Source organism: Neisseria perflava, from assembly GCF_024170405.1.
In the GTDB taxonomy this organism is placed as follows: domain Bacteria; phylum Pseudomonadota; class Gammaproteobacteria; order Burkholderiales; family Neisseriaceae; genus Neisseria; species Neisseria perflava_B.
Map to the genome: position 1 here is coordinate 1 of NZ_JALJYC010000001.1, position 114813 is coordinate 114813.

Genomic DNA, 114813 nt, shown 5'->3' on the forward strand with positions numbered 1-114813 from the left:
TTAGCTTGTTTTGCTTATAAGGGCTCAGTCGACTTTTTTTCATGGGATTTATTCTAAATGATTTTGAATAAATCTAGTTATCTAGTACAGCCCCATATTTTATATTTTCAGACGGCCTTACGCGCCAAAGCGCACCTCTTCGCCGAATACCTGCAACCACAATGCCCTGACACTGGCGTAATAGCCCAATAATTCGTCGGTTACTTCCACCCGCTGTGCGTCGCGCAGGCGGGTGTTGTGTTGCTGCTGGCGGTAAAAGCGGTAGGCGGTGCGGCATTGCTCGGCGAGGTTTTTACCAATCAGGCCGCAGTCGGCGGCGATGTTTAGAAGGGCGATGTTGCCGTAGTTGTCGAGCAACTGCGGGTATTGGCCTGAGTAGGCGAGAATCAGGTATTGCACGGTAAATTCCACATCCACCACGCCGCCGCGCGCGTATTTGACGTTGCCGTCGTCGGCGGGGTGGGTAGGGAACATTTTTTCGCGCATGGCGATGATTTCTTGCGCCAGTTCGGTTGTGTCGCGCGGTGTGGTCAGGATGTCGCGGCGGATCTGGTCGAAGGCCGTCTGAATCTCGGGTAGGCCGCAGATAAAACGGGCGCGGGTGAGGGATTGGTGTTCCCACACCCAAGCCTGTTCGCGCTGGTATTTTTCAAAAGCGGCGACGCTGTGGGCGAGAAAACCGCTGTCGCCGTTGGGTCGCAGGCGCAAATCAACGTCATAGAGCTGCCCCGCGCCGGTGGCGGCGGTCAGCCAGCTGGTCAGGCGGCGGGCGAGGCGGGTGTAGCTGTCGGCGGCGTCGGGGTGCGGGTCGTCGTAGAGATAGACCAAATCGAGGTCGGAGGCGTAGCCCAACTCTTTGCCGCCGAGTTTGCCGTAGCTGGTGACGGCAAACAGCGGCGTGTCGCGGTGTTTTTTCGGCATGTCTGCCCACACGCAGGGCAGAGCGGCGGCGATGACGGTGTCGGCCAGCAGGGAAAGTTCGTCCGACAAGGCTTCCACCGTCCACAACCCCTGCAAATCCTGCACCGCCAAGCGGAACACTTGGATGTGTTGGAAATGGCGCAGCGCGTCCATTTGCGCTTCGGTGTCGCCGTCGGCGGCGGCCAGCGCGGTATTTAATTCGGCGGCGAGTTTCGGCCAGTCGAAATGCGTTTCCAGTAATTGCGCACTAATCAGCTCGTCGAGTAGAATCGGGTAGCGGTTGAGGTAGCCTGCCACCCACGAGCTTTGCCCCATGATTTCGGCAAGTTGCCGCACGGTTTGCGGGTGTTCGTTGAGAAAGGCGAGGTAGGCGGAGCGGCGGCTGATGTTCTCCAGAAAATCCAGCAGGCGCAGCAGAGTTTCGGTGGGCTGGGGCTGCGCGGCGGCGGCCTGCGCCAAGCGCGGAATGACGGCATCGAAACGCGGCTGGGCATGGGCGGAAAGGTGGCGGTATTTGTGCCCGTTGCGGATTTGGTTGAGGCGTTCGCCAATCACGTCGGCATCAAAGCCGGAGGCTTTCAGACGGCCTGCACGGGCATCTTCATCGGGCACGGGCTGCCAAATCCATTGCCATTCGTGTTGCGTTTCGCTGTTTTCTTCCGGCTCGCTGAGAATTTCGTTGAACAGCGCGTTGACGGCGCGGCGGTGGGCGTTGAGGCCGTCTGAAAACGCGGCGTAGTCGGCAAAGCCCATGCTTTCGGCCAAAAGCTGCTGCTGTTCGGGGGCGGTCGGCAGGGTTTGCGTTTGCTGGTCGTCCCAATATTGCAGGCGGTGTTCCACGTCGCGCAAAAATTGATACGCCGCCAGCAGGGTATCGACGGTATCTTGCGGCAGAATGTCCAGTTCGGCCAGCTGGCGCAGCGTTTCGCGCGTGCCTTTCAGTTGCAGCGCGCGCATTTGTCCGCCGCGTATCATTTGGAAAATTTGCGCGATAAATTCCACTTCGCGGATGCCGCCCGCGCCGAGTTTGACATTGTCCGCCATGCCTTTTTTGCTCACTTCGCTGCGGATTTGGCGGTGCAGGCGGCGCATGGCTTCGTAGGCGTTGTAGTCCAAATATTTGCGGAACACAAACGGCCGCACCAGCGCCTTAATATCATTCGGATACGGTGTCACCACGCGCCCTTTGCACCACGCATAGCGTTCCCACTCGCGCCCCTGCTGGATTAAATACTGCTCCAGCGCGGTTTCGCTCAACACCAACGCGCCCGAATCCCCGTCCGGCCGCAGCCGCATATCCACGCGGAATACCTGCCCGTCGGCGGTGATGTCGTTCAACAGCGTAATCAGCTTTTGGCCGACTTTGGTGAAAAATTCCTGATTTTCGCGCTCGCGGTGGCCGTCGGTTTCCCCTGATTCGGGATAGACGAAAATCAAATCAATATCAGAAGACACGTTCAACTCATAACCGCCCGCCTTGCCCATCGCCACCACGCTCAAATATTGCGGCGACCGGGTATAACGCCCCAGCGGTGTGCCGTATAAGCCCTGATAATAGGCATAGGCAAAATCCAGCGCGGTGTTGACGGCAAAATCGGCAAACAGCGTAATCGTGCGCGTGACCTCGTCCAAATCGCTGATACGGTTAATATCGCGCACGATAATCTGCGCCACCACATAGCGGCGCAACAGCCGCAGCTGCCGCGCCAGCTCTGCTTCGTTTTCATCGGTTTTGAGTTGTTCCCAATCGGCAAAGGTTTGGAAATCCTCGGTGGTGAGCACTTTTTCCAGCATGGGCAGGAAAATCTCCGGCTTGAGGTTGCCGTTGTCCAGATGGCGGGCGAGATAGCGGGAATAGCGGCGGGCGGTGTCGGTAAGCGCATTCATGGTGTTGCCGTGTGAAAATGGGGAAAGGCTTATCATAGCAAGGTTTCAGGCCGTCTGAAAATAGCGTGCCGTTTTTCAGACGGCCTTGTCCGGCTGCGGCAAACAGTTTTACAATCCGAACGGTTTCATTCCAATATATTCCAATCCAAAGGAGAGCCCCATGCCGTTCCCCCCCTTAACTGCGCCGCTGAAATTCTATGCCGTCGTCCCTACTGCCGAGTGGGTGGAACGCATGGTTGAAGCGGGTGCCGATACCGTGCAACTGCGTGCCAAAAATTTGCGCGGCGCTGCCTTGCAGCGCGAAATCGAACGCAGCGTTGTCGCCTGCGCAGGCAGCCGCACCCAGCTTTTTATCAACGATTATTGGCGCGAGGCCATAGCAGCGGGGGCTTACGGCGTGCACTTGGGGCAGGAGGACATGGACGACGCCGATTTAGCCGCCATCGCCACCGCCGGCCTGCGTTTGGGTTTGAGCACCTATTCCGTGGCCGAACTCGACCGCGCCTTGGCCGCCAAACCCAACTACGTCGCCAGCGGCACGATTTTCCCGACCACCACCAAAGACGTCGCCACCCCGCCGCAGGGTTTGGACAAATTGCGCGAATACGTGCGGCAGGCGGGCGATATGCCGGTAGTCGCCATCGGCGGCATTGATTTGGGCAACGCACGGGCGGTATTGGATACGGGCGCAGCGTCGCTGGCGGTGGTGCGGGCGGTGACGGAGGCGGACGATCCGGCGGCGGCAGTGAAGGCGTTTCAGGCCTTGTGGGATTGAGTAGGCAGAAAGGCAAATGCCGTCTGAAAAAACAGGTTTTTCAGACGGCATTTGTGTGTCGGGAGGGGCGGTTATTCAGAGGGGCGGGTAGGGTGTGTGCCTAGGCACGCACGCGTTTTCCTTGTTGGGAACACGGTTTCAGGCGTGATTTCCGGCGGTATCTTCCCTATATTTTTTTAGAGGCGGCGCAGCATTGGAATGCGCACGCGTGTTTACGGTACACATCCACAACCGCTTACGCCTTTTCAGACGGCCTATCCCGCCCCGCACACCCGACATGCCGGATTTTTGGCAAATTCAAACGCCTGCCATTCGCCGCTGAGTGCGTCGTAGGTGCGCAAGAGGCCGTGGGCGGGCGTGCCGATGTCCATCAATACTTTTAAGGCTTCGGCGGCTTGGCTGCTGCCGATAATGCCGACTAGCGGCGAGAATACGCCGAATAGGGCGCAGGCGCCGTCATCGGCGCTGTCGCCGTCAAACAGGCAGGCGTAGCAGGGAGAACCGGCCAAGCCGGGACGGTACACGGCAAGCTGGCCTTCAAAGCGCACCGCCGCGCCGGAAACGAGCGGCGTTTGCGTGGCAACGGCGGCGCGGTTGACGGCTTGGCGGGTGGCGAAGTTGTCGCAGCAGTCCAAGACGATATTGGCCTCGCGCAATAGGGCGGTCAAACGCGCTTCGTCGAGGCGTTCGGTCAGCGCGGTGATGTGCGTTTGGCTGTTGAGCGTGTTCAGACGGCCTGCCATTACTTCGGCTTTGGCGCGGCCGAGGTCGGCTTCGGTGTAGATGATTTGGCGTTGCAGATTGGTTTCGTCGATGGTATCGTCGTCGGCAACCGTCAGCCGCCCCACGCCCGCCGCCGCCAGATAGGGCAGGGCGGCCGCGCCGAGTCCGCCGCAGCCGACCACAACGGCGTGGACATCCAAAAGGCGCTGCTGGCCTTCGATACCAATTTCGTCGAGCAGGATATGGCGGCTGTAACGCAGCAGTTGTTGGTCGTTCATTTTTATAGTGTGTGTTTGAGGCAAAGGCCGTCTGAATATTTTTCAGACGGCCTTTGCTTTGTTTATCGGTTCAGACGCAAATTTTAGAAACTGATGTTTTCAAAAGCGTCGGTAAACAGGAAGGGGCCGCTTTTGCCGCCGGTTTTTTCTTCCAAATGAATCAGGCTGATGACCATGGATTTATCCACGGCTTTCATCATATCGTAAATGGTCAGGAGGGCGATGTTGACGCCGGTGAGCGCTTCCATTTCCACTCCGGTTTGGCCTTCGGTGGTGGTGGTGACGGTGGCTTTCACGCGCGCCAGCTCGACATCGACGTTGAAATCCACGCGCACGTGGGTCAGGCTGATGGGGTGGCACAGCGGAATCAGAAAGCCGGTCTGCTTGGTGGCTTGGATGGCGGCAATACGCGCCGCGCCGAGCACGTCGCCTTTTTGCGAGGCGTTGGCGGCCAAAATCTGAATGGCTTGGGCGCTCATGTTAATCACGCCGCTGGCGCGGGCGGTGCGCACGGTGGCGTCTTTGCCGGAAATATCCACCATGTGGGCTTCGTTGTTTTCGTTTAAGTGGGTCAAATCTAACATTTCGGTTTCCTGAATGTGTCGGCCGGGGCGCTGCCTGCCGTTTTGATAATGAAACATACCCATTTTAAGATATTTTTACACGCAAGACCATCTTGCGCGGCTTCGGCGGCGCATTGTGTTGTTTTTTCAGACGGCATGACCTGCGGCGGGCAAAAGGCCGTCTGAAAGCGACAAAGCGGGTTAAAAGGCGCTGAGTGTTTGTTTTGGCGGGATTATATCAAATTACATAAAATTACATTGTCAGCAATGTTGTCGGGCGGGCGGGGCGTGCTATACAATGGGTCAATCCGAATTTGATAACAGGGAAACAATATGCAGCTTCATATTCTGAATAATCCGAAAGACGCGCCGTTGGCGGCGGATGCCGAATTCCTGAAACAGTCTCTGTTCAACCTGTTGCAGGAGGAGGCCTCGCCGCTGGTGGTGGAAACCGTCAAGCAGCTGGCCGATGCCGACGACAGCGGCGCCATCATTGAAAAAATCCTGCCGCAGCTCGACGAGCAGCAGACCCACGATTTGACGCTGGCCTGCGGCCTGTTTGCGCAGATTCTCAACATCGCCGAAGACGTGCACCACGAGCGCCGCCGCCAAGCCCACGAAGACGCGGGCAGCAACGCCGCCGAGGGCAGCCTGGCCGAAACCATCCGCAAACTGCGTGCGGCGCACATCGACGATAGCGCCGTGCAAAAGCAACTTGACGCCACCAATGTTACCGCCGTTTTGACCGCGCACCCGACCGAGGTGCAGCGCCAATCGGTGTTGAGCTTCAACCGCCGTATCCGCGCCCTGCTGCCGCAACGCGAACGTTGCAATAATGCCGAAGCGCTGGCCGATTTGCGCCGCGAAATCGACACCATTTTGCTGGCGCTGTGGCAGACCAGCGAAACCCGCCATTTCAAATTGAGCGTCAACGACGAAATCAACAACGGCGTGTCCATTTTCCCGATGAGTTTCTTTGAAGCCCTGCCGAAACTCTACCGCAGCATGGAGCGCGATTTTCAGACGGCCTATCCCGATGTCAAAGTGCCGGATATTCTGAAAATCGGCGGCTGGATTGGCGGCGACCGCGACGGCAATCCGTATGTGTCCGCCGAAACCCTGCGCCACGCCTTTACCCGTCATGCCGATGCGATTTTCCGCTGGTATCGCGGCGGACTCGACAAACTCTACCGCGAGCTGCCGCTGTCCAGCCGTCGTGTCAAAGTCAGCCAAGGTGTGATGGCGCTGGCGGAAGAATCGCCGGATGAGGAAATCGCCCGCGCCGAAGAGCCGTACCGCCGCGCTATTGCCTTTATTATGGCGCGCGTGATGGGCAAAGCGCGTTCCATCGGTTTGGGTTTGGGCTGTAAATTCGGCTTTTATGCGCCGTATGCCAATGTGCAGGAATTTATTACTGATTTGCAAACCATCCAGCAATCGCTGCGCGACAACGGCAGCGCACTGATGGCCGAAGGCCGCATTGCCGACATCATCCGCGTGGCGTCGGTATTCGGCTTCTACATGATGCCGCTGGACTTGCGCCAACACGCGGGCAAGCAGGCCGATGTGGTGGCCGAATTGTTCCAACATGCCGGTTTGGAAGATTTCAACAGCCTGAATGAAGAAGAAAAACAAAGCGTTTTGCTGCGCGAGCTGCAAAACCAACGCCCGCTGTACAGCCCGTTTATCGCATACAGCGAGCATACCCGCCGCGAGCTGGCGATTTTCAACGAAGCGCGCAAAATCAAAGACGAATTCGGTGAAAACGCCATCACCCAAAGCATTATTTCCAATTGCGAGCAGCCGAGCGATTTGCTGGTGTTGGCATTATTACTGGAAGAAAGCGGCCTGCTGACCGTAGAAAACGGCAAACCGAAAAGCCGCATGAATATCGTGCCGCTGTTTGAAACCATCGAAGCGCTGGAAAACGCCGTGCCGGTGATGGACAAAATGTTCGGCATGCCGTGGTACCGCGAGCTGGTCAACAGCCGCAACAACAGCCAGGAAATTATGCTGGGCTATTCCGACTCAAATAAAGACGGCGGCTATGTGACCAGCTCTTGGTGTCTGTATCAGGCCGAATTGGGTTTGGTCGAGCTGTTTAAAAAATACGATGTACGCATGAGACTGTTCCACGGTCGCGGCGGCAGCGTCGGTCGCGGCGGCGGCCCGTCTTACCAAGCGATTTTGGCGCAACCGGCCGGCAGCGTAGCGGGGCAAATCCGCATTACCGAGCAGGGCGAAGTGATTACCGCCAAATACGCCGATCCGAGCAACGCCCAGCGCAACTTGGAAACTTTGGTTGCCGCCACGCTGGAAGCCAGCCTGCTGCCCGATCAAAAAGACCCCGATCCGAAATTGATGCAGGCTTTGTCGGATATTTCCTTCAAATACTACCGCGATTTGATTACCACCGAAGGCTTTGTGGACTATTTCCTGCAAACCAGTCCGATTCAGGAAATCGCCACGCTCAACCTCGGCAGCCGTCCGGCCAGCCGCAAAACCTTGGCGAAAATCCAAGATTTGCGCGCGATTCCGTGGGTATTCTCGTGGATGCAAAACCGCCTTATGCTGCCCGCCTGGTACGGCTTCGGCAGTGCGGTGGAAACCTTGTGTCAGCAAGATCCGGCCAATCTGACGCAGATGCAGGAACACGCCAAACACAATCCGTTCTTCCAAGCCATGCTGTCGAATATGGAGCAGGTGATGGCGAAAACCGACATTACGCTGGCGGAAGACTACGCCGAATTGAGCGAATCGCCGGAAAAGGCGGCCGAGATTTTCGCCAAAATCAAGGAAGAGTACCTGAAAAGCCGCAAATTCCTGCTGGAAATCCTGCAAACCAACGAGCTGTTGAGCGACAACCGCAGCTTGGCGCGTTCGCTGGCGCTGCGCATTCCCTACCTCAACGCCCTCAATGGCTTGCAGGTCGCTATGCTCAAACGCCTGCGCAAAGACCCGAACAACCGCCATCTGCTGTTGATGGTTCACCTGACCATCAACGGCGTGGCGCAAGGTTTGCGCAATACCGGCTGATGATTTAGGGTCTGTTGACATTTCATCACATGGCATCTTTCCGGCAAAAAAACGCGCCTGCTGCGTTAAAAATGCTCGCAAGGTGTTCAACCTTGCTGCGCTGGCTGGTTTTACTAGCGTAGCGTGTAAAAACGCCCTCTGTGAGTACTTGCCTTGCAGCCACGCTTTTTTGCTCGAAAATCTGTTTCATGGATGGAATATCAACAGACCCTAGGACATCAATAGGCCGTCTGAAACCGCTGTTTTTCAGACGGCCTTTCCCGCAGAAATTCTGCTTACTCGGATTGATGTAAACAAATCTCCCGCAAGATACGGCGCGGGTCGTGCGCCAAAGGGATACGCGCGTTTTCCCGATGTTATCGAGCCGTTTCGGTTTCGGGAAAACATGCGCTTTGCGGCATGCCGTTGGCGGTATCCTGCCATTCGATTCACAGATTCATAAACACAAAGGAAATATGCATGAGTACCTTGTTCCCTAATGCCACTTTGCGCGAACGCGCGCCGTTCCGCTACGACATCGTCGGCAGCTTCCTGCGCCCCGAGCGCCTGAAAAAAGCCCGCCAGCAATGCGCTTGCGGCGAGTTGCCGGTTGAAGAGCTGCATAAAGTCGAAGACGAAGAAGTGTTGGCGCTGATTGCCAAAGAAAAAGCGGTCGGTCTGCCCAACGTGACCGATGGCGAATTCCGCCGTACTTGGTGGCACTTGGATTTCCTGTTTGAGCTCTCCGGCGTGGAATTGGTTGAAGCGCAAAGTTACAGCACCCAGTTCCAAACCCACATGAGCCCGGTGACCCTGAAAATCATCGACAAAATCGAATTCCCGCAAAACCATCCGTTTGTGGCGCATTTCAAAGCCCTGCAAACCGAGGCCGACGGCTATCCGACCAAATTTACCATTCCGTCGCCGAGCATGATTCACCTGATTACCTGCGTGCGCACCGAAAATCCGCAACTGCCTGAGCGCTACGCCGGTAACGAAGCGCAACTCTTGGCTGACGTAACCCAAGCCTACATCGACGCGGCCAACGCGTTGTATGCCGCCGGTTGCCGCATTCTGCAACTGGACGACACCTCTTGGGGCGAATTCTGCTCGCAAGACAAACGCGCCGGTTATGCCGCACGCGGTTTGGATTTGGATGCCATCGCCAAGAGCTATGTGAAAGTTTTGAACGACATCCGCGCCGCGATTCCGGCGGACATGGCGCTGACCATGCACATCTGCCGTGGTAACTTCCGCTCTACCTGGTCTTCCAGCGGCGGTTACGAGCCGGTGGCCGAAATCCTGTTCGGCGGCTGCCATGTGGACGGCTTCTTCTTGGAATACGACAGCGAACGCGCCGGCGACTTCAAACCGCTGCGTTTCATCAAAGACCAACAAGTCGTGTTGGGCTTGGTGACTTCCAAATTCGGCGAACTGGAAGACCGCAACGTATTAATCGAGCGCATTAAAGAAGCGGCGCAATACGTTGACATCAACCAGCTGTGCCTGAGCCCGCAATGCGGCTTCGCCTCCACCGAACACGGTAACGAGCTGACCGAAGAAGACCAATGGAAAAAACTGGCGTTGATTCGCAGTGTGGTCGAAGAAGTGTGGGGCAGCAAATAAGCGCAGCCTGACCTGAAATAAAAGGCCGTCTGAAAACGGAAGGAAATTCCTGTTTTCAGACGGCCTTTACGCTTTTAGCGATTCAAACGTGGTGCACAATCAGCTTCTTACCTTTGTGGTCTAAAACATCTACATCCATATCAAACAGCACTTTGATGTTCTCCACCGTAAAGACTTCGTCGGGCGTGCCTTGCAGCGCGACGGCGCCGTTTTTCATTGCCACCACATAATCCGCATACGCCGCCGCTTGGTTGATGTCGTGCAACACCACCACCGTGGTGCGCTTATGCTCATGCGTCAGCCGCTGCAAAAGCTGCATTAAAGCGCGGGCGTGGTACATATCCAGATTGTTCAGCGGCTCGTCGAGCAAAACATATTCCGTCTGCTGGCAGAACACCATCGCAATCATCGCCCGCTGGCGTTGTCCGCCGGAAAGCTCGGTCAGGTAACGCGCGGCGAAATCGGCCAAATGAAATTCCTGCAAGGCGTTTTCCACGATTTGCCTGTCGTTTTCAGACGGCCTGCCCTGATGGTAGGGATAACGCCCGAACATCAGCAAATCGCGCACGGTAATGCGGCTCATAATGCTGTTTTCCTGCGTGAGGATAGAGAGCGTTTTCGCCAGCTCCGCCGTCGGCGTAGTGGAAACGTCTTTGTCGTCGTAGTCGATATGCCCTTGCGCGAGCGGTTGCAAACGCGCCATAAACGACAGCAGCGTCGATTTGCCCGCCCCGTTGGGGCCGATAAGCGCGGTAATGCCGCCTTGCGGAATATCCAGGCTGATGTCGTGGAGGATGGTTTGTTGGCCGATGGTGTGGCTGACGTTGCGGATATGAATCATAAATAAGGCCGTCTGAAAAATAGGGTGCGCGCACCGGAAATAATATGAATTGCGTCAGAGGATGGCTTAATGGTGCGGCTCAGCGTTTTCTCTTCAACACCAACCATAAAAACACCAATCCCCCCGCAAATTCCACCACCACGCTCAACACCGCCTGCATGCCCAATACATGCTCAAACACGGCCTGTCCGCCGACCAGCAGGATTCCCGCCACGCAAAAGGCCAGAGGCAGGCGCACGCTGTGTTTCATGCTGGGGGTAAAGTGGTTGGTCAGCGCCACGACCAGCAGGCCGAAGAAGCTGACAGGGCCGACCACGGCGGTGGCGGTGGCGACCAGCGCGGCAATCCACAGTAAAATCCATAAGGTATTGCGCGTGTAGTTGATACCCAAGTTGATGGCTTGATTGCGGCCGAGCAGGTAGCAATCGAGGCGGTGGCGTTCGCGCCAGATAAAAAACAGGCTGCCGAGCAACACCACGGCGCCGATACCCAGCAAATCGGTGTTGACGGTATTAAACGAAGCGAAGGTATTCGCCTGCGCCACGGCGAATTCTTCCGGGTCTATCATGCGTTGGAGCAGGGATGAGAGGCTGCGGAAAAATATCCCGAAAATCACGCCGATGAGAATCATGCGCGCCAAATCGCGCCCGCCCTGTTTCATCAGCGTGGCAAACAAGAGCAGCGAGCCGCCCATCATCACAGCCAGCTCCAAGCCGAATTTGCCCAACAGCGGCAGCGCGGTATAGCCCACGCCGCCGAGCGCGAACACCAGCAGCGTTTGGATAAACACATACAGCGAATCAAAGCCCAAAATCGAGGGGGTCAGAATCGGATTGTTGGTCAGGGTTTGAAACAGCAGCGTGGATACGCCCACGGCATAAGCCATCAAAAGCAGCGCCGCCAGCTTGGTCAGGCGCAGCGGAATCACAAAATCCCAATGTCCGCCTGCGTTTAAGGTCATGAACAGGGCGCAGGCAGCCAGCAGCAGCGCAAACGCTAGCCCTAAAGCGCGGCCGCCGCCCTGCATAAATTCAGCGTTTTTTTCAGACGGCATGGGCAGGCTTCCTCAATAATAACCACAAAAACAACGCCGTTCCCAAAACCCCGAAAATGGTGGAAACGGGAATCTCAAACGGAAACACCACCAGCCGCCCGATAATGTCGCACAGCAACACCAGCGACGCGCCCAGCAGCGCCACGGCAGGCAGACTCTGGCGCAGTTTGTCCCCCATCAGGCGGCTGATGATATTGGACACCACCAGGCCGATAAACGGGATATTGCCCACCGTGACCACCACCAGCGCGGTAATCAGCGACACAATCACCAAGCCCGACCACAAAATCACATTGCGGTTAATCCCCAGATTGACCGCCACCGTTTCGCCCAAGCCGACAATCGTCAGTTGGTCGGCGATGGCGTAGGCAATCACCGCCAATACGCCGGTCAGCCACAGCAATTCGTAGCGACCCATCAACACGCCGGAAAAATCGCCCTGCTGCCACACGCCCAGCATTTGCAGCATATCCGTTTCATAAGCGATAAACGTCGCCACCGACTCGATGACCCCGCCGAAAATAATCCCCACCAGCGGCACCATCAGCTGCGCCGTCGGCGGCAGCTTGCGGATAAGCGCCATAAACACCAGCATTCCCGCCAGCGCAGATACCGCCGCCACCGACATTTTCGTCATCAGCGCGGCAGCGGGGAAAAACAAGGTCATCAGCAACAGCCCCAACGCCGCACTCTGGCTCGCCCCCACCATCGACGGTTCGACAAAACGGTTGCGCATCAAAATCTGCATAATCATGCCCGCCACCGCCATCGACGCGCCGGTCAGCACAATCGCCAGCGTGCGCGGCAGACGGCTGATGAGCATGAGTTGCGTGCTGTCGGACAGGGCAAACAGTTCGCGCCAATGGAAACTGGCGACGCCGACCGACAGGCTGATAACGAATAAAAGCAGCAGCGCCAGCAGGTTGATGAGATTGAGGGATAAGGGTTTGCGGGTCATAGGTTGTCGGGTTGGGTTAAAGGTTCAGACGGCCTTTGGGTGGGAAAGGCCGTCTGAAAAATATTTTTGCGGCGAGGGCAAGTGAGTAGGTTGGGTTGCAAACCTGCCATTGAACCGGATTTCAAGTATTTTGTCGGGTTTGAAATCCAACCTGCGATGTACCGCCAACCTGCACAGTCAAAAATCAAAAACGCTTTCAGACGGCCTTCTGCCAAAAGGCCGTCTGAAAAACATCACGATACCGAAAACAATTATTTCGCCGCCTTAAATGCCTCGGTAACTTGGTTGGCCGCATTCAACAGCTCTTGCGCACCGCCGGCTGCCAAATAAGTTTCCGGCAGCAGATACACCACTTGGCCTTTTTTCCATGCGGTGGTTTCGGCAATCAGCGGGTTGTTCAATACATCTTTAGCCGCCTGGCCTTCCTCGCCGATGGCAGCGGAGCGGTCAAGTACGAATAACCAATCCGGATTTTTCTCTTTGATGTATTCAAACGAAATCGGCTGGCCGTGGTTGCTCTTTTCGTCGATATTGGTGTCCACTGCCGGTACGCCGATGTCCTGGTGAATCCAGCCGCCCAAACGCGAGGTCGGGCCAAAGGCGGACATTTTGCCGCCGTTCACCAAAATTACCAAACCGTTACCCTTGCCTTGTGCGGCGGTTTTGGCGGCATCGAAGGCTGCGTTGATTTCCGCTTTCAACTTATCCGCCTCGGCCTGCTTGCCGAAAATTTGCGCAAACGCGTCAATACGTTCTTCCGCGCTGGCTTTCAGGTTGGCATTGTCGGGTGTCATTTCAATGGTCGGCGCCATGGCATTAAGCTGGTCAAACGCTTTGGCGGCGCGGCCGCCGATAACAATCAGCTGCGGCTTGTAGGCATTGAGCGCTTCATAATCCGGCTCGAACAGCGTACCGGCTTTAACCGCGTCTTTCAACGCAGCATCCAGATAAGGCAGACGGTTTTTGTCGATAGACGCGCCGACCGGCACGCCCAGTTTGCTCAAGGTATCAATCGCGCCCAAGTCATACACGGCGATACGCTCAGGATTTTGCGGCACAGTCGCTTCGCCGCGCGTGGTTTGAATGGTCACGCTTGCGCCGGAGATTGGTGCGGCAGACGAGGTGGCACTAGAAGCCGCAGAAGCAGCTTGCGCCGGGGCGGAGGATTGGGCGGAATCTTTTTGCAAACAGGCACCCAAAGCGAGGGCGCAGCAGACGGCAAGGGCGGTCAGACGTAACATGACGGGTCTCCAAAGTACATAGATGTCGGATTATCGGGTATTAAACTAAACGGATGATAATTGTTATCTTTCGGTTCTTACACAAACGGGCGCGTTTGCCAAATAAAATAACGGTAATGCCGTCTGAAAAAACTTGTGATTTTCAGACGGCCTCAGGTTGTTGTTGCGCTTAAAATTCCATTTTCAAACTGCCGTAAAAAGCGCGGCCGTGTTGGTTGTAGGTTTGCGCGCCCTCGTTGGTGCGCAGGAATTTTTTGTCAAACAGGTTGCTCACACCGATGCGGCCGCTGAACATTTTGCTGAACTGGTAACCGGCATTGATGCCCATTACGCCGTAACGCGGCAGGGGCGTAGTGGTGGAATCCAGCGTGCTGCTTTGTTTGCCGTAATAGGTGTAGGTCAGGTTGGCATCCAAGCGTTCGTTGGGTGTCCAAGCCAGAGTGCTGTTGATGGTGTATTTCGGAATAATCGACAGCGGTTCGTTGGTGGTTTTGTTGACCGAACGGCGCATATAGGTAAAGTTGTTGCTCCATTTGAGCTTGTCGGCATATACCGGTACAACCAAACTGCCTTCAAAGCCTTCTACTACCGCTTTGCCGACGTTTTCCCATGCATAGATGCGGTTGCCGCTGGTGGTCGTGCCCAGCAGGGTAGAGCTGGAGTCGATTTTGTTGTGGTAATTGTTGTGGAAGTAAGCCGCCGACGCCTGCCAACCGTTTTTATTGAACTCGAAACCGATTTCCTTATTGATACTGGTTTCCGGTTTCAGGTCGGCATTACCTTGCAGATAGCATTGGCGGTAACCGTAGCAGCCGTTGCCGTTGGAAAACAGCAGGTAATTGGGGTTGCTTTGGTATAGGTTGGGCGTTTTATACGCACGGGCGATACCGCCTTTGATTTTCCATACCGGGTTGATGTTGTAGGAGAAGTTCAAACCGGGGCTGACGTTGCTGCCGAACTTGCTGCTGTAATCCAAACGCACGGTTGGAATCAGTCGGAAGTTTTTTGTTATGCCGATATTGTCTTCCAAATAGGCCGCATATTCGGTAACGGAAGATACGCCCGAACGGTTGGTGCTGTCCAAGCCCGCAATCGTGCCGTAGCTGACGGCCTGACGCATGGAAGATACATCATCCAGCTTGGTGTGCACGGCTTCCGCACCGGCCGTCAATACATGACCCAAACGGCCGGTTTTAAACGGAATATAGCTTTCGTGGCTGAAACGGTAGTTTTTTAGGATGCTGTTGGTGTATTCGGTGCTGCTGTTGTATGCGCCTTCTACCCCGCCGGTCAGACCTTCCGGCAGACGGTTGTTGGTGGTGCGGTCAAATTGGATATAAGTTTTGGTGTCGCCCCAGTCCCATGCACCGTCGTGGGTAAGCGAAGTGGAATAGCGGTACAGTCGGGCGGTTTCCGCACCGGCTGCCGCCAAACCGAGCGTGGTGGCGGACGTGCTCGAACTGTAAAGCGTGTCGCCGTTATAGATATTACCCTGACGGCTGAAACTGTTGTCCAAGGTCAGGCTTTGTGACGGGCTGATTTTCCAGTGCAGACGGCCGCCGATGTCTTTATTGCGTACCCCTTCGACACCTGCAACAACGGCGGATGTGCTTGTGCCGTTGATGGTGTTGCTGTCGGCATCGGTTTTATTGAGGCTGCCGTATAAGCGGTAGCTTAATACGTCTTTGATAATCGGGCCGCTGATGTTGAAGCCGATGCGTTTGGTTGCACCCTCGTCGTCGTCTTGCGGCTGGTTGGTGTAAACATTGACCGAACCTTTAAATTCGTTGGTGGTTTTTTTGGTAATGATGTTGACCACACCGCCCATCGCGCCTGAGCCGTAACGCGCCGCTGCCGGGCCACGCAATACTTCGATGGATTCGATGGCTTCGGCCGGTACCCAGTTGGAATCGCCACGCGTGTTGCGTTCGCCGTTGCGCGTCATGCGGGTGGCGGAGCGGGAAGTGACCGGCTTGCCGTCAATCAGAATCAGCGTATTTTCCGGACCCATGCCACGGATGTCGATTTGGCGTTTGTTGCCGTAAGAGCCGGACGCGGAGTTGCCGGTCAGGTTGACACCCGGCATGGTGCGCACTACTTCGGAAATATCGTTGATGACCTGTTTTTTCTCGATGTCTTTGGCGGTGATTTTCGATACGCCCAAAGATTGCTGCAACTGGCGTTCGGCGGTAACATAAACCGTACCCAGTTCGGTTTCCTGCTCCGCAGCAGCCGGACGCTGTTCATTGCGGCGGTGGTCGTGATGCCCGCCACGGCGGTGGCGTTCGCGTTGGTACTGTTCGCCGCTGACCTGCTCTTCGGCTTGCGTGTTTGCGCTATCCTCGGCATACACCGGAAATACACCCATCAGGCACAACGGGATGAAAGCCAGGCGGAAAGGATGGTGTGTCATGAAAGAATCTCCAGATGAAATAGGAATTAATATTACTTGTGTTTGAATTGTAATAGAAAGGTTATCTTTTGTAAAATGATTTGGGTGTAAATTTTTTGAGAAAAACGCTGTTCGCGGGAAATACCGCGATAAAAGAATCTGCCGTTGCTTCGAATGTTAAAAAAGGCCGTCTGAAAACCATGTGGCTTTCAGACGGCCTTCACCGTTATCCGCGCAACGGGCTTAGAAACGGTAATTCACGCTCAGGCGGAAGTCGCGGCCGACTTCGGGCAGGGAGTTGCCGCTGCCGCTTTCGCGCTGGCTGTGCGGTTTATAGTATTTGTTGCCGACGTTGTTGACCGCCAAGTTGATGTTGAGGTTGTCTTTACCGGTCGGCTGCCAGTTGGCGTAGATGTCGTTCACACCGTAGCCTGCGCGTTTGGTGGCGGTGGTGGTCGTGGTGGTTACGCCGCCGCGTGTGCTGGTGGAAGACACGTCATAGTTGGAGCTTTGTACGAAGCGGCCGCGCCAGCCGATTTCCAATTTCGGATGTTCGAATTGGTAAGACAGGCTGGTGGTCCAAGTGCGGCCCATCGGTACGGCGGTCACGATGGAGTCGATGCTGGCACCGTCCATTTTCGGTTTGTTGTAAGCCACACCCGCGCGTGCGGTCAGGCCGAGCCAGCGGTAGGCGGCACCCAATTCGTAGCCGTGATTTTTCAGCGTACCGCCGTTGTAATATACGTAGCTGCTGCTGACGGCTTGAACATCTTTGATGGTTTGCCAGAAGTAGCTGCCGTTAAACGACAGGGCTTGGTTCCAGTTGTATTTGAAACCGATTTCGGTGTTGCGCGAACGCTCGGCTTTCAAACCGTCGGCTACGCTGTACACTCGCGCGCCGGAAAGTGCGGCTTCGCTCAGACGCGGGCTGCGGGTGGCGTAGTTATGGCTGGCATTTAAAGCCAGATTCGGGGTAACGTCGTAAATCAAACCGATACTCGGGTTGATGTTGCCGTCTGAAACGCTGGAACCGCTTGAGAAGCGGGCATCGAAGTGGTCATAGCGCACACCGGTGGTCAGCGTTACCGGTTGGAAATCCCAAATGCCTTCTACGTAAACGCCGACATCGGTTTTTTTCTCGTTAACGCTGGCTGCGGAATAAGAGGCCGGCGTACTTTCCTGATTGCGCCAGTTGACGCCGTATTTGAGGGTATGGCGGTCGAAAATGCGACTGTCGAGATTTACGTTGGCGCCATAGGTGCGTACTTTGTTGGTCGGATTACTGCTTTCGGTCGGCTCTTCGCGTTGTTGGTTCATGCGGTACACGTTGGCTTTGATTTTGCTGATAAAGCCGATGTTGGCACCGTCATAAGCCAAGTTGGTGGTGTCGTGGGTCAGAATGCGGTAGCGCGGGTTGTTGTTGCTGGTGTTGTTGTTTTGCGCAAAGTCGAATTCTTCGCGCAGATTGCGCAGGCCGTAGGTTTTTTCTTGGCGGTGGCTCAAGACAACGCGGTGGTCTTCGTTGAAGGTGTAGCCGATTTTGCCCAACATGCCGCGTTCGCCCAAGGCGCTGTTGTTGACCGTGCCGCCGGTAACGGAAGAGTAGCCTTTACCGGCTTTGTAGTTTTTCTCCGTTACCCAGCTGGCGGAGAACAAGGCATCAAAACCGCCGGATTTGCCGTAAACAGCGAAATTGCGATTCCAGCCTTTATTGCTGCTCACGCCTGCGCCGACTTTAAAACCGACGTTTTGGCCTTCGCGCAGCAAATCGGAAGCGCTAACGGTTTCGGCGATAATCGCGCCGCTGGTTGCGCCGATACCGGATGAGGCTGAACCTGTACCTTTTTGCACGCCAATCACCTTAATCAGGGTCGGGTCAAACAGGAAACGGCCGTTGTGGTGGAAAATCTGCGTATCGGAATAGGTGTCGTCCACTTTGAAATCAATCTGGTCTTGACCCATGCCGCGAATGGTAACCCATTGCGAAGTGCCGTTACCGCCGCCGAAGCTGACGGCCGGTTCGCTGAACAGCACCTCTTTCAAATCGGTATCGGTCGTTTTATCCAGGCTCTTGGTGGTAATGCGCTGGGTGGCAGAAACGCCCTCGCCGCGAACGTGGATGGTATCCAGTTCGGCGGTATCAGTATCGGCGGCATAGGTAAAACCTGCCAGCAATGAGGCAGAAAGCAGGCTCAAGCGGAAGAATGTCGGTTTCATCGGTCTATCCTGTTTGTATAGTACGGTTAGTTGACAGTTTCTAATAATTAATAACGATTATTATTCATATAATAAAACATAAAAATTTGTTTGAGAAGTTTTAGAGAATATTAAAATGTAAATGTTGCATTAAGGATACACACCTTCAATGTTAGGCCGTCTGAAAACAGGAAGAAACGGTAGGTGGCGGTTCGGTGGCGGTTCGGTGGCGGGTTTCATATATTGTCTGCCCACGGCTTGCCGACATGAAAATTTCTTCGGCGGCAGACTTGAATTTATTTTTAACGACTCCATGTTGCAAACATTGCCCCGCAGCGCAAGCCGCCGGGCAATTCCCTATCTGATTTTGTGATTTGATTTTTTGGAGAAAAACATGACCATCCGTCCTTTACACGACCGCGTAGTTGTCAAACGCTTGGAAGCCGAAGAAAAAACCGCATCCGGTATCGTATTGCCGGGCGCTGCCGCTGAAAAACCCGACATGGGCGAAGTCATCGCCGTGGGCGAAGGCAAAATCGGCAAAGACGGCCAACGCCGTCCGCTGGATGTGAAAGTCGGCGATAAAGTGATTTTCGGCAAATACAGCGGCCAAACCGTGAAAGCCGACGGCGATGAGTTGTTGGTAATGCGTGAAGAAGACATCTTCGGCATCGTGGAATAAACCTGATTTGAAAAGGCCGTCTGAAACGGTTTTCAGACGGCATTTGTCATGAATTTAACATAATTTGATTATTTGATTTTTGGAGCAAAACAATGTCAGCAAAAGACGTACAATTCGGCAATGAAGTCCGCCAAAAAATGGTTAACGGCGTTAATGTATTGTCCAACGCCGTGCGCGTAACCCTGGGCCCGAAAGGCCGCAACGTGGTACTCGACCGCGCTTTCGGCGGCCCGCACATCACCAAAGACGGTGTGTCTGTGGCTAAAGAAATCGAGCTGAAAGACAAATTTGAAAACATGGGCGCGCAAATGGTGAAAGAGGTTGCCTCTAAAACCAACGATGTGGCCGGCGACGGTACCACCACCGCGACCGTGTTGGCGCAGGCCATCGTGACCGAGGGCATGAAATACGTAACCGCCGGTATGAACCCGACCGACCTGAAACGCGGTATCGACAAAGCCGTAACCGCCTTGGTTGAAGAGCTGAAAAACATCGCCAAACCGTGCGATACCTCTAAAGAAATCGCCCAAGTCGGCTCGATTTCCGCCAACTCTGACGAGCAAGTCGGCGCCATCATCGCCGAAGCGATGGAAAAAGTCGGCAAAGAAGGCGTGATTACCGTGGAAGACGGTAAATCTTTGGAAAACGAATTGGATGTGGTAGAAGGTATGCAGTTTGACCGTGGTTACCTGTCTCCTTACTTCATCAACGACGCAGAAAAACAAATCGCCGGTTTGGACAATCCGTTTGTATTGCTGTTTGACAAAAAAATCAGCAACATCCGTGACTTGCTGCCGGTATTGGAGCAAGTGGCCAAATCCAGCCGTCCGCTGTTGATTATCGCTGAAGACGTAGAAGGCGAAGCGTTGGCGACTCTGGTGGTCAACAACATTCGCGGTATCCTGAAAACCGTAGCCGTCAAAGCCCCGGGCTTCGGCGACCGCCGCAAAGCCATGTTGCAAGACATCGCCATTCTGACCGGCGGTACCGTGATTTCCGAAGAAGTCGGTTTGTCTTTGGAAAAAGCCACTTTAGAAGACTTGGGTCAGGCCAAACGCATTGAAATCGGTAAAGAAAACACCACCATCATCGACGGTTTCGGCGATGCTGCCCAAATCGAAGCGCGTGTGGCTGAAATCCGCCAACAAATCGAAGTGGCAACCAGCGATTACGACAAAGAAAAACTGCAAGAGCGCGTGGCTAAATTGGCCGGTGGTGTTGCTGTGATTAAAGTCGGCGCGGCCACCGAAGTAGAAATGAAAGAGAAAAAAGACCGCGTAGAAGACGCGCTGCACGCTACCCGTGCCGCCGTTGAAGAAGGCGTGGTTGCCGGCGGCGGTGTGGCGCTGCTGCGTGCGCGTTCCGCTTTGTCTAAAGTGGAAACTTCTAATGCCGACCAAGATGCGGGCGTACAAATCGTGTTGCGCGCCATCGAATCTCCGCTGCGTCAAATCGTGGCCAACGCAGGCGGCGAGCCGAGCGTGGTGGTGAACAAAGTGTTGGAAGGCCAAGGCAACTACGGCTACAACGCGGGCAACGGCGAATACGGCGATATGATTGAAATGGGCGTACTCGACCCGGCCAAAGTGACCCGTTCTGCCTTGCAACACGCCGCTTCCATCGCCGGCCTGATGTTGACAACCGAATGCATGGTTGCCGAAATTCCGGAAGAAAAACCGGCAATGCCTGATATGGGCGGCATGGGCGGTATGGGCGGCATGATGTAAGAGGCCGTCTGAAACACCGTTTCAGCCAAATAAGAATCCCGCATGATTCATGTCATGCGGGATTTTTTGATGGTGTGAATCGGAGGAAAGCTTATCTGATATAGTGAAATGAATGAGAAACCAAACCGGCAGCATGGGGTAGGTTGGGTTGTAAACCCAACATTTACCAAAGAGTTCGTTGGGATTTCATCCCAACCTACGCAGTTTGATTTTTTACTTAGCACCATAGGAAGAGTGTGGTTTCAATCTACCGTGTGATTTTGCCGGTATTCATCGCACATTTACGCATAGCATAAAGGCCGTCTGAAAACCAAATTCTATTTTTCAGACGGCCTCCCTCAGGCATAGATTATTTACTGCCCATAATGGCATTGAGCTGTTGGTTTAACGTATTGCCGTCCAACCAACCGGCTTGGATAAACAACATCAGCAAAATCGAGCCGATGACCAGCGTGCCGAGAAAATAAGCCGCATAGCCGAGCATGACCTTCCAGCCCGATACATTGCCCATCTTCATAAATCCGATGGCCTGTACCCAAAATGTCCAAACCTGCCAAAACATCCCAATCGACGCCAGCTGCGGCACGTACAATACCGCCAACATCGGAACAGACAGCGCCTCGGAAGCCAAGGCAAAGCCCCATAGCTGCATACGCGGCGCACCATAATAGTGCAACACCGCCCGCATCGCGCGGCCAAGTACCAGCCATTTGACTAAGGTTAGCAAGACGGAAAACGCCACAGCTGCCGGACTGCTGCCAAATAAAGGAGACATGCTGGCCGCATTAATCACACCCAGCAATAATAAAACCGCCAAAATCACCGGAAGGGTATAGCGGTATGCCGCCGGATCGCGATAACGCAATCGCAGGATGTTCAGCATATCTTTGAGAAACTGATAAAGCATAAATACAAACAGAAGGTGTATAAAAGGCGCTATTGTAACTGAAAAACCGGAAAATCTGCCGTGCTGTAACCCGCTAAACCACTACTTTTCAAAATTTGTACGGATTTTCTGTGAAATGATGGGAAAATCGTGAAATTTAATTCATTATAAAAACATTGGTTTAATTATTTTATGAATGATTTTAGCAAATAAAGCTTGCAAGAGCATAAGGAATTTGGTTTAATACGTTTCTCACAACGCAACGCGTTACGGCCAGATAGCTCAGTCGGTAGAGCAACGGATTGAAAATCCGTGTGTCGGCGGTTCGATCCCGCCTCTGGCCACCATAAACCGCTTTTCAGCGGTTATTTTTTTGTCTGCTAAATGCAACTGACGGCAACAAATCCTTTATATATCAATATCTTTATTCTGATTCCTCTTCTGTTTTTATCCAACTGACTGCCATTTTAGACCACTTGAAGCAACAGATTTTTGTTGGTACATTTACCGCAATGTACCAACATCATGCTCAAAAGTACCAACATTTTGCAAAAGCATGTACCAACAAATCAGCTTGAAAGGCTTGCTACATATGGCTTTGACGGACAAACAAATCAAAAATGCCAAGCCGACCGACAAGAAACAGACCTTATCGGACGGTGGCGGCTTGTCGTTGGTGGTTACGCCGCAAGGCGGCAAATACTGGCAATACAATTTCCGTTTCAACGGCAAACAGAAAACCTTGCGTTTGGGTATCTATCCCGACGTACCGCTGACCAAAGCGCGTGAACGCCATTTACAGGCAAGAATGCAGTTAGCTGACGGCATAGACCCTGCCGCCGCCAAACAGGAAGAAAAGCAGGCGGAAAAGGCGGCGTTTGCCAACACCTTTGAAAAAATCGCCGCCGAATGGAACGCCTACCAACTGCCAAGCTGGACACCCGCCCATGCCGCCAAAGTTTGGCGCAGCTTCGAGGTGGATATTCTGCCGCCGTTGGGCAAAGAGCCGATACACACCATTACCATTAAGCAGGTGCAGGCCGTGATTGACCGAGTGGCCGCACGCGGTGCATTGGATACGGCAGCAACGGTATTGCAGCGGATTAAAGCCGTTTTCAATTACGCCATCCGCACCGACCGCGCCGACAACAATCCCGCCGTACCGTTGACAGGCTTAATCAAAGTCCCCAAACAGCAACACCAACCGGCCTTGCCGCAGTCGGAGCTGACCGAGTTTTACCGCCGCTTAATGCGTGAAAACATCAAGCAGCCGACCCGTATAGCGATGTTGATGATTATGCTGACCTTTGTAAGGGCGGGAGAATTGCGCAAAGCGGAATGGGCAGATTTTGATTTTGATGCACGTGAATGGCGCATACCTGCCGAAAAGATGAAGATGAAAGCGCCGCATATCGTACCGCTGGCGGATTGGACGTTAGCCCTGCTGGACGAATTGCGACTGATTGCCGGCCACAGCCGCTTTCTGTTTCCCGCCGTCGGCAGCCGCGACAAGCCGATGAGTGAAAACACGCTCAGTTACCTGACGGGCAGAATGGGTTACAGCGGCATTGCCACGCCGCACGGCTTTAGAAGCCTTGCCACCGACGTGTTAAACGAAAACGGTTTTCCGCCCGATGTGATTGAACGGCAGCTTGCCCACGTCGAGCAGAACAAAGTCCGCGCCGCCTACCACCGCACGGAATATCTGCCGCAACGCCATGAGATGATGAAATGGTATGCGGAATTTTTGCGGCAGCGGTTTGATGAGGCTGTCCTCATGTTGGCAGCCGGTGGTTGAGGCCGTCGGAAAATAGGCGTTTTTGTGTTGGATTGTGACTTTTCAGACGGCTGGGCAACAACAAGGCTGCAAATAAGCGACCTGTTATTGCCTATAACTGCATCCAACCCGCAATTAACTACCAACAGCAAAGGCAAGGGAGTTTCTAATCTCTTGCAGTGTAGTTTCTGATTTTGGATTTAGAGAGTTTTAGGGAGAGTTTGAGATGAATTTTTATAATGAGCATGATTTAAGTGAGCTTGAAGAGGATAGCCACAAATACAGTATTATCAATATTGAGGATTTAAAACGGCAAGAAGATGATTATGAAGATAGTTTTTTAGATGAATGGGAAGCTGATGAAATCATCATTGAGGAGCTGGAAAGAAAAAAGGAAAAATCAGAGAAAACAAAGAAAATTGAAGAAATTGAGAGATGTTTAAAAGAGGCAAAAGAAATGCACGCAAAAATCAGACGATTGCGTGATAAAGCATTGAAAGACCAGAAAGAAGCTGAATTTCTAAAAAAATGTTATGAAAATAATAATAAAGAGGCGCAGGCAAAAGCAAGAGAAATTATCAGCTTGAGAGAGCAAGTTAGATTATTGCAAAAAGAGTTAGGTAGTAATCAAGAATTAGCTGAATTGAAAGCGGATAATGCCCGTCTGTACCTAGAGAATAAGACGCTTAGAAAGACTGTAAATACTGAAAGAAAGAAAAACGAAGCATTAAGTAAATCTGAAATAATTAGAAGCGGGAAAAGTAGATGGAGAAGGCTAGAACAAGCAGCAATCAATGCGGCCAAAGCAGAGAAGGAAGTAAGAGAAACGATTACGATAAGAGCAAAAAAAGCAGGGAAAGCCAAGAAAAGCCCCTATGAAAAAGCAGGAACAACCGCCGCTGTTTTTGCTTTGTTGGAAGAAAAAGTTGATATGCTTGAACATCGAGGTGGAAAAGCGGCATTAAATCAAATGATTTTAGATTTAATTGCTACAAACAAAATTCCCGCGCCGTCAATGCCATCATCCAAAACGGTTGATTCATGGATTGATGAGTTTAAAAAACAGAAGTCATCTAGCTGATTTGGGTAAATCAACGCGCTATTTACCGAAATCAACGTGCTGTTTCAGGAAATCAACATGTTATCGCCTTAAAACCGCCCCATGAGGGCGGTATTCTTTCGCCATGTTCAACAACCAAGAGCGAAGGAGTAGTAACAATGACAAACCAAGTAGAAACCTTTTTGCGTATCGGCGAAGTAAAAAAAGCCTTAGGCGTAACCAGCAGCGAAGCGGTTTATTCCCGAATGCGTGAAGGCAATCCGCGTTACGACCCCGATATGCCTAAATCCGTGAAAGTCGGCAAACGGGCAACCGCATGGCTGGCCAGCGAGATAGCCGCCTATCAGAAAGTGCTGATTGAACGCAGCCGCAATACCGAGCGATAGGAGGGCGGGATATGGAAAACAAAACCGCCCAAATGCACAAGCATTCAGACGGCCAAAACGTGAAAAGCCATTTTAGCAAAATCCCCAGCCAAAAGGCACGCATTTTGCAATGGCTCAAACAGCTGGGCGGCATTACCAACTACGAAATGCACATGCGCGGCATTAACGCCGCCACCGCACGCATTTCAGAATTGCGCCGCATGGGTCACACGATACACGACCGCTACGAGCCGTTTGAAAACCAGTTTGGCCAAACGGTACAAATCAAACGCTACTGGCTGGCAGAAACGGTGTAGCCTATGGCATTGCAAAACCCGAAAGGCAAACGGACGAGCCGAAAAATCCGCGTGATACCGCTGGAGGTTTTAGAATCCGAGCAGTTTAAAATGTTGTCGGGGAATGCGGTCAAAGTGCTGCTGTGTTTGGTCAAGCAATGTTGGCAAGTTCACGATAAAGGCACAGGCAACAACGGTAATCTGTCCGCGCCAAAATCAGCCGCCGCCGAACATGGCTTGTCGGTTGGCTCATGGGAAAAGGGTAAGAAAGAGCTGCTGGACAAGGGCTTTATCGAAATCAGCCGACGCGGTACATCGAGGCAATGCCATCTGTATGCCCTGACGTTTTTTGCCATTGACGAATGCCGCAAGCCCAAACTGGATATTGCTCCGACCCATACTTTCAGCGATGACTGGAAAAATATCGCGCCGTACCGCTACACAGGCAGGCAAACATAAGCACCAAACCGCCCGATCGACAATCAGGCGGTTTTCTTTTTCCTGCCGCCGCCCGTTTTTCCGTCGCTCCCAAATATGGCACAAGCCCACAGATTTGTCGGTGCAACGCACCAACCCCCACCAACATCATCAGGCTGTTTTCTTCATTCAGAGACAACTGCAACACCAGCAAACCCCACCATAAAAGCAATAGGATATGGCATATATCTAAAGGGTGCTAAATTCTAGCCCACGAAAGGGGAAAAAACGGCCTGTTAAGTACCAAATTTTAGCCCACGAAGGCAGTTTTCAAAATTCGCGTACTAAAATTTAGCACTTAAAGACAGTTCGCGTACTAAATTCTAGCCCCCTGAATTTAATTTCAAAGGGTAAGAACCAATCAGGCAGCAAACACAAAATCCACAAGCCCGATAAGGCCGTCTGAAAACGAAGTTTTGGCGAAGTTAAAATGCATTTAGAGGCCGCATGAATGCTGGTGTAGGAAATCCATGATAACACCAGCAATCGAGCTAAAAACGCAACCACGTGTAAAAGACAGGGATTTACCGCAGCTTTAGCTTCGCAGAAACCCGCAACGTTCGTTTTTCAGGCGGCCTAGTGAAACCTGCTACAATTCGAGCAGACTAAATCATTAAGCAAATCAGACAAAAATGGCAAAATCCACTACCGACGATTATCTGAACCTCCGTATCGGCAGCGTAACCTGCCAACCCATCGGCAGTATTATCACATCCACATGGACACGCAGCGGCTACACCGTCGGCCAAATCCAATACTGCCGCACCGATGAAAACACCCTCATCATGCGCTACACCCACCACGACGAACCGCAGCATTACACTATCCGTCTGTTATGCACCACATGCAACTATGGCGGCACACGCGCATGGTTTGAATGCCCTAGCTGCTGTCGGCGCGTCGGCGTTTTATATAGCGGCCGCCGTTTCCTCTGCCGCCACTGCCGCAACCTGAACTACCCCAGCACCCGCCAACCGTCTTTTTACCGCGTGTTTGACAAAACAAACCGCAAACTGAAAAAAATAGACGGCAAAGGCTACGGCTTTCCCAATCGCCCCAAAGGAATGCACTTCAAGACCTATGAGCGTTTGTTTCAGCAATGGGATAAGCTAGACCAAACAAACCGAGCTAATTACATCTGCCATACTTGGTAAGCTCAACGGGAAACTGGATAATTTGAAAAAGCGAGAGGCAAAACGCGCCGATTGATGTTTGAATGCGACAAGTACCAACCTAGCAAAAACAAAAAGATGACGGCTTGAAAGTGTTGGTGCTTTTGTTGGTATAACCACATTTTTAATTTTATTTAATCATTAAAATCATTTAGTTAAGTTTATATTTCGATAGTGACTCTGCTCCTTGCTGACCGTTTAAATGAATAATGCGGTTGAATCAATCTTTTCCTATACCGAAAAATAAATTGGCATGCTGCTAACGCGGAAATAAAGCAAATCCCTACATGATTGATAAATTTATTGTTTGTTTGAGTAAAGCATTCGGTAATAGAACGCTGAAAAGCAGATGATAGGTTTAATGTCCGGGCTGCTTGCTTTATAATGTCGCCGTAAAATCAAAAAACAAACGACTTAAATAAAAATATAACGGATACTGCTTGAGGTGGCCGGAAGAGGGACTTTACAACCCGCCGCTTCGCTGCTGTATCCGCTTGCATAATGAAAACGAATAAATAAAACAGTAGATTCCCGTGTAGATGATACCGGGTAATGTCGCTGCACAAGAAACGGACAGATTAATCATGAGTGTCGGATTATTACGCGTTTTGCTGCAAAGCCAAACGATTACAAACAGTCAGGCGGAGTATTACAACAGCGCTCTGCAAGCCCGTAAAAACATTTTGCAGATGATGTTTGATGATGGCGTGATTTCCCCGAAGGCTTTGGGGGAATTGGTCGCTAGGGTGTTCAGCTATCCTTTGTTGGATTTACATGCTTATCCGCGCAATAATGTGTTGACGGATGTTCTGACGGAAGAGCAGATGGTGCAAAACCGCTGCGTGCCGATTTTCCGGCGCGGGCGTAAGGTCTATCTGGCGGTTTCCGATCCTACCCAAATCCAAAATTTTCAAAAAATTGTCTTTTCTTCCGGAGCGTCGGTTGATTTGGTGGTGGTGCCGGACGACCAGCTCAGTATGTTGCTGGAATGGATAGGGCAGCGCTCGACTTCCATCCTGAAAGAAATCAGCCAAGAGCAGGAAACGACGCAACAGCCGCAGGCGTTGTATATCGACAACGAAGAGGCGGAAGACGGCCCGATTCCGCGTTTTATCCATAAAACGCTGTCGGACGCGCTCAATGCCGGCGCATCGGATATCCACTTTGAGTTTTACGAGCAGATGGCGCGGGTACGTTTCCGTGTCGATGGTCAGCTGCGCGAAGTGGTGCAGCCGCCGGTGGCGGTGCGCGGGCAGTTGGCTTCGCGCATTAAAGTGATGGCGCATTTGGATATTTCGGAAAAACGGATTCCGCAAGACGGTCGTATTCAGATTGCCTTCCACAAACACGGCCGCCCGATTGATTTCCGTGTCAGTACGCTGCCGACGCTGTTTGGCGAAAAAGTGGTGATGCGTATTTTGAATTCCGACCCGGGTGCGCTCAACATCGACCAGCTGGGTTTGGAGCCGTTTCAAAAAGAAATGCTGCTGGAGGCGATTCACCGCCCTTACGGTATGGTGTTGGTAACGGGCCCGACCGGTTCGGGTAAAACGGTCACGCTTTATACCTGTTTGGATATTCTGAACACGGAAGATGTGAACATCGCCACGGCGGAAGACCCTGCCGAGATTAACTTGCCGGGGATTAACCAAGTTAACGTCAACGACAAGCAGGGACTGACTTTTGCCGCTGCGTTGCGTGCTTTCTTGCGCCAAGACCCAGATATTATTATGGTGGGTGAGATTCGCGACTTGGAAACAGCGGATATTGCCATTAAAGCGGCGCAAACCGGTCATATGGTGTTTTCAACCCTGCACACGAATAACGCCCCGGCCACTTTGTCGCGTATGTTGAACATGGGTGTGGCGCCGTTTAATATCGCCAGCTCGGTCAGCCTGATTATGGCGCAGCGGCTGTTGCGCCGCTTGTGTCCGAAATGCAAGCGCCCGACGGAGAGCCCGCCGGTGGTGGCGTTGAAGAAAATCGGTTTTACCGATGAAGATTTGGCTAAGGATTGGACTTTATATCGTCCGGTCGGTTGCGACAGCTGCCGTGGCAAAGGCTTCCGTGGCCGTGTGGGGGTGTATGAAGTTATGCCGGTCAGCGAAGAAATGCAACGTGTTATTTTGAACAATGGCACGGAAGTGGATATTATGAACATGGCTTATCAGGAAGGTATGGTCGATTTGCGCCATGCCGGTCTGCTTAAGGTCATGCAAGGGGTCACTTCGCTGGAAGAAGTGACTGCCCATACCAACGATTAATTCATCACAGGAAAACGCAGATGATTCAGACGGCCTTAGGCCGTCTGAATTGATATTTGATAAGGGGCGATTATGGCTCAGGAAGAGCAGAAAAAAGGGCTGTTCGGTATCGGCGGCGGGAATAAAAGCAAGGGCAAGCGTTTTACGTTTGAGGGAAGAAACACCCATACCGATCAGATTGTACGCGGTGAGGTGGTGGCCAAAGACGAAGAGGAAGCGCGTAAAAAGCTGCAACGGCGCGGTATCCGCCCGTTGCGCGTTACCAAGGTCAAAGCGGTGCGCAAACGCCGTATTACCCAAGAAGACATTACCGTGTTTACCCGCCAACTGGCGACCATGATGAAAGCCGGTTTGCCGCTGATGCAGGCATTTGAAATCGTGGCACGCGGCCATGCCAATCCTTCGATGACGCAAATGCTGATGCAGGTGCGCTCGGATGTGGAGCAGGGCAGTGCACTGGGTAAATCGTTTGCCAAATATCCGAAATATTTTGACAGTTTCTATTGCAATCTAGTGTCGGCCGGTGAAGCCGGCGGTGTGCTGGAAAGTTTGTTGGACAAACTGGCGGTCTATAAAGAAAAGACCCAAGCCATCCGGAAAAAAGTCAAAACCGCGCTGACCTACCCGATTGCGATTATCGTGGTGGCGGTGGCGTTGATTTTTATCATGATGATGTTTGTCTTGCCGGCCTTTAAAGAAGTGTATGCCAATATGGGTGCGGAATTGCCCAGTTTGACCCAAATTGTGATGAACTTGTCGGATTTGTTTGTCGAGTACGGCTGGCTGATGATTATCATCATGATTTTAATCGGTTTTGGTTTGTATAAGGCGCACGAGCGCTCGCCCGAATTTCAAAAACGGGTGGACGCTTTAACCTTAAAATTACCGATTTTCGGCCAGATTGTGCAAAAGGCCACGATTGCGCGTTGGGCGCGGACGACTTCTACGCTATTTGCCGCCGGTGTGCCTCTGGTGGAGGTATTGGATTCGGTGGCCGGTGCCACGGGCAATATTTTGTATGAAGAAGCGACGCAGGAAATCCGCGCTAAGGTAACGCAGGGTTTGTCGCTGACCTCCAGTATGCAAAGTACCGAAATGTTCCCGAATATGGTGTTGCAAATGGCGGCCATCGGCGAAGAATCCGGTTCGCTTGACGACATGCTCAACAAAGCCGCCGAGTTTTATGAAGACGAAGTGGATAACGCCGTGTCGCAATTATCTTCTTTGATGGAGCCGATTATCATGGTGGTGTTGGGTACGTTAATCGGTATTTTGCTGGTGGCGATGTATCTGCCGTTGTTCAATCTGGGTAATGTGGTCGGTTGATATGTTTGCAACTTTAAACGAATTGGCGCCGTTTGCGGCGCCCTTGGCAGCGGTGCTCGGCTTACTGGTCGGCAGTTTTTTAAACGTGGTGATTTACCGCGTGCCGGTGATGATGGAGCGCGGCTGGACGCTGTTCGCCAAAGAGCATTTGGGCATGACGCCGTCTGAAGAAGAGCTGAAGCCTTTCAATTTGATGAAACCCGATTCGCGCTGCCCCCAATGCGGCGCGGCGGTGAAGACCTGGCAGAATATTCCCGTCATCAGCTATATCCTGCTGGGCGGTAAATGCGGCAGTTGCAAAACGCCGATTGCCAAGCGTTATCCCTTGGTGGAGTTACTGACGGCAGTATTGTTTGCTGCCGTGGCATGGCAATACGGCTGGAGCTGGCTGACACTCGGCGGCCTGGTGCTGACCGCATTCCTGATTGCGCTGACCTTTATTGATTTGGACACCCAATATCTGCCTGATTCGCTGACCCTGCCGCTGGTGTGGCTGGGTTTGCTGTTTAATTTGAAAGGCGGAATCGTGCCGCTGGAATCAGCCGTATGGGGCGCGGTGTGGGGCTATTTGAGCCTGTGGCTGCTGTGCGCCGCCTACAAATTGCTCACCGGCAAAGTCGGCATGGGCGGCGGCGATTTTAAATTACTCGCCGCGCTGGGCGCTTGGCTGGGTGCGGGCGTATTGCCGGTATTGGTGTTTTTGGCCGCGCTGGTCGGTATTGTCGGCGCACTGGTGTCCCGTGTGGGCAAAGGGCAGGCCTTCGCTTTCGGGCCGAGTTTGGCGGTGGCCGGATGGATTATGCTGATTGCCAACGAGCCGGTACACCGCCTGATTCGCTGGTGGCTGGCCGCTTCGGGATTCTAAACGCGATGACCGTATGGATAGGACTTACCGGCGGCATCGGCAGCGGCAAATCGCAGGCTGCCGCCGAATTTGCCAAATTGGGCGTACCGCATATTGATGCCGACGCGGTCAGCCGCAGCCTGACCGCAGAGGGTGGCGCGGCTTTGCCTGCTATTCGTGCGCGGTTCGGCGACGGTTTGTTTGACGAACAAGGCCGTCTGAACCGCGCCGCCTTACGCGATTTGGTTTTCAGACGGCCTCAGGCCAAAGCCGAATTGGAAGCGGTCATGTTTCCGCTGATTTTGGCTGAAATACGGGCGCAACAGGCCGCGTATGCCGGCGCGGTTTACGGCATTGTCGATACGCCGCTCTTGATTGAGCAGCCGCCGTTTCTTGCGCTGGTGTCGCGTGTGTTGGTGGTTGATGTGGCCGAAGCCACGCAAATCCGCCGCGTACAGCAGCGCAGTGGTTTGAGTGAAGACGAAATTCGCCGCATTATCGCCGCGCAAGCGCTGCGCCGCCAAAAATTGCTGTATGCGGACGATGTGTTAGACAACGAAGGCAGCGTGGCGGAATTGGCCGCTAAAATCGGGCGTTTGCACCGCTATTACCAAGCAGTGTTTCAGGCCGTCTGAAAACGATAATGAGGAATGTAGAAAACCATGAGCGAACAAGAAACCCAACCCCTGACCGTCAAATGCCCGACTTGCCATCAGCCCGTTGTCTGGTCGGCGGAAAATCCCTACCGCCCGTTTTGCAGCAAACGCTGCAAGCTGATTGATTTGGGCGAGTGGGCGCAGGAGCGTTATACCGTGGCGGCGGAGGAGGAAGAGCCGCTGTCGGAGAGGGACAATCCGAAGCTGATATAAACGTTATATCCACGCCAAGTCAGGCTTTGAGCGGTTATTGAACGGTAAACCATGCCGTCTGAAAAATGATTTTCAGACGGCATTTTGTTCACAATTCAATCTTGGTTTCCGCCTTGGCAAAATTCATCACAAACTGGCTTTTGAAACTGCGCACATTATTTTCATCGGTCAAAACCCGCCGCGTAAACGCATGATAGGCAGGCATATCGGGACTGTGCACCAGCAGCAGGAAATCGTAATCGCCGGAAATTTCATAGCAACCCATCACCTGCGCTTCCCGCCGCACCGCCCGCTCGAAGGCTTCCTGCACGCTGTGGTGCTGCCGCTCCAATTCCACCTGTACAAACACGCTGATGTCCAGCCCGACGGCCTGCGGCGAAACCAGCGCGGCTTGACGCAGAATCACGCCGTTTTCCGTCATGGCGCGTATGCGCCGCTGGCAGGTAGCCACGGAGGAATGCACTGCTTCGGCCAGATTTTTCAGCGAAATAGTGGCGTCGCTTTGCAGCATGTTCAGGATATTGCGATCGAGTTTGTCGAGGTTCATGTTCAGACGGCCTGTCAGGTAGTTAGGCAAGAATGAAAAATAATAAAGCAAATAGGCTGAAATTTGAAAAATAAAATCGGAATAAGCCTGATAAATGAAAAAAATTTTCGTACTGTTCTTCTACAATATCTGCTGTTAACCGTTTTATCCGAGGCCGTCTGAACATGTCCGCACACCGTACCGCCAAAGGCATTGCCGCTGCCGTTTCATCAAATTTGCTGTTTGCCATGCTGTTTTTATACAGCGGTTGGATGCAGCCGATGAGCGGGACGGACGTGTTCGCTTGGCGCATGGTGGCAATGGTATTCGCCCTTGTCGGCCTGATGACGGTAACACGCAGTTGGTCGGCAGGTTGGGCATTTGCCCGTTTGGTCGGGCGCGATTGGCGGTGTTGGCTGCTGATTGTCTTGCCCACGCCGGTGTTTGCCAGCCAGCTGTGGCTGTTTATTTGGGCACCGGTCAACGGCGAAGGGCTGAATGTGGCGATGGGCTATTTTCTGTTCCCGCTGGCGATGATGGTGGCGGGGCGGGTGTTTTTAAAAGAAAAGCTCAACCGCCTGCAAACCGTGGCGGCGGTTTTGGCTTGCGCAGGCGTGGCGTGCGAGTTGCTGCGTTCGGGCGCGTTTTCATGGACAACGGTGTGGGTATTCGGCAGCTATCCGCTGTATTACCTGCTGCGGCGCAAGCTGGGCGTACCGGCATTAATCGGATTATTGCTCGATTCCTTGCTGATTTTGCCGTTTGCGGCGGCGTATATCGCAACGGCCTCCAGCAGCCTATCCGTATTGGCGGCACACCCGCTGCTGTGGTGGCTGGTGGCTTTGCTCGGCTTAAACAGCGCTTTGGCCATGTATCTGAATTTGCAGGCCAATCATTTGCTGCCGGTGGCCTTGTTCGGCATGTTGAGTTATTTGGAACCGATATTGCTGTTTGTGATTGCCGTGGTGTGGTTAGGCGAACCGTTGCAGGCGGAGGCATTGGCGGGTTACGCGCTGATTTGGGCGGGATTGTGCGTGATGGTGTGGAACAGTTGGCGCGAGATGAAGCGGGAAAACGCGCCGTCTGCTGAAACCGCCGTGCTGTAAAGTCGCTGCCAAACGTAAGGCCGTCTGAAAAATATTCAGACGGCCTTTTTCGCGGTATTCGGCAACTCAGCCTTTTTTCAATTCCTGCTTGTTTTCCCCTTCGCGGCGCAGCTCTTTGGGCAATACAAACACGATGCTTTCCTCCGCGCCTTCGCCTTCGCGGATGGTTTCATGCCCCCAGCCTTGAATCGTGTCCAATACTTCTTTAACTAGCACTTCCGGCGCGGAAGCGCCGGCGGTCACGCCGACTTTGCTTTTACCGGCAAACCACCCGCGTTGCAGGTAGGAAGCGTTGTCCACCATATACGCGTCCACGCCCAAGAGCGCGGCGACTTCGCGCAGGCGGTTGCTGTTGGACGAATTGGGCGAGCCGACCACAATCACAATATCGCATTCCTGCGCCAGCTCCTTGACCGCTTTTTGGCGGTTGGTGGTGGCGTAGCAGATGTCTTCCTTATGCGGATTGCGGATATTGGGAAAACGCGCATTCAGCGCGGCGATGATGTCTTTGGTTTCATCCACCGACAGCGTGGTTTGGCTGACATAGGCCAGCTTGTCGGGATTGTTGACTTCGAGTTTGGCAACGTCGTCCACGTCTTCCACCAGCAGCATTTTGCCGGGCGCGAGCTGCCCCATCGTGCCTTCCACTTCCACGTGGCCTTTGTGGCCGATCATGATGATTTGGTAGTCTTGCGTATCGAGGCGGGCAACTTCTTTGTGCACTTTTGTCACCAGCGGGCAAGTGGCGTCAAACACGCGGAAACCGCGTGCCGCCGCTTCTTCCTGCACCGCTTTGGACACGCCGTGCGCCGAATAAATCAGCGTCGCGCCGGGCGGCACTTCCGACAATTCTTCGATAAACACCGCGCCTTTGTCGCGCAGATTGTCCACCACAAATTTATTGTGCACAACTTCGTGGCGCACGTAAATCGGCGCGCCGAATTCTTCCAGTGCCCGCTCCACAATGCTGATGGCGCGATCCACTCCGGCGCAGAAGCCGCGCGGGTTGGCGAGAATAATGGTTTTGTCGCTCATGTGTGTGTATCCTGTTTTCAGACGGCCTGGCCGTCTTTTGCTTCGGCTTTTTTATTTTTAAACAGCCCGTCCAACACCAAAAATACCGCGCCGACGCAGATAAAGCTGTCGGCGATGTTGAAGGCGGGGTAATACCAATCCTGCCAGTAAAACAGCAGAAAATCAACCACATGGCCGTAGGCTAAACGATCGATGACGTTGCCGATAGCGCCGCCGATAATCATCGCCGCGCCGATTTTGCCCCAGCGTGCAAAATCATCGCGCACAATCGAGCGCGCCAGATACACGCAAATGACCACCGCCAATGCGAGGAAAAAGAATTTCTGCCAGCCGCCTTGGTCGGCCAAAAAGCTGAACGCCGCGCCGGGGTTGAAAACTAAGGTCAAATCAAAGAAATTCGGGATAATATTCAAACGCTCTTGGTATTGGAAATCGGCCAATACCGCCAGCTTGCTGATCTGGTCGAGCACTACGGCTGCCAGCGCCAGCAGGAAATAGGGGAGTTTGGAAGTCATACGGTTCAGACGGCCTGAAAACAAAAGCGTTATTCTACCCGAAAGCGGGCGGGGTGTCGGCGGCAAATCGGCGGTTTAACTTGTGTTTGCACGGGCGGACAACAGGGTAGGTTGGGTTTACAACCCAACCTACGACCAAATGTGACGTGAGTTCGGGAAAAGTCAAACGCAAGAATCAGTCTGAAATGTTTGAAGTTCCTGTAATCTGTCCTCTCCCCCTGAGGGGGAGAGTTAGAGAGAGGGTAAATGGTTGGGTTAATGAAATGCTGCTTTAATCCGCAACCGTTTAGCCCTCTCCCCAACCCTCCCCCACAGGGGAGGGAGTAGGTTGCTGAAGGATTAAGCATTACTCAAAGTGCTTATCCTGGACTCACGTCATGTAATGTCAAAATGCCGTCTGAAAACCAAACGTTTTTCAGACGGCATGATTCATCTCAACGCTTCTTAGGCCACATCAAATCCGCTGTGGCGCAGCAGCGCGTCTATGCTCGGTTCGCGGCCGCGGAAGGCTTTGAACGACTCGGCCGCGCTGCGCGAACCGCCGACGGCGAGGATTTCGCGCCAGAAGCGTTTGCCGGTGGTGCGGACATCATCGCTTTCCTCAAAGGCGGCGTAGGCGTCGGCACTCAACACTTCCGCCCAAGCGTAGCTGTAATAGCCGGCTGAATAGCCGCCGGCGAAGATGTGGCTGAAGCTGTTGGCAAAGCGGTTGTAGGCGGGCGGCTGCACCACGGCGACTTCTTGGCGCACTTTGTCCAATACCTGCGGCCAGTTTTTCAGACGGCCTGCGTTGCTTTCGCTGTAAATTTCCATGTCAAACAAGGCAAATTCCATCTGACGCACGAGGAACATACCGCGTTGGAAGTTTTTCGCCGCCAGCATTTTGTCAAACAAGTCGCGCGGTAGGGCGGCGCCGGTGTCTTCGTGCGCCGACATTTGCGCCAAGACATCGTATTCCCAGCAGAAATTTTCCATAAACTGGCTCGGCAGCTCGACCGCGTCCCATTCCACGCCGTTGATACCGCTCACGCCCAGCTCTTCCACGCCGGTAAGCAGGTGGTGCAGGCCGTGGCCGGTTTCGTGGAACAGGGTGGTGATTTCGTCATGGCTCAAGCGCGCCTCTTTACCGCCGACGGGCGGGGTAAAGTTGCACACCAGATAAGCGGTCGGCAGTTGGATTTGCCCCACTTTGTCGCCGTCGGTGAGGCGGCGGCGGCCTTTGTAGTCGTTCATCCACGCGCCGCCGCGTTTGCCTTCGCGTGCGTATAAATCCATATACACGCCACCGATAATCGCGCCGCCGTTTTCCAATTCAAAATAGCGCACATCCGGGTGCCACACGGGAACGCTTTTTTCAATGAAATTCACGCCGTATAAGCGCTGGATTTGGGCAAACAGGCCGCCCAATACTTTGCTGACGGGGAAGTATTTTTTCACTTCGGTTTCGCTGAACGCATATTTGGCTTCGCGCAGCTTTTCGCTGGCGTAAGTCAAATCCCACGATTGCGGCTCGCTAATGCCCAGCGTGTCTCGGGCAAAGGCTTTGACTTCGGCCAAGTCTTTTTCGGCAAACGGTTTGGCGCGGGCGGCCAAGTCGTGCAAAAACGCCAATACCTGCTCCGGTGTGTCCGCCATCTTGGTGGCCAAAGACAATTCGGCGTAGCTGTTAAAACCCAATAATTGCGCGCTTTGCAGGGCGATTTCCAGCGAGCGGTCGATGTTGGCGGTATTGTCGAATCTGCCTTCGTTGCTCAATTCGCTGGCGCGGGTCACATAGGCGTGATAGACCTGCTCGCGCAGTTCGCGGCTGTCGGCGTAAGTCATCACGGAGATGTAGTGCGGCATTTGCAGGCCGACTTTGTAGCCTACTTTGCCCTCGGCTTGCGCGGCGGCGGCAAACATCGCCAGAGCGTCGTCGGGAATGCCTGACAGCGGCTCGGCGTTGTCGAAATACAGCGCAAAAGCGTCGGTGGCGTCTAACACATTCTGCGAGAACTGGGCAGAAAGCTGCGCCCCTTCGGTTTGCAGCGCGGCCAGCTCGGCCTGTTTTTCAGACGGCAATTCCGCGCCGCTCAATACAAAATCGCGCAAATCGTGATTCAGCTTGGTTTGCTGCGCGGGCGAGAGTTTGGCAAATTCCGGCGCGGCTTTGATGGCTTTGAAACGGTTGTACAGCTCAATGTCTTGGCCGATTTCGGTAAAAAATACCGTCATTTCCGGCATCATTTCGTTATACACCGCACGCAATTCGGGCGTATCGGCCACGGAATTCAAATGCGCCACCACGCCCCAAATGCGGCCGACGCGCTCGGTAATGTCGGTGAGGCGGTCAACCGTGTTGCGCCAAGTGGCTTCGGGCTGGGCTTTAAGCGCGGCGATTTGCTCACGCGCTTCGCTGATGGCGGTTTGCAGGGCGGGTTTGATGTGTTCGGTTTTGATTTCGTCAAAACGCGGCTCATCGCCGAGGTTGAGCAGTACATTTTCGGTCATGGGGAATCCTTTGCGGTGTATGGGGGGCGTGTGCCCGTGTTTCAGACGGCTTTGATGGAATCAGGCCGTCTGAAAACGATAGATGGTTTATATAGTGGCAAAGTGCAGAGATTAAAAGCCTGATTTACGGCTTTGGGTTGAGTAGGCGGTATTGCACGCGCAGAAATTCGTCTAACACGGCCTGCTGGATTTCCAAGCGCTTTTCCAGCGGCGTAGCAAAGCGGACGATGATTTTATACACCTTGTCGTCAAATGGTACGCGGGTAATGCGCGGCTGGGCGGCGGGGGTAATAAAGAGTTTTTTCGTCTGCATGGTATCCAGATAGCGCGTGACACGCTTGATATACGGTTTGCACATCGGTTCGAGTACGGCGGCCAAATCGGGGATAATGGCATCGGAATCTAGATGGATGGGCACGGGAATTTCCAGCGTATGAATCACAAACGGCCCCAAAATATTGTCGCGGCGCACGGTATGACTTAGCAGCAGGCTGTTGGGAAACGACAGCGTTTCGCCGGAAAGCTGGCCGATTAAAGGATTGGGGCCGATTTCCATCATCAGCGTATTGAGTAGGTTGATATCGACCACGCGCCCACGCAATCCGTTGATTTCAATATAATCACCAACCGAATATTGCTTGGTAATCGCCCGCAGCAAACTGCCCGACAAACACATAATCAGCTCTTTGGTGGCCAACACAATCGCCGCAGCCACAGCAAACATCGACAGCGCCAGCGACTGGATTTGCGCCGCCCAAATCATCGCCAAACACAAAATCACCGCCAGCAGGGTAAAGTTGCGGCTAACCACCAATGCACGGCGTTTGTGTTCCAACTCCAGGTCGGGATGACTGCGAAAATGCGCCGACAATAAAATGCTACGCAGCGCAATCAGCACGATAATCATCAGCACCGATTGGATGATTTCGCTGCTGGCGGGAATGCTGTCGAGCCAGTGTTGCAGGGTAGTCCACATAATAATAGGGCGGCTTTGGGGAAGGTTTCAGACGGCCTTATTATAAAGGCCGTCTGAAAAAATGCCTAATGCAGGGTGCCTAAAAATGCCAAAACCGCCCGGAAAGGGCGGTTTGTCGGGTACTGGCCTGATTATTGGGCAGTAGTAGAAGAAGATTGCGGGGCTTGGCCTTGAGGAGCCGGGCCTTTAGGCGGTTGAGCCGGACGCTCGAAACCTTTTTCTTTCATGCAGGCATCAAATTTGCTGCGGTCTTGAGAATCGCCCACAGTTTGACGGCATTCTTGCAATGCTTTTTCAACAGCCGGGTTTTTTTGTTGCGGGCCGCGGTCGTGACCGTGGCGACGGCCTTCGCCGGTAGAAGAACAAGCAGCCAGCAGCATAGCCAGCGCAGCAGGAATCAGCAATTTTTTCATGATTGAGCCTTTCGCAAAAAGGGTTAAGGAGAAAACGCTTTTTATGATAAGGGAAAAATACAGAAGTGGAAACCGAAGTTATTTAAAATTCAGTAATTACATGTAAAAGGCCGTCTGAATGCATTTTGCGGGGAACTTTTCAGACGGCCTTTTTGCAGCAAGAGGCCGTCTGAACGGTTCGGATAATTTGCTTACACCGCTTCCAATTTCGCATACTTGGTATCCAATTCCTTCACGCCTTCTTTGCCGAAATTCACCGTCAGCCGCGCCGATTCGCCTTTATCCACCGCTTCGATAATCACTCCGGTGCCGAACTTGGCGTGGCGCACGTTTTGGCCGATTTTGTAGCCGTGGTAAGTCTTGGCCGGCTGGTAGGTCTCGGCGGCGCGGATGTCGCTGCGCGGTTTGGGGGCGGCGAAGCTGTCGAAGGCCGGTTTTTTGGCGGATAAATAATGCAAGACTTCCGGCGGGATTTCTTCCACAAAGCGCGATACCACGCCGAATTGAGTTTGGCCGTGCAACATGCGTTGTTGCGCCATGCTGATATACAGGCGTTTGCGCGCGCGGGTAATGGCGACGTACATCAGGCGGCGCTCTTCCTGCAAGCCGCCGCGTTCGGCGAGGCTCATTTCGCTGGGGAAGCGGCCTTCTTCCATGCCGGTGAGGAACACGGCGTTAAATTCCAAGCCCTTGGAGGCGTGTACGGTCATGAGCTGAATCGCGTCTTCGCCTTGTCCGGCTTGGTTTTCGCCTGATTCCAGCGCGGCGTTGCTTAAAAATGCCAACACGGGAAACGCGGGGTCGGCGGTGGCGACGTTTTCCGGCAGGATTTCAAAGTTGCTGTCTTCAGCTTTAAATTCGATGGCGGCATTGACCAGCTCGTCGAGGTTGTCGAGGCGGTCTTGGTGGTCGCCTTTTTGCGTTTGGTAATACTCGATTAAGCCGCTGTCTTTGACAATACCGGCCATGATTTCGCCGAGATTGAGTTGGCCGACTTGGTTGCGCAGGTTTTCAATCAGGCGCACAAAAGCGGCGATTTTGGTGGCTTTCGCGCCCGCTTCGCAAGCGGCTTGCCACAGGGTAATGCCTTGTTCGCCGGAGGCCGTCTGAAGGTTCTCAATCGTGCGCGCGCCGATGCCGCGCGGCGGCAGATTGATGACGCGCAAGAGGGCGTTGTCGTCGTCGGGGTTGACGGCCAGACGCAGGTAGGCGAGGGCGTGTTTGATTTCCTGCCGCTCGTAAAAGCGCAGGCCGCCATAGATTTTATACGGCACACCGGCGCGAAAGAGCGCTTGCTCAATCACGCGCGATTGCGCATTGCTGCGGTAGAGCACGGCTATTTCCGAGAGCGGCCAGCCGTCGCGTTGCAGCGATTTGGCTTCGTCGATGATAAATTGCGCCTCTTCAAAATCGGTGGGTGCGGAGAGGAAACGGATTTTGTCGCCGTCGTCCGCGTTGGTGCGCAGGTTTTTGCCCAAACGCTCGTCGTTGTTTTCAATCACGGCGTTGGCGGCGGCGAGGATATTGCCGACGGAGCGGTAGTTTTGCTCCAATTTAATCGGCGCTTCAATCTGAAATTCGTGCATGAGCGCGGTCATGTTGCCGACATTCGCGCCACGGAAGCGGTAAATGCTTTGGTCGTCGTCGCCCACGGCAAACACCGCCGCCGAATCGCCCGCCATTAATTTCAGCCAAGCATATTGAAGCTTGTTGGTGTCTTGAAACTCATCCACCAAAATATGATTGAAACGGTTTTGGTAGTGCCGGCGCAAAATGGCGTTGCTTTGCAGCATTTCGTAGCTGCGCAGCATCAGTTCGGCAAAATCCACCACGCCTTCGCGCTGGCGGATTTTGTCGTATTCGGCGAAACACTCAATCATGCGGCGGGTGTGCGGGTCGGGTGCGTCGAGCTTGTCGGCGCGCAGGCCGTTTTCCTTTTGCGCGTTGATAAAGCCCTGCAAACTGCGCGGGGCAATGATTTCTTCGGCGATGTTGAGCGATTTGAGCATGCGCTTGATCAGGGACAACTGGTCGCCCGAATCAAGGATTTGGAACGCGGCGGGCAGGTCGGCGTCGCGGTGGTGCAGGCGCAAAAAGCGGTGGCACAGGCCGTGAAACGTGCCCAGCCACATGGCACGCACGTTGACCGGAATCATTGCGCCCAAACGGGTCTGTATTTCTTTGGCGGCTTTGTTGGTAAAGGTCACCGCCATAATGCTGTGTACGCTGGCCTGACCGGATTGCAACAGCCAGGCAATGCGCGTGGTCAAAACGCGCGTTTTGCCGCTGCCCGCGCCCGCCAATACCAGCGCGGATTGCGGCGGCCAAGTGACGGCGGCGAGCTGCTCGGGGTTCAGCCCTTGCAGCAGGTTGGAGGAAGGTTCGGGAGTGGTAGGGAACATGGTGAGGCCGTCTGAAAAATACAATGGCGCTATTATAAGCGATAAGGCCGTCTGAAACACGGCGCAGACCGGGTGTTTTCAGACGGCCTCCGTTGTCGGCGGGCAAGAGTAGGCAAATCGCACCCGGGCGCAGTTGGTTTTTAAATTGTTCAATTATATAATCAGCTTGTCTGATTCTATTCATCACTTTCCATTTATTGATAAAGGAAGTTTTATGTCCCTCCACCAACAAACCATTTCCATGACTACCCTTTACGAACAAGCCACCGCGTGGCTGGAGCAAGACCCTGACATTGAAACCAGCGTTGAGCTGATTAACATGATTGCCCGTGCCAAAGAGGGCAAAGAAGGCGCGGAAGACGCTTTGGCCGAGCGTTTTTCCGGCCGTTTGCAGTTTGGTACGGCCGGATTGCGCGGCAAATTGCAGGCAGGCCCGATGGGGATGAACCGCGTGCTGGTGTTGCAGGCCGCAGCGGGCTTGGCCGCTTATCTGAAAGCCAACGACAGCAATCCTTCCGTAGTGATTGGTTACGACGGCCGTAAAAATTCCAAAATCTTCGCGCAGGACACCGCCGAAATCATGGCGGGTGCGGGCGTGAAAGCGCTGCTGCTGCCGCGCGAAATGCCCACCCCCGTGTTGGCCTATGCCATCCACCACCACGACACCACCGCCGGCGTGATGGTGACCGCCAGCCACAACCCCGCGCAGGACAACGGCTATAAAGTGTATCTGGGCAAACAGCACGGCGGCGGCCAAATCGTTTCCCCTGCCGATATTGAAATCGCCAAACAAATCGACATCGCCGCCGAAGGCAGCGTTGCCGATTTGCCGCGCAGCAATGATTACACCGTGTTGGGCGAAGAAATCGTGACCGCTTATGTCGATGCCACCAAAGGCTTGGCACATGCACCCGCTTGCGAGCTGAACTATGTTTATACCGCGCTGCACGGCGTGGGCAAAGAAGTATTGGTAAAAACGCTGACCGCCGCCAATCTGCCGCTGCCGCACATTGTGAAAGAGCAGGCTGAGCCGGATGCCGCTTTCCCGACCGTCGCCTTCCCCAATCCCGAAGAAAAAGGCGCGTTGGATTTGGCGATTAAATTGGCAAAAGAACAAAACGCCGAATTTATCATCGCCAACGACCCCGATGCCGACCGTTTCGCCGTGGCCATTCCCGACAGCGAGGGCAACTGGAAACCGCTTACCGGCAATACCGTCGGCCTGCTGCTGGCCTGTTTCTTGGGCGAAGCGGCGCAAAAAGCCGGTAAAAAAGGCACATTCGCCTGCTCGGTAGTATCCTCGCCCGCGCTGGCTTCCGTGGCCGAACGCTACGGCCTCGACAGCGCCGAAACCCTCACCGGTTTCAAATACATCGCCAAAGTGCCGAATCTGATTTACGGCTACGAAGAATCACTGGGCTATCTGGTCGATCCGCAAAAAGTCAGCGATAAAGACGGCATTTCCGCCGCCGTGGTGTTCCTCGATTTGGTGCGCACTTTGAAAGCGCAGGGTAAAACCATCGCCGGATATATCGAAGATTTCGCTCGAGAATTCGGCGCGTATGCCAGCGGCCAGATTTCCATCCGTGCGCAAGAATTGGCTGATTTGGGCAAATTCACCGACTCGCTGCGTGCCACCCCGATTCAAAACATCGGCGGCCATGCCGTTGTCCGCAGCAAGGATTATATGGAAGGCGACGAGCCGAACAATATTCTGGTGTACTACTTCGACAACGGCAGCCGCTTGATTGTGCGCCCGTCGGGTACCGAGCCGAAAGTGAAAGTGTATCTGGATGTCAAAGGCGACACCGCCGCGCAAGCGGAAGAGGTGTTGGCGCAATTTGAGGCCGATGTGCGCGAAGTATTGCGTTCGGAAACCTATGGCAAACAGGATTGCTGATTGCGCTTTGATTGGATTGCGAAATAAGCAATGCCGTCTGAAAAATATTTTTCAGACGGCATTTTCGTAGGGTGGTTTTAACCCACCAATTGTGTGACATTGGGTATTGGTGGGTTAAAACCCACCCTACATCTCAACTGTTGCGCTGCAAAGCCGCCATCACCAAATCGCTCTGCAACGCCTTGCGGAACATGGCCGCAAACGGCATAACATCCTTATTCGCCACCACCAATATCGTATGATGATTTTCAGGATTCTCCCATTCGGCAAACCACAGGCCGCAGGCGTGGGCGGCGAGCTTGACCGTGCGGGCGGTGTATTCGGGGTGCATGGCCGAGGCAAACGCGTTCGGATTGCGCACGAAGTAATCGCCCAAGCGGTTTTTTGAAATGGCATAATCGGCGCGGTCGCGGTCTATCGGGCACACGCGCACGGGCAGTTGGTTGACGATATTCAGCATCATGATAAGCGGCCTGTATTTTTTCAGACGGCCTTGCTGATTTTCGAATATACGTTCAAGGCTGTCTGAAAAAGATTATAGGCCGATTACTGCGGAAAAACAAAAAAAGCAGCCGCATGCAGGTCTATGACCCGCATGCGGTTTTCTGCCTCGTTTTCCCCGAAAACGGTTAGTAGTATTTACGCCAACGGCGCGACTTCCAGCCCGAACATCCGCTGCGCCGTATTCAACATCTGGCAGCTAAAGCCCCATTCGTTGTCATACCAGGCAAACACCTTCACCATATTGCCGTCGGTCACTTTTGTCAGCGTTGCATCAAAATGGCTGGCTTGGCTGGTGTGATTAAAATCCATCGACACCAAAGGCAGGTTGTTGTAGCCCAATACCCCTTTCAGACGGCCTGTTTCCGCCGCCGCTTTCATCAGCGCGTTGATTTCTTCCACCGAAGTCTCCCGCGCCGCGACAAAGCTCAAATCCACAAGGGAAACATTCACTGTCGGCACACGGATAGCCAAGCCGTCGAGCTTACCTTTCAATTCCGGCAATACCACGCCCACCGCCTTGGCCGCGCCGGTTTTGGTTGGAATCATGTTTTCTACGCCGCTGCGTGCGCGGCGCAAGTCTTTGTGGCGCACGTCGGTTACGGTTTGGTCGTTGGTCAGCGCGTGAATCGTCGTCATCGCGCCTTTTACGATACCGATGTTTTCATGCAAAACTTTGGCAACGGGCGACAGGCAGTTGGTGGTGCAGGAGGCGTTGGAAATCACCGTCATGCCATCGGTAATAATGTCGTCGTTGACACCATAAACCACCGTTGCGTCCACATCCGCCTCGCCCGGCGCGGAAATCAATACCTTTTTCGCGCCCGCTTCCAAATGAACTTGCGCTTTGGATTTGCTGGTAAACGCGCCGGTGCATTCCATTACTAAATCCACGCCCAAATCGCGCCACGGCAGCTCGGCCGGATTACGGGTAGAGAAAAACGGGATTTTTTTGCCGTTGATAATCAGATGGGTCGCGTCATGCTGCACATCGGCCTGAAAGCGGCCGTGGATGGTGTCGAATTTGGTTAAATGGGCATTGGTTTCCAAACTGCCGCTGGCGTTGACCGCCACAATTTCCAGCCGGTTTTCCAAGCCGTAATCGTAAATCGCGCGTAATACCTGACGACCGATACGGCCGTAACCATTGATTGCAACTTTAATGCCCATGATGTTCCTCTTCTGTATATTGTGATTGGGTGGTGGGTGAAACGGGGGCGATTATAGCAGAATTGTAGTCTAATGTAATTAATATTTTATTAATATTGGATAATTATTAGGATAAGAAATTAGAAAGGCTGCTTTCGTTTTTAAAATAAATACAATCTAATCAAAATGATAAAATAAAATGGAGAAAAATTAATAATTGCTTAAAGCTATCAAAATTAAATAAAGAAGCTATTTATAAGTTACATATTGCAACAATATAAGCTGCTTTCTCAGCGAGGCCGTCTGAATACTGCTTTTATTAATTTTTAATTAAGCATTAAAATTTCATAATATAAAAAATATCAGAATTTAAAATCTATAAAAAATAAAAAATAAAGATTTTTGAAATAAAATTGCTTTGAATATGTTTTTACGCTTGTTAAAACAGTGTAAAGGCGATAACCTGTTACCAAACGATACCTTCAAAAGATACCAATATCCGAAAGGCCACACATGAACGCTCCCTATCAAACCGACGACGTCCGCATTAAAGCCGTTACCGAGCTGCTGCCGCCGATTGCCCATCTTTACGAATTGCCGATTACCGAGCAGGCTTCCGAGCTGGTGCACCAAACTCGCCAAGAAATCGCCGATTTGGTACACGGCCGCGACAACCGCCTGCTGGTGGTCATCGGCCCGTGTTCCGTACACGACCCCAAAGCCGCGCTGGAATACGCCGAGCGCTTATTGCCGCTGCGCAAAAAATACGAAAAAGAGCTGCTGATTGTTATGCGCGTGTATTTTGAAAAACCGCGCACCACAGTCGGCTGGAAAGGGCTGATTAACGATCCGCATTTAGACGAATCCTTCGACATCAACTTCGGCCTGCGCCAAGCCCGCCGCCTGCTGCTGGCGTTGAACAACATGGGCATGCCCGCTTCGACCGAGTTTCTCGACATGATTACCCCGCAATACTTCGCCGACCTGATTTCATGGGGCGCCATCGGAGCGCGCACCACCGAAAGCCAGGTACACCGCGAACTCTCCAGCGGCTTATCCTGCCCGGTAGGATTTAAAAACGGTACCGACGGCAATCTGAAAATCGCCATTGATGCCATCGGCGCGGCCAATCATCCGCACCACTTCTTATCCGTCACCAAAACCGGCCATTCCGCCATCGTGCATACCAGCGGTAATCCCGACTGCCACGTTATCCTGCGCGGCGGCAAAGAGCCCAATTACAGCAGCGAACACGTCCAAGCCGCCGCCGCCCAGCTGGAAAAAGCCGGCTACACCCCGAAAGTCATGATTGACTTCAGCCATGCCAACAGCCGCAAAGACTATAAACGCCAAATGGAAGTTGCCCAAGATGTCGCGCAACAGCTCAAAGATGGCGAACAAGCCATCATGGGTGTAATGGTCGAAAGCCACTTGGTCGAAGGCCGCCAAGACGAGCCGAAAGTGTACGGCCAAAGCATTACCGACGCCTGTATCGGCTGGGACGATACCGAAACCATGCTGGCATTGCTGGCCGAAGCCAACCGCATCCGCGTAGCCGAATAAAACCGCGTAGATTGGGATAAAACCCAACAAGAAATTCAAATCATGTTGGGTTTGCAACCCAATCTACACAAATCAAGGCCGTCTGAAAATCAATTCAGACGGCCTTTCTTATATGAGCAAGCCATTTAGGCAAAAGCATGGATATGGCTTAATTCCTCCGCAATCACCGCGCGGGTTTGTTCCGCATTGTAATGGCTTTGCAGATTCAGCCAGCTTTGCGCGTCGGTATTGAAAAAAGCCGCCAAGCGCAAAGCGGTATCCGCAGTAATCGCACGTTTGCCTTTCACAATCTCATTAATCCGGCGCGGCGGCACGCCGATGGCTTTGGCAAGCGCATATTGGCTGATACCCAGCGGAATCAGCCAGTCTTCAAGCAAAATCTCGCCGGGGTGGATAAGGGGAACTTCTCGTGTATTCATCATATACATCTCCTTAATGGTAATCCGTAATTTCAACATGGGCAGCATGGCCGTTTTGCCAAATAAAACAGATACGCCATTGGTCGTTAATGCGAATGCTGTATTGGCCTTGCTGATCGCCGCTGAGCGCTTCAAGGCGGTTGCCGGGCGGGACGCGCAAGAAATCCAGACTTGCAGCGGCGTGGAGTTGCTGCAATTTGCGCAGTGCAACCCGCTCAATATTGGCAAAGCGCTTGACTCGTATGCCTTGAAACAAAGCCTTGGTATCTTTGCAGGAAAAATCAGTAATCATGCGAAAATAGTAACGTAATACGTTATTAACGTCAAGCGTTAATAGAGGTTAAAAAGATAGTGGTTGATTGCAACAATTAGAATAATGACACTATTAGTGACAAATAATGTCATCTGACAGAAAAAGGCAGATAAAGGCATGACAGCGGCAATCGCAAACTGCTGAAAATTGGCAGATATTCAGACGGCCTAACCCTCTATTTAAGAATAGCTCGCAATAATATGAATAATGCTTAATTTTTATCTTTTTAAAAATCAAATCATTAAATAAAAATTAGAAATAAATTTTGAATTTGGCACGTGTATTGCTTGATGTCTCTTGTCCGGCAAAACTAAGCGGTAACGCAGCGGTCGAGGCGGAAGCTGTATATTCCTTCTTCTTGTAGTTTTACTCATAGATACAGCGCCAAACACATTACGGATTTTTATAAAAACATATTATTCACATTCTAAATATTTAAACTGGAGTTTATTAAATGAAAGCAATGCAAAAAGGTTTTACGCTGATCGAGTTGATGATCGTAATTGCCATCGTGGGTATTTTGGCGGTTATCGCGCTGCCGGCTTACCAAGACTACACCGGCCGTGCGCAAGTTTCTGAAGCCGTGACTTTGATGGAAGGTCAAAAATCAGCAGTTGTTGAATACTATGCTGACCACGGTACTTTCCCGACTTCTAATGATGAGGCAGGTATCGCTTCTACCATTACTGGTAAGTATGTTCAAAGCGTTGTGGTAGGTGCGAATGGTGTAATTACTGCGACTATGGCTTCTTCTGATACCAATGCAGATGTTCAAGGTAAAACTGTTGCTTTAACACCTAAAGCAGAAGATGGTTCCTTTACTTGGACTTGTGCTGCGCCTACTACTGATGGCGTGGATAGCAAATTCCTGCCTTCTTCTTGCCGTGACTCTTCTACAACAACCACTACCACTGGTTCTTAATTATCAGGCAATTGATTACAGTTGAAGAGAGAAAAGCGGGAGAAAGCCTCTCCCGCTTTTCAAAACGGTTTTCGTATGCTAAATCAATAAAACCGTTCACAATTAGGGGGGCTAAGATAATGCAGGGGAACGCATTTGTCAGGCAGGGAAAGGGGTTTACCATGCTTGAATTGATGATTGTCATCGCCATTGTGGGGATTTTGGCGGTGGTGGCGCTGCCCGCATATCAAAACTATGTGGCGCGGGCGCAAGTAGCCGAAGGCATTATGCTGGCCGCCAGCATGAAAGCGGAAGTGGAAGAGGCTTATGCCGCTACCGGCAGCTTGCCGATTTCCGTAACCGTAGCCTCCAAAACCAACGCCGGACACTATGTTGAAATCGTCAGCGTGGAAACCGACGGCACTATTGTGGCGCAAATCGGCAACGATGCCGCCAAACCGATTCAGGGCGAAGAAATTTACCTTACGCCCAGCTTTGCAGGCACCGATGGCGGTAGCACCGTTTGGTCGTGCAGCGGTACGGTAGATGAATACTTCTTACCTGTATCGTGCAAAAGCAACTAAAACCGGCCAGACCGGTAAAAAACAAACAGATTACGCGGAAAATACAAGCAACAGCGGCATGAAAGCCGCGGCATACCTAAACCACATTCGGGCTGAAACACAATATCCGGGGAAACCTGCCGCCAACGCTGCGGCAGTCGGGTGCAAAAAGAACACGCCAAACCAAATCCCAGAACAGGGCTATCGAAAGCCCGGCTTAAAAAAGAAAACACATTATGGAAAACGCAGGGCCGTCTGAATTTTTGGACGGCCTCTTTTTTTATTTGTGTGTAGCAACTGCAATCTGTCCTCTCCCCCCCGTGGGGGAGAGTTAGAGAGAGGACAAAATGGTTGGAACTATGGTGCAATAAGTAAAAAATCAAACTGCGTAGGTTGGGATGAAATCCCAACGAACACTTTGGTAAATATTGGGTTTACAACCCAACCTACCCCGTGCTGCCGGTTTGGTTTCTCATTCATTTCACTATAAGGAAGCATTGCCTAACCGTCGATGTTTAGCCCTCTCCCCAGCCCTCCCCCACGGGGGAGGGGCAGGTCGCTGAAACGCCAAACAAGCCGATATATAAACCATAGGGTGTACTGTGCGCACCAGATAAACGGGTAAGCGGTCGGCAAAAACGGTGCGCAAGGCATCACCCTACGCGTTTACTTTTCAGACGGCCTTTTTGATGTTATCTGATTGATTACCTAACGTGAGTTCGGGATAAGCAGATAGAATATCTTTTTAAATTTCAAAAATGTATTTTGATTAAGCAGACAGAATCCGTAAGGATTCGTCATTAGCTGCGCAAGTCCGCTACGCTACCCCCGCGCAGCTAATGACGAAAATCTAGCGATTTTCTGTCTGCTGAACTACATACTATTCTGAAAATAATAAATATATTTGAATTGCTTATCCCGAACTTACGTTACCTATTTTTATACGTCATGCATAATGCCCCGCCCCTAAAATACATGGGTGGCGTGCGCCGGTGGCGTGGTGGGGGGTGCTGGGTCGGCGGTTGACCCAGCAGGCGGCGAGCCAGGCGAAGGCGGCGGCTTCGACTTGCTGCGGGTCGAGATTGAGGGCGGCGGTGCTGTGCAGGACAATATTTTGCGGCGCAAACAGGTGTTCGAGCGCCTGCATCAGGGCGGCGTTTTGAATGCCGCCGCCGCAGACGTAGATATGGCGCACATCGGGCGCGGCTTGCAAGGTGGCGTCGCAAATGGTTTGCGCGGTGTAGCGCAGCAGGGTTTGTAAGACATCGGCGGGGGCTTCGCTGCCGTTCAGACGGCCTTGCAGCCAGTCGAGGGAAAACAATTCTCGGCCGGTGCTTTTCGGATAGGAGCGGGCGAAATAGGGATGGTCGAGCAGCTTGGCCAAAAGTTCGGGCAACACGCGGCCTTGCGCGGCTTTAGCGCCGTTGCGGTCGTAAGCCTGCTGCCAGATATGTTGTACCCAAGCGTCCATCAGCATATTGCCGGGGCCGGTGTCGAAACCGAAAGCGGGGGCGTCGGGCGGTAAAACGCTGATGTTGGCAATGCCGCCGATGTTTAAGACCACGCGGGTTTCGGCGGAGTGGCGAAACAGGGCTTCATGAAAGGCGGGCACTAAGGGCGCACCTTGCCCGCCCGCCGCCAAATCGCGGCTGCGGAAATCGCCGACGGTAAAAATGCCGGTCAACTCGGCCAGCAGCGGCAAATCGGCCAGCTGCACGCTGTAACCGTGTTCCGGCGCATGGCGCACGGTTTGGCCGTGGCAGCCGATGGCGGTAATGGCTTCAGGCGGCAGATTTTGCTGCTGCAACAGTTGTTTCACGGCTTGGGCATACAGACGGCTGAGGGTTTGGCCGAGCATAATGCTGCGGTGTAATTCGTTGCTGCCGATGTCTTGCAGCGCCAATAATTCGTGGCGCAGGCCGTCTGAAAAAGGGACGAAGCTGTGGGCAAGCGCGGCCTGCCATTGCGCACCCTGCATTTGAATCAAAACGGCGTCGGCGCCGTCCATGCTGGTGCCGGACATCAGGCCGATATAGTATTGGTGGGACATGGGTTGGGTGTTTCGGATAGGGAAAAGGCGTATTGTAACGCGGGGCGGCGGGCGGCGGGAAATGGTTTCAGACGGCCTGTTTAAACCGTTCCCACACCGGCTTGCAGTTTTCCGGCAATTCGGGGCAGGCGCCCAAGATACCGCCGCTAAAGTCGTTGAGGCGGTGGAAATCGCTGCCGGCGCTGGCGAGCAGGCTGTAGCGTTCGGCGAGCAGGGCGTAATTGAGGCGGTCGTTTTTGTTGCAGTTGCCGCTGTGCACTTCAATCCCCGCGCCGCCGAGGGCTTTAAATTCTTCAAACAGGTTGCGCTTGGCAGTGGCCGACAGGCCGTAGCGCATGGGATGGGCGATAACGGCCAGGCCGCCCGCGCCGTTGACGGCGGCGACGCATTCGGCCAAATCTGCCCATTCGTGTTTGATGGCGCAGGATTTGCCGTCGCCCAAGTATTTGGTAAACGCCTGCTGCTTGTTGCGCACATGGCCGCCGTGAATCAGAAATTCGGCGATGTGGGTGCGGCTGACCATTTCGGGGTTGGCCGCCAGCGCGAGTGCGCCTTCATACGCGCCGGATATGCCTTTTTTCTCCAGCTTGGCGGCGATGGCTTCCAGCCTTTTCAGACGGCCTTGGCGAACTCGGGCGAGCAGGGTTTGCAGCGTTTTATTCTGTTCGTCAAAATCCAAGCCGACGACATGGATGGTGCGCCCGCGCCAGGTAACGGAAATTTCCGCGCCGTTAATCAGGGTCAGGCCGAGCACGTCGGCTTCGGCACGCGCCTCGGCTATGCCGCCGGTGTGGTCGTGGTCGGTGAGGGCGAGCAGGGTGCAGCCGTTTTGTTTGGCCAGCCGCACGACTTCGGCGGGGGTCAACATGCCGTCTGAAACGGTGGAATGGCAGTGGAGGTCTATCATGGTGTGTGGGTGTCGGTCGGGTTGCAAACCCAACGATAATGTTTGTCGTATCGGTGTGGAAACCATCATGCAGGGCAATGTCGGGTTTGCAACCAACCTACTCAAATGGTTTAATTAATTCCTGCAAACGCTTCTGCTGCGCGTCGTATCGGGCTTTTTCCGCCCAATACAGCGTTTGGATACACACTTCGCCGCAGTCACTGCCGCAGCATTCCCAGCTTTCGGGGCGCACGGGTTCGGCAAGCAGCGCTTCGCCCAGCAGGGCTTCGGCTTCAGCTTTCGGGATCGTAACCATCGGCAATTTCCAAAGTCGCACCGTCAAATTCGATGACCTCGCCGCCGCGTATTTTGGCGGTTTTGCGGGTTTCCACCGCGCCGTTGCGCAACACCAAGCCTTCGGCGATAAAGGCTTTGGCCTGCCCGCCGCTTTCGGCGAGACCGGCCAGCTTCAATAAGTCGCACAGGGCGATGTATTCGTTGTCTTCGAGATAAACGGTGGCTTCCATAGAGGGGCTTTCAAAAAGGGATAACTGCCGCCATTTTAGCGCAGGCCGTCTGAAAAATCCCGCTGTTTTCAGACGGCCTGAATGTTACAATACGTTTCTTTGTTTTTCTTGTGGACAAAATACCGCCATGACCGAACCGACCTACATCCCCTTACGCCTGCACACCGAATTTTCGATTACCGACGGCATGATGCGCATTAAGCAGGCAGTGAAAAAGGCGCAGGAATACGGCCTGCCCGCGCTGGGCGTGAGCGACCTGATGAACGAGTTCGGCTTGGTGAAATTTTACAAAGCCTGCCGTGGCGCGGGGATTAAGCCCATCGGCGGGGCGGACGTGTGGATTGAAAACCCCGCCGCGCCCGACAAGCCTTTCCGCGCCATGCTGATTATCCGCAACGACAAAGGCTATCTGCGCTTGAGCGAATTGCTGACCGCTGCCTATGTCGGCGCAGACCGCAATAAAGACCACGCCGAGCTGCGCCAAAGCTGGCTGGCGGAAGGCGACAACAGCGGCCTGATTTGCGTGAGCGGGGCGCATTACGGCGAAGTGGGCGTGAATTTGCTCAACGGTCATGAAGACACCGCCCGCGCCGCCGCCGAAAAATACGCGGCGTGGTTTCCGAATGTGTTTTATCTGGAGCTGCAACGCCTGCCCGAGCGCCCCGAATGGGAAGCGGCAGTCAGCGGCAGCGTGAAATTGGCCGAGGAACTCGGCCTGCCGGTGGTGGCGACCCATCCCGCCCAATTTATGAGCAGCGACGATTTTCAGGCGCACGAAGCGCGGGTGTGCATTGCCGGCGGCTGGGTGTTGACGGATAAAAAACGACCGCGCGAATTTGCGCCCAGCCAGTATTTTATTTCGCCCGAAACCATGCTGGAGCGTTTCGCGGATATTCCCGAAGCGCTGGAAAATACCGTAGAAATCGCCAAACGCTGTAATCTGCATATTACGCTGGGCAAAAACTTCCTGCCGCAGTTCCCCACGCCCGACGGCATGAGTTTGGACGACTATCTGACCGCGCTGGCGAATGAAGGCTTGCAGGAGCGCATGGTGCAGCTTTACCCCGACGAGGCCGAACGCGCAGAAAAAATGCCCGAATATCAGGCGCGTTTGGATTTCGAGCTGGGGATTATCATTCAGATGGGTTTTCCGGGCTATTTCCTTATCGTACAAGACTTTATCAACTGGGCTAAAGGCCACGGCTGTCCGGTCGGGCCGGGGCGCGGCTCGGGTGCGGGCTCGTTGGTGGCGTATTCGCTGAAAATTACCGACCTCGACCCGCTGAAATACGCGCTGCTGTTTGAACGCTTTTTGAACCCGGAGCGTGTGTCTATGCCTGACTTTGACGTGGACTTCTGCCAAGCCAACCGTGGGCGCGTGATTGAATATGTGCGCGAAAAATACGGCGCGGACGCGGTGAGCCAGATTGTGACCTTCGGCACGATGTCGTCTAAAGCGGTGATTCGCGATGTGGGGCGTGTGTTGGAGCTGCCGTTCGGCTTGTGCGACAAATTGTCCAAACTGATTCCGCTGGAAGCCAACAAGCCGCTGAGTTTGGAAAAGGCAATGGAGGCAGAGCCGCAAATCGGCGAACTGATTGCGGAAGAAGAAGCGGAAGAGCTGATTACGCTGGCGAAAAAGCTGGAGGATTTGACGCGCGGCTTGGGCATGCATGCGGGCGGTGTGTTGATTGCGCCGGGCAAAATTTCCGATTTCAGCCCGGTGTATCAGGCCGACGAATCCGCTTCGCCGGTGTCGATGTATGACAAGGGCGACGTGGAAGACGTCGGTTTGGTGAAATTCGACTTTTTGGGCTTGCGCAACCTGACCATTATCGAAATGGCGCAGAACAACATCAAAAACACCACCGGCGACATTGTCGATGTCAACAAAATCCCGCTCGACGACCAAGCCGCCTATCAGATTTTCCGCGACGCCAACACCACCGCTGTGTTCCAGTTTGAATCGACCGGCATGAAAAAAATGCTGAAAACGGCGCACACCACCAAGTTTGAAGAGCTGATTGCGTTTGTGTCGCTGTACCGCCCCGGCCCGATGGACAACATCCCCGACTTCGTCATGCGCATGAAGGGCGGGCAGTTTGAATACATCCACCCGCTGTTGAAGGATGTACTTGAGCCGACCTACGGCATTATGGTGTACCAAGAGCAGGTCATGCAGGCGGCGCAGGTCATCGGCGGTTACTCGCTCGGCGGCGCGGATTTGCTGCGCCGCGCGATGGGTAAGAAAAAGCCCGAGGAGATGGTGAAACACCGCGAGATTTTTGCCGAAGGTGCCGCCAAGCAAGGCATTTCGCGCGAAAAATCCGATGAAATTTTCAACTACATGGAAAAATTCGCCGGCTACGGTTTCAACAAATCCCATGCCGCCGCCTACGCCCTGATTTCCTATCAGACGGCCTGGCTCAAAGCGCATTACACCGCCGAATTTATGGCGGCGACCATGTCGAGCGAGCTGGATAACACCGACCAGCTCAAGCATTTTTACGACGACTGCCGCGCCAACGGCATTGAGTTTTTACCGCCCGATGTCAACGAATCGGATTACCGTTTCACCCCCGACAAGCAGCACCGTATCCGCTATGCGCTCGGCGCGATTAAAGGCACGGGCGAAGCGGCGGTGGAATCCATTGTGGCGGCGCGTGCGGCGGGCGGCAAGTTTACCGGCCTGCTGGATTTTTGCGAGCGCGTCGGCAAAGAGCATATGAACCGCCGCACGTTGGAAGCGCTGATTCGCGGCGGGGCGTTTGACAGCATAGAGCCCAACCGCGCCATGCTGCTGGCCAACATTGATTTGGCGATGGACAACGCCGAGCAAAAAGCCGCCAACGCCAATCAGGGCGGGCTGTTTGACCTGATGGAAGACGCGCTCGAACCGGTGAAACTCATTGACGCGCCGATGTGGAGCGAATCGGAAAAGCTGGCGGAAGAAAAAACCGTCATCGGTTTTTACCTTTCCGGCCACCCGTTTGGCCCGTATGCAGGCGAAGTGCGCCAGTTTGCGCCGGTGAAACTCAGCCGTCTGAAACCGCAGGACAGCACGCGTGTGGCCGGTTTCTGCACCGCCGTGCGCACCATGATGGGCAAGCGCGGCAAAATCGCTTTTGTCACGTTGGAAGACCAAAGCGGACAGGTGGAAATTTTAATCAGCGGGCAAACGTTGGAAAACTGCGCCCCGATATTGAAAGCCGACCAAGTCTTGATTGTCGAGGCCAAAGTCAGCCGCGACGATTACGGTGGCGGCGACGGTTTGCGGATTATGGCCAACCACGTGATGACCCTGCAAACCGCGCGCGAACGCTACGCCCGCAGCCTCAGCCTCGCCCTGCGGCCGGAACACGACATCGCCAAGCTGGTGCAGCTGCTGCAAACCGAATATGAAGGCGACGGCGCGGTCATTCCGCTGCTTATGACATACAGCAACGCCAAAGCCAGCGGCGCTTTGCGGGTCGCCCCGAAATGGCGTATTAAAGCCCATGCCGGGCTGTTTCACGAATTGGAAGATTTGCTCGGTAATCGGGCGGTTAGGGTAAATTGGTAGGGATAAAGGCCGTCTGAACATACATCTGTTTTCAGACGGCCTTTTTTTGATACCGAGGCCGTCTGAAAAACGGCATACGCAAAAGCAACAGGATAAGATTATGACCACGCATTTCATCATCATGGGCGTCAGCGGCTGCGGCAAATCCACCGTGGCGCGGCTGCTGCAACAGCAGTTGGCCTGCCCGTTTGCCGAGGGCGACGATTTTCACAGCCGTGCCAACCGCGACAAAATGGCGGCAGGCATCCCGTTGGGCGATGAAGACCGCGCCCCGTGGCTGGCGGCGTTGCGTGATTGGATGACGGTGCAGACGTTTGCGGGCGCGGCGTGTACCGTTGTTACCTGCTCGGCGCTGAAACGGCGTTACCGCGATACGCTGCGGGAAGCGGCGGGGCGGGTGGTTTTTATCCACCTGAATCCGCCCGTTGACCTCAACCGCCAACGCTTGCAGGTGCGGCAGTGGCATTTTATGAAAGCGGATATGCTCGATTCGCAACTGGCGGCATTGGAAACTTTGGCGGCGGACGAATATGGCTTGACGCTGCGCACCGACGATTCACCGGAAAAACAGACCGCCGCGATAGCGGATTGGATACGGGCGGAACAGCTGCTTTGAACGGGATTGTTTTAAAAATATAGTGAAATAAGTAAAAAAACCAAACTGCGTAGGTTGGGATGAAATCCCAACGGAAGTTTAGGTAAATGTTGGGTTTACAACCCAACCTACACCTGCTTTGAACGGGATTCAATTTACCTTAGTTTTATAGATTCGATGATAAAAGGCCGTCTAAAACGCATTTCAGACGGCCTTTTACGTGTAGTGGGTTGTAGCCGCAAACCGCAGTATAATTCATTTCATTCATATGTTTATATTCGGATTTTGATGTGATGGACGGTTTGGTCGGCGCGTTGCGCATTGCCGCGCAGTTGGCGATTATCGGCTTGGTGTGGTGGGTGTCGGATGTGGTCTGCCGCACTTTACACCTGCCGGTGTCTTCGGGCGTATTGGGGTTGTTTGTGATGCTGGCGCTGCTGGCAGGCGGCGTGATTAAGCTCGGTATGGTGGAACGCGGCGTGAAATGGGTGTTGGGCGAGCTGGTGTTTTTCTTTATCCCGATTATGGTGTCGGTGTTGCAGTATAAGGATTTGCTGCTCTCCGACGGTTGGAAGCTGCTGCTGACGATAGCGGTGGGCACGGCGTTGGTGATGATTAGCACGGCGGTAACGATGAATATGTGTTACCGCTGGAAACGCCGCCTCTACAAAAAATACCATTCCTAGGAGCGCATGATGGATTACACCGCTTTAGCCTGCCTGATATGGACGTGCCTCGCTTACTATTTCGGCCGCAAGCTGCATAAGCGCAAGCCGCTGATGATTTTTTCGCCGGTGGTCACGGTGTCGGTGAGTACCATCGCGCTGATGTTGTGGCTGGGCATTTCCTACGATACCTACCATCTCTACACCAAAGGCATTGTCTTTTTGCTCACGCCGGTTACGGTGGCGTTTGCCGTGCCGATTTATGAAAACCGCCAAGTGATTCTGCGCCAGCTGCCGGTGTTGGCCATCTCCATTGCCGTGGGCATGTTTGTCGGCGTGAGCAGCGCGTTTGTCATGGCGCACTGGTTTCATTTCAGCGACGAAGTCACCAACAGCCTGATGGCGCGTTCGGTATCCACGCCGTTTGCGGTGGTGCTGGCCGGTTCGATACATGGCTCGACCGCGCTGGTGTCGCTCTTTACCATCATCACCGGCTTTATCGGCATGATTTTCGGCGATTTGTTTTTGGCGGTAAGCCGCGTGCGCTTTCACGTTGCCAACGGCGTGGCCTTCGGTAATGCCGCCCACGGCTTCGGTACATCCCGCGCCAACCAACGCAACGAAACCGAGGGCGTGATGGCTGGGCTGACCATGATTCTGGCCGGTCTATTTATGGTGGTGGCCGGGCCGAGTATGGTGCATTTGGTGGTGTGGATGATGCACGCCTTCGGCTGGTAAACGCTTTGGCATAAAAGGCCGTCTGAAAACGCGGAATTGCGTTTTCAGACGGCCTTTTAGCTGAAATTTACCGCAAAATCAGGTATAATTTGACGTTATTTGCCGTTTGCTTGCGCGGGTATCCAAGCGCATGGGTTCAGACGGCCTATCCCCTTAAAGTTTCAAAGAAAAGACGATTATGACCGACCAAAAACACGAAGAATACGGCGCAGACAGCATTCAGGTGCTCGAAGGCCTGGAGGCGGTACGCAAACGCCCGGGTATGTATATCGGCGATACGCAGGACGGCAGCGGCCTGCACCATATGGTGTTTGAAGTATTGGACAACGCCATCGACGAGGCATTGGCCGGTTATTGCGACAAAATCCGCGTAATTATCCATGCCGACAATTCCGTCAGCGTGTCCGACAACGGGCGCGGCATGCCCACCGGCATCCACCCGAAAGAGGGCATTTCGGCGGCGGAAGTGATTATGACCATTCTGCATGCGGGCGGTAAGTTTGATAACAACAACTACAAAATCTCCGGCGGCCTGCACGGTGTGGGCGTGTCGGTGGTCAATGCGCTTTCCGACTGGGTGACGCTGACGATTTACCGCGACGGCAAGGAGCATTTTGTCAAATTTGTTAACGGCGCAGCGGAAAAACCGCTGGCGGTGGTCGGCGATACCAACAAAAAAGGCACGACCGTGCGCTTTTTGGCCAGCACCGAAACTTTCGGCGAGATTGATTACAGCTTTGATGTGCTGGCTAAGCGTATCCGCGAATTGTCTTTCCTCAACAACGGCGTGGATATCGAATTGACCGACGAGCGCAACGGTCGTCACGAGAGCTTCGCGCTGTCGGGCGGCGTGGCCGGTTTTGTGCAATACATGAACCGCAAAAAAACGCCGCTGCATGAAAAAATCTTCTATGCCAACGGCGAAAAAGACGGCATGGGCGTGGAAGTGGCAATGCAGTGGAACGACAGCTATCAGGAATCCGTGCAATGCTTTACCAACAATATCCCGCAGCGCGACGGCGGTTCGCACCTGACCGCGCTGCGCCAAGTGATGACGCGCACGATTAACAGCTACATCGAAGCCAACGAAGTGGCGAAAAAAGCCAAAGTCGATACCGGTGGCGACGACATGCGCGAGGGTTTGACCTGCGTATTGTCGGTAAAACTGCCCGACCCGAAATTCTCTTCGCAAACCAAAGAAAAACTGGTATCCAGCGAAATCGGCCCGGTGGTAAGTGAAGTCATCGGTCAGGCCTTGAGCGAATTTTTGGAAGAAAACCCCACCGAAGCCAAAATCATCACCGGCAAAATCGTCGAGGCCGCCCGCGCCCGCGAAGCCGCGCGTAAGGCGCGTGAGCTGACCCGCCGCAAAGGGGTAATGGACGGTTTGGGTCTGCCGGGCAAACTGGCCGACTGTCAGGAAAAAGATCCGGCGCTGTCTGAATTGTATCTGGTGGAGGGCGACTCCGCCGGTGGTTCGGCCAAGCAAGGCCGCGACCGCAAATTCCAAGCGATTTTGCCGCTCAAAGGTAAGATTTTGAACGTGGAAAAAGCGCGTTTTGAAAAAATGCTTGCCAGCCAAGAAGTCGCCACACTGATTACCGCGCTGGGTGCGGGGATTGGCAAGGAAGAGTTTAATCCGGAGAAACTGCGTTACCACCGCATCATCATCATGACCGATGCCGACGTGGACGGTGCGCACATCCGCACGCTGCTTTTGACCTTCTTCTACCGTCAAATGCCCGAGCTGGTCGAGCGCGGCTACATCTACATCGCGCAGCCGCCGCTTTACAAAGCCAAATACGGCAAGCAGGAGCGCTATCTGCAAGACGAGGAAGAGAAGGACGAATGGCTGTTGAGCTTGGCGATTGACAAGGCCAAAATCGTTTCAGACGGCCAAACCCTCGAAGGCGAGGCGTTGGCAAAAGTCGCCAATCAATTCCTGCACGCGCGCGCCGTGATTGCGCAAGAGAGCCGCGTGATTGACGATTTGGTGTTGAACGCCATGCTGTATGCCGCGCCGGTGGATTTGTCCACCACCGAAAGCACCGACAAAGCGATTGCCGAGCTGTCTGCCTTGCTGGACGAAAAAGAAGTGGCGCTGGAGCGCGTGGAAGGTCACGAAGGCGGCCATTTCATCAAAATCACCCGCAAGCTGCACGGCAATGTGATGGTGAGCTACATCGAGCCGAAGTTCCTTAACAGCAAGTCCTACCAAATCATCAGCCAAACCGCCGCCGCGCTCAAAGGCCTGATGGGGGATAATGCCGTGTTGGTCAAAGGCGAAACCGAGCAGCCGGTCGGCAGCTTTGCCGAAGCGCTCGATATCCTGATGGCTGCCGCGCAAAAAGGCATGAGCATCCAGCGCTACAAAGGCTTGGGCGAGATGAACCCCGAGCAGCTGTGGGAAACCACCATGGATCCGAACGTGCGCCGCTTGCTGAAAGTGAAAATCGAAGACGCGATTGCCGCCGACGAAGTATTCGTGACCCTGATGGGCGACGAAGTCGAACCGCGCCGCGCCTTTATCGAAAACAATGCGCTAGTGGCGCAGAATATTGATGCGTAAGCGTTTTCTTAATTAAATGCATGGCGAAATGCCGTCTGAAAAATGAGATTTTTTCAGACGGCATTTTTGTTTTTTTATAAGTTAACGTGAGTTCGGTATAAGCAGATAGAATATCTTTTTAAATTTCAGAAACGTGTTTCTTCCGGCAGACAGAATCCGCGAGGATTCGTCATTCCCGCGCAGGCGGGAATCCAGAAGCCCGGTATTTCTGTAATGTTTTTAAAGTATCAGAAGCTCAAACGTCTGGATTCCCGCCTGCGCGGGAATGACGAAAATCTGGCGATTTTCTGTCTACCGAGATATCTTATGATTCTGAAAATAATAAAAATATTTAAAACGCTTATCCAGAACTCACGTAAGTTAGATAAAGCAGAGTAGGTTTGAACGACTGTATCCCAACCTTCGTGGCTTATGGTATGAACGATGTTCATCCATGCCGTCTGAATGTCAAATTTCAGACGGCATTTTAACAAATGGCTATCAAAAATTAATCTTTAATTCAAAATAGCTAAATGAAATCGGTTTCATAGCTTTAATAGCCAAAATTTTAAAGTATCATGCATTTCATAGTTTGAAGCAAAGGAGAAGCGCATGAGCATTGAAGAAATAAATTGCCAAGAAACCGGCTACGAATACGCTTTCCGCCAGATTGCGGATTATCAATAAGCGGTTCGCCACCACCCGACCACCCCAAGCAAAAGGAACACAAACCATGAGCCAAAAATGTCCCGTTACCCATCTGACCCGTCCCAACGGCGCGCCCGTTGTCGATAACCAAAACTCCATGACTGCCGGCTCGCGAGGGCCGCTGTTGGCGCAAGACGTGTGGCTGCACGAAAAACTCGGCCACTTCGCCCGCGAAGTGATTCCCGAGCGCCGTATGCACGCCAAAGGCAGCGGCGCATTCGGTACGTTTACCGTGACCCACGATATCACAAAATACACCCGCGCCGCGATTTTCAGCGAAGTGGGCAAAAAAACCGAAATGTTCGCCCGCTTTACCACCGTGGCGGGCGAGCGCGGTGCAGCCGATGCCGAGCGCGACATCCGTGGTTTCGCCCTCAAGTTTTATACCGAAGAGGGCAACTGGGACATGGTCGGCAACAATACGCCGGTATTTTTCCTGCGCGACCCGCGTAAGTTTCCTGATTTAAACAAAGCGGTAAAACGCGATCCGCGCACCAACCTGCGCAGCGCGACGAACAACTGGGATTTTTGGACGCTGCTGCCGGAAGCTTTCCACCAAGTGACCGTGGTGATGAGCGATCGCGGCATTCCCGCCAGCTACCGCCATATGCACGGTTTCGGCAGCCATACGTACAGCTTTTGGAATCACGAGGGCGAACGCTTTTGGGTGAAATTCCATTTCCGCACCCAGCAGGGCATTAAAAACCTGACCAACGAAGAGGCCGCCGCCATCATCGCCAACGACCGCGAAAGCCATCAGCGCGATTTGTATGAAGCCATCGAGCGCGGCGATTTCCCGAAATGGACGATGTATGTGCAAATCATGCCCGAAGCCGACGCCGAGAAAGTGCCGTATCATCTGTTTGATTTGACCAAAGTGTGGCCGAAAGGCGATTATCCGCTGATTGAAGTGGGCGAATTCGAGCTCAACCGTAATCCGGACAACTTCTTCGCCGACGTGGAGCAATCCGCTTTTGCGCCGAGCAATCTGGTGCCGGGTATCGGCGTGTCGCCGGACAAAATGTTGCAGGCGCGCCTGTTTAACTATGCCGACGCGCAACGCTACCGCTTGGGTGCGAACTTCCACCAAATTCCGGTGAACGCGCCGCGCTGCCTCGTATTCAGTAACGCCCGCGACGGACAAGGCCGCGTGGACGGCAACTACGGCAGCCTGCCGCACTACGAGCCCAACAGCTTCGGCCAATGGCAGGAGCAGCCGCAATACGCCGAGCCGCCTTTGAAAATCAACGGCGACGCCGCGCATTGGAACTTCCGCGAAGACGATGCCGATTATTTCAGCCAGCCGCGCGCGTTGTTTAATCTGATGAGCGACTGTCAGAAACAAGTCTTGTTCAGCAACACCGCTGCGGCGATGGGCGACGCTTTGGATTTCATCAAATATCGCCATATCCGCAACTGCTACGCTTGCGATCCGGCTTACGGCGAAGGCGTCGCCAAAGCGCTGGGCATGACCGTGGCCGACGCGCAAGCCGCCCGCGCCACCGATCCGGCAATGGGTCAGGGCGGGCTGCTGTGATGTGGCTGGATTTGGGCGAACTGCTGGCGCAAACCGTCGGCAGCCAAACCCGTAAGCAAAAATAGCATAATAAATAGATAAAGGCCGTCTGAAACGGTGTTAAAACGGAATCGAAGATTTCTGTTTAACACCGTTTCAGACGGCCTTTTTATGCTGGATCATTTAAGATTTAGGCGCTAATTCAACCATTAAGGCATTATCCGCAATCTGCGCCGCTGTAATGCGGTGGGTTTTCAACACGCTTTTAAATTCGCCGAACACGGCAAGGTTGATTTGCAGGGTTTGGGCGCGGGTGTCGAGCGAGAGCTTTTTGGTGCGGATGTCGCCGAAAATGCCCGCCGCGCTTTTGGCTAAGAGCGACGCGCCCCAGCCGAGGGCATAGGAAAATTGCAGTGTGTCGTCGCCGTGGCCGGTGAGGGTCAGATCAATGTTGACGAGATAGCGGGCACGGATGTTATCCGGCGCGGTTTGGGTCAGCGCAACGGTTTTGCCGCTTTGCTTTTCCAACATGGCGGTGATTTCGGCCAGCGTTTTATGGATTTGCATGATGGTTTTGGGTATTGGAAGGGAAGCTGCGTATAATATCATGCCATGATTTTGATTTTGGGGAGCATGTCATGCAATTTTCAAATTTCGGCCAAAAATTCACACAGCACAGCGGTATTTTGCAGCTGATGGACGATTTGGGCAACGCGCTGAACAGCGATAAGCCGGTGAACATGCTCGGCGGCGGCAATCCGGCGCGGATAGCGGCGGTGAACGAGGTGTTTGCCGAAGTGTTCGCGCAGATGGCGGCGGAGAATGCGGTGGAAAACATCGGCAATTATTCCACGCCGCAGGGCGATGCCAAGCTGATTGCCGCGCTGGTGGCGTTTTTTAACCGCGAATACGGCTGGGGTTTGACGGCGGAAAATATCGCCCTCACCAATGGTTCGCAAAACGCTTTTTTCTATTTATTCAACCTCTTCGGCGGCAAATACACTTCAGACGGCCTCGATACCGACAAAGCCATCCTGCTGCCGCTCGCGCCCGAGTATATCGGTTATGCCGACGTGCATATCGAAGGGCAGCACTTTATTTTGGTCAAACCGCAGATTGAGGCGGTGGAACACAACGGCCAAAGCGGTTTTTTCAAATACCGCGTGGATTTCGCCGCGCTGGAAAACCTGCCCGAGCTCAAGGCGGGCAAAATCGGCGCGATTTGCTGCTCGCGCCCGACCAATCCTACCGGCAATGTCTTGACCGACGAAGAAATGGCGCACCTCGATAAAATCGCCCAAGCGCACGGCATTCCGCTGATTATCGACAACGCCTACGGCATGCCGTTTCCGAATATTATTTACAGCGACACCACGCTGACGTGGCATGAAAATATCATCCTCTGCTTCAGCCTCTCCAAAATCGGCCTGCCGGGGGTGCGCACGGGGATTGTGGTGGCCGCGCCCGAGGTGGTGAAGGCGGTCTCCTCGCTGAACGCGATTGTGAACCTGGCGCCGACCCGTTTCGGCGCCGCCGTTGCCGTGCCTTTATTGGAAGACGGCCGTCTGAAAACATTGGCCGATACGGTCATCCGGCCGTTTTATCAACAGCAGGTAGAGCTGGCGGTGTCGCTGCTGCAAGGGGAATTTGCCGGCTATCCGCTGCACATCCACAAGCCCGAGGGCGCGATTTTCCTGTGGTTGTGGTTTGAAGGCTTGCCGGTCAGCTCGCAAATGCTGTATCAAATGCTCAAAGAAAAAGGCACGCTGATTATCCCGGGCGAACATTTCTTTGTCGGCGTGGACATTGCCGACTATCCCCACGCCCACGAGTGTATCCGCATGAGCATTGCGCAAAACGCCGACACGCTGGCAAAAGGCATTGCCGATATCGGCGAAGTCGTGCGCGGACTGTATGACGCGCAGGGTAAGGCCGTCTGAAAACCGCGTGCGTTCCGCACACACCCAACGCTTATGGAATATCCGCAAGGCCGTCTGAAAATTTTATCTTTTCAGACGGTCTTTTCGTTATATCCAAATAAACAAACAGTATTTCTGCCGCCGATTGCCTTTTGCTATATTGCCCGTATTCAAAATTTATATCATTAAAGGAACATCATGGGCATTAAATCACTTTTGGCAGCGGTAACGGCGGCGGCGCTGCTGGCCGCGTGCGGGCAGTCGGGCGGCGCGGGCGACACGAAAAACGGCAAGGCTGAAAGCGTGTCGATTCTCAACGTCTCCTACGATCCGACACGCGCACTTTACCGTGAATACAACCCGCTGTTCCAAAAACAATGGCAGGAAAAAACCGGTCAAAGCGTGGAAATCAAGCAGTCCAACGGCGGCTCGGGCAAGCAGTCGCTGACCGTGCAAAACGGCCTCAAAGCCGATGTGGTGACGCTGGCGCTGGCGCAGGACATCAATGCGCTCAACAACAATAAAAGGCTGGTTAACCCCGACTGGCAAAAAGCCCTGCCGGATAACAGCACGCCCTACACCTCGACCATCGTCTTTTTGGTGCGCAAAGGCAATCCGAAAAACATCCATGACTGGGGCGATTTGGTCAAAGGCGATACGCAGGTGATTACGCCCAACCCGAAAACCTCCGGCGGTGCGCGCTGGAATTTCCTCGCGGCTTGGGCATACGCGCAGCAGCAGGGCGGCGACGCGGCGGCGGAACAGTTTGTCGGCGAATTGTACAAACGCGTGCCGGTGATGGACGCGGGCGCACGCGCCTCCACCATTTCGTTTACCGAACGCGGCTTGGGCGATGTATTGCTGGCGTGGGAAAACGAGGCTTATCTGGCGATGAAGGAAAATCCGGACAAATTTGAAATCATCACGCCGAGCATTTCCATCTTGTGCGAACCGCCGGTAGCAGTGGTGGACACCGTGGTTGATGAAAAAGGCACGCGCGACGTGGCGACGGCCTATCTGCAAGGCTTGTACGGCAAAGAGGCGCAGCGCATTATTGCCAAAAACTACTACCGCCCGAGCGACAAGGAAGTGGCGGCGGAATTTAAAGCGCAGTTCCCCGAGTTGAAACTGGTCACCATCGACGGCGACTTCGGCGGCTGGCAAACTGCACAACCGCGTTTCTTCGGCGACAACGGCGTGTTTGACAAAATTTATAAGACATAAGGGCTTGGATAGCAAAAGGCCGTCTGAAAATTTGATTTTTCAGACGGCCTTTGCCGTGTTTATCCGTCGACGGGTAGCAGCAGTCGGAATTTTATCCCAACTGACGGAATCAGACTAAGCACGCGGCTTTTTAAAGCGGATTTTTTCAGACGGCGTTTCGGATGGTTTGGTCGTATCTTTTACGCAATCCACCGGTAATATTTCAACAGTTGGCAGGGTAAGGCCGTTTTTGTCTTGGTAAACGGCACGGAAGGATTTGATGCCGTAAGGCAGGCCACCGTCGGGCGAACAGACGGTTCTTTTGAGCAGGGCGTGTATTTTGGCATTGAGGGCAGGCAAAGCCTCGGGCGGAATTTTGGAAAAATCCTGCTTAACCAGCGTATATTGATACCGAACAGTGTTATCGGGCAAAACCTCGCCGTAATCCAAGCGGGTATCTTCATCCAGCATGGTGCTGGCAAAATGCGCATTGCCCCGCTTGATGGCGGCTTGCGCTGCTTCACTTTGGCAATCTTGCGGGCGCAAAATGAGGATGTCGGGTTTGGCGGAGAATTCGTGGTAGGTAATAAGCTGCCATTCAACGGGCTGTAAGGGTGCATCGGATTTGCATACTTTTAGGTAGTATTCCTGCCGCGAGCCGTTTCTCCCGCCCTCGATTGTGCCGGGTATTTGGCTTTTAGTCAGACCATGCAGACGGAAGGTAACCGACCACACATCATTTTTAAACCGGGCATTTTCCTATGTCATGAATCCTGTTACCTGCTTCGGTAAATGCGGTTTGACGATGTCGGCCTGTTGGCGATAATACGCCCGCGTTTCTTCGTTTACTTCAGCCGCCAGCGGCAGGGAAACAGCGAGTAGGGTAAGGGCAAGGCAGTGTTGCAGTTTCATCGTTTTCTCTCTTTGTTGTATTGTTAAAGGCTGTCTGAAAATTGTTTCAGACGGCCTTGTTTTTAGCATGAAATCAAGGGGTTTGCCAAGTAGGGGGAGAATCTGCCTGAGACTTCGGGTATGGTTGGAGTTTCCGCTGGGATTTCATCCCAACCTGCGCGGTTGCATGATTTTTCAGACGGCCTCGACCAAATCTTTCCAATCGCCGTAACCCTCTTCGTCCATTTTGTCCAGCGGGATAAAGCGCAAACTCGCCCCGTTGATGCAGAAGCGCAGTCCGCCGAGTTCTTTCGGGCCGTCGGGGAAGACGTGACCCAAGTGCGAGTCGGCGGCGGCACTGCGCACTTCCACGCGGCGCATGCCGTGGCTGGTGTCTTCGCGGGCGGTGACGTGTTCGCGTGCAATCGGGCGCGAGAAGCTCGGCCAGCCGCAGCCGGAATCGAATTTGTCGGCGGAGCTGAACAGCGGCTCGCCGCTGACAATGTCAACGTAAATGCCGGGTTTGAATTGGTGGTCGTAAGGGTGGGAAAACGGGTGTTCCGTGCCGTTTTCTTGCGTTACATAATACTGCTCGGGCGTAAGGCGGGCGCGGATTTCGTTTTCAGACGGCCTTGTGTACGTGCGCGGTGCGGGCGCGTCTAGTGGCTGCTTGGCCAAGCGCAAATCGATGTGGCAGTAGCCGCCGGGGTTTTTGCCCAAATAATCCTGATGATAATCTTCGGCGGGGTAGAAATGTTGCAGGGCTTGGTTTTCCACCACAATCGGGCGGTCGTATTGCTGCTGTAAATTTTCCAGCGCAGCGGTAATGACGGGCGCGTCGGCGGGGGCGGTGTAGTAAATGCCGGTGCGGTATTGTTCGCCGATGTCGTTGCCCTGACGGTTGCGCACGGTCGGGTCAATCAGGCGGAAGTAGTGGCGCAGGATGTTGTTCAAGCTGATTTTGTCATCATCGAAGGTCACGGCCACGGTTTCGGCGTGACCAGTATGGCGGCGGCACACGTCTTCGTAAGAGGGGTGGGCGGTGCGGCCGTTGGCATAGCCGGATACGGCGGAGATGACGCCGCTAATGCGGCGGAAGTAGGCTTCCACGCCCCAAAAGCAGCCGCCGGCCAGATAGATGGTGTGTGTCATGTTTTTTCCTCTTATTGCTTTATGCAGTTTATCAGCTCTTAAATATAAAGCCTGTTTCCTAAAATTTCTATTGGCTTTACAATCGCAGTTATTCCCATTTACGCCGTCTGAAAGGCCGCTCATGTCGCTTGCCCAACCGAAACGCATTTTAATCATCAAGTTGCGCCATCACGGTGACGTATTGCTGACCACGCCTGTGGCCGACGCGCTCAAACACCGCTTCCCCGATTGCGAAGTGGACATGCTGGTGTATCAGGAAACGGCCGATATTATTCGCGACAACAGCCAAATCGCGCAGATTTTCACCATCGACCGCCAATGGAAAAAGCAGGGCAAAAAGGCGCAGTGGCAGCATGAAAAAGATTTGTTTTGCCGCTTGAAGGCGCGCGGTTACGATTGGGCGTTTAACCTCAACGACCAATGGCGTGCGGTGGTGATTGCCAAACTGTGCGCCCAATGCAGCGTGACGCTGGCGTATGAGAAGCGCGACAATTTCTTATGGCGCTTTTGCCATGATTTTGTCAATCCCGATTTGGATGTGACCCGTCATGTGGTCGAGCGGCATTTGGCGGTGTTGCCGCCCTTAATGCAGCCGGACGAATATCCCGCCAAAGTGCGCATGCAAATCAGCAACGACAGCCGCATCAGCCTGCGCCAAAAATTGCGCGAACAGGGCTGGAACGACGAGCCGTATGTCTTGATACACCCGGGTTCGCGCTGGCTGTTTAAATGTTGGGAAGACGGCAAATACGCGGCGGTGGTGCAATTATTGCTCAACCACGGTCAAAACGTAGTCTTGACCGCCGCACCGTCAAAAGAAGAGCAGACGATGATTGAAGAAATCAAAGGCCGTCTGAAAATCCACGAGGGTGTGAACGTGTGGACACTCAACGGCAATCTCAACCTGCGTGAGCTGGCGGCGGCGATTGAAGGCGCGAGCCTGTTTGTCGGCGTGGATTCCGTGCCCATGCACATGGCGGCGGCGCTGGATAAGCCGCAAGTGGCGCTGTTCGGCCCGACTTGGGTCAGCCGCTGGCGGCCGTATTCCGACCAAGCCGAGGTTATTTGGGCGGGCGATTACGGCGAACTGCCTGATCCGGACAGCATTAACACCGACAACCACACGCGCCTTTTAAGCGCGATTCCGCTGGAAGCGGTGTGGAAAAAAGTGGCGGAGAAATTGGGTTTGCAGCAGGGGTAGTTTGCTGTGGGGATTGAGATAAGAATTTAAAATATTTCCATTGTTCTTAGAATAGTAATGTTTCCGGCAGACAGAAAAGCGTCGGATTTTCGTCATTAGCTGCGCAGGCGGGAATGACGAATCCTTGCGGATTCTGTCTGTCTAACAAAGTATGTTTCTGAAATTCAAAAATATATTCTTTTAACGTATCTTGAATTCCCTCTACTTGATATATGCAAAGGCCGTCTGAAAACCATATTCTGCCAAACAGAAACGGTTTTTCAGACGGCCTTTGATGTTTACGGTTGATGTTTACGGTGCAACCGCCTTACTGCCCGACCCCGATATAGCTTTCCCCGCTGCCGCCATCGCGCTGCCAACGGATACGCGAACGGTTGTTGTCGTTGCCGACAGGCGTATCCTGCTCCAACTGCCAGATGACGTTATTGCTGCCGCCGATGGGGTATGAGCCGCGTATGCCGACATAGCTGCCGAAATCGGAAACGCCGCTGTCGGATACGGTTTTGCCGCCGTATTTGTATTGCGAGGCTTCAATGCCGCTTTTGAGCGTGCCGTAAATCTGCGTATCGGCAAACGCGGGCGCGGCCAGCAGCAGGCAGACGGGGACTAGGGAAAATTTCATGGCGGGTGTCCTGAATATTTTGCCGAAAAGTATAGCAACCGATGGTGTAAATGAATCATAATTCTAGCAAAGGCCGTCTGAAAAGACCGTCATATAGCCGTCCCATTAATTTGATACGGCATTGCTGCGCCTTGCTCAAAGAGGGGGCTTGACTAAGCTGCTGAAGCAGCAAGTCAGCCGACTCGTACTACCCGTACTGCCTGCGGCTTGCTGTCTTGTCTCAAATTAACGAAACGACTATAAAATGAAAGGAAAAAGATGAACACCCTCCGCGCCGCCGCCGTACAAATGGTTTCCACCACCGACCCCGACGAAAATATCCGCACCATGCGCCGACTGGTTAAAGAAGCGGCGGCGCAGGGCGCGGATTGGGTATTGCTGCCGGAATACTGGCCGATTATGGGGCGTAAGGACACCGACAAGCTGGCGTTTGCCGAGCCTTTGGGCGCAGGCAGGTTTCAGACGGCCTTGCGCGAGGCGGCGCGTGAATGCGGCGTGGTGTTGTTTGGCGGCACCATTCCGCTGCAAAGCGCCGAGGCAGGCAAGGTGATGAACACCATGCTGGCGTATGATCGCAGCGGGGCGCAAATCGGGCTGTACCACAAAATGCACCTGTTCGGTTTCAGCGAAGGGGCGGAACGCTATGCGGAGGCGGATACCATCAGCGCAGGCAAGGCCGTTCCTGATTGGCGGGCGGAGGGCGTGAATATTGCGGCGGGGGTGTGCTACGACTTGCGTTTTCCCGAATTTTTCCGTGCGCAGCAGCCGTTTGACGTGTTGCTGCTGCCTGCCGCGTTTACTTACACCACCGGACAGGCGCATTGGGAATTGCTGCTGCGGGCGCGGGCGGTGGAAAACCAGTGTTACGTCATCGCTTCGGGACAAGGCGGCGTGCACGAAAGCGGACGGCGCACCTACGGCCACAGCATGATTATCGACCCGTGGGGTGAGGTGTTGGCGGAACTGCCCGAAGGCGAAGGCGTGGTGGTCGCGGATTTGGACGCGGCGCGTTTAAACAGCGTGCGCACGAAATTACTGGCGTTGCGTCATAGGGTGTTGTGACGGCCTTTGCGCTATAATCCGCCCATGAACAAAACCCCCATCCGCATTTTAGGCATCGACCCCGGCAGCCGCATTACCGGCTTCGGCATTGTCGATGTATATGGGCGCGAACACCGATACGTCGCGTCCGGCTGTATCAAAACCATCCCCGGCGACGAGCTGGCTGGGCGCATTGCCATTATCTGCGAACACATCGGCGAGCTGATTGAAACCTACCACCCCAACCATGCCGCCATCGAGCAGGTGTTTGTCAACGTCAACCCCGCCGCCACGCTGATGTTGGGGCAGGCGCGGGGCGCGGCGATTGCCGCCCTGACCATGCGCGGCCTGCCGGTGTACGAATACACCGCCTTGCAGGTCAAGCAGGCGGTGGTGGGGCAGGGCAAGGCGGCGAAAGAGCAGGTGCAGCATATGGTGGTGCAGATGCTGGGCTTGTCGGGCACGCCGCAGGCCGACGCCGCCGACGGTTTGGCCGTCGCGCTTACCCACGCTTTGCGCAATCATGGTTTGGCCAACAAACTCAATCCCGACGGGATGCAGATTAAACGCGGACGTTTTCAGCGGTAAGGGTTTTCAGACGGCCATAGGGCGGGGTTGCAACTCTGTCGTTGTCTTGCAGTCACAATCGTGTAGGGTGGGTTTTAACCCACCATTTATCCGCTTTATATCGTGGGATGGTGGGTTAAAACCACCCTATGCATGATGACAAACAGGTAAGGTGCAATAGGCGGTACGCCGTATTGCACCGATTAGCGGATGTTTGCACGCCATGGAAACTTTAAATATTCGCTAATCGGTACGTTACACCGCTTGAGGAGGCTAACGTACCCTACGGTTTGGCGCAAACACAAAGGAAAAAATCATGAACGAAACCCTAAACACCCTGCTGCAACACCGCAGTATCCGCAAATTTACCGCGCAGCCTTTGGATAAAGCAACAGTAGATTTGCTGATTGAAGCCGCACAAGCCGCCTCCACCAGCAGCTATATGCAGGCCTGCTCCATCATCAGCATTACCGACCCCAAGCTGAAAAACGCTTTGCGCGACATCAGCACGCAAGATTATGTGGCGGACAACGGCCATTTGTTTATGTTTGTCGCCGACACCGCGCGCAATGCCGAAATTGCGCGTATGCAGGGCGCAGAGCCGGTTCATCAGGGTTCGGCCGACCGCTTTTTGGCGGGTGTGTACGACGCCACCGCCGCCTGTCAGAATATGGTGATTGCCGCCGAAAGTTTGGGTTTGGGCGCGGTGTATTTGGGCAGCATTTTGAATGATGTGCAAAAAGTGATGGATTTGCTCGGCCTGCCGCCGCTGACGTTCCCCGTGTTCGCGCTGGCGGTGGGTTATCCCGACCAAACGCCGCAGCAAAAACCGCGCCTGCCTGCCCAAATCGTGCATATGGAAAACCGCTATGTCCCCGTGGGCGAACGGCAGGACGCATTGGCCGCCTACGATAAGGCGCTTGCCGACTATTACGGCCAACGCGCCAGCGGCAGCCGTGCCGAAACCTTCAGCCATATGGCAGCGGCTTACACGTATACGCAGCAGGCCAAGCGTACCGTGTTGGGCAAGGTTATCCGCAAACAGGGATTTTTTTACTGAATTGGGCGATGAATAGCGTGCACGCGCCGAATATTGCGCAAGGCCGTCTGAAATTTAAATTTCAGACGGCCTTGCTGTTATAATTCCGCCATCTCATTTTAAAAACAAACGCCTTACCGCCATGAAATTTGCTTTTTTTCTGCTGTATCTGATTCAGCTCTTGCCGTTCAAACTGATTCATTTATTGGCCGACGGCGCCGGCTGGCTGGCTTATTACGCCGTCAAGCCGCGCCGCAAAGTCGGCTTGGTGAATTTGCAGAAATGCTTTCCCGAATGGAGCGAAGCCGAACGCGAGAAAGTGTTGAAACGCCATTTCCAGCACATGGGCAAGCTGCTGTTTGAATACGGCCTGTATTGGTACGCCCCGGCCGAGCGCCTGCGCAAATTCGTGCACTATCAGGACAAACATTATCTCGACAACGCGCTTGCGGCGGGCGAAAAAGTGATTCTGCTTTATCCGCACTTTACCGCGTTTGAAATGGCGGTTTATACGCTCAATCAGGATGTGCCGCTGACCAGCATGTATTCGCACCAGAAAAATAAAGCGATGGACGAGCAGATTTTGAAAGGCCGCTACCGCTACGACAATGTGTTTCTCATCGGCCGCACTGAAGGCTTGCGCGCGATTATCAAACACCTGCGCAAAAGCGCCGCGCCGTTTCTGTATCTGCCCGATCAAGATTTCGGCCGCAACGATTCCATTTTCGTCAATTTCTTCTGCATTCCCACCGCCACCATTACCGGCTTGAGCCGTATCACCGCCATGACCGGCGCGAAAGTCATCCCCGCCATTCCCACACGCGAGGCCGACAATACTGTGACCCTGCGCTTTTATCCGGCGTGGGACAACTTCCCCAGCGACGATGTCGTGGCCGACACCCAGCGCATGAACGATTTTATCGAAGCGCGTATCCGCGAGCAGCCGGCGCAGTATTACTGGCTGCATAAGCGTTTTAAAACCCGCCCGGAAGGAGAGGCCGGATTTTATTAAATGCTCGTATTGGATAAGGTTTTTAGCTGTTTGCCGATAACGGAAGGCCGTCTGAAAAATTTTAATTTTCAGACGGCCTTTTCTATTGCCGTCAGCCGTTTCAACATCATGCCAAATACTTGGGTATAGTAGAATTAGTTAACGTGAGTTCGGGATAAGCAGATAGAATATCTTTTTAAATTTCAGAAACGTGTTTCTTCCGGCAGACAGAATCCGCGAGGATTCGTCATTCCCGCGCAGGCGGGAATCCAGACGTTTGAGCTTCTGATACTTTGAAAACATTACAGAAATGTCGGGCTTCTGGATTCCCCCTGCGCGGGAATGACGAAAATCTGGCGATTTTCTGTCTGCCGGAATTATGTATGATTCTGAAAATAATAAAAATATTCAAAACACTTATCCCGAACTCACGTTAGTTAAAAACCAAACCATAAGCACTGCGTAGGTTGGGTTGTAAACCCAACATTTGCCCAAATGCCCGTTGGGATTTCATCCCAACCTACTCAGTTTGGTTTTTTTAGTGATTCTACTATCACACCTGTTTCTTGAACCGGCAGTCAGCAAATTGAGCGGTGGGAAAAATCTGAACAGCCGATTACGCCCAAATTACACATTTCTTGTTGTCAGACAGGTTTGTTTATTTTGAATCGAAGCGGCCGTCTGAAAGAATTGGAAATTGGTCTAACCATAAAATAGAACGGTATCCTTGTATTTTATAGGATATTTTTATTTCCCCTTTTTGAAATTGGTCAAAATCGGGTAGAAAATGGCCTGCTTGGCTCTGGGTTTGGAGTGTTGATTAATGTATTAAATTTAATTTCATTTTAAATCATGTGGTTATTATATTGTATAAACCGGATTAAATGATTCGGCTTTAAAATATACAGATATAAAATTTCTGTTTTGATGATTTTAGAGAAATTATCTTCGGTAAAATTTGCAAAATACTAAAGGATAGTTTTAAAAAATTAAATAATTATAAAATTATCTTTTCATTTAAAATTTTGACATGCCAAATTTGACCGCTTGAAAACCGCAACAAATTAGTGTAAATTCCGCTACATGAAATTACACCTGTTCAGGCAGTCGTATGGCCTGGATAAGTATGGTTTCCCCTAGGGGACGTTGCACGCGTTTCGATTCCTTCCGGTGCAACGCCTTTTTATCGGCGCGGAGTTGAGCCGCGCAGGTAAAGCCGCAGGCGAAAGCCTGTATTGTTTGTGAAGCGTAAATCTCTGATTTGAGGTATTGAGGCAATCCTGTGGGGGGTTGCCTCTTTTTTTATTCTCGTTTTCATCAGAATTCCCTTAACGGTTGAAACCCTGCTATTGATGGCGGTAGAATCAGAGCCTATTCAGGCGGGGTGCTACTCCTTCTGAATCAGGCAGCACGCAGGACAACCAGGCGTGCCCTCCTGTGTGTTGAAATATGCCACAATGCGTATCAGTTCCACTGCTTAGAAAGCCGCGCCATGACCCCGATTCTCGCTTTTGACATTGAAACGGTACCCGATGTACACGGTATCCGCCTGTTGCACGATTTGCCCGAGAGCGTGCCGGATGAAGAAGTGGTGCTGTTTGCCCAGCAAAAACGCCGCGCCCAAACCGGCAGCGATTTTATGCAACTGCACCTGCATCAGGTGGTGGCGATTTCCTGCTGTATGCGCTGGGGCAGCGAAAAAATCCATGTCGGTACCATCGGCGAACCCGACGACAGCGAAGAAACGGTGATTGCCAAGTTTTTCGAGTTAATCGAAAACCACACGCCGCAGCTGGTGAGCTGGAACGGCGGCGGTTTCGATTTGCCGGTATTGCACTACCGCGCCTTAATCCACGGCATTGCCGCCGCCCGCTATTGGGACATGGGCGAGGGCGATTTCGGCGACAGCCGCGATTTCAAATGGAACAACTACATCAGCCGCTACCACAGCCGCCATTGCGATTTGATGGATTTGCTGGCGCTGTACCAGCCGCGCGCCAATGTGCCGCTGGACAATATGGCGAAGTTGTGCGGCTTTCCCGGCAAGCTGGGCATGGATGGTAGCAAGGTGTGGGAAGTCTACCATGCAGGCCGTCTGAAAGACATCCGCGATTATTGCGAAACCGACGCGGCCAACACCTACCTGATGTATCTGCGCTTCCGCCTGATGAGCGGCGCACTCGACGGCGACGAATACGAGCGCGAAGTCAAACGCCTGAAAAGCTATCTGAAAGAGCAGGCGGCGGATAAAGCGCATTGGCAGGAATTTGTAGCGGCGTGGCGGTAGGCCGTCTGAAAAAAAGGATGGTGTATGCAGATTTCCCATATCGACCATATTGTGCTGACGGTTGCCGATATTGAGCGGAGCATTGCTTTTTATACGCAGGTGCTCGGTTTTCAGGAAGAAACCTTCGGCAACGGGCGCAAGGCTTTGAAATTCGGCTGCCAGAAAATCAATCTGCACCAAAAAGGCCGCGAATTCGAGCCCAAAGCCGCGCAGCCGACGTGCGGCGCAATAGATTTGTGCCTGATTAGCGCAACGCCGCTGGCGGAGGTGGCGGCAGAATTACAGGCGAACAATATTCCCGTTATCGAAGGCATTGTCGGGCGCACCGGCGCAGAGGGCGCTATCCGTTCGCTGTATATCCGCGACCCTGACGGCAATCTGATTGAAATCAGCGAGTATGTGTGAATCGCAAGAATCATTGAAGTTTGAGGCCGTCTGAAAAAATCCCCATTTTCAGACGGCCTGGTCTTTCAGCCGCCCCGCCAATCAGGTAAACTAAGTCTTTCCGTTTTCCCGCACAAAGCCCGCCATGACCGACCCCGCTCCTGTAAAACAAATCACCCTGATTGGTGTCGGACTGATTGGCGGCTCGTTTGTCTTGGATTTGAAACGGCTGGGGTTGGTGGAAAAAGTCGTCGGCATTGATTTGAGCCGCGAAAACCTCGACCGCGCCTTGGAGCGCAACGTCATCGACGCTGCCTATACCGACATTAATGCCGAGAGCGTAGGCGGGGCGGATATCGTCATCATCGCCACGCCGGTGTCCACCATGAGCGCCATTTGCGAAGCGGTGAAACCGTTTCTCGGCGCGGATACCCTGATTACCGACGTCGGCAGTACCAAACAATCCGCCGTGGCCGCGTTCCAAAACCATCTTACCGAATTTCTGCCCAACTGCATTGCCGCCCACCCGATTGCCGGTTCCGACCGCCACGGCGCGTTGGCGGCGCAGTTCGGCCTGTATCAGGATAAAAAATTAATCATCACGCCGCACGGCCGCGAGCGTTCAGACGGCCTCGAGCGCATCGAAGCGCTGTGGCAGGCTGTTGGCGCACGCACCTACCGCATGAGCGCGGCGGAACACGACGCCATTTTCGCCGCCGTGTCGCATATGCCGCACTTGTTGGCGTTTGCCTTTGTCCACGAAATGTTCGATCATCCCGATGGCCAAACCTACCTTCAATTCGCCGCCAGCGGTTTCCGCGACTTTACCCGTATCGCCTCCAGCCACCCAGCGATTTGGACGGATATTTGTCTGGCCAACAAAAACAGCCTGCTCGCCCTGCTCGGCGGCCTGCAAACGCAGCTCAACACCTTGCGCGGCATGTTGGAAACGGATAATAAAGACGGCTTGTACCAATACTTTGACGAAGCGCGGCAGACGCGGGACGATTGGCAGAAAGGGCAGTAGGGCAGGATTACGTAAAAAGGCCGTCTGAAAATATGCTATCCTATGCCATGATGCGTACACGTGTGCAATATAAGAGAAATAAGTATGGGAAATAATTCCGATTGGTTTTCAGAAATTGGGAAAATGATAACTTGGTTCTTACTGTTGGTAGGTTTGACTCCAGTGGTTGCTTTATTATTTGGTATTCTTTTTGCGTTGCTATTTTAGTAATTGAAAACAAAAATGCCGTCTGAAAAATTTAAAATTTTTCAGACGGCATTGGTTTATTCAAGCCTCAACCCGGCCGACCGTCCACACGCGGACGAATCAGCCACGGAATATATTTCCACGCATACAGCAGCAGCGCGAGGGCGAACAGCGCGGCGGAGCAGCGTATGCTGTGGTTATAGGCTGTACCACCGACGAAGGCCGCCAATACGCGCACGGCGGTGGCCGCCATCATCAGCCAAAACGCCACGGGAATGACCTTGGGCGGCGGGTAAATCGCATTGCCGGTGTGCCCCAGCGCGGTGCGCGCCATCATGCCCAGCGTCAACACGCCTATGCCGCCGACGCCGATTAAATGCACGCCCAAGCTCAGGAATGACGGTTGGAAATACGACATGCCGACCGCCATCAAACCCAGTCCGGTAAAGAGGTATCCGGCAAACAAAATCCACAACATCGGCTCTTTCAACACCGCTTTATACCACCAGCGGTAAAGCTGAACCAGGCTGATGATACCGGCGGCAAAGGCACACAGCGCGGCAACGGGCAGCAGCATTTGGTGCGCCATCAGCATGGCGGTAATGACGGGCAGCCACAGCGCGGCATGCGCCATCCAAGCGGGGCTGGGAATTTGCGGCACGTTCAGGCGTTTGGACGTGAAAAACGAGATAATGCGCGTGCCGATTAAGCCGATAAAACCGGCCACCACAATCAGTCCGGCCTGCAAGCCGCCCAGCAGCGCGGCGTAATCATGCGCATGCAGGCGCAGGTGAAACACCATATGCGTGCCGCCCAAGACAAACAGGGCAAACACGGCGGCGTAGTTGCGCTTGTTTTTCGTGCGCACCACCGGAATCGCCATGCAGACGGCGGCATACCAGAAAAACAGCGTACCGAAAACGCCGCTGACATCTGTGCCCCAAGTAGGGATAAACGCGCAGATACGCGCCAGCAGCCACAGGGCGGTCAAACCGGCCAATACGCCGCCGCGTGTCGGCGGCTGGCTTGTCCATGTGGCGACGGCGGTCAGCAGAAAAGCGACCACTACCAGACCGGCATAGCCCCAAATCATTTCGTGCGCATGCCAGTAAAACGAGGGCAGCTCGCCTGTGCCCTGATAGCCGAAGCCCCACAGCAGAATCGACAATGCGCCGTACAGCGCCGCCAGCGAATATAGGGGGCGGAAGGCCATCGCCCAAACGGGGTGTGTAAACAGCTTGCTCATGGTGTTCCTTAGGTTTTTATTGTAAACGAAATGGGTTTAGCGGATTTGCCTGCTGCATAAATCAGGCAAGGCCGTCTGAAAATAAATAGATTTTCAGACGGCCTCACGATTTTCAAATTGCTTCGATCTCGCCCAAATACGGCTCTACCGCCGGAAACAGCTCGCGCTCTTCAAAGCGGGCGTGTTCGCGCAGGGTGGTGGCGAAAGTGGTGTTCCACGCTTCGCTGGTGTAGTCCGGCGTCGCCATCATGCCGCGCAGGGTAGCATGGTCGCCCTCGAAACGGGCTTTTAATTCCGGGTCGATGTGCGCCCAATGCGGGGCAAACTGGCGTTCCTCTTCCTGAAAATGGGCTTCCAATTCAGGAAAATGCGCAGAAATTTCCGCTTGGTGGTTTTCAGACGGCGTGCGCAAAATACGCACGCACAAAGCCAGCGAATGATGGTGTTCGCGGGATAATTCAATCAATGCCGGATGGCGTTTCAAGGGTTTCATGGCAAGGGTCTCGGCAGGTTCGGTTGGTAGCGGGAAAGCTCATCATCGCAAACGGCGGCAGCGGGTTGACAATTTCCCGATTAAATTATAAGTTTCATCTATTATGAAACTTAATATGCGGTAAAGTCAAACCGACAGGGCGCTTTTCCCCGCAGTTTGGCAACCGGACGGAAAACATCATGCACCTGACACAACACACCGATTACGGCTTGCGCGTTTTGATTTACACCGCCATCAACGACGACGCGCTGGTAAATATCAGCACCATTGCCGAGACCTACGGCATTTCCAAAAGCCACCTGATGAAAGTGGTGACCGCGCTGGTCAAAGGCGGCTTTCTCGACAGCGTACGCGGCAAAGGCGGCGGCCTGAAGTTGGCGGCAACGCCCGATAAAATCAACATTGGCGCGGTGGTGCGCCATCTCGAACCCATGCAGGTAGTCGAATGCATGGGCGAACACAACGAATGCCTGATTACCCCGTCGTGCCGCTTGGCCGGGGTGTTGGGTGGGGCGGTCAAAGCGTTTTTCAATTATCTGGACGGCTTTACTTTGGAAGATATGCTCAACAAGCGCACTTATGATTTGCTGTATGTACCGAAAATCGACATCATGGCGGTTGAAGAAGCCTGATGGGGCGGGTAAAAAGTGTTGTAAATAAATTACAAAATAATGCTGCGGGCGGTATGTTGCGTATAAGGCCGCCATCGGTGTTGCCTCAGGCCGTCTGAAAGAGACGGCAGATAGGGAAAAAGGCAGTTTCTCCATTGAAGGCAATGGAAGAATACTGCCTTTTTCACTTGCGTGTATCTGATAATGAATAGTAAAATCACTCGAAATTCAATAATCTGATTTCATTAGAAAATATCCACTGCGTGACGAATCAGTCGCTTGCAGAACTTGTAGTAAAAATAGATTGCAAATAGAAATAATTGCCATTAATATGCTGACACTATGAAGAATGAACGAATTTCAAACCCCACGGTTATTGCTGCAGTGGCGCTTTTGCATGTCGGGCTGATGGCTCTGCTGTGGAAAGCCGCCCCACAGATTCAGGAGAGTGTGGAGCATATCGAATTTGTCGATTTGGGCGATTTCGGCGGCGGCGACGGTGCGCCCGAAGGTGCAGGTGCACCTTCGGCGGCGCAACCCCAACCGCAGCCCGAGCCGCCCAAGCCGAAGCCCAAGGTCGAACCGCCCAAACCAAAACCTAAACCGGTCGAGCCAGAAAAGTCGGTTATCAAGCCGGTGGTTACCAAAAAAGCGGATGCCGACATCCAGCAGCCGAAGGAAAAACCGAAACCTGTCGAGAAACCCAAACCGGTTGAAAAACCGAAGCCGGTCGAGCAGCCCAAACCCGAATCGAAACCCCAGCCGAAGGCTGAACCGGTAGCGAAAGCCGCCGACAAGCCGTCTGAAAAACCTGCCGACAAACCGGCGGCTGCCGCACCTTCCGCGCAAGCGGGCGAGGGTGGTAAAGGCGGCAGCGGTGCCAAAGACGGCAAAGGCAAAGGCTCCGGCACGAAAGGCGAAGGCAGCGGACGCGGCGAGGGCAGCGGTAAAGGCAGCGGCGGCGCCAAAGGCGATCACGGCGAAGGAGCCGGCGGTTCCGGCGGCGGGTCGGGCAGTGGTGGTGCAGGCAGCAGCCGCAGCAATCCTGTGAGTGCTACCGGTTCGATTCCGACCCCACCTTATCCGACTTTGTCTCAGGAAAACGGCGAAGAAGGTACGGTGGTGTTGAGCGTATTGGTTGCGCCAGGCGGTAATGTTGCTTCGGTAAGCGTGACCAAGAGCAGCGGTTCGGCACGTCTTGACCGTGCAGCGAAACAAGCAGCGCAAAATGGTCATTTCAATGCCAGCGTATGGACGAAATTCCGTGTGCCAGTACGTTTTAGTTTAGGTGGTTAAGGCCGTCTGAAAAGAACGTTTCATTTTTGAATGAAACATATCAAACAGTTTAAATTAAATGGAACTCTTGTGTTTCGTTTCCCGCCGCTAAGCGGCAGAATTTTAAATTTTATTGAGCTTTGGAAAGAGTATGAATTTATCATTGGTATTTCAATCGGGCGATGTCGTCCTAATTAGTGTATTTTTGTTGATGATTGTGATGAGCATTGTTACTTGGAGCGTAATTATCCTGCGCACCATCAAACTGCGTAAGGCCAAGCAGGGCAATGCTGCTGCGAAAAAAATTGTGATGGATGCGTTTACGCTGAATGACGCGGTGCAAAAAGTGAAAGCCGTTGATTCGCCCATCAGCGATTTGACCACCGAATCGGTACGCGCCTATCAAAGCTACCGTCAAAGCGACGCCAAAACGCTGGCGAATGCCTTGCCGCTCAACGAATATCTGGTGACCGCCATCCGCAACAGCATGAGCAAAATTTTGGGCAAATTTGACGACGGCATGACCGTATTGGCTTCGATTGGTGCGACTGCGCCGTTTATCGGCCTGTTTGGTACGGTATGGGGCATTTACCACGCGTTGATTAACATCAGCGAAAGCGGCCAAATGAGTATTGCCGCCGTTGCCGGCCCGATTGGTGAAGCCTTGGTTTCTACTGCTGCTGGTTTGTTTGTGGCGATTCCTGCGGTTTTGGCTTACAACTTCCTCAATCGTGGCAAGAAAACCCTGTCGCAAGACATGGACGATTTCGCTTATGACCTGCATGTTCGTCTGTTGAACCAAAAGGATTAAGTCATGGCATTTGGTTCGATGAATTCCGGCGATGATGCGCCGATGTCTGAAATCAACGTCACCCCGCTGGTGGACGTGATGCTGGTGTTGTTAATCGTGTTTATGATTACCATGCCCGTATTGACCCATTCCATTCCGCTGGAGCTGCCGACCGCTTCCGAGCAGGCGGCGAAAAAGGATAAACAGCCGAAAGAGCCGCTGCGGTTAACTATTTCTTCTGATGGTAGCTATTACATCGGTGCGGAATCGGCAACCAAGCTGAGTGTTGAAGATGTGGCCGCGCGTTTGAAAGATGCGAAAGCGACCAATGAAGACACCATCGTGGCGATTGCCGCAGATAAAGCGGTGGAATACGATTACGTCAACAAAGCATTGGGCGCGGCACGCGAAGCCGGTATCAGTAAAATCGGTTTTGTCACCGAAACCAAGGCGCAATAAGCGTATCGGTTATTATCCGCAAAGACAAAGGCCGTCTGAAAGCAATAGTTTTCAGACGGCCTTTGATTATTTATGTAAGGATTACAAACCTTGCGCCGCCTGTTGCAGACGGGCGGTAAAGTTTGCCAAATCCACGCCTGCTTGTCGGGCAGCGGTTTCCACCGCTTCTACGCTCATGCCGTGTTGCACCTGATAATAGCCCCATAACAGCGAACTGCGCGTCCCTGTGCGGCAGTAAGCCAAAACGGGGGCTTCGGTTTGCTGTAACAAATCATGGAACGCGGCAACGTCGGCGGCGTTGATGGCCGGTGCGACAACCGGTTGGTGGTGGAAATGGCGGATACCGGTGTTTTCCAGCCAACGGGCGACTTGTCCGGCAGAGGGCTGCCCGGCCTCTTCATCATCGGGGCGGTTGCAGATAACGGTTTGAACGCCCAACGTAGCGGCTTGTCGGGCATCGGCTTCGGTCAGTTGCGGCGAAACGTATAAATTGTCAGTGAGTTTTAAAATAGCCATAAGGATTTCTTTGTTGGGCTAGGGTTTCAGACGGCAGGGTAGGGCAGGCCGTCTGAAAATACAGTGAAATGATTTAAAACCAGTTGGATATGCAGGCAATAATTTATTTTACACAGTTTGCGCGTGGCTTGTTGTATTGCGGGGCATTCGCGCGGTTACTTAATTTCCCGCCAGCCAGCGTTCCAACAACACCTTGTCGCGGATAACCAGCAGGGCGGTGTCTGCTTCGGCGGCTTGCACGGTAATGACGGTTTCGTGCAACACGCCTGCGCGGAAGAAATGCAGACGCGCTTGCGTGCCGATTGCCAGTTGCGCCCACTGCGCGGCAAAGTCGGTGCAGGCATAGCCGTTGAGGGCGATGATTTTATCCTGTGGGCACAAAGCGGCGTTTTCCGCGCTGCTGCCGTTAAACACCTGGCTGAGGGTAATGCTGTCGGCGTTTTGTTTGAAACGTGCGCCGAAATCGCCAACAGGAGCGGTATCGGCAGGTATCTCGTCTGCTACGCCGCCGCCGTGACTGCGCGGCAGCGGCTGCCAGCTCAATTCTATCCCGACGCTTGCCAAATATTCGGCCAGCGGCAAATCATCGGTGCTGTATAAGGCCGTCTGAAAAAAGTCGTGCAAATCCAAGCCGGTAAGGTCTTGGCAGCGTACCTGCCATTGTTTTTCGGGTATGCCTTGACGGGTCGCAATCCAGTCGCGGTAGTGCTGCTGCATGACCTTATCCAGCGACCATGCGCCGCCGCTTTTTTTACGGATAAGCAAATCCAGACAAAGCGCGGCCAATGCGCCTTTCTGATAATAGCTGACGATGGCGTTGGAGCTGTTTTCGTCTTGTTTGTAAAACTTATTCCACGCGCTAAAGCTGGATTCGGCCAGCGTCTGTTTCAGACGGCCTTTGCCCTGCTGCACGCGGGTAATCGTTTGCGCCAGCAGTTTGGCATAGGCCGCAGGTGCAATCGCACCGCTGCGTGCCAAAAACAAATCGTCGTAATAAGAGGTAATGCCTTCAAACGCCCACAGCTGTTCGGTGTAGTTTTCACGGTGCAGGTCATACGGTGCGAACACTTCGGGTTTGATGGATTTGACGTTCCAAGCGTGGAAATATTCGTGGCTGAACAGGCCGAGCAGCTGGGTATAAGCGTCATCCGCGTCTTTCATGCCGTAACGCGGCAGGCTGTTCCGGTCGGCAAGCAGGGCGGTGCTGCTGAGGTGTTCGAGGCCGCCGTAGATGTTGTCGCCGACATGCAGCAAAAACAGGTATTCTGCAAACGGCGCGGGCTGCGGGAACATCGCCAGCTCGGTTTCGCAGATTTTCTGCACATCGGCCAGCAGGCGGGCGCGGTCAAAATCAGCATAAAAACCGCTCAAGGCAATGCGGTGCGGGATACCGGCTGCTTTAAACTCCAGAAATTCAATCTGCCCCAATTCGACCGGACAGTCTATCAAATCAGCATAAGAGGCCGTCTGAAAATGATGTTCCGCTACGCAGGGCAGGGCGGTGGCACACGCCCAGTTTGCAGGAAGCTGTTGCAGCTCGATGTGATGAGGCTCGTTTTCACGCCCGCCGACTTGTAAAAACAGGCAGGCGCCGTCGAAGAAACCGCGTTCGGTACTCAAAAACGAGCCGCGTACGGATAAGTCAAACGCATAAACGGTGTAGCAAATCTGCCACGCTCCGGCTTGGCCTCGGGCTTGCCAACGGCTCTTATCCAGTTGCTCCAGCGCAACGGCTTGTCCGTCGCAAAACGCCTGAATCTGCATAATATGGCGCGAGAAATCCCGAATCAGATAGCTGCCCGGCACCCAGTCAGGCAGGCGCAAATCAATAGGCAAATGATTGTTTTGCATGAAACTTAATGTAATTTTCCATTGATGGCTGCATAATTCAGGTTGGATTTTATAATTAATCATATTTATCACTCATTTTGTTAAATTTTATTAGTATGTTTGCTCGGAAATAAAATATTTAATTTACATCAACAAGACATCTGAAAAAGGGGACTTGAAAAATACATACGGGTAAAATACGCATTCCGTTAAATCAATATAATGATTTTGATGGATTTTTAAATTATTTGGTGCATGGCTGTACGATTTTGAGGAGTGTAATATTGCTTGGCTCATCGTTGTATGTATGTTAAATTTAGAAAAATTTAAACTTCGCCTTAGCTGTTTTCTATGAAAACGCGGGTCGGAGAAATAAAAATCTCATTCCCATAATTTATGGAGACTCTAATGGACACACAAACTTACAACTACAAGGTGGTGCGCCAGTTTGCCATCATGACTGTAGTTTGGGGCATCGTGGGTATGCTGGTCGGCGTGATTGTTGCCGCCCAATTATACCTGCCGGCGCTCAATTTATCCGAAATCGGCCCTTGGCTGCACTTCGGCCGTCTGCGTCCGCTGCATACCAATGCGGTGATTTTCGCATTCGGCGGTTGCGGTTTGTTCGCCACTTCTTATTATGTGGTGCAACGTACCTGTAATGCGCGTCTGTTCGGCGGCTGGCTGCCTGCTTTTACCTTCTGGGGTTGGCAGTTAGTCATCGTTGCAGCTGCCATTAGTTTACCCTTAGGTTATACCCAAGGTAAAGAATACGCCGAATTGGAATGGCCGATTGATATCCTGATTACTTTGGTATGGGTTGCCTATGCCATCGTGTTCTTCGGTACTATTGCCAAACGTAAAGTCAAACACATCTATGTGGCCAACTGGTTCTACGGTGCGTTTATCTTGGCGGTTGCCCTGCTGCACATTGTCAACAACATCAGTATCCCTGCTGGTATGATGAAATCATATCCTGTATATGCCGGTGCGATTGATGCCATGGTGCAATGGTGGTACGGCCACAATGCTGTGGGTTTCTTCTTGACTGCGGGCTTCTTGGGCATGATGTACTACTTTGTGCCGAAGCAAGCAGGCCGTCCGGTTTATTCTTACCGCTTGTCTGTGGTTCACTTTTGGGCGTTGATTTTTACCTACATGTGGGCAGGCCCTCACCACTTGCACTACACCGCCCTGCCTGACTGGACCCAATCTTTGGGTATGATTCTGTCGCTGATTCTGTTTGCACCGTCTTGGGGTGGTATGATTAACGGCATCATGACCCTTTCCGGCGCGTGGGACAAACTGCGTACTGACCCGATTTTGAAATTCTTGATTGTGTCATTGTCTTTCTACGGTATGTCCACCTTCGAAGGCCCGATGATGTCCATCAAAACCGTCAACTCCCTGAGCCACTACACCGACTGGACTGTTGCGCACGTGCATGCCGGTGCTTTGGGTTGGGTGGGTTTCGTTACCATCGGTTCGATTTACTATCTGATTCCGCGTCTGTTCGGCCGCAAAGAAATGTACAGCGTGAAGCTGATTGAAGCGCATTTCTGGATTGCCACCATCGGCGTGGTGCTGTATATCGCCGCCATGTGGATTGCCGGTGTGATGCAGGGTTTGATGTGGGGTTCGCTGAACGACGACGGTACGCTGACCTATTCTTTCGTAGAGTCTGTAAAACGTACTATGCCTTACTATCTGATTCGTGTAGTCGGCGGTCTGTTGTACTTAAGCGGTATGGTCATCATGGCCTACAACGTTTACCGTACTGCGGTTAGCGGTAAAGCTGTGAATGCTGAGATTCCTGCGGTTTCTCAAGCACAACACCACTAAAAGTATAAGAAAGATAGGCTACCAAAATGAAACTACAACAACTAGCTGAAGAAAAAGTCGGCTTCCTGATTGTCTTTACTCTGCTTGTCATCAGTGTCGGTTTGCTGATTGAGGTGGTGCCGCTTTTCTTCTCGAAAGCAACCACTCAGCCGGCTCCCGGTGTGAAGCCTTACAATGCGCTGCAGATTGCCGGTCGCGATGTGTATGTGCGCGAAGGTTGTTACAACTGCCACTCGCAGATGATTCGTCCGTTCCGTGCGGAGACCGAGCGTTACGGCCATTACTCCGTTGCCGGTGAGTCTGTCTATGACCATCCGTTCCAATGGGGTTCCAAACGTACCGGTCCGGACTTGGCGCGTGTCGGCGGCCGCTACTCGGACGAGTGGCACCGTATCCACTTGAACAATCCGCGTGACGTGGTACCGGAGTCCAATATGCCTGCCTTCCCTTGGTTGGCGCGTAATAAGGTAGACGCCGATACTACCGTAACCCATATGAAAGCATTGCGCGCCGTAGGTACGCCTTACAGCGATGAAGATTTGGCCAAAGCGCCGGAAGAGTTGAAAAACAAATCCGAGTTGGACGCCGTTGTCGCTTATCTGCAAGGTTTGGGCTTGGCATTGAAAAACGTAAGGTAACAGCATGGGCATTAACTGGGTACGCACGCTTTTTACGCTATGGATTTTCATCAGCTTCGTTTTGGTTATCTATATTGTGTTTAATCGGCGCAATAAGGGAAACTATGATGAAGCAGCCAGCAGCATTTTCGATGACGATGAAAATTCTCTTGATAATAAAAACGGGCAATAACCGGTTAATCCGTGCCAACGGAGCAAAATAATGAACACAACTTCCCAATTTACCAGTAATTTCTGGAATATATACATTGCTGCCATTGTCGTGCTCAGCTTTATCGGTTTGGCTTGGCTGCTGTTTTCTCAAAACGTAGTGAAGCAGAAGAAAGGCGAAGAGGTTAAAACCACAGGCCATGAGTGGGACGGTATTGCCGAATACAACAACCCGCTGCCGCGTTGGTGGTTTTGGCTGTATGTTCTGACTTGGATTTTCGGTGCGGTGTATATCGTACTGTTCCCGGGTCTGGGCGACTTTAAAGGCCTGTTGGGTTGGACCAGTCACAACCAATACGAAAAAGAAGTGGCAAAAGCGGAAGAGCAATACAAACCGCTGTATGCCAAATTCGCCAATATGCCGATTGAGCAGGTAGCCAAAGACCCTCAAGCGCAGCAAATCGGTAAAAACATGTTTGACACCTACTGTATCCAATGCCACGGCTCGGATGCGAAGGGTTCCAAAGGTTTCCCGAACCTGACCGACCACGACTGGTTGTGGGGCGGTACGCCTGAAAAAATCCAAGAAACCATCCAAAACGGCCGTACCGGTGTGATGGCTGCTTGGGGGCCTGCTTTGGGTGAAGAGCGCGTGAAAGATGTGGCTAACTATGTGATGTCTCTGTCTAAACCGAAAGGCCAATACGACGAAGACCGTGCCGCTCGCGGTGATGTCTTGTTCCACGGCGGCCCGGCCAACTGCTTTACCTGCCACGGTGACAAAGGCCAAGGTATCCAAGGTTTAGGCCCGAATCTGACCGACAGCACTTGGCTGTGGGGCGGTACGCAAAAAGCAATTATTGAGACCATCACCAACGGCCGTCACAGCCAAATGCCGGCATGGGGCAATTTCTTGGATAAAGACAAATTGCACATCATGACTGCTTATGTATGGGGTTTGTCCAACAAAGACGGTAAAGCACCGGCCAAACCTGTTGAAGCTGCTCCCGCTGCTGCTTCTGCTGCTCCGGTACAAGCGTCTGCTGCTTCTGCTCCGGCTGCGGCTCAAGCATCGCAACCGGCTGTTCCGGCTGCCGATGTGTCTGATGTTGTATTTAATGCTAATGACGGCAAACCGCTGGGCACATTCTATTTTGCCACCGGCAAAAGCGAAGTTCCGGCTAATGCGGCTACCGTGTTGACCGACATCGTTAAAGCGGGCAAAGAAGGCAAACGCTTGGTGATTAGCGGTTATACCGACAGCACCGGCAATGCTGCAGCCAATGCCGAATTGTCTAAAAAACGCGCGCAAGCGGTGCAGGCTTTCTTGGAAGCGCAAGGTGTGAAAGTGGAAAACATCGAACTGCGCAAACCTGAAAACACCACTGCCGCGCAAGGCAATGATGCGGCAGGTCGTCGCGTAGAGGTAAAAGTAGAAGGCTAAATCTTTCTATCCGATAAAAATCCCTTACTCTAAAGTTGTTTAGGGTAAGGGATTTTTGTTTTCAGACGGCCTTGATTTTGCCGAAGGCAGGCCGTCTGAAAATCGGTTATAATCCGTAGTCTTTTGATTTTTCAGCCATACGCGGTTCGCAACCCTCCCGCGATAACAAAACTAGGATTCTACAATGCAAAACGAACAAGCCTTGGTCATCTTTTCCGGCGGCCAAGATTCTACCACCTGCCTGTTGCAGGCCATCGAAACCTATGGCCGTGACAATGTTCAGGCCATCACTTTCCACTACGGTCAACGCCACCATATCGAATTGGAACGTGCGCGCTGGATTGCGCAGGATTTGGGTATCAAGCAGACGGTGCTCGATTTGAGCCTGATGCAGCAGATTACCCATAACGCTCTGATGAGCGACGGTGCGCAAATTCAGACGGCTGACAACGGCCTGCCCAATACCTTTGTGGACGGTCGTAACGCGCTGTTTTTGCTGTATGCCGCGATTTACGCCAAAGGGCAGGACATCCGGCATATCATCGTCGGTGTATGCGAAACCGACTTTTCCGGCTATCCCGACTGCCGCGACGTATTCGTCAAATCCATGAATGTCACCCTCAATCTGGCGATGGACTACGCTTTCCAAATCCATACGCCGCTGATGTATCTGACCAAAGCGCAAACTTGGCAGCTGGCCGATAAATTGGGGCGCTTGGATTATGTGCGCGAACACACCCACACCTGTTACAACGGCGTGGCCGGCGGGTGCGGCGAATGTCCGAGCTGCATCTTGCGCGAACGCGGTTTGGCGGAATATTTGGCGCAGAAAGAGGCCGTCTGAACATGAAAATCACCAAAATCTTTTCTTTTGATTCTTCGCATATGCTCGACGGGCATGACGGCAAATGCCAAAACCTGCACGGCCACACCTACAAGTTGGAAATTACCGTTTCAGACGGCCTGACTCAAGGTGGCGCCAAAGACGGCATGGTCATGGATTTCACCGATTTGAAAGCCGTGGTCAAACGCGAGATTACCGACCCCTTTGACCATGCTTTCATCTATCACGGCCAAAACGAGCGCGAAAGCCAAATTGCCGCGCTGCTGGAAGGCTGGAACATGAAAACCCTGCGCCTCGACTGCCGCACTACCGCTGAAAACATGAGCATGGTGATGTATGGCCGTCTGAAAAACGCCGGTATCAAAGTATGCAGCGTGAAACTGTGGGAAACGCCGACTTCCTGCGCCGAATATGAGGGAGAGGACGCATGAGTTGGATGGCAACCGTATTGGTGCTGCTGGTAGCGGCGGAGCATTTTTACATCGCCTATTTGGAGATGACGCAGATTCCGAGCGCAAAAGCGGCCGAACTGTTCGGCATGAGCGAAGAATTTATGGCGCAGAAAAAAGTACAGGTCATGTTCAGCAATCAGGGGCTGTATAACGGCTTTCTCGCCATCGGCTTGCTCTGGGCGCAGTTTGCCGCGCCGGATAATGCGCGCTACGGCGCGTTGATGTTGGTACTCGGTTTTGTCATTGCCGCCGCCGTATGGGGCACGATTTCCAGTGGCAATAAAGGCATTGTATGGAAACAGGGCTTGTCCGCATGCTTGGCCATGTTTGCAGTATGGAGCGCGTCATGACCGAAATCCGACCTGCCGATCCGCAATACCGCTTGGTGGAAATGTTTGAAAGTTTGCAGGGCGAAGGCTACAACACCGGTATGCCTGCCGTGTTTATCCGTTTGGGTAAATGCAATCTGGCGTGCAGTTGGTGCGACACCGATTACCTGACATTTGAGATGGTCAGCCTGAGTGAAATTTTAGGCCGTCTGAAAAACTACACCGCCCGCAACATCATCATTACCGGCGGCGAACCCACCATCCAGCCGCATTTGGACATTTTGCTGGATACGCTCAAAGCGAAAGGCTACCGCCTGTGCATGGAAACCAACGGCCTCAATCCCGCGCCGCCGCAGATTGATTTTGTCGCCACCAGCCCGAAAGCCTGCTATGCCGCCAAATATAACAAGCAGTGTATTGCCGAGGCAGACGAAGTACGCATTGTGGCCGACGGCGATGTGTTGGATTTTGCCGCTGCGATGGCGCAGAAAATCCGCGCCAAGCATTACTACCTGTCGCCGTGCGAGCAAGAGGGAGTGATGAATATCTACGATACCATCCGCCAAATCGGTCTGCTCAACAGCAGCCCGGATGCCAGCGAGCATTGGCAGTTGAGCGTGCAGACGCATAAATGGGCGGGGATTGAATAGTTTTTGCAGCATCCGCTCTGCGGGCGTTATCGCCAATAAACGTTGAAAGGATGATTAGGCCGTCTGAAACCGTATGTTATTTTTTGCGGTTTCAGACGGCCTTTTTGCGTTTAAAAGCGATAAAAAACGGCTTTTTAAGAACGGTTCGTAAAATTTTAATAATTAAAATATTAATGCAAAACATTTATCTAGGCGATAGGCAGGGGAAGGGTACTGCAAAAATGGCTTGACTAATTACAGCGTATTACGTAAAGTAAGCGACAGATTTTGTTAATTGGTAAAACCAATTTTCAAAATGGTTAAGGTAAAACTGAATCATACAGTTGCCTTCCGTGATGTTTCAGACGGCCTTTCCGCTGCGGACATGCCGTTTACTATGTATCAAGAGGACAAGTTTCATGGCTTTATTTCTCAGTATCTTTCCCATCGTTTTGCTGATTTGGCTGATGGTGAAGAAAAACAGTATGCCTTCCTATGTCGCGCTGCCGCTGATTGCCGTGTTGATTTATGTGATTAAAATCGCTTATTTCAACGACGATTTTATGCTGCTCAACGCCACGGCCGCTTCGGGTCTGGTGTCAACGCTGACGCCGATTACCGTGATTTTCGGTGCGATTATGTTTAACCGCATGATGGAAACCACCGGCTGTATTGATGTAATTCAAAAATGGCTGGCAAACATCAGCCCGAATCCCGTGGCGCAACTGATGATTATCGGTTGGGCGTTTGCCTTTATGATTGAGGGCGCTTCCGGCTTCGGTACGCCTGCCGCGATTGCCGCGCCGATTCTGATGAGCTTGGGTTTCAATCCCTTGAAAGTGGCGGTTTTTACGCTGGTGATGAACTCCGTGCCGGTGTCGTTTGGCGCGGTAGGTACGCCGACTTGGTTCGGTTTCGCCCCGTTGGATTTGAGCCATGAAAGCATTATGGAAATCGGTCGCCAAACCGGTATCATGCATTTCTTCGCCGGTTTCATCGTTCCCGTCATCGGCTTGAGCTTTATCGTGCCGTGGGCGCAAATCAAGAAAAACATCGGCTTTGTCTATATCAGCATTTTGTCGTGTACCATTCCTTATGTGGCGCTGGCGATGGTCAACGAAGAGTTTCCATCGCTGGTAGCCGGTGCCATCGGTTTGACCATTTCCGTGTTTGCCGCCAACCAAGGCTGGGGCTTGAGCAAAGAGTATGCTAAAGATCCGAATGCCGAGAAAGTGCCGTTTATCCAAGCCGCCAAAGCCTTGGCGCCCTTGGGTATGCTGATTGGCATGTTGGTGGTGACCCGTATCAAACAGCTCGGCCTGAAAGGTCTGCTTACCAGCGCCGAGCCGTGGTTCAGCTTCTCGCTGCCGGGTTTGAGCGACATTACCGTGACCCAATCGCTGACGATTGTTTTCGCCAATATTTTTGGCACGGATGTGGCCGAGAAATACCAAACCCTGTATGTACCCGCTTGGATTCCGTTTGTGTTTACCGTGTGGATCTGCATTGCGCTGTACAAAACCAAATTTGATGATGTCTGGAAATTCTACGTTGGCACGTTCAATCAAACCAAAAAACCGCTGCTGGCCTTGATGGGCGCGCTGATTATGGTGAAACTGATGATGGTCGGCGGCGACAATTCGATGGTGAAAATTATCGGTAAGGAATTTGCGGCCATGGCAGGCGAACATTGGATTTACTTCTCGCCGTATTTGGGTGCCATCGGCGCATTCTTCTCAGGCTCGAATACCGTATCCAACCTGACCTTCGGCCCGATTCAGCAGCAAATCGCTGTGGACACCGGCTTATCCGTTACCCTGATTCTGGCTTTGCAGTCGGTCGGCGGCGCGATGGGCAATATGGTGTGTATCAACAACATCATCGCCGTATGCTCCGTATTGGGGGTGGATAAGGCAGAAGGCGCGATTATCAAGAAAACCGCAATTCCGATGTTTATCTACGGCATTATTGCGGTGGTGATTGCGATGATATTCTTTATGTAACGGATGAAGTAGTCATAAAGGCCGTCTGAAAATTGAATTTCAGACAGCCTTTATTGTGGTTGCGCAGAAACATCAGGTGGCTGAGCGTAGCCGAAGCTTTGCTTGCAGCCTCGATGGTTGGTGAGCTTCGCCGAACTGCTACACTCAGCCACCTATATAGTCAAATCCGTTAAGAAGCAAACTAAAAACCTTGTAGATTGGGCAACAAGTTGCCCAATCTACACATTGGTTTGGTTTTTAGATAATTTGACTATATGCAGAATCGGTTTCTTAGCGATATGTTGATAACATTTCCCCAATACCGCCGCACAACCAAAATGCCGTCTGAAAAATCATTTTTTCAGACGGCATTTCATTTAAACCTAAACAGATTGTTCAGCTGAACACCTTATTTCACAATCTGATCCAATTCGCCTTTGGCATAACGCTGCGCCATTTTTTCCAGCGAAACCGGTTTGATTTTATCTGCTTGGCCTTCGCAGCCGAACGCCAAATAGCGGTCGAGACAGATTTGTTTCATCGCTTCCACGGTTTTGCCCAAGTATTTGCGCGGGTCGAATTCAGACGGGTTTTCCGCCATAAAGCGGCGGATGGCGCCGGTTGAGGCCAAACGCAGGTCGGTGTCGATGTTGACTTTGCGCACGCCGTATTTGATGCCCTCGACGATTTCTTCCACCGGCACGCCGTAGGTTTCGCCGATGTTGCCGCCGTATTCGTTAATCACTTTCAGCCATTCCTGCGGTACGGAGCTGGAGCCGTGCATGACGATATGGGTGTTGGGCAAGGCTTCGTGGATTTCTTTAATGCGGTCGATACGCAATACTTCGCCTGTGGGCGGACGGGTGAATTTGTATGCACCGTGGGACGTACCCACCGCAATCGCCAAAGCGTCCACGCCGGTATCTTTCACAAAGCGCACCGCGTCTTCCACGCTGGTGAGCATTTGGTCGTGGGAAAGTTTGCCTACCGCGCCCACGCCGTCTTCTTCGCCCGCTTCGCCGGTTTCCAAATTGCCCAATACGCCGATTTCGCCTTCAACCGATACGCCGCAGGCATGGGAAAAATTGACCACGGTGCGGGTGGCGTTAACATTGTATTCATAGCTGGACGGGGTTTTGCCGTTTTCCAGCAGCGAGCCGTCCATCATCACAGACGAAAAGCCCAATTGAATCGAGCGTTGGCACACATCAGGCGACGCGCCGTGGTCTTGGTGCATGACCACCGGAATATGCGGAAACTCTTCCACCGCCGCCAAAATCAGATGGCGCAAAAAGGGCGCACCGGCATATTTGCGTGCGCCCGCGCTGGCCTGCACAATCACCGGCGCATTCACCTGATTGGCCGCTTTCATAATGGCGCGCATTTGTTCGAGATTATTCACATTAAACGCGGGCAGACCGTAGCTGTTTTCCGCCGCATGGTCGAGTAATTGGCGCATGGATACAAGTGCCATATAAATATCTCCTAAAATGATTATTGATGGGGTTTCCGCCCTGATTATAATATTTTCCGCCGAAAAAGACTACAATACGCTACATTGGTTTCATATATTAATAACCGCGCAACGAAACGGTTTGATACAGGTTAAAAAGCCCCATCGGATTTGCAAGGCGGGCAATATCGAAGATAATCTTATCTGCTTGAGGCCGTCTGAAATTTATTTATGACTTGTAAGGAATCCCATCATGCCGCGCATTACCGTTCCCCTGCCCGAAACGATTTTATTCAGCACGGATTTGACCGTGCAGGTTGGTGATTTGAATTATGGCAACCATTTGAGCAACGACGCCGTTTTGCGCCTGTGTCACGAAGCGCGTATGCGCTGGCTGCATACGCTCGGCTGGAGCGAACTTAATGCGGGCGGTGCTGGGCTGATTATGGCGGACGCGGCGGTACAGTATCTGGCGCAGGCGCATTATGCCGACGCTTTGCGTATCGACATGGGTGCGGCCGACATCGGCAGAGGCGGCTTTGCCCTGCTGTACCATATCGTGCGCCGGCAGGACGGCAAAAGTTTGGCGCGGGTGCAGACGGGCATGGTGTGTTTTGATTACGCCGCGCAGAAAGTATGCCGTTTGCCGCAGGCTTTGCAGACTGCGTTGCAGGCCGTTTGAAAATAACGGCAGGATGGTTTTTAATCCGCCATTTGTACTAAAAAGAGTTAAATACATGCAGTTATCCGAATTTACCGACACTCAAGCGGCGTATCTTTTGACCTTGCAGCAGCAGGGCAAATCGGCGCATACCGTGGCGGCGTATCAGCGCGATTTGAACCAATTAAACCAAATCCTCAATGCGCGTGTCATGCCGTCTGAAAACGGCGAAATGCCCGAATTGGCACGCGTCCACTTTATCGCCGCCTTGAAAAAACTCTCGCAGCAAGGGCTGAGCGAACGCAGTTTGGCGCGTAAATTGTCGGTGTGGCGGCAATATTGCGGCTGGCTGCTGCGGCAGGGAAAATTGAGCGCCGACCCCGTGCACAACCTGAAAGCGCCCAAAGCGCCGGAATACCTGCCTAAAGCCTTGCAGCAAGAGCCGCTCAACCATATGCTCGACCAAGGCAGCGACGACGAACCTTTAGCCTTGCGCGATTACGCCGTCAGCGAGCTGCTGTACGGCAGCGGCCTGCGACTGAGCGAAGTGTGCGCCCTGAATTTGGATGATGTGTTGCTCGATGAAGGCTGGGTAACGGTCAGGGGCAAGGGCGGCAAGCAGCGGCAAGTGCCCCTGGTGAGGAAAAGCATAGAAGCCATCCGCGCCTATCTGCCGCACCGCGCCGCCGCAGCGGACGAAACCGCGCTGTTTACCGGACAGACCGGCAAACGCCTCGGCGCGCGCCAAATCCAAAAACGCCTGCAACATTGGGCGGATTTGCACGGCAGCGGCCAGCATATCTCGCCGCACATGCTGCGCCACAGCTACGCCACCCACCTCTTGCAAGCCTCGCGTAACATCCGCGCCGTGCAGGAGTTGCTGGGACACAGCAACCTTGCCACCACGCAGATTTACACCAAGCTGGACTTCGACCATGTGGCACGGGTGTATGACGAAGCCCATCCGAGGGCGAAACGGCAGAAGTGAATAGGGCAAGGCCGTCTGAAATTTCAGACGGCCTTGCTTTTTTATTTATATGGTATTAAATTATTCCTTTTAAAATAATGATAAAGGGGATAGTAAGATGAGTATCACCGAAATGATGGTGGCGGGCATTCTTAACGGCTTGAAAACCGTTTGGTGGATGATCCCGATTATTCTGCTGTTGGCCTTTTTGAAGCGGCCGACGGTAAAGGGATGGATGGGCGAACAGGCGGTGAAAAACGGATTGGATAACATGCTGGATGAGGCGATTTATCAGCCTTTCCATGATTTGATTATTCCCTATCGCCATCAGACAACCCAAATCGACCACCTGTATCTTTCTCCTTACGGCATTTTTGTGGTGGAAACCAAAAACTATACCGGCTGGATTTACGGCAGTGAAAAGCAAGCCAGATGGACGCAGGTGGTTTACCATAAAAAATCCAGTTTTCAGAACCCTTTGCGGCAAAACTATGCCCATATCAAAGCATTGGCATTATTATTGGGTGTATCCGAGTCCTGTTTTCATTCGGTTGTGGTTTTTGTTGGCGATTGCGAATTCAAAACAGACATGCCGCCGCAAGTCGGCCGTCTGAAACAAGCTGGAAGATATATCGGCAGTTTTCAGGAGAAAATTTTAAATCCGAATGAAATACAAAGAATGACAAATATTTTATCGCAAGCGCAATATCAGGCGGATAGGGGAAAACGTCAGGCGCACAAACAAATGTTACAGCAACGCCGATAATGAAAAGGCCGTCTGAAAATTAGTTTTCAGACGGCCTTATTCGTTTTAATCAAAGATTATTTCCCAACCGGGCTGCAATCCTGCACCAGCAGATTATCCACAATCCCTTCTTCGCCCATGCCTTCGAGCTGCTCGTGGCGCACGAGGAAGCCGTTGCTTTCCTTATAGAAATCGGTTTCAAACTCGTTGCCAATGGTCCAAGTCTGCTCGCCGTTGCTGAAGGCGCTCAAGTCTTCGTCGCTCAATTCGGGGCTGTAAGGCGCGGTAAAGGTTGCGCCTTTGAATTTGACTTGTGCCGACGGGCCGGCTTTGCTGGCGTAGTAGCGCACTTCGATTTTGCCGCCTTCGGCGCAGGTGTAAGCCTGCCATTTGGCTTGGTTCAAATCCGCCAGTTTGCCGCCGAGGTTGGCGGGGGCGGCGGATGAGGCGGCTGCGTCGGAAGCGGCGGTGTCAGAAGCCGCCGAAGCGTTTAAGTTGGCGGGCAGGGTATCGGAGGCGGCCGACGCGGTTTGTGCGGCGGGGGCGGAAGCGGGCGCAGAAGCGGCCGGTTCGGTTTTGTCTTGTCCGCAGGCGGCCAAAAGCAGCGCCACGGAGAGGGGGAACATCAGTTTTGTCAATGACATACAGACACTTTGTGTTGAAACGGAATAACGGGCAGTGTAGCACGAAGCGGTTATGAGGTAAAAGGGCGCAGGCCGTCTGAAACGCGGGCGGCCTTTTTCAGACAGTCTTCAGACGGCCTTTTGTCGCCAAATCGGGCAGCACGGGGAATTTGTCCACAGAGCCAAGCCAATCTTGCTATAATTGCCCATCGCATGACCGCATATAACAAAGAACAGATTATGAGCCACACCCCATTACTGGATGTCACCGATACCCCGCAGGCATTGCGCCGCCTGGATAAAGACCAACTACCGCAGCTGGCGGCCGAGTTGCGCGGATTTCTGTTGGAATCGGTCGGGCAAACCGGCGGCCATTTCGCCAGCAACCTCGGCGCGGTCGAGCTGACAGTGGCGCTGCATTATGTGTACCACACGCCCGAAGACAAGCTGGTGTGGGATGTCGGCCATCAAAGCTATCCGCACAAAATCCTTACCGGCCGCAAAAACCGTATGCACACCATGCGTCAATATGGCGGTTTGGCCGGTTTTCCCAAGCGCAGCGAATCCGAATACGACGCTTTCGGTGTGGGGCATTCTTCTACCTCCATCGGCGCGGCTTTGGGCATGGCGGTGGCGGATAAATTGTTGGACAACGGCCACCGCAGCGTGGCGATTATCGGCGACGGCGCGATGACAGCAGGGCAGGCGTTTGAAGCGCTCAACTGCGCCGGTGATACTGATGTGGATTTGCTGGTGATTCTCAACGACAACGAAATGTCGATTTCCCCCAATGTCGGTGCGTTGCCTAAATATTTGGCGAGCAACGCCGTGCGTGAAATGCGTGGCGTGTTGAGCACCATCAAGGCGCAAACGGGCAAGGTATTGGACAAATTGCCCGGCGCGATGGAGATTGCACAAAAAGTCGAGCATAAAATCAAGAGTTTGGCTAATGAAGCCGATCATGTGAAGCAGTCACTGTCGCTGTTTGAAAACTTCGGTTTCGGTTACACGGGCCCGGTGGACGGGCATGATGTCGAAGAATTGGTCGATGTGTTAACCGAATTGCGCGGCAAAAAAGGGCCGCAGCTCTTGCATGTGATTACCAAAAAAGGCAATGGCTACAAGCTGGCAGAAAACGATCCGGTCAAATACCACGCCGTGTCCAAGCTGCCGAATCAAGACGGCAGCGCCGCCAATGCGCCGGAAACCCCCGCAGCGCCCAAGCCGACCTATACCCAGATTTTCGGGCAATGGTTGTGCGATCAGGCCGCCGCCGATACGCGGCTGGTGGCGATTACCCCCGCCATGCGCGAGGGCAGCGGGCTGGTGGAATTTGAACAAAAGTTTCCCGAGCGCTATTTTGATGTCGGCATTGCCGAGCAGCACGCCGTAACCTTTGCCGGCGGCTTGGCCTGCGAAGGTTTGAAACCGGTGGTGGCGATTTATTCCACTTTCCTGCAACGCGCCTACGACCAGCTGGTGCACGATGTCGCGCTGCAAAACCTGCCGGTATTGTTTGCCGTTGACCGCGCCGGTATTGTCGGCGCAGACGGCCCGACCCACGCCGGTTTGTATGATTTGAGCTTTTTGCGCTGCATTCCGAATATGGTGATTGCCGCGCCGAGCGACGAAAGCGAATGCCGCTTACTGCTCTCTACCTGTTACCGGCTCGACGCGCCGACCGTGGTGCGTTATCCGCGCGGTACGGGTTGCGGCGCGGCGGTTTCAGACGGCCTCGAAACGGTGGCCGTCGGCAAAGGCATTTTGCGCCGCCAAGGAGAAAAAATCGCGCTGATGGCGTTCGGCAGCATGGTGCAGCCCGCATTGCAGGCCGCCGAAGCCTTGAATGCCAGCGTTGCCGATATGCGCTTTGTCAAACCGCTGGATGAAGATTTGATTCTCGAATTGGCGCAGTCGCATGATTATTTGGTGACCGCCGAAGAAAACGCCGGGCAGGGCGGCGCGGGCAGCGCGGTGTTGGAAGTATTGACCAAACACAATATCTGCAAGCCCGTATTGGTCTTGGGCGTGGCCGATACAGTGACCGAACACGGTGCGCCGGAAAAATTGTTGGACGATTTGGGCTTGAGCGCCGGGGCGCTGCGGCAGCGGATTCAAGATTGGGTGGCGCGGTTTTAAGCGGTTTGAATCCGTATGCGCTTGCGCCCGTATCAAGGCCGTCTGAAAAAGGTTTATCTTTTCAACCTTTTCAGACGGCTTTTTTGGTATGATAGTGAAAACATGCCGCAGGGTAACGCGCCCGGTTGTCTGCGGTCAAACCATAAAAGTACGCTTCCCAATAATAACAACGCCGCTCAAGCCAAAAAGGAACGACCCATGATCAGCATTTTCGATATTTTCAAAATCGGTATCGGCCCGTCCAGCTCGCATACCGTCGGCCCGATGAAAGCCGCCGCTGCCTTTGCCGACCAGCTTGCCGCCGAAAACCTCAGCAATCAAACCGCCCGCATTGTTGCCGAAACCTACGGCTCGCTCGCGCTGACGGGCATCGGACACGGCACGTTTGACGCGATTTTGCTCGGTTTGGAAGGCAGCCTGCCGCACGATATTCCCTTGGCCGACATCCCGCAGCGTCTGGCGCGTATCCGCAACGACCATAAGCTGTATCTCAATGGCCGCGAAATGGTGTTCAACACCGAGCAGGATTTGCTGGTGTTGGGCGACAAAGTGTTGCCCAAACACCCCAACGGCCTGCGTTTCTTTGCCTACGATTCAGACGGCAATATACTGAAAGAACAAGTTTATTATTCGGTGGGCGGCGGTTTTATCGTGACCGACGAAGCCTTCGGGCAGGAAAACGAAACCAGCGCCGAAGTGCCGTATCCCTACAACAGCTGCGCTGAATTACTGGCGCAATGCCGTCTGAACCAGATGAGCATTTCCGAAGTGGTGCTGGCCAATGAAGCCGTGCTGGGCGCGTGCAGCGAAGAAGAAGTGCGTCGCCGTGTGGCGCAGGTGGCCGAGACTATGGGAGGCTGTATCCGTCGCGGTTTGGGCGCCGACGGCGAGCTGCCGGGCGGCCTGCATGTGCGCCGCCGCGCGCCGCAGCTGGCGGCCAAACTCAAAGCCCTGCGCGAAACCGAAATGGTCAATACCCAATTATGGCCGATGGTGTATGCAATGGCGGTTAACGAAGAAAACGCCGTCGGCGGCCGCGTGGTGACCGCCCCGACCAATGGCGCGGCGGGGATTATCCCCTCGGTGTTGCACTATTTCCGCAAATTCAATCCCCACGCTACCCAAGCGCGGGTGGAAAATTTCCTGCTTACCGCAGGCGCCATCGGCATTCTGTATAAAACCAACGCCTCGATTTCCGGCGCCGATGTCGGCTGCCAAGGCGAAGTCGGCGTGGCCTGCTCGATGGCGGCAGGGGGCTACGCAGAGGTCATCGGCGGCACGCCCAAGCAGGTGGAAAACGCCGCCGAAATGGCGATGGAACACCACCTCGGCCTGACCTGCGACCCCGTCGGCGGTCTGGTGCAGATTCCCTGTATCGAGCGCAACGGCATTGCCGCCGAAAAAGCCCTCAAGCTGGCAACCTTGGCGCTGCTGGAAGACGGCACGGACAAAAAAGTCTCGCTCGATGCCGTTATCCAAACCATGCTGGAAACCGGCCGCGACATGAAAGCCACCTACAAAGAAACCTCGCTGGCAGGGCTGGCGGTGACTTGGCAGAAAAAACCGGTGCCGGTATCGGTAAGGGTGGTGGAATGCTGATGGTTGCCTGATAAAGATAAAAAAGGCCGTCTGAAAAACGTGAAGTTTTCAGACGGCCTTTTTTATTCGGCGGTGTAATGAAAGCGCAAGGCAATCAGCCAAATGCCGCTTTCATCGGCGCGATAGACAATGCGGTGTTCCTGATTGATACGGCGGCTGTAATAGCCCGCCAAGCTGTGGCGCAGCGGCTCGGGTTTGCCGATACCGTCAAACGGATTGCACTGCATATCTTTAATCAGCGTGTTAATCCGTTTCAAAACAGCTTTATCGGTTTGCAGCCAATATTGGTAATCCGCCCAAGCATCATCGGTAAAGTGCAGTATCATTCGACCAATTCCCGCACGGCGGCACGACCCGCTCCCACATCGGCAATGCCTTTGGCCAAACGTGCGGCCATGACGGGATTGGACAACAGATAAGCAGTTTCCATCAGGGCATTGTATTCATTGATATCGAGCAAGACGGCGGCAGACGCGCCGCTGCGGGTAATCAGCACCGGCTCGGCATTGTCGGCCACGCGGTCGAGTGTGGCGGCGAGATTTTTGCGGAAATCAGAGGTGTGTAGGGCGTACATGGTTATTCCTTTCTTGTACGGGATAATGTACAAAATAGGGTATTTTTTGTCAAGGCCGTCTGAAAATTTTGGCTTGTGATACTAAAGTTTTCAGACGGCATTTTTGTTACCGTTTCAGCGCCAACGTCAATACCCCCGCCGTGACCAGTCCCAAGCCTATCCATTCCTGCGCGCTAGGGCGTTCGTCCAAAAATATTACTGCCATCAGCGCCACCAAGACTAAGCTAAATTTGTCCACAGGGGCGACTTGCGAGGCGTTGCCCAGTTGCAGCGCTTTGAAATAGGCCAGCCAAGACGCGCCGGTGGCGAGGCCGGATAGGATAAGGAATGTCCAGTTGCGGCCGCTGAAACTGCCTACGCCCTGCCATTTGCCGGTGTAGGTCAGAAACAAGACCAGCGCGGCGAGGATGACGAGCGTGCGGATAAAGGTGGCAAAATCGGAATCAATGCCCGGCAAGCCCATTTTGGCAAAAATGGCGGTGAGGGCAGCGAAAAAGGCGGAGGCAATCGCCCAAATCAGCCAGGGTTGGGAAGTAGTCATATCGGTTCTCCTAATGGAAAGTAAAGTGGTTGAAACGGTCAAACGGCTTGTCGGCGCGTTGTCGGCATCCGCGAATGCATGTCGGGCGGCAAGGCGTTTTGCGTAAGTACTACATTAGGCTACATTTTATTTTTCAGACGGCCTGAAAGTTGAAAAATTCATCGGATTTTGCTGCGATTTGTTCTCATAACCGCTATAATATATTCAATATTAGATTTAATTTGATACCGAATCCAGTCGTTCGGTAGTGTGCAGTAGGCTTTTGGCCGTTTATCTTAACTTTGACAGGAGACCGACATGAGCTTTAAAACCGATGCTGAAATTGCCCAATCTTCCACCATGCGCCCGATTGGTGAAATTGCGGCCAAACTGGGCTTGAATGCCGATAATATTGAGCCTTATGGCCATTATAAGGCGAAAATCAATCCGGCAGAGGCGTTCAAACTACCGAAAAAACAAGGCCGTCTGATTCTGGTAACCGCGATTAACCCGACCCCCGCCGGCGAGGGTAAAACCACTGTAACTATCGGTTTGGCCGATGCGTTGCGCCATATCGGTAAAGATTCCGCCATCGCCCTGCGCGAGCCGTCGCTCGGCCCGGTGTTCGGTGTGAAAGGCGGCGCGGCCGGCGGCGGTTATGCGCAAGTATTGCCGATGGAAGACATCAACCTGCATTTTACCGGCGACTTCCATGCCATCGGCGCGGCCAACAACCTCTTGGCCGCCATGCTGGATAACCATATCTATCAAGGCAACACCTTGAATATCGACCCCAAACGCGTCTTGTGGCGTCGCGTGGTCGATATGAACGACCGCCAACTGCGCAACATCATCGACGGTTTGGGCAAATCCGTTGACGGCGTAATCCGTCCCGACGGTTTCGACATTACCGTGGCTTCCGAAGTGATGGCCGTGTTCTGCCTGGCCAAAGACATTACCGACCTGAAAGAGCGTTTGGGCAATATTTTGGTGGCTTACACCAAAGAAGGCAATCCGGTTTACGCCAAAGATTTGAAAGCCAACGGCGCGATGGCGGCCTTGCTCAAAGACGCGCTCAAACCGAACCTGGTGCAAACCATCGAAGGTACGCCGGCATTTGTCCACGGCGGCCCGTTTGCCAATATCGCCCACGGCTGTAACTCTGTAACCGCCACCTGTTTGGCGAAACATTTGGCCGACTATGCCGTGACCGAAGCCGGTTTCGGCGCAGACTTGGGCGCGGAAAAATTCTGCGACATCAAATGCTGTTTGGCCGAATTGAAACCGGATGCCGCCGTGGTGGTGGCGACTGTGCGCGCCTTGAAATACAACGGCGGCGTGGAACGCGCCAATTTGGGCGAAGAAAACTTGGATGCCTTGTCCAAAGGTTTGCCGAACCTGTTGAAACACATCACCAACCTGAAAAACGTATTCGGCCTGCCGGTGGTGGTGGCGCTCAACCGCTTCGTTTCCGACACCGATGCCGAATTGGAGATGATTCAAAAAGCCTGCGCCGAACACGGCGTGGAAGTGTCGCTGACCGAAGTATGGGGCAAAGGCGGCGCGGGCGGCGCGGATTTGGCGCAAAAAGTCGTCAAAGCCATCGACACCCAGCCGAACAACTTCCAGTTTGCCTATGATGTCAACGAGACCATCCCCAACAAAATCCGTGCCATCGCGCAAAAAATCTACGGCGCGGCCGATGTGGAATTTTCCGCCGAAGCCAGCGCGGAAATCGCTTCGTTGGAAAAACTGGGCTTGGACAAACTGCCGATCTGCATGGCGAAAACCCAATATTCATTGAGCGACAACGCCAAACTGCTCGGCCGTCCCGAAGGCTTCACCATCCATATCCGTGGCATTACCGTCTCCAACGGTGCCGGCTTTATCGTTGCCCTGTGCGGCAACATGATGAAAATGCCGGGTCTGCCGAAAGTACCGGCTGCCGAGAAGATTGATGTGGATGAGAATGGCGTGATTCACGGTTTGTTCTAAAGTGTGAAGTAATGTCTAAAGGCCGTCTGAAAATGACCCAAAACGCAAACAACCTCTGCTGGCTGGATATGGAAATGACCGGCCTGAATCCCGAAACCGACCGCATTATCGAAGTGGCGATGATTATTACCGACCAAGATTTGAATGTCTTGTCGCAGTCGGAAGTGTATGCCGTCCACCAAAGCGATGAAGTGCTGAACGCGATGGATGAGTGGAACACCGCCACCCACGGGCGTACCGGCTTAACCCAGCGCGTGCGCGAATCAAAATATACCGAAGCCGAAGTGGAGCAGAAGCTGCTGGATTTTATGGCCGAGTGGATTCCGGAAAAAGCCTCGCCCATGTGCGGCAATACCATCCATCAAGACCGCCGCTTTATGCTCAAATACATGCCGCGTTTGGAAGCGTATTTCCACTACCGCAATCTGGATGTATCCACCCTCAAAGAGCTGGCCAAACGCTGGCATCCCGCCGTGGCCAAAGGCGTGGTCAAGCGCGGCTCGCATCAGGCGCTGGACGATATTTTGGAGAGTATTGAAGAAATGCGCTATTACCGCGACCATTTTTTGAAACTGCCGCAGTAATGCCGTGTTGTAGGTTGGGTTATGACCAACGGAAATCCCGTTTTCGGGAAAACCCAACAATCGTTTAACCGCCACCGTGTTGGGTTGCAACCCAACCTACCTTGATTTCCGCCTATGACCTACCGCTACCGCCAAACCCTTCCCGATACACCCTTAGATATTATCGGCGATGTCCACGGCGAATTTGCCGCGCTGCAAACGCTGCTTTCCCGCCTCGGCTACCGCGACGACGGTTTCCATCCCGAGGGGCGGCGGCTGGTGTTTGTCGGCGATTTGTGCGACCGCGGGCCGGACAGTCCGGCGGTATTGTCGTGGGTAAAACAGGCGCAGGAGAAGGGTTACGCCTATGCCGTGTTGGGCAATCACGAATTGAATATTCTGGCGGGGGACAAAAAAGACGGCTCTGGCTGGTTTTTCGACAGCCGTGCGCAAAAAGACGCGGCGCAATATGCGCCGTGGCAGCGGGCGGCGGAGGCGGACAAGGCGGATTTGCTGCATTGGCTGGCGCAGCAGCCCTTGATTTTGGAACGCGCCGATGTGCGCATGGTGCACGCCGCTTGGCTGCCACACACCTTTGCCGCTTTAAATGCGGCGCAGGGCGAAGGTTTGGTGGCCATGTATCAGCGTTTTGATGACGAATTAACGCGCGAACTTCAGACGGCCTCGTGGTATGTGGATTATCTGAATGAGCAAAAACAATACGCCGCCGCAGCTGAAGACCCGACCCGTCCGCCGCCGCCCATGCGGGCAACGGCGCAATACGATTTCCAGCGCAGCCGCAACCACCACATCCGCGCCCTTACCAGCGGCGTGGAGGAAATGGCGGCGGAAGCCTTTTATGCGGGCGGGCGCTGGCGCGGCACGCAGCGCTGCCCGTGGTGGAACCAATATCAGGAAGACGTGCCTGTGATTATCGGCCACTACTGGCGCGCTTGGCAGCCGTCGCCTGCCATGATTGCCGCCGAACGCAACCTATTCCCCAAACAGCCGGGGGCTTGGCTGGGCGCGAAGAAAAACGTGTTTTGCGTGGATTTTTCCATAGGCGCAAATTGGCGCGTGCGCAAATATCCCGAAAAATACCGCCCCGAAATGTTCCGCCTCGCCGCGCTGCGCTGGCCGGAAAAGGTGTTGGTCACGGATAAGGGCGATGTGTTGGTAACGGAGTAGCTTGTGTTAAGGCAGACAGGCCGTCTGAAAAACCGTTTGCGCCTATTTTTCAGACGGCCTTTTGTGTTTTCTAGCCATCGGTTTTACAATACGTTTCAAATAAAATCATGATATTAAATAAAGGACTCAAATCATGGCCCAATGCTACGCCATCCACCCCGACAATCCGCAAGACCGCCTGATTAAGCAGGCCGCCGATATTGTGCGCGGCGGCGGTGTGATTGTTTACCCCACCGACTCCTGCTACGCGCTGGGTTGCCAGCTCGGCAACAAAGACGCGATGGAGCGCATTCTGCGTATCCGCCACATCGACCAGCGCCACCACCTGACCCTGATGTGCGGCGATTTGAGCGAACTGGGCACTTACGCCAAAGTGGACAACAGCCAGTTCCGCCAGCTCAAAGCCGCCACCCCGGGCAGCTATACCTTTATCTTGCAGGCGACCAAGGAAGTGCCCAACCGCACGCTGCACCCGAAACGCAAAACCATCGGCCTGCGCGTGCCTGACAACAAAATCGCATTGGCGCTGCTGGCCGAATTGGGCGAACCGATGTTGAGCTGCACGCTGATGTTACCCGAAGACGACGAGCCGCTGACCGATCCCTACGAAATCCGTGACCGCTTGGAGCATAGTGTGGATTTGGTGATTGACGGCGGCTGGTGCGGCACCGAGCCGACCACCGTTATCGACATGACCGACGGCGTGGAACTGGTGCGCGAAGGTAAGGGTGATAAGGCTTTGTTTGGGTTGTAAAAGACGATGTGTGGGTTGAAGTTCCCCCCTATGCATGTAGTCTCATTTTCTGTTGGTTCTCGATATTTTTCAGACGGCCTATGCCGTCTGAAATTGTTTTTGAAAAATAAGTTTAAAAGAAGTTGATGAAATTCCCCATTCTCAAGCAGGCCGGTTTTCTGCCGTTTCTCATCACGCGGCTGTTTACCGTGTTTGCCATTCAGATTCAGGCCATTGTCGTGGCGTGGCACTTGTACGACCTGACGCGCGACCCGATGGCGCTGGCTTACGTCGGGCTGGCGCAGTTTGTGCCGATGGTGTTGTGTCTGCCGGTGGCGGGCGATGTGGCCGACCGTTTCAACCGCAAGCTCGTGTTGGCGTGCGGCCTGTGGCGTGTCTGTGCAGCCTGTCGCTGATGTTGCTGACGCTGGGCGGTAAAGAATATGTGCCGTGGTATTACGCTGTTTTGATGGTGTTCGGCGCGGTGCGCTCGTTTATCAATCCCGTGTTGCAGAGCCTGCTGCCGCAGATTGTGCCGCGCGCCAAGTTGCCGCAGTCGCTGGCCACCAACAGCACGTTGATGAAAATCGCCACGATTTTGGGGCCGGTCAGCGGCGGGCTGCTGTATGGCGTGGGCGGCGGCTTTTCCTATCTGGTGTGCGCCGGATTTTTTCTATTGGCTCTGCTGCCGCTGCCGAAAGTGAAACTGCTGTATGCCCGTCAGGAAAAGGTGTTGGAACGCTTTTCCGTTTCGACCGTATGGGCGCGTTTTCGTGAGGGCGGGCGGTTTATCTGGTCGCAGCCGATTGTATTGGGTGCGATTTCACTGGATTTGTTTGCCGTTTTGCTCGGCGGCGTGGTGGCGTTGCTGCCGATTTACGCGGCGGAAGTGTTGCACGTCGGCGCGGAGGGTTTGGGACTGTTGCGCAGTGCGATGGCGGTGGGCGAGGTGGCGACGGGGCTGTATCTGACGCGCTTTCCGATTTGCAAAGCGGTGGGCAAAACCATGTTTGCGGCGGTGGCGCTGTTTGGCGCGGCAAACTTGGTGTTTGCGCTGTCTTCCTCGTTTTGGCTCAGTTTTGCTGCGTTGGCGTTTGCCGGGGCTTGCGATATGGTTAGCGTCAATATCCGGGGTTCGCTCATCCAGTTGGCCACGCCCGACCATCTGCGCGGACGGGTCAGCGCGGTGAATATGCTGTTTATCAGCTCGTCCAACGAATTGGGCGAATTCCGCGCCGGCCTGTCGGCACGCTGGCTGGGCGCGGTGCCGACGGCGGTGGCCGGCAGCCTGTTTACCCTCGGCGTGGTGGGCTGGATTATGTACCGTTTCGTTCCGCTGCGGCGGGTGGATAACTTTGATGAAGCGGTGGCGCAGGCGGGAAAACCAACACGCGGGGTATAGGCAAAAGGCCGTCTGAAAACGGTTGAACCGCTTGATTTTTCAGACGGCGGGTTTAAGCTATAATGGTGGCAATTCAATAGCAAATTCCCAATCTTTCTATATAACCGGATATTGAAAACCGCGTGTGAGGCTACGCCAAACACCCTACATCTGATATTTTCAGACGGCCTTTGCCACCATCAGACAAGGCCGTCTGAAAACGAGTTTTACGAGTTTCAGCGGAGCTAAAATGAGTTTTAGCGTTTCAGCGAAGCTAAAATCTCTCCCAAAAAAGGAAAACCATGTTTCAAAACTTTGATTTAGGCGTATTTTTATTGGCCGTGTTGCCGGTATTGCTGGCGATTACCGTGCATGAAGCGGCGCACGGCTATGCGGCGCGGTATTGGGGCGACCACACCGCCGAGCAGATGGGGCGGCTGACGCTCAATCCCTTGGCGCATATTGATTTGGTGGGTACGATTATCGTGCCGATTCTAACCTTTATGCTGACGCCGTTTTTGTTTGGCTGGGCGAAACCCGTGCCGATTGTGCCGCGCAATTTCCGCAATATGCGTCTCGGTTGGCGCATGGTGGCGATTGCCGGGCCTTTGTCTAATTTAATTATGGCGTTTATTTGGGGCATATTGTTTGCCGTTGCGCCGCATGTGCCCGAATCGTTCCAGTATCCGCTGTCGAAAATGGCGTCTTACGGCGTGTTGATTAACGCGGTGTTGTTTGTGCTGAACATGATTCCGGTGCTGCCGCTCGACGGAGGCCGTTTTGTCGATAGCTTTCTGCCCGCCAAAGCGTCTATGCAGTTCCGCAAAATCGAGCCTTACGGCACATGGATTATTTTGCTCTTGCTGATTAGCGGCTTATTGGGCGCGATTATGCAGCCGTTTGTGTTCGGCATTTTGTCGCTGGTAACGGCGTTTGCGCAGCTGTTCTATTAAGTAAAACAGCCAAAAGAGGCCGTCTGAATTTCAGACGGCCTTTGTTGTATGTTACCGTCAGTAACGCCTGAAAAATTCGTGCGCAAGCCGGATGATGACGGATTTTTGCGTAAATTTTGCGGATTTTAGTATAATGTTGACCGAAATTTTTTCCCGTTAACGAAGAGAACAATGAATACTTCCAATCCGAGTTTGTTAGAACGCCTGTTCCACCTGCGCGAGAGCGGTACCACCGTGCGCACGGAAATTATGGCGGGGCTGACTACCTTCCTGACCATGTGTTACATCATCATCGTCAATCCGCTGACCTTGGGCGAGGCGGGCATGGATGTGGGGGCGGTGTTTGTCGCCACCTGTATCGCCGCCGCCATCGGCTGTTTTGTGATGGGCTTTGTCGGCAATTATCCGATTGCGCTGGCGCCGGGTATGGGCTTGAACGCTTATTTTACCTACGCTGTGGTCAAAGGCATGGGCGTGCCGTGGCAGGTGGCTTTGGGTGCGGTGTTTATGTCCGGCCTGATTTTTATCGTTTTCAGCCTGTTTAAAATCCGCGAAATGCTGGTTAACGCGCTGCCGATGAGCCTGAAAATGTCGATTGCCGCCGGTATCGGCCTGTTTTTGGCTCTGATTGCCTTGAAAGGCGCGGGTATTATTGTCGATAATCCGGCCACTTTGGTCGGCATGGGCGATGTGCACCAACCCGCTGCGCTGCTGGCTTTGGCCGGTTTCGTGCTGGTGGTAGTATTGGAGCATTACCGCGTGAAAGGCTCGATTATCATCACCATTTTGGCGCTGACCGTGATTTCCGCGCTGATGGGTTTGAGCGAATTTAAAGGCGTGGTCGGTACCGTGCCGAGCATTGCGCCGACGTTTATGCAGATGGATTTCAAAGACTTGTTTACCGTCAGCATGGTTAGCGTAATTTTTGTGTTTTTTTTGGTGGACTTGTTTGACTCTACCGGTACGCTGGTCGGCGTGTCCCACCGAGCCGGTTTGCTGGTGGACGGCAAACTGCCGCGCCTGAAACGCGCATTGTTGGCCGACTCTACCGCGATTGTGGCGGGCGCGGCGCTGGGTACGTCTTCGACCACGCCGTATGTGGAAAGTGCGGCGGGCGTTGCCGCAGGCGGACGCACCGGCCTGACCGCCGTGACCGTGGGCGTATTGATGTTGGCCTGTCTGATTTTCTCGCCGCTGGCGCAAAGCGTACCCGCGTTTGCCACCGCGCCCGCGCTCTTGTATGTCGGCACGCAAATGCTGCGCAGCGCCACTGAAATCGACTGGGACGACATCACCGAAGCCGCGCCTGCCTTCCTGACCATCGTCTTTATGCCGTTTGCCTACTCGATTGCCGACGGTATCGCGATGGGCTTTATCAGCTACGCGCTGGTGAAACTGCTGTGTGGCCGCGCCAAAGAAGTGCCGCCGATGGTGTGGATTGTGGCCGTATTGTGGGCAGCGAAATTCTGGTATTTGGGTGCGTAAGCGTTTGAAGCTTTCTAACTCAACAAAAAATGCCGTCTGAAAAATTTTCAGACGGCATTTTTTTCAGGCTAAACCATATGGATTTATGGTTTAGGCATATCGTTTATCTGATTGCGCTCACCAACACGGCAAGCGTGGCTGCGGTTGCCGCAATCCACACCAGTAGCGCGTAAAAACGGATTTGCTCAACCGTCCAATCGCCGAATAACCATGCAAGCCATCGGTAGTGATGGATTTTTTCCGCTCCGCCCCATGACAGCAGCCATTTGTAATACAACGAAAACAGCAGGTAGCCAATTAAAATGCTTGCGGGAGTCAGGTCGGCGGATGTAGCAAAAAAGCGCATGTCTATCCGATTCTATATTTTGCAGTCAGCGGTCGGCATCTTTTACCTTGAAATGTACCCAAGCCACATTGCCTTTCTCCATATACTTGAATACTTCGCCCAAATTGGTGGTCGGCGGCGTATGGTCGCCTACCACCAAGACTTCCACCCCAGCCATCTCAGGGCGGCTGACCAAATCGGCCAAACCGTCGAAAAATTGGGTTTGGAGTTTGAAATTGCGGCATAGGACGGCATTGTCTTTGACGCCATATTGGTTACAGTTCAGACGGCGGTTGGTCAAATCTTCTTCCGGATAGTCTGAGTGGGTGGTTAGTGTCATCCAATGGAAGAATAGTTTGTCATGCTGGGCAAAGGTTTGTGCAATACGCTCAAATAGAGCAGAATCGCAAATACCGTTAAATGCATTGCAACGGGGCAACTCAGGCAGGTTTTCAGCAGAGTCGAAATATTGGAAACCTGCTTTTTTATACCAACTGAAGCGGTCATACATCTGGCTGCTGGCACCATGCAAGGCATAAGTGACATAACCTGCCTGTTTGAATTGATTGGGCAGGCAATGAGCAAATTTTTCAGACGGCAGACGGCGTAATGCAAAACCATGTCCCCCTGTGCTGCATAGCTCACGCATTTCACCTTCAACCGTTGCGCCGACAAAGGGGAAATGTCCTTGCTGCCAGTAATCGAAGCGGCCGCTTTGTGATCGTAATTTTTCTAAGATGCCATCCTGCAAGGATTGATTTTGCGTTTGCCCCCATGATTCATTGATGATGAACAAAACTTTATTGGAACGGGGCTGCTGCAAATGAGCGGTAGCCTGTTGGAATTTCAGCGGTTGGAAAACAGGGTCAGTGTGAGCTGCTTGCAAGAAAGCGCCGTTTTGAATATCGAGGTATTTTGAGATTTGGCTATGACCGTAAAAGTAATTGTCCCCGCCAAACATTGTGCCCTGATTGGGATGTTCGTGGTAACGCAGATGGCCGGTAAAAAAAGCGGCGATAGCAAGAATACTGGAAAGTGCCAATACGTGGAAAAAATCGGCGCTGCGGCCAATTTTTTGCAGCGCTAAAGGCATGGCCACAAAATAAACCGCTAATACGGCCAACATAATTTTATAAATTGTTGGGGCAGCGGGTAAAAAACGTGATAAATAGATTGCGCCTGCCAAATCCATAAAAGGGAACAGTTGGATAACAAAAACCAATACATCAAACAGCAAAGCAATCCAAAAGATAAAAACAGCTAGCCACTTATTCCATTTCCAAGGCAGCGTCAGCAATACGGAAACGGGTAGGTAATCCAAATTTAAGATAGGACGCGCCGTTTCGGTAAAATAGGACAACGCCCAGAAGACGAGGTTGGGCAACGCGATAATAGACAGGGCAGCAACGATATAGCGTTTAGAGAGAGCAGGAAAAGTGAATTCCTGTTGTAGCAGACGGGAGATGTTCATTGTAATGTGTAGAAAAAATAACTTCAGAATCGCGCCGTTATATTTTTAATCACTAAGGAGAATTGGCGCAGCGGAAAACAGGATTGAGAAGTGTAAAAGAGAGTTATTGTTTGAAATTTTCGGGAAGTTTACTATATTTTAAATGAATATGCAAAGGCCGTCTGAAAACTGAATTTCAGACGGTCTTTGTGCCAAAAAAGAACAGGATTACAAATCAAACACCGCCGTGACCGGCGCATGGTCGCTGGGACGCTCTTCGGCGCGTGCTTCCAAATCCACCTGTACGTCGCTTAAAACGGCCGATAGCGCGGGGCTGATTAAGGCATGGTCGATACGCAGGCCGAGTTTGCGTTGGAACATGGCGCCGCGATAATCAAACCAAGTGTAAAACGCGCCTTCGGGGTGGATTTGGCGCAGGCTGTCGGTCAAGCCCAAATCGAGCAGGTTTTGAAACCAGCGGCGCTCTTCGCTGGAGCAGTGGATTTTTTCGTGCCATTTTTCCGGGTCGTAGCAGTCGGCGTCGGCAGGGGCGATGTTGAAATCGCCCAGCAATACCAATTTTTCATGGCGGGTCAGCTCGTTGCGCACAAATTCGGTCAGCGCGGCAAACCATTCTTTTTTATACTGGAATTTCGGGCTGTCGAGCGCTTCACCGTTGACGCAGTAAACATTAATCACGCGCACGCCGTTTACCGTGGCGGCAATCACGCGCCGTTGCGGGTCGTCGGGCAGGGCGGGCAGGCCGGTGTGGATGTCTTGCGCGGGCGTGCGGCTGATAACGGCCACGCCGTTGTAGGTTTTTTGGCCGCTCCAAGCGCAATGCCAGCCCATCATTTGCAGGGCGGCGGCGGGAAATTTGTCTTGGTCGAGCTTTAATTCCTGCAAGACCAAAACATCGGGCTGGTGTTGCGCCAGCCAGTTTTGCACCTGTGGCAGGCGCACGTTGAGGGAATTGACGTTCCAAGTGGTGATTTTCATGGGACTTCCGTGTGTGTGAGATGTTAGGCCGTCTGAAAACGGTAATAGCGCGGTTTATAGGCAAACCGCGCTATTTTAGCATTAAATGCGTATCGGGATTGGGCGAAACCGCTATCAGGCCGCCTGCCCGCCTTGGGTTTGCAGCGTGCGCAGGGTGCGCAGGATGGCGGTGGTTTCGGCGGATTCCAAATGGTATTCGATGACGCGGTGGTAACGGGTGTAGCTGATGATTTTTTCGCTGCGCAGTTTGGCCAGATGGGTGGAAACCACGGTGGGGGATTGGCCGGTGGCGGCGACGAGTTCGTCTAAATTGGCGTCGCTGTCGAGCAGTAAAAACAAAATCGCCATGCGCTCGGGCTTGGCTATCATTTTGAGGATGGTGGAAAGACGTTGGTTGCTGAGGGTGTGTTCGGGCATGGTGTATCTCGGAAAAAGCGGCATTTGTTATCGGCTTGGATGGAAGAGAGTGATTCTCTTTCGCCGTTTGTATGGTTTTTCAACCGTTTAGCTAATATTGGAGTTTACCCGATACGGGAAAATGGGAATGTGTTAAGAAATAAAATAGCGTAAATTATTGTTATTGATGAAGTTTTTAATGATATTAATTTGCTTTGCGAAAGATGGGATAAGGCCGTCTGAAAAGCTGCATTTTTCAGACGGCCTGCGCTCAGGCGTTGAGCTTGACGGCCAATTCTGCCAAACGGCGGCCTTGGGCAAAGGCCAGCTCTGCTTCTTCGGCGGTCAATGCCGCTTTGCCGTCGCTGCCGCTGACGTGCGACGCGCCGTAGGGCGTTCCGCCACCGGCGGTGTGGCTGAGGGCGGCTTCGCTGAAGGGAATGCCGCTGATAATCATGCCGTGGTGCAGCAGGGGCAGCATCATGCTGAGCAAGGTGGACTCCTGCCCGCCGTGTTGCGAACTGCTGCTGGTAAATACGGCGGCGGGTTTGCCGGACAATTCCGCGCCCAGCCATTGCGCGATGGTGCCGTCGAGAAAATATTTCACGGCGGCGGCCATGTTGCCGAAACGGGTCGGACTGCCTAAGGCAAGCGCGGCGCAGGTTTTCAAATCTTCGGCGCTGGCATACGGCGCACCATGCTCGGGAATGCTGTCTTCCACCGCTTCGCACACGGCAGAAACTTTCGGTACGGTGCGCAAGACGGCTTCGCAACCGGCCACGCTCTCGATACCGCGTGCGATTTGGCGGGCAAGGTTGAGCGTGCCGCCGTGTTGCGTGTAAAACAAAACGAGGATTTTCAAGGGATTTGGGTTCATGCGGGGATTCCGTTAAAATGGAATAAAAGGGTGGGTTGGGTTGATAACCCAACCAACCAATAATACAGGGGCAAGATTATGCTGTTTTTAAAGTGGTGGCAAGCCTTGATACAGGGAAAAATTTGGGGCTTTGCCGCGTTTGTCATCCGCCGCTTCAACGACGAGCGCGTGCCGCAGGTGGCGGCGAGCCTGACGTTTACCACGCTGTTGGCGCTGGTGCCGGTATTGACCGTGACCGTGGTGGTGGCGTCGGCCTTTCCGGTGTTTGACGAATGGTCGGATACTTTTGTCAAATTCGTCAACCGCACCATCGTGCCGCAGGGTGCGGACATGGTGTTTGACTACATCAGCGCGTTTCAGGCCAA

At 53.3% G+C, this 114813-nt stretch carries 108 protein-coding genes, 1 tRNA gene and 1 pseudogene (1 of these 110 only partly in view); 66 read left to right on the forward strand and 44 right to left on the reverse strand.

All coding sequences use genetic code 11. The features are described from left to right. Positions 1–117: 117 nt before the first annotated feature. Positions 118–2808, reverse strand: a complete 2691-nt coding sequence (gene glnE / locus J2T37_RS00005) for a bifunctional [glutamate--ammonia ligase]-adenylyl-L-tyrosine phosphorylase/[glutamate--ammonia-ligase] adenylyltransferase (protein ID WP_253353137.1) — start codon at positions 2806–2808, stop codon at positions 118–120. Between the two features lie 160 nt (positions 2809–2968). Here glnE and thiE point away from each other — a divergent pair, with 160 nt between their 5' ends. Then, on the forward strand, positions 2969–3583 hold the full coding sequence (gene thiE, locus J2T37_RS00010; protein WP_253353138.1) for a thiamine phosphate synthase: 615 nt from the start codon (positions 2969–2971) through the stop codon (positions 3581–3583). A 254-nt stretch (positions 3584–3837) separates the two neighbouring features. Here thiE and J2T37_RS00015 read toward each other — a convergent pair whose 3' ends face one another. Further along, positions 3838–4584 (reverse strand): HesA/MoeB/ThiF family protein, encoded by a 747-nt coding sequence (locus J2T37_RS00015; RefSeq protein ID WP_253353139.1) that lies wholly within the window; start codon positions 4582–4584, stop codon positions 3838–3840. Between the two features lie 83 nt (positions 4585–4667). Further along, complete coding sequence (gene moaC / locus J2T37_RS00020) at positions 4668–5168, reverse strand: cyclic pyranopterin monophosphate synthase MoaC (RefSeq protein WP_253353140.1); 501 nt, start codon at positions 5166–5168, stop codon at positions 4668–4670. Between the two features lie 312 nt (positions 5169–5480). Between moaC and ppc the strand changes: the two genes are divergently transcribed. Together ppc and J2T37_RS00030 are read left to right on the forward strand one after the other, a co-directional pair. Next, positions 5481–8183 carry a phosphoenolpyruvate carboxylase gene (ppc, locus tag J2T37_RS00025; protein WP_253353141.1) on the forward strand — a complete coding sequence of 901 codons (2703 nt, stop codon included), beginning with the start codon at positions 5481–5483 and terminating at the stop codon, positions 8181–8183. Positions 8184–8642: 459 nt separating this feature from the next. Next, positions 8643–9788: a 5-methyltetrahydropteroyltriglutamate--homocysteine S-methyltransferase gene (locus J2T37_RS00030; RefSeq protein WP_253353142.1), complete on the forward strand. Its 1146-nt coding sequence runs from the start codon at positions 8643–8645 to the stop codon at positions 9786–9788. A gap of 82 nt (positions 9789–9870) precedes the next feature. Here J2T37_RS00030 and J2T37_RS00035 read toward each other — a convergent pair whose 3' ends face one another. The 6 genes from J2T37_RS00035 to J2T37_RS00060 form a co-directional block, all read right to left on the reverse strand. After that, positions 9871–10629, reverse strand: coding sequence for an iron ABC transporter ATP-binding protein (locus J2T37_RS00035; protein ID WP_253353143.1), 759 nt, complete (start codon positions 10627–10629; stop codon positions 9871–9873). Between the two features lie 79 nt (positions 10630–10708). Then, positions 10709–11683: an iron chelate uptake ABC transporter family permease subunit gene (locus tag J2T37_RS00040; protein WP_253353144.1), complete on the reverse strand. Its 975-nt coding sequence runs from the start codon at positions 11681–11683 to the stop codon at positions 10709–10711. After that, on the reverse strand, positions 11673–12641 hold the full coding sequence (locus J2T37_RS00045) for an ABC transporter permease (RefSeq protein WP_253353145.1): 969 nt from the start codon (positions 12639–12641) through the stop codon (positions 11673–11675). Before J2T37_RS00045 ends, J2T37_RS00040 begins: the two co-directional genes overlap by 11 nt. A 251-nt stretch (positions 12642–12892) precedes the next feature. After that, a complete protein-coding gene (locus tag J2T37_RS00050; protein ID WP_253353146.1) occupies positions 12893–13882 on the reverse strand; it encodes a siderophore ABC transporter substrate-binding protein in 990 nt (329 codons plus the stop codon). A 169-nt stretch (positions 13883–14051) separates the two neighbouring features. After that, positions 14052–16295: a FepA family TonB-dependent siderophore receptor gene (locus J2T37_RS00055; RefSeq protein WP_253353147.1), complete on the reverse strand. Its 2244-nt coding sequence runs from the start codon at positions 16293–16295 to the stop codon at positions 14052–14054. Between the two features lie 222 nt (positions 16296–16517). Next, entirely contained in the window at positions 16518–18491 is a 1974-nt protein-coding gene (locus J2T37_RS00060; RefSeq protein WP_253353148.1) for a TonB-dependent receptor domain-containing protein, read from the reverse strand. A gap of 373 nt (positions 18492–18864) precedes the next feature. Between J2T37_RS00060 and groES the strand changes: the two genes are divergently transcribed. Both groES and groL read left to right on the forward strand, forming a co-directional pair. Then, positions 18865–19152 (forward strand): co-chaperone GroES, encoded by a 288-nt coding sequence (groES, locus tag J2T37_RS00065; RefSeq protein ID WP_253353149.1) that lies wholly within the window; start codon positions 18865–18867, stop codon positions 19150–19152. 92 nt (positions 19153–19244) lie between these two features. Then, entirely contained in the window at positions 19245–20879 is a 1635-nt protein-coding gene (gene groL, locus J2T37_RS00070) for a chaperonin GroEL (RefSeq protein ID WP_253353150.1), read from the forward strand. A gap of 349 nt (positions 20880–21228) precedes the next feature. On the opposite strand, the gene J2T37_RS00075 is transcribed toward groL, so the two are convergent. Continuing rightward, positions 21229–21786, reverse strand: coding sequence for a hypothetical protein (locus J2T37_RS00075; protein ID WP_253353151.1), 558 nt, complete (start codon positions 21784–21786; stop codon positions 21229–21231). Between the two features lie 250 nt (positions 21787–22036). On the opposite strand from J2T37_RS00075, the gene J2T37_RS00080 reads away from it, so the two are divergent. From J2T37_RS00080 to yacG, 12 genes are all read left to right on the forward strand, one after another. Then, positions 22037–22112: transfer RNA gene (locus J2T37_RS00080), tRNA-Phe, on the forward strand. Between the two features lie 245 nt (positions 22113–22357). Then, complete coding sequence (locus J2T37_RS00085; protein WP_253353152.1) at positions 22358–23563, forward strand: tyrosine-type recombinase/integrase; 1206 nt, start codon at positions 22358–22360, stop codon at positions 23561–23563. Positions 23564–23768: 205 nt separating this feature from the next. Then, a complete protein-coding gene (locus tag J2T37_RS00090; protein WP_253353153.1) occupies positions 23769–24623 on the forward strand; it encodes a hypothetical protein in 855 nt (284 codons plus the stop codon). A 137-nt stretch (positions 24624–24760) separates the two neighbouring features. Beyond that, positions 24761–24988 carry a helix-turn-helix transcriptional regulator gene (locus J2T37_RS00095; protein WP_253353154.1) on the forward strand — a complete coding sequence of 76 codons (228 nt, stop codon included), beginning with the start codon at positions 24761–24763 and terminating at the stop codon, positions 24986–24988. 11 nt (positions 24989–24999) lie between these two features. Next, positions 25000–25284 (forward strand): helix-turn-helix domain-containing protein, encoded by a 285-nt coding sequence (locus tag J2T37_RS00100; protein WP_253353155.1) that lies wholly within the window; start codon positions 25000–25002, stop codon positions 25282–25284. A 3-nt stretch (positions 25285–25287) separates the two neighbouring features. After that, positions 25288–25722: a hypothetical protein gene (locus tag J2T37_RS00105; protein ID WP_253353156.1), complete on the forward strand. Its 435-nt coding sequence runs from the start codon at positions 25288–25290 to the stop codon at positions 25720–25722. 650 nt (positions 25723–26372) lie between these two features. After that, positions 26373–26894 (forward strand): hypothetical protein, encoded by a 522-nt coding sequence (locus J2T37_RS00110; RefSeq protein ID WP_253353157.1) that lies wholly within the window; start codon positions 26373–26375, stop codon positions 26892–26894. Positions 26895–27496: 602 nt separating this feature from the next. Next, on the forward strand, positions 27497–29176 hold the full coding sequence (gene pilB, locus J2T37_RS00115; RefSeq protein WP_253353158.1) for a type IV-A pilus assembly ATPase PilB: 1680 nt from the start codon (positions 27497–27499) through the stop codon (positions 29174–29176). Positions 29177–29248: 72 nt separating this feature from the next. After that, positions 29249–30502: a type II secretion system F family protein gene (locus tag J2T37_RS00120; protein WP_253353159.1), complete on the forward strand. Its 1254-nt coding sequence runs from the start codon at positions 29249–29251 to the stop codon at positions 30500–30502. A gap of 1 nt (position 30503) precedes the next feature. Continuing rightward, positions 30504–31367, forward strand: a complete 864-nt coding sequence (locus J2T37_RS00125; RefSeq protein WP_253353160.1) for a prepilin peptidase — start codon at positions 30504–30506, stop codon at positions 31365–31367. A 5-nt stretch (positions 31368–31372) separates the two neighbouring features. Continuing rightward, positions 31373–31981, forward strand: coding sequence for a dephospho-CoA kinase (gene coaE, locus J2T37_RS00130; RefSeq protein ID WP_253353161.1), 609 nt, complete (start codon positions 31373–31375; stop codon positions 31979–31981). 27 nt (positions 31982–32008) lie between these two features. Next, positions 32009–32215 (forward strand): DNA gyrase inhibitor YacG, encoded by a 207-nt coding sequence (gene yacG / locus J2T37_RS00135; protein ID WP_253353162.1) that lies wholly within the window; start codon positions 32009–32011, stop codon positions 32213–32215. 88 nt (positions 32216–32303) lie between these two features. Here yacG and J2T37_RS00140 read toward each other — a convergent pair whose 3' ends face one another. Further along, the gene (locus tag J2T37_RS00140; protein ID WP_253353163.1) at positions 32304–32762 is read right to left on the reverse strand and encodes an Lrp/AsnC family transcriptional regulator; all 459 of its coding nucleotides are present in this window, start codon (positions 32760–32762) and stop codon (positions 32304–32306) included. Between the two features lie 164 nt (positions 32763–32926). Here J2T37_RS00140 and rarD point away from each other — a divergent pair, with 164 nt between their 5' ends. Further along, a complete protein-coding gene (rarD, locus tag J2T37_RS00145) occupies positions 32927–33847 on the forward strand; it encodes an EamA family transporter RarD (protein WP_253353164.1) in 921 nt (306 codons plus the stop codon). A gap of 66 nt (positions 33848–33913) precedes the next feature. Here rarD and ispH read toward each other — a convergent pair whose 3' ends face one another. From ispH to J2T37_RS00175, 6 genes are all read right to left on the reverse strand, one after another. Further along, a complete protein-coding gene (gene ispH / locus J2T37_RS00150) occupies positions 33914–34882 on the reverse strand; it encodes a 4-hydroxy-3-methylbut-2-enyl diphosphate reductase (RefSeq protein WP_253353165.1) in 969 nt (322 codons plus the stop codon). A gap of 17 nt (positions 34883–34899) precedes the next feature. Then, on the reverse strand, positions 34900–35397 hold the full coding sequence (gene lspA / locus J2T37_RS00155; protein WP_253353166.1) for a signal peptidase II: 498 nt from the start codon (positions 35395–35397) through the stop codon (positions 34900–34902). Between the two features lie 444 nt (positions 35398–35841). After that, on the reverse strand, positions 35842–37887 hold the full coding sequence (locus J2T37_RS00160) for a M3 family metallopeptidase (RefSeq protein ID WP_253353167.1): 2046 nt from the start codon (positions 37885–37887) through the stop codon (positions 35842–35844). A 124-nt stretch (positions 37888–38011) separates the two neighbouring features. Then, positions 38012–38869 (reverse strand): mechanosensitive ion channel family protein, encoded by an 858-nt coding sequence (locus J2T37_RS00165; RefSeq protein WP_437179426.1) that lies wholly within the window; start codon positions 38867–38869, stop codon positions 38012–38014. Positions 38870–38994: 125 nt separating this feature from the next. Next, entirely contained in the window at positions 38995–39276 is a 282-nt protein-coding gene (locus tag J2T37_RS00170) for a hypothetical protein (protein ID WP_253353169.1), read from the reverse strand. A 191-nt stretch (positions 39277–39467) separates the two neighbouring features. Next, positions 39468–41678 (reverse strand): 3'-5' exonuclease, encoded by a 2211-nt coding sequence (locus J2T37_RS00175; protein WP_253353170.1) that lies wholly within the window; start codon positions 41676–41678, stop codon positions 39468–39470. A 214-nt stretch (positions 41679–41892) separates the two neighbouring features. Here J2T37_RS00175 and J2T37_RS00180 point away from each other — a divergent pair, with 214 nt between their 5' ends. Then, positions 41893–43578 (forward strand): phospho-sugar mutase, encoded by a 1686-nt coding sequence (locus J2T37_RS00180; protein WP_253353171.1) that lies wholly within the window; start codon positions 41893–41895, stop codon positions 43576–43578. Between the two features lie 133 nt (positions 43579–43711). On the opposite strand, the gene J2T37_RS00185 is transcribed toward J2T37_RS00180, so the two are convergent. Together J2T37_RS00185 and gap are read right to left on the reverse strand one after the other, a co-directional pair. Beyond that, complete coding sequence (locus tag J2T37_RS00185) at positions 43712–44041, reverse strand: hypothetical protein (protein ID WP_253353172.1); 330 nt, start codon at positions 44039–44041, stop codon at positions 43712–43714. 176 nt (positions 44042–44217) lie between these two features. Continuing rightward, positions 44218–45249 carry a type I glyceraldehyde-3-phosphate dehydrogenase gene (gene gap / locus J2T37_RS00190; protein ID WP_253353173.1) on the reverse strand — a complete coding sequence of 344 codons (1032 nt, stop codon included), beginning with the start codon at positions 45247–45249 and terminating at the stop codon, positions 44218–44220. Between the two features lie 492 nt (positions 45250–45741). On the opposite strand from gap, the gene aroG reads away from it, so the two are divergent. Then, a complete protein-coding gene (gene aroG / locus J2T37_RS00195) occupies positions 45742–46791 on the forward strand; it encodes a 3-deoxy-7-phosphoheptulonate synthase AroG (RefSeq protein ID WP_253353174.1) in 1050 nt (349 codons plus the stop codon). Positions 46792–46916: 125 nt separating this feature from the next. On the opposite strand, the gene J2T37_RS00200 is transcribed toward aroG, so the two are convergent. Then, the gene (locus J2T37_RS00200) at positions 46917–47213 is read right to left on the reverse strand and encodes a HigA family addiction module antitoxin (protein WP_253353175.1); all 297 of its coding nucleotides are present in this window, start codon (positions 47211–47213) and stop codon (positions 46917–46919) included. Positions 47214–47223: 10 nt separating this feature from the next. Further along, positions 47224–47502 carry a type II toxin-antitoxin system RelE/ParE family toxin gene (locus J2T37_RS00205; RefSeq protein ID WP_253353176.1) on the reverse strand — a complete coding sequence of 93 codons (279 nt, stop codon included), beginning with the start codon at positions 47500–47502 and terminating at the stop codon, positions 47224–47226. 475 nt (positions 47503–47977) lie between these two features. Between J2T37_RS00205 and J2T37_RS00210 the strand changes: the two genes are divergently transcribed. From J2T37_RS00210 to J2T37_RS00225, 3 genes are all read left to right on the forward strand, one after another. Beyond that, the gene (locus J2T37_RS00210) at positions 47978–48445 is read left to right on the forward strand and encodes a pilin (protein ID WP_253353177.1); all 468 of its coding nucleotides are present in this window, start codon (positions 47978–47980) and stop codon (positions 48443–48445) included. A gap of 119 nt (positions 48446–48564) precedes the next feature. Further along, entirely contained in the window at positions 48565–49008 is a 444-nt protein-coding gene (locus J2T37_RS11505; RefSeq protein ID WP_301286320.1) for a pilin, read from the forward strand. Continuing rightward, positions 48971–49246 carry a hypothetical protein gene (locus tag J2T37_RS00225; protein WP_253353178.1) on the forward strand — a complete coding sequence of 92 codons (276 nt, stop codon included), beginning with the start codon at positions 48971–48973 and terminating at the stop codon, positions 49244–49246. Before J2T37_RS11505 ends, J2T37_RS00225 begins: the two co-directional genes overlap by 38 nt. 687 nt (positions 49247–49933) lie before the next feature. Here J2T37_RS00225 and J2T37_RS00230 read toward each other — a convergent pair. The 4 genes from J2T37_RS00230 to J2T37_RS00245 form a co-directional block, all read right to left on the reverse strand. Then, a complete protein-coding gene (locus J2T37_RS00230) occupies positions 49934–51037 on the reverse strand; it encodes an anhydro-N-acetylmuramic acid kinase (protein WP_253353179.1) in 1104 nt (367 codons plus the stop codon). 67 nt (positions 51038–51104) lie between these two features. After that, on the reverse strand, positions 51105–51944 hold the full coding sequence (locus J2T37_RS00235; RefSeq protein WP_253353291.1) for a PHP domain-containing protein: 840 nt from the start codon (positions 51942–51944) through the stop codon (positions 51105–51107). 97 nt (positions 51945–52041) lie between these two features. Further along, entirely contained in the window at positions 52042–52239 is a 198-nt protein-coding gene (locus J2T37_RS00240) for a hypothetical protein (protein WP_253353180.1), read from the reverse strand. Beyond that, positions 52217–52450: an RNA-binding S4 domain-containing protein gene (locus J2T37_RS00245; RefSeq protein WP_253353181.1), complete on the reverse strand. Its 234-nt coding sequence runs from the start codon at positions 52448–52450 to the stop codon at positions 52217–52219. Before J2T37_RS00245 ends, J2T37_RS00240 begins: the two co-directional genes overlap by 23 nt. Before the next feature lie 127 nt (positions 52451–52577). Here J2T37_RS00245 and dnaE point away from each other — a divergent pair, with 127 nt between their 5' ends. The 6 genes from dnaE (at position 52578) to J2T37_RS00275 (ending at position 62803) form a co-directional block, all read left to right on the forward strand. After that, positions 52578–56012: a DNA polymerase III subunit alpha gene (gene dnaE / locus J2T37_RS00250; RefSeq protein WP_253353182.1), complete on the forward strand. Its 3435-nt coding sequence runs from the start codon at positions 52578–52580 to the stop codon at positions 56010–56012. Positions 56013–56112: 100 nt separating this feature from the next. Next, on the forward strand, positions 56113–56628 hold the full coding sequence (locus tag J2T37_RS00255; protein ID WP_253353183.1) for a gluconokinase: 516 nt from the start codon (positions 56113–56115) through the stop codon (positions 56626–56628). A gap of 272 nt (positions 56629–56900) precedes the next feature. After that, on the forward strand, positions 56901–57293 hold the full coding sequence (locus J2T37_RS00260) for a CidA/LrgA family protein (RefSeq protein WP_253353292.1): 393 nt from the start codon (positions 56901–56903) through the stop codon (positions 57291–57293). Between the two features lie 9 nt (positions 57294–57302). Continuing rightward, the gene (locus tag J2T37_RS00265) at positions 57303–58010 is read left to right on the forward strand and encodes an LrgB family protein (protein WP_253353184.1); all 708 of its coding nucleotides are present in this window, start codon (positions 57303–57305) and stop codon (positions 58008–58010) included. Between the two features lie 178 nt (positions 58011–58188). Then, positions 58189–60579: a DNA topoisomerase (ATP-hydrolyzing) subunit B gene (gyrB, locus tag J2T37_RS00270; RefSeq protein WP_253353185.1), complete on the forward strand. Its 2391-nt coding sequence runs from the start codon at positions 58189–58191 to the stop codon at positions 60577–60579. A 712-nt stretch (positions 60580–61291) separates the two neighbouring features. Further along, complete coding sequence (locus tag J2T37_RS00275; RefSeq protein WP_253353186.1) at positions 61292–62803, forward strand: catalase; 1512 nt, start codon at positions 61292–61294, stop codon at positions 62801–62803. 162 nt (positions 62804–62965) lie between these two features. Here the strand turns inward: J2T37_RS00275 and J2T37_RS00280 are convergent, their stop codons facing one another. Continuing rightward, positions 62966–63349 (reverse strand): hypothetical protein, encoded by a 384-nt coding sequence (locus tag J2T37_RS00280; protein WP_253353187.1) that lies wholly within the window; start codon positions 63347–63349, stop codon positions 62966–62968. A 71-nt stretch (positions 63350–63420) separates the two neighbouring features. Here J2T37_RS00280 and J2T37_RS00285 point away from each other — a divergent pair, with 71 nt between their 5' ends. Then, positions 63421–64722, forward strand: coding sequence for a valine--pyruvate transaminase (locus tag J2T37_RS00285; RefSeq protein ID WP_253353188.1), 1302 nt, complete (start codon positions 63421–63423; stop codon positions 64720–64722). A 177-nt stretch (positions 64723–64899) separates the two neighbouring features. Beyond that, positions 64900–65925 carry a sulfate ABC transporter substrate-binding protein gene (locus J2T37_RS00290; protein ID WP_253353189.1) on the forward strand — a complete coding sequence of 342 codons (1026 nt, stop codon included), beginning with the start codon at positions 64900–64902 and terminating at the stop codon, positions 65923–65925. A gap of 114 nt (positions 65926–66039) precedes the next feature. On the opposite strand, the gene J2T37_RS00295 is transcribed toward J2T37_RS00290, so the two are convergent. The 3 genes and pseudogenes from J2T37_RS00295 to msrAB form a co-directional block, all read right to left on the reverse strand. Further along, positions 66040–66639, reverse strand: coding sequence for a hypothetical protein (locus J2T37_RS00295; RefSeq protein ID WP_253353190.1), 600 nt, complete (start codon positions 66637–66639; stop codon positions 66040–66042). 24 nt (positions 66640–66663) lie between these two features. Continuing rightward, entirely contained in the window at positions 66664–66816 is a 153-nt protein-coding gene (locus J2T37_RS00300; protein WP_253353191.1) for a hypothetical protein, read from the reverse strand. A 174-nt stretch (positions 66817–66990) separates the two neighbouring features. After that, positions 66991–67977 (reverse strand): annotated as a pseudogene (gene msrAB / locus J2T37_RS00305) (bifunctional peptide-methionine (S)-S-oxide reductase MsrA/peptide-methionine (R)-S-oxide reductase MsrB); the annotation flags it as partial. Positions 67978–68068: 91 nt separating this feature from the next. On the opposite strand from msrAB, the gene rfaQ reads away from it, so the two are divergent. Then, complete coding sequence (rfaQ, locus tag J2T37_RS00310; RefSeq protein WP_253353192.1) at positions 68069–69148, forward strand: putative lipopolysaccharide heptosyltransferase III; 1080 nt, start codon at positions 68069–68071, stop codon at positions 69146–69148. A gap of 307 nt (positions 69149–69455) precedes the next feature. On the opposite strand, the gene J2T37_RS00315 is transcribed toward rfaQ, so the two are convergent. Beyond that, a complete protein-coding gene (locus J2T37_RS00315; protein ID WP_253353193.1) occupies positions 69456–69770 on the reverse strand; it encodes a porin in 315 nt (104 codons plus the stop codon). A gap of 258 nt (positions 69771–70028) precedes the next feature. Between J2T37_RS00315 and J2T37_RS00320 the strand changes: the two genes are divergently transcribed. The 7 genes from J2T37_RS00320 to J2T37_RS00350 all read left to right on the forward strand — a co-directional run bounded on the left by J2T37_RS00320 (position 70029) and on the right by J2T37_RS00350 (position 77106). Beyond that, entirely contained in the window at positions 70029–70832 is an 804-nt protein-coding gene (locus tag J2T37_RS00320; RefSeq protein WP_253353194.1) for a carbon-nitrogen hydrolase family protein, read from the forward strand. A gap of 24 nt (positions 70833–70856) precedes the next feature. Next, positions 70857–71399 (forward strand): crossover junction endodeoxyribonuclease RuvC, encoded by a 543-nt coding sequence (gene ruvC, locus J2T37_RS00325; RefSeq protein WP_253353195.1) that lies wholly within the window; start codon positions 70857–70859, stop codon positions 71397–71399. A gap of 295 nt (positions 71400–71694) precedes the next feature. Next, positions 71695–72438, forward strand: a complete 744-nt coding sequence (locus J2T37_RS00330; RefSeq protein WP_253353196.1) for an NADPH-dependent oxidoreductase — start codon at positions 71695–71697, stop codon at positions 72436–72438. Positions 72439–72559: 121 nt separating this feature from the next. Then, positions 72560–73429, forward strand: coding sequence for a lipid A biosynthesis lauroyl acyltransferase (locus J2T37_RS00335; RefSeq protein ID WP_253353197.1), 870 nt, complete (start codon positions 72560–72562; stop codon positions 73427–73429). Between the two features lie 1471 nt (positions 73430–74900). Further along, complete coding sequence (locus tag J2T37_RS00340) at positions 74901–75695, forward strand: 3'-5' exonuclease (RefSeq protein WP_253353198.1); 795 nt, start codon at positions 74901–74903, stop codon at positions 75693–75695. A gap of 24 nt (positions 75696–75719) precedes the next feature. Continuing rightward, positions 75720–76100: a VOC family protein gene (locus J2T37_RS00345; RefSeq protein ID WP_253353199.1), complete on the forward strand. Its 381-nt coding sequence runs from the start codon at positions 75720–75722 to the stop codon at positions 76098–76100. Between the two features lie 124 nt (positions 76101–76224). Further along, complete coding sequence (locus J2T37_RS00350) at positions 76225–77106, forward strand: prephenate dehydrogenase (RefSeq protein WP_253353200.1); 882 nt, start codon at positions 76225–76227, stop codon at positions 77104–77106. Positions 77107–77380: 274 nt separating this feature from the next. On the opposite strand, the gene J2T37_RS00355 is transcribed toward J2T37_RS00350, so the two are convergent. Continuing rightward, positions 77381–78538, reverse strand: a complete 1158-nt coding sequence (locus J2T37_RS00355; protein WP_253353201.1) for an NnrS family protein — start codon at positions 78536–78538, stop codon at positions 77381–77383. 112 nt (positions 78539–78650) lie between these two features. Then, a complete protein-coding gene (locus J2T37_RS00360) occupies positions 78651–79031 on the reverse strand; it encodes a hemerythrin domain-containing protein (protein WP_253353202.1) in 381 nt (126 codons plus the stop codon). A 179-nt stretch (positions 79032–79210) separates the two neighbouring features. Here J2T37_RS00360 and J2T37_RS00365 point away from each other — a divergent pair, with 179 nt between their 5' ends. The 4 genes from J2T37_RS00365 to J2T37_RS00380 all read left to right on the forward strand — a co-directional run bounded on the left by J2T37_RS00365 (position 79211) and on the right by J2T37_RS00380 (position 82166). Then, complete coding sequence (locus J2T37_RS00365) at positions 79211–79663, forward strand: Rrf2 family transcriptional regulator (protein WP_253353203.1); 453 nt, start codon at positions 79211–79213, stop codon at positions 79661–79663. Between the two features lie 321 nt (positions 79664–79984). Beyond that, entirely contained in the window at positions 79985–80938 is a 954-nt protein-coding gene (locus J2T37_RS00370) for an energy transducer TonB (protein WP_253353204.1), read from the forward strand. Positions 80939–81068: 130 nt separating this feature from the next. After that, on the forward strand, positions 81069–81728 hold the full coding sequence (locus J2T37_RS00375; RefSeq protein ID WP_253353205.1) for a MotA/TolQ/ExbB proton channel family protein: 660 nt from the start codon (positions 81069–81071) through the stop codon (positions 81726–81728). A 3-nt stretch (positions 81729–81731) separates the two neighbouring features. Beyond that, the gene (locus J2T37_RS00380; protein ID WP_253353206.1) at positions 81732–82166 is read left to right on the forward strand and encodes an ExbD/TolR family protein; all 435 of its coding nucleotides are present in this window, start codon (positions 81732–81734) and stop codon (positions 82164–82166) included. Between the two features lie 81 nt (positions 82167–82247). Here J2T37_RS00380 and J2T37_RS00385 read toward each other — a convergent pair whose 3' ends face one another. Both J2T37_RS00385 and J2T37_RS00390 read right to left on the reverse strand, forming a co-directional pair. After that, positions 82248–82682 carry a TIGR01244 family sulfur transferase gene (locus J2T37_RS00385; protein ID WP_253353207.1) on the reverse strand — a complete coding sequence of 145 codons (435 nt, stop codon included), beginning with the start codon at positions 82680–82682 and terminating at the stop codon, positions 82248–82250. 159 nt (positions 82683–82841) lie between these two features. After that, positions 82842–84596 (reverse strand): M61 family metallopeptidase, encoded by a 1755-nt coding sequence (locus J2T37_RS00390; RefSeq protein ID WP_253353208.1) that lies wholly within the window; start codon positions 84594–84596, stop codon positions 82842–82844. Positions 84597–84920: 324 nt separating this feature from the next. Between J2T37_RS00390 and ccoN the strand changes: the two genes are divergently transcribed. The 9 genes from ccoN (at position 84921) to J2T37_RS00435 (ending at position 92843) form a co-directional block, all read left to right on the forward strand. Continuing rightward, on the forward strand, positions 84921–86354 hold the full coding sequence (gene ccoN, locus J2T37_RS00395) for a cytochrome-c oxidase, cbb3-type subunit I (RefSeq protein ID WP_253353209.1): 1434 nt from the start codon (positions 84921–84923) through the stop codon (positions 86352–86354). Between the two features lie 26 nt (positions 86355–86380). Then, positions 86381–86992 carry a cytochrome-c oxidase, cbb3-type subunit II gene (ccoO, locus tag J2T37_RS00400; RefSeq protein WP_253353210.1) on the forward strand — a complete coding sequence of 204 codons (612 nt, stop codon included), beginning with the start codon at positions 86381–86383 and terminating at the stop codon, positions 86990–86992. Between the two features lie 4 nt (positions 86993–86996). Continuing rightward, positions 86997–87164 (forward strand): cbb3-type cytochrome oxidase subunit 3, encoded by a 168-nt coding sequence (locus tag J2T37_RS00405; RefSeq protein ID WP_253353211.1) that lies wholly within the window; start codon positions 86997–86999, stop codon positions 87162–87164. Positions 87165–87194: 30 nt separating this feature from the next. Then, positions 87195–88586, forward strand: a complete 1392-nt coding sequence (gene ccoP / locus J2T37_RS00410) for a cytochrome-c oxidase, cbb3-type subunit III (RefSeq protein ID WP_253353212.1) — start codon at positions 87195–87197, stop codon at positions 88584–88586. 184 nt (positions 88587–88770) lie between these two features. Continuing rightward, on the forward strand, positions 88771–89430 hold the full coding sequence (gene queC / locus J2T37_RS00415; protein WP_253353213.1) for a 7-cyano-7-deazaguanine synthase QueC: 660 nt from the start codon (positions 88771–88773) through the stop codon (positions 89428–89430). 2 nt (positions 89431–89432) lie between these two features. After that, the gene (gene queD, locus J2T37_RS00420; protein ID WP_253353214.1) at positions 89433–89861 is read left to right on the forward strand and encodes a 6-carboxytetrahydropterin synthase QueD; all 429 of its coding nucleotides are present in this window, start codon (positions 89433–89435) and stop codon (positions 89859–89861) included. Then, positions 89858–90232, forward strand: a complete 375-nt coding sequence (locus J2T37_RS00425) for a DUF1304 domain-containing protein (protein WP_253353215.1) — start codon at positions 89858–89860, stop codon at positions 90230–90232. Before queD ends, J2T37_RS00425 begins: the two co-directional genes overlap by 4 nt. Continuing rightward, positions 90229–90861, forward strand: coding sequence for a 7-carboxy-7-deazaguanine synthase QueE (locus J2T37_RS00430; RefSeq protein ID WP_437179425.1), 633 nt, complete (start codon positions 90229–90231; stop codon positions 90859–90861). The genes J2T37_RS00425 and J2T37_RS00430 overlap by 4 nt, the downstream gene beginning before the upstream one ends. Positions 90862–91259: 398 nt before the next feature. Beyond that, positions 91260–92843: an L-lactate permease gene (locus J2T37_RS00435; RefSeq protein WP_253353216.1), complete on the forward strand. Its 1584-nt coding sequence runs from the start codon at positions 91260–91262 to the stop codon at positions 92841–92843. A gap of 388 nt (positions 92844–93231) precedes the next feature. Here the strand turns inward: J2T37_RS00435 and fba are convergent, their stop codons facing one another. Then, positions 93232–94296, reverse strand: coding sequence for a class II fructose-bisphosphate aldolase (fba, locus tag J2T37_RS00440; protein WP_253353217.1), 1065 nt, complete (start codon positions 94294–94296; stop codon positions 93232–93234). Between the two features lie 232 nt (positions 94297–94528). Between fba and J2T37_RS00445 the strand changes: the two genes are divergently transcribed. The 3 genes from J2T37_RS00445 to J2T37_RS00455 all read left to right on the forward strand — a co-directional run bounded on the left by J2T37_RS00445 (position 94529) and on the right by J2T37_RS00455 (position 96669). Beyond that, on the forward strand, positions 94529–94957 hold the full coding sequence (locus J2T37_RS00445) for an acyl-CoA thioesterase (protein WP_253353218.1): 429 nt from the start codon (positions 94529–94531) through the stop codon (positions 94955–94957). Between the two features lie 55 nt (positions 94958–95012). Next, the gene (locus J2T37_RS00450; RefSeq protein ID WP_253353219.1) at positions 95013–95924 is read left to right on the forward strand and encodes a tyrosine-type recombinase/integrase; all 912 of its coding nucleotides are present in this window, start codon (positions 95013–95015) and stop codon (positions 95922–95924) included. Between the two features lie 115 nt (positions 95925–96039). Next, complete coding sequence (locus tag J2T37_RS00455) at positions 96040–96669, forward strand: nuclease-related domain-containing protein (RefSeq protein WP_437179427.1); 630 nt, start codon at positions 96040–96042, stop codon at positions 96667–96669. Between the two features lie 56 nt (positions 96670–96725). On the opposite strand, the gene J2T37_RS00460 is transcribed toward J2T37_RS00455, so the two are convergent. Beyond that, the gene (locus J2T37_RS00460) at positions 96726–97292 is read right to left on the reverse strand and encodes a hypothetical protein (protein WP_253353221.1); all 567 of its coding nucleotides are present in this window, start codon (positions 97290–97292) and stop codon (positions 96726–96728) included. Between the two features lie 219 nt (positions 97293–97511). On the opposite strand from J2T37_RS00460, the gene dxs reads away from it, so the two are divergent. Together dxs and J2T37_RS00470 are read left to right on the forward strand one after the other, a co-directional pair. Then, positions 97512–99410 carry a 1-deoxy-D-xylulose-5-phosphate synthase gene (gene dxs / locus J2T37_RS00465; RefSeq protein ID WP_253353222.1) on the forward strand — a complete coding sequence of 633 codons (1899 nt, stop codon included), beginning with the start codon at positions 97512–97514 and terminating at the stop codon, positions 99408–99410. 198 nt (positions 99411–99608) lie between these two features. Then, the gene (locus J2T37_RS00470; protein ID WP_253353223.1) at positions 99609–101009 is read left to right on the forward strand and encodes an L-serine ammonia-lyase; all 1401 of its coding nucleotides are present in this window, start codon (positions 99609–99611) and stop codon (positions 101007–101009) included. Positions 101010–101071: 62 nt separating this feature from the next. Here the strand turns inward: J2T37_RS00470 and J2T37_RS00475 are convergent, their stop codons facing one another. The 3 genes from J2T37_RS00475 to J2T37_RS00485 form a co-directional block, all read right to left on the reverse strand. Further along, complete coding sequence (locus J2T37_RS00475) at positions 101072–101335, reverse strand: Txe/YoeB family addiction module toxin (RefSeq protein WP_253353224.1); 264 nt, start codon at positions 101333–101335, stop codon at positions 101072–101074. Beyond that, positions 101332–101583 (reverse strand): type II toxin-antitoxin system Phd/YefM family antitoxin, encoded by a 252-nt coding sequence (locus tag J2T37_RS00480; RefSeq protein ID WP_253353225.1) that lies wholly within the window; start codon positions 101581–101583, stop codon positions 101332–101334. The genes J2T37_RS00475 and J2T37_RS00480 overlap by 4 nt, the downstream gene beginning before the upstream one ends. A 106-nt stretch (positions 101584–101689) precedes the next feature. After that, on the reverse strand, positions 101690–102124 hold the full coding sequence (locus J2T37_RS00485) for an EamA family transporter (RefSeq protein WP_253353226.1): 435 nt from the start codon (positions 102122–102124) through the stop codon (positions 101690–101692). Positions 102125–102421: 297 nt separating this feature from the next. Here J2T37_RS00485 and J2T37_RS00490 point away from each other — a divergent pair, with 297 nt between their 5' ends. The 8 genes from J2T37_RS00490 (at position 102422) to J2T37_RS00525 (ending at position 110401) form a co-directional block, all read left to right on the forward strand. Beyond that, complete coding sequence (locus tag J2T37_RS00490; RefSeq protein WP_253353227.1) at positions 102422–104098, forward strand: formate--tetrahydrofolate ligase; 1677 nt, start codon at positions 102422–102424, stop codon at positions 104096–104098. A 32-nt stretch (positions 104099–104130) separates the two neighbouring features. After that, on the forward strand, positions 104131–104682 hold the full coding sequence (orn, locus tag J2T37_RS00495) for an oligoribonuclease (protein ID WP_253353228.1): 552 nt from the start codon (positions 104131–104133) through the stop codon (positions 104680–104682). 114 nt (positions 104683–104796) lie between these two features. Next, on the forward strand, positions 104797–105849 hold the full coding sequence (locus tag J2T37_RS00500; RefSeq protein WP_253353229.1) for a metallophosphoesterase: 1053 nt from the start codon (positions 104797–104799) through the stop codon (positions 105847–105849). 133 nt (positions 105850–105982) lie between these two features. Then, positions 105983–106603 carry an L-threonylcarbamoyladenylate synthase gene (locus J2T37_RS00505; protein WP_253353230.1) on the forward strand — a complete coding sequence of 207 codons (621 nt, stop codon included), beginning with the start codon at positions 105983–105985 and terminating at the stop codon, positions 106601–106603. A 125-nt stretch (positions 106604–106728) separates the two neighbouring features. Next, a complete protein-coding gene (locus J2T37_RS00510) occupies positions 106729–106998 on the forward strand; it encodes an MFS transporter (protein ID WP_253353231.1) in 270 nt (89 codons plus the stop codon). After that, positions 106971–107984 (forward strand): MFS transporter, encoded by a 1014-nt coding sequence (locus J2T37_RS00515; RefSeq protein ID WP_253353232.1) that lies wholly within the window; start codon positions 106971–106973, stop codon positions 107982–107984. The genes J2T37_RS00510 and J2T37_RS00515 overlap by 28 nt, the downstream gene beginning before the upstream one ends. Before the next feature lie 281 nt (positions 107985–108265). Then, complete coding sequence (locus J2T37_RS00520; protein WP_253353233.1) at positions 108266–108916, forward strand: site-2 protease family protein; 651 nt, start codon at positions 108266–108268, stop codon at positions 108914–108916. Between the two features lie 171 nt (positions 108917–109087). Next, entirely contained in the window at positions 109088–110401 is a 1314-nt protein-coding gene (locus J2T37_RS00525) for an NCS2 family permease (protein ID WP_253353234.1), read from the forward strand. 103 nt (positions 110402–110504) lie between these two features. On the opposite strand, the gene J2T37_RS00530 is transcribed toward J2T37_RS00525, so the two are convergent. From J2T37_RS00530 to wrbA, 5 genes are all read right to left on the reverse strand, one after another. Further along, positions 110505–110747, reverse strand: coding sequence for a hypothetical protein (locus J2T37_RS00530; protein ID WP_253353235.1), 243 nt, complete (start codon positions 110745–110747; stop codon positions 110505–110507). A 25-nt stretch (positions 110748–110772) separates the two neighbouring features. Continuing rightward, positions 110773–112197 carry a sulfatase-like hydrolase/transferase gene (locus J2T37_RS00535; RefSeq protein WP_253353236.1) on the reverse strand — a complete coding sequence of 475 codons (1425 nt, stop codon included), beginning with the start codon at positions 112195–112197 and terminating at the stop codon, positions 110773–110775. Between the two features lie 207 nt (positions 112198–112404). After that, complete coding sequence (gene xth, locus J2T37_RS00540; RefSeq protein ID WP_253353237.1) at positions 112405–113175, reverse strand: exodeoxyribonuclease III; 771 nt, start codon at positions 113173–113175, stop codon at positions 112405–112407. Between the two features lie 114 nt (positions 113176–113289). Further along, positions 113290–113592 (reverse strand): ArsR/SmtB family transcription factor, encoded by a 303-nt coding sequence (locus J2T37_RS00545; RefSeq protein WP_253353238.1) that lies wholly within the window; start codon positions 113590–113592, stop codon positions 113290–113292. 250 nt (positions 113593–113842) lie between these two features. After that, entirely contained in the window at positions 113843–114448 is a 606-nt protein-coding gene (wrbA, locus tag J2T37_RS00550) for an NAD(P)H:quinone oxidoreductase (protein ID WP_253353239.1), read from the reverse strand. Between the two features lie 78 nt (positions 114449–114526). Between wrbA and J2T37_RS00555 the strand changes: the two genes are divergently transcribed. After that, positions 114527–114813, forward strand: the beginning of a protein-coding gene (locus tag J2T37_RS00555) for a YihY family inner membrane protein (protein WP_253353240.1). Its footprint extends 955 nt past the window's final position; the window shows 287 of its 1242 coding nt (coding positions 1–287); it begins with the start codon at positions 114527–114529; its stop codon lies off the right edge, out of view.

Bases quoted from the DNA above. Each gene is read 5' to 3' on its own strand.
- J2T37_RS00330 (WP_253353196.1), top strand. From the start codon at position 71,695: ATGAACGAAACCCTAAACACCCTGCTGCAACACCGCAGTATCCGCAAA.
- J2T37_RS00470 (WP_253353223.1), top strand. From the start codon at position 99,609: ATGATCAGCATTTTCGATATTTTCAAAATCGGTATCGGCCCGTCCAGC.
- J2T37_RS00445 (WP_253353218.1), top strand. From the start codon at position 94,529: ATGCCGCGCATTACCGTTCCCCTGCCCGAAACGATTTTATTCAGCACG.
- thiE (WP_253353138.1), top strand. From the start codon at position 2,969: ATGCCGTTCCCCCCCTTAACTGCGCCGCTGAAATTCTATGCCGTCGTC.
- J2T37_RS00075 (WP_253353151.1), bottom strand. From the start codon at position 21,786: ATGCTTTATCAGTTTCTCAAAGATATGCTGAACATCCTGCGATTGCGT.
- J2T37_RS00520 (WP_253353233.1), top strand. From the start codon at position 108,266: ATGTTTCAAAACTTTGATTTAGGCGTATTTTTATTGGCCGTGTTGCCG.
- J2T37_RS00230 (WP_253353179.1), bottom strand. From the start codon at position 51,037: ATGTCCCACCAATACTATATCGGCCTGATGTCCGGCACCAGCATGGAC.
- J2T37_RS00245 (WP_253353181.1), bottom strand. From the start codon at position 52,450: ATGGAAGCCACCGTTTATCTCGAAGACAACGAATACATCGCCCTGTGC.
- J2T37_RS00045 (WP_253353145.1), bottom strand. From the start codon at position 12,641: ATGACCCGCAAACCCTTATCCCTCAATCTCATCAACCTGCTGGCGCTG.
- J2T37_RS11505 (WP_301286320.1), top strand. From the start codon at position 48,565: ATGCAGGGGAACGCATTTGTCAGGCAGGGAAAGGGGTTTACCATGCTT.
- J2T37_RS00240 (WP_253353180.1), bottom strand. From the start codon at position 52,239: ATGGTTACGATCCCGAAAGCTGAAGCCGAAGCCCTGCTGGGCGAAGCG.
- J2T37_RS00050 (WP_253353146.1), bottom strand. From the start codon at position 13,882: ATGTTACGTCTGACCGCCCTTGCCGTCTGCTGCGCCCTCGCTTTGGGT.
- J2T37_RS00120 (WP_253353159.1), top strand. From the start codon at position 29,249: ATGGCTCAGGAAGAGCAGAAAAAAGGGCTGTTCGGTATCGGCGGCGGG.
- gyrB (WP_253353185.1), top strand. From the start codon at position 58,189: ATGACCGACCAAAAACACGAAGAATACGGCGCAGACAGCATTCAGGTG.
- J2T37_RS00545 (WP_253353238.1), bottom strand. From the start codon at position 113,592: ATGCCCGAACACACCCTCAGCAACCAACGTCTTTCCACCATCCTCAAA.
- J2T37_RS00125 (WP_253353160.1), top strand. From the start codon at position 30,504: ATGTTTGCAACTTTAAACGAATTGGCGCCGTTTGCGGCGCCCTTGGCA.
- queC (WP_253353213.1), top strand. From the start codon at position 88,771: ATGCAAAACGAACAAGCCTTGGTCATCTTTTCCGGCGGCCAAGATTCT.
- dnaE (WP_253353182.1), top strand. From the start codon at position 52,578: ATGACCGAACCGACCTACATCCCCTTACGCCTGCACACCGAATTTTCG.
- glnE (WP_253353137.1), bottom strand. From the start codon at position 2,808: ATGAATGCGCTTACCGACACCGCCCGCCGCTATTCCCGCTATCTCGCC.
- J2T37_RS00180 (WP_253353171.1), top strand. From the start codon at position 41,893: ATGTCCCTCCACCAACAAACCATTTCCATGACTACCCTTTACGAACAA.
- ispH (WP_253353165.1), bottom strand. From the start codon at position 34,882: ATGAGCGACAAAACCATTATTCTCGCCAACCCGCGCGGCTTCTGCGCC.
- J2T37_RS00030 (WP_253353142.1), top strand. From the start codon at position 8,643: ATGAGTACCTTGTTCCCTAATGCCACTTTGCGCGAACGCGCGCCGTTC.
- J2T37_RS00110 (WP_253353157.1), top strand. From the start codon at position 26,373: ATGGCAAAATCCACTACCGACGATTATCTGAACCTCCGTATCGGCAGC.
- J2T37_RS00345 (WP_253353199.1), top strand. From the start codon at position 75,720: ATGCAGATTTCCCATATCGACCATATTGTGCTGACGGTTGCCGATATT.
- J2T37_RS00210 (WP_253353177.1), top strand. From the start codon at position 47,978: ATGAAAGCAATGCAAAAAGGTTTTACGCTGATCGAGTTGATGATCGTA.
- ccoP (WP_253353212.1), top strand. From the start codon at position 87,195: ATGAACACAACTTCCCAATTTACCAGTAATTTCTGGAATATATACATT.
- J2T37_RS00375 (WP_253353205.1), top strand. From the start codon at position 81,069: ATGAATTTATCATTGGTATTTCAATCGGGCGATGTCGTCCTAATTAGT.
- J2T37_RS00490 (WP_253353227.1), top strand. From the start codon at position 102,422: ATGAGCTTTAAAACCGATGCTGAAATTGCCCAATCTTCCACCATGCGC.
- J2T37_RS00170 (WP_253353169.1), bottom strand. From the start codon at position 39,276: ATGAAAAAATTGCTGATTCCTGCTGCGCTGGCTATGCTGCTGGCTGCT.
- J2T37_RS00340 (WP_253353198.1), top strand. From the start codon at position 74,901: ATGACCCCGATTCTCGCTTTTGACATTGAAACGGTACCCGATGTACAC.
- J2T37_RS00530 (WP_253353235.1), bottom strand. From the start codon at position 110,747: ATGCGCTTTTTTGCTACATCCGCCGACCTGACTCCCGCAAGCATTTTA.
- J2T37_RS00160 (WP_253353167.1), bottom strand. From the start codon at position 37,887: ATGACCGAAAATGTACTGCTCAACCTCGGCGATGAGCCGCGTTTTGAC.
- J2T37_RS00355 (WP_253353201.1), bottom strand. From the start codon at position 78,538: ATGAGCAAGCTGTTTACACACCCCGTTTGGGCGATGGCCTTCCGCCCC.
- groL (WP_253353150.1), top strand. From the start codon at position 19,245: ATGTCAGCAAAAGACGTACAATTCGGCAATGAAGTCCGCCAAAAAATG.
- J2T37_RS00200 (WP_253353175.1), bottom strand. From the start codon at position 47,213: ATGATGAATACACGAGAAGTTCCCCTTATCCACCCCGGCGAGATTTTG.
- J2T37_RS00430 (WP_437179425.1), top strand. From the start codon at position 90,229: ATGACCGAAATCCGACCTGCCGATCCGCAATACCGCTTGGTGGAAATG.
- coaE (WP_253353161.1), top strand. From the start codon at position 31,373: ATGACCGTATGGATAGGACTTACCGGCGGCATCGGCAGCGGCAAATCG.
- J2T37_RS00320 (WP_253353194.1), top strand. From the start codon at position 70,029: ATGAACACCCTCCGCGCCGCCGCCGTACAAATGGTTTCCACCACCGAC.
- lspA (WP_253353166.1), bottom strand. From the start codon at position 35,397: ATGACTTCCAAACTCCCCTATTTCCTGCTGGCGCTGGCAGCCGTAGTG.
- queD (WP_253353214.1), top strand. From the start codon at position 89,433: ATGAAAATCACCAAAATCTTTTCTTTTGATTCTTCGCATATGCTCGAC.
- J2T37_RS00450 (WP_253353219.1), top strand. From the start codon at position 95,013: ATGCAGTTATCCGAATTTACCGACACTCAAGCGGCGTATCTTTTGACC.
- J2T37_RS00060 (WP_253353148.1), bottom strand. From the start codon at position 18,491: ATGAAACCGACATTCTTCCGCTTGAGCCTGCTTTCTGCCTCATTGCTG.
- J2T37_RS00485 (WP_253353226.1), bottom strand. From the start codon at position 102,124: ATGACTACTTCCCAACCCTGGCTGATTTGGGCGATTGCCTCCGCCTTT.
- J2T37_RS00140 (WP_253353163.1), bottom strand. From the start codon at position 32,762: ATGAACCTCGACAAACTCGATCGCAATATCCTGAACATGCTGCAAAGC.
- J2T37_RS00390 (WP_253353208.1), bottom strand. From the start codon at position 84,596: ATGATTAATTATAAAATCCAACCTGAATTATGCAGCCATCAATGGAAA.
- J2T37_RS00385 (WP_253353207.1), bottom strand. From the start codon at position 82,682: ATGGCTATTTTAAAACTCACTGACAATTTATACGTTTCGCCGCAACTG.
- gap (WP_253353173.1), bottom strand. From the start codon at position 45,249: ATGGGCATTAAAGTTGCAATCAATGGTTACGGCCGTATCGGTCGTCAG.
- J2T37_RS00090 (WP_253353153.1), top strand. From the start codon at position 23,769: ATGAATTTTTATAATGAGCATGATTTAAGTGAGCTTGAAGAGGATAGC.
- wrbA (WP_253353239.1), bottom strand. From the start codon at position 114,448: ATGAACCCAAATCCCTTGAAAATCCTCGTTTTGTTTTACACGCAACAC.
- J2T37_RS00035 (WP_253353143.1), bottom strand. From the start codon at position 10,629: ATGATTCATATCCGCAACGTCAGCCACACCATCGGCCAACAAACCATC.
- dxs (WP_253353222.1), top strand. From the start codon at position 97,512: ATGAGCCACACCCCATTACTGGATGTCACCGATACCCCGCAGGCATTG.
- ppc (WP_253353141.1), top strand. From the start codon at position 5,481: ATGCAGCTTCATATTCTGAATAATCCGAAAGACGCGCCGTTGGCGGCG.
- J2T37_RS00255 (WP_253353183.1), top strand. From the start codon at position 56,113: ATGACCACGCATTTCATCATCATGGGCGTCAGCGGCTGCGGCAAATCC.
- groES (WP_253353149.1), top strand. From the start codon at position 18,865: ATGACCATCCGTCCTTTACACGACCGCGTAGTTGTCAAACGCTTGGAA.
- J2T37_RS00300 (WP_253353191.1), bottom strand. From the start codon at position 66,816: ATGAAACTGCAACACTGCCTTGCCCTTACCCTACTCGCTGTTTCCCTG.
- J2T37_RS00275 (WP_253353186.1), top strand. From the start codon at position 61,292: ATGAGCCAAAAATGTCCCGTTACCCATCTGACCCGTCCCAACGGCGCG.
- J2T37_RS00510 (WP_253353231.1), top strand. From the start codon at position 106,729: ATGAAATTCCCCATTCTCAAGCAGGCCGGTTTTCTGCCGTTTCTCATC.
- J2T37_RS00100 (WP_253353155.1), top strand. From the start codon at position 25,000: ATGGAAAACAAAACCGCCCAAATGCACAAGCATTCAGACGGCCAAAAC.
- J2T37_RS00435 (WP_253353216.1), top strand. From the start codon at position 91,260: ATGGCTTTATTTCTCAGTATCTTTCCCATCGTTTTGCTGATTTGGCTG.
- J2T37_RS00505 (WP_253353230.1), top strand. From the start codon at position 105,983: ATGGCCCAATGCTACGCCATCCACCCCGACAATCCGCAAGACCGCCTG.
- J2T37_RS00185 (WP_253353172.1), bottom strand. From the start codon at position 44,041: ATGATGCTGAATATCGTCAACCAACTGCCCGTGCGCGTGTGCCCGATA.
- ccoN (WP_253353209.1), top strand. From the start codon at position 84,921: ATGGACACACAAACTTACAACTACAAGGTGGTGCGCCAGTTTGCCATC.
- J2T37_RS00105 (WP_253353156.1), top strand. From the start codon at position 25,288: ATGGCATTGCAAAACCCGAAAGGCAAACGGACGAGCCGAAAAATCCGC.
- J2T37_RS00480 (WP_253353225.1), bottom strand. From the start codon at position 101,583: ATGTACGCCCTACACACCTCTGATTTCCGCAAAAATCTCGCCGCCACA.
- J2T37_RS00365 (WP_253353203.1), top strand. From the start codon at position 79,211: ATGCACCTGACACAACACACCGATTACGGCTTGCGCGTTTTGATTTAC.
- J2T37_RS00335 (WP_253353197.1), top strand. From the start codon at position 72,560: ATGAAATTTGCTTTTTTTCTGCTGTATCTGATTCAGCTCTTGCCGTTC.
- J2T37_RS00095 (WP_253353154.1), top strand. From the start codon at position 24,761: ATGACAAACCAAGTAGAAACCTTTTTGCGTATCGGCGAAGTAAAAAAA.
- yacG (WP_253353162.1), top strand. From the start codon at position 32,009: ATGAGCGAACAAGAAACCCAACCCCTGACCGTCAAATGCCCGACTTGC.
- J2T37_RS00460 (WP_253353221.1), bottom strand. From the start codon at position 97,292: ATGTCATTGACAAAACTGATGTTCCCCCTCTCCGTGGCGCTGCTTTTG.
- J2T37_RS00455 (WP_437179427.1), top strand. From the start codon at position 96,040: ATGGTGGCGGGCATTCTTAACGGCTTGAAAACCGTTTGGTGGATGATC.
- ccoO (WP_253353210.1), top strand. From the start codon at position 86,381: ATGAAACTACAACAACTAGCTGAAGAAAAAGTCGGCTTCCTGATTGTC.
- J2T37_RS00370 (WP_253353204.1), top strand. From the start codon at position 79,985: ATGAAGAATGAACGAATTTCAAACCCCACGGTTATTGCTGCAGTGGCG.
- J2T37_RS00425 (WP_253353215.1), top strand. From the start codon at position 89,858: ATGAGTTGGATGGCAACCGTATTGGTGCTGCTGGTAGCGGCGGAGCAT.
- orn (WP_253353228.1), top strand. From the start codon at position 104,131: ATGACCCAAAACGCAAACAACCTCTGCTGGCTGGATATGGAAATGACC.
- rarD (WP_253353164.1), top strand. From the start codon at position 32,927: ATGTCCGCACACCGTACCGCCAAAGGCATTGCCGCTGCCGTTTCATCA.
- J2T37_RS00380 (WP_253353206.1), top strand. From the start codon at position 81,732: ATGGCATTTGGTTCGATGAATTCCGGCGATGATGCGCCGATGTCTGAA.
- J2T37_RS00525 (WP_253353234.1), top strand. From the start codon at position 109,088: ATGAATACTTCCAATCCGAGTTTGTTAGAACGCCTGTTCCACCTGCGC.
- pilB (WP_253353158.1), top strand. From the start codon at position 27,497: ATGAGTGTCGGATTATTACGCGTTTTGCTGCAAAGCCAAACGATTACA.
- J2T37_RS00475 (WP_253353224.1), bottom strand. From the start codon at position 101,335: ATGATACTGCACTTTACCGATGATGCTTGGGCGGATTACCAATATTGG.
- J2T37_RS00360 (WP_253353202.1), bottom strand. From the start codon at position 79,031: ATGAAACCCTTGAAACGCCATCCGGCATTGATTGAATTATCCCGCGAA.
- J2T37_RS00260 (WP_253353292.1), top strand. From the start codon at position 56,901: ATGGACGGTTTGGTCGGCGCGTTGCGCATTGCCGCGCAGTTGGCGATT.
- xth (WP_253353237.1), bottom strand. From the start codon at position 113,175: ATGAAAATCACCACTTGGAACGTCAATTCCCTCAACGTGCGCCTGCCA.
- J2T37_RS00085 (WP_253353152.1), top strand. From the start codon at position 22,358: ATGGCTTTGACGGACAAACAAATCAAAAATGCCAAGCCGACCGACAAG.
- ruvC (WP_253353195.1), top strand. From the start codon at position 70,857: ATGAACAAAACCCCCATCCGCATTTTAGGCATCGACCCCGGCAGCCGC.
- moaC (WP_253353140.1), bottom strand. From the start codon at position 5,168: ATGTTAGATTTGACCCACTTAAACGAAAACAACGAAGCCCACATGGTG.
- J2T37_RS00265 (WP_253353184.1), top strand. From the start codon at position 57,303: ATGGATTACACCGCTTTAGCCTGCCTGATATGGACGTGCCTCGCTTAC.
- aroG (WP_253353174.1), top strand. From the start codon at position 45,742: ATGAACGCTCCCTATCAAACCGACGACGTCCGCATTAAAGCCGTTACC.
- J2T37_RS00015 (WP_253353139.1), bottom strand. From the start codon at position 4,584: ATGAACGACCAACAACTGCTGCGTTACAGCCGCCATATCCTGCTCGAC.
- fba (WP_253353217.1), bottom strand. From the start codon at position 94,296: ATGGCACTTGTATCCATGCGCCAATTACTCGACCATGCGGCGGAAAAC.
- J2T37_RS00235 (WP_253353291.1), bottom strand. From the start codon at position 51,944: ATGATAGACCTCCACTGCCATTCCACCGTTTCAGACGGCATGTTGACC.
- J2T37_RS00055 (WP_253353147.1), bottom strand. From the start codon at position 16,295: ATGACACACCATCCTTTCCGCCTGGCTTTCATCCCGTTGTGCCTGATG.
- J2T37_RS00280 (WP_253353187.1), bottom strand. From the start codon at position 63,349: ATGCAAATCCATAAAACGCTGGCCGAAATCACCGCCATGTTGGAAAAG.
- J2T37_RS00225 (WP_253353178.1), top strand. From the start codon at position 48,971: ATGAATACTTCTTACCTGTATCGTGCAAAAGCAACTAAAACCGGCCAG.
- J2T37_RS00205 (WP_253353176.1), bottom strand. From the start codon at position 47,502: ATGATTACTGATTTTTCCTGCAAAGATACCAAGGCTTTGTTTCAAGGC.
- J2T37_RS00500 (WP_253353229.1), top strand. From the start codon at position 104,797: ATGACCTACCGCTACCGCCAAACCCTTCCCGATACACCCTTAGATATT.
- J2T37_RS00405 (WP_253353211.1), top strand. From the start codon at position 86,997: ATGGGCATTAACTGGGTACGCACGCTTTTTACGCTATGGATTTTCATC.
- J2T37_RS00315 (WP_253353193.1), bottom strand. From the start codon at position 69,770: ATGAAATTTTCCCTAGTCCCCGTCTGCCTGCTGCTGGCCGCGCCCGCG.
- J2T37_RS00535 (WP_253353236.1), bottom strand. From the start codon at position 112,197: ATGAACATCTCCCGTCTGCTACAACAGGAATTCACTTTTCCTGCTCTC.
- J2T37_RS00040 (WP_253353144.1), bottom strand. From the start codon at position 11,683: ATGCCGTCTGAAAAAAACGCTGAATTTATGCAGGGCGGCGGCCGCGCT.
- rfaQ (WP_253353192.1), top strand. From the start codon at position 68,069: ATGTCGCTTGCCCAACCGAAACGCATTTTAATCATCAAGTTGCGCCAT.
- J2T37_RS00285 (WP_253353188.1), top strand. From the start codon at position 63,421: ATGCAATTTTCAAATTTCGGCCAAAAATTCACACAGCACAGCGGTATT.
- J2T37_RS00175 (WP_253353170.1), bottom strand. From the start codon at position 41,678: ATGTTCCCTACCACTCCCGAACCTTCCTCCAACCTGCTGCAAGGGCTG.
- J2T37_RS00290 (WP_253353189.1), top strand. From the start codon at position 64,900: ATGGGCATTAAATCACTTTTGGCAGCGGTAACGGCGGCGGCGCTGCTG.
- J2T37_RS00350 (WP_253353200.1), top strand. From the start codon at position 76,225: ATGACCGACCCCGCTCCTGTAAAACAAATCACCCTGATTGGTGTCGGA.